Origin of the sequence: Acinetobacter sp. PFS20, from assembly GCF_052261015.1 — a bacterium.
Lineage (GTDB): Bacteria > Pseudomonadota > Gammaproteobacteria > Pseudomonadales > Moraxellaceae > Acinetobacter.
Map to the genome: position 1 here is coordinate 3,861,665 of NZ_JBPVZE010000001.1, position 115,343 is coordinate 3,977,007.

At 38.7% G+C, this 115,343-nt stretch carries 108 protein-coding genes, 4 tRNA genes and 1 pseudogene (2 of these 113 running past the window's edge); 35 read left to right on the forward strand and 78 right to left on the reverse strand.

The window, feature by feature from the left end; all coding sequences use genetic code 11:
* The 4 genes from lysA to ACS125_RS18310 form a co-directional block, all read right to left on the reverse strand.
* Positions 1 to 268 carry the beginning of a diaminopimelate decarboxylase gene (lysA, locus tag ACS125_RS18295; RefSeq protein ID WP_238611875.1) on the reverse strand. It extends 983 nt beyond the left edge of the window, so 268 of the gene's 1,251 nt are visible here — the first part of the coding sequence; its start codon is at positions 266 to 268; the stop codon falls past the left edge of the window.
* 22 nt (positions 269 to 290) lie between these two features.
* Positions 291 to 512, reverse strand: a complete 222-nt coding sequence (lptM, locus tag ACS125_RS18300) for an LPS translocon maturation chaperone LptM (RefSeq protein ID WP_004790575.1) — start codon at positions 510 to 512, stop codon at positions 291 to 293.
* A gap of 140 nt (positions 513 to 652) precedes the next feature.
* On the reverse strand, positions 653 to 2,059 hold the full coding sequence (locus tag ACS125_RS18305) for an amino acid permease (protein ID WP_174731640.1): 1,407 nt from the start codon (positions 2,057 to 2,059) through the stop codon (positions 653 to 655).
* 315 nt (positions 2,060 to 2,374) lie between these two features.
* A complete protein-coding gene (locus tag ACS125_RS18310) occupies positions 2,375 to 3,868 on the reverse strand; it encodes an alanine/glycine:cation symporter family protein (RefSeq protein WP_004790571.1) in 1,494 nt (497 codons plus the stop codon).
* A gap of 342 nt (positions 3,869 to 4,210) precedes the next feature.
* On the opposite strand from ACS125_RS18310, the gene radA reads away from it, so the two are divergent.
* Both radA and ACS125_RS18320 read left to right on the forward strand, forming a co-directional pair.
* Positions 4,211 to 5,599, forward strand: coding sequence for a DNA repair protein RadA (gene radA / locus ACS125_RS18315; RefSeq protein ID WP_004790569.1), 1,389 nt, complete (start codon positions 4,211 to 4,213; stop codon positions 5,597 to 5,599).
* Positions 5,600 to 5,681: 82 nt separating this feature from the next.
* The gene (locus ACS125_RS18320; protein ID WP_443273743.1) at positions 5,682 to 6,674 is read left to right on the forward strand and encodes a Tim44 domain-containing protein; all 993 of its coding nucleotides are present in this window, start codon (positions 5,682 to 5,684) and stop codon (positions 6,672 to 6,674) included.
* Positions 6,675 to 6,732: 58 nt separating this feature from the next.
* Here the strand turns inward: ACS125_RS18320 and epmA are convergent, their stop codons facing one another.
* From epmA to ACS125_RS18345, 5 genes are all read right to left on the reverse strand, one after another.
* Positions 6,733 to 7,707: an EF-P lysine aminoacylase EpmA gene (epmA, locus tag ACS125_RS18325; RefSeq protein WP_174744014.1), complete on the reverse strand. Its 975-nt coding sequence runs from the start codon at positions 7,705 to 7,707 to the stop codon at positions 6,733 to 6,735.
* A complete protein-coding gene (locus tag ACS125_RS18330) occupies positions 7,704 to 8,771 on the reverse strand; it encodes a 4-phosphoerythronate dehydrogenase (RefSeq protein ID WP_443273745.1) in 1,068 nt (355 codons plus the stop codon). The genes epmA and ACS125_RS18330 overlap by 4 nt, the downstream gene beginning before the upstream one ends.
* A 106-nt stretch (positions 8,772 to 8,877) precedes the next feature.
* Complete coding sequence (locus ACS125_RS18335) at positions 8,878 to 9,270, reverse strand: YkvA family protein (protein WP_004790561.1); 393 nt, start codon at positions 9,268 to 9,270, stop codon at positions 8,878 to 8,880.
* A gap of 150 nt (positions 9,271 to 9,420) precedes the next feature.
* A complete protein-coding gene (gene fdhD / locus ACS125_RS18340) occupies positions 9,421 to 10,206 on the reverse strand; it encodes a formate dehydrogenase accessory sulfurtransferase FdhD (protein ID WP_174731560.1) in 786 nt (261 codons plus the stop codon).
* A gap of 78 nt (positions 10,207 to 10,284) precedes the next feature.
* The gene (locus ACS125_RS18345) at positions 10,285 to 12,693 is read right to left on the reverse strand and encodes an FdhF/YdeP family oxidoreductase (RefSeq protein ID WP_443273748.1); all 2,409 of its coding nucleotides are present in this window, start codon (positions 12,691 to 12,693) and stop codon (positions 10,285 to 10,287) included.
* 398 nt (positions 12,694 to 13,091) lie between these two features.
* On the opposite strand from ACS125_RS18345, the gene ACS125_RS18350 reads away from it, so the two are divergent.
* Together ACS125_RS18350 and ACS125_RS18355 are read left to right on the forward strand one after the other, a co-directional pair.
* Entirely contained in the window at positions 13,092 to 14,234 is a 1,143-nt protein-coding gene (locus ACS125_RS18350; protein WP_443273750.1) for a glycerate kinase, read from the forward strand.
* A 51-nt stretch (positions 14,235 to 14,285) separates the two neighbouring features.
* Complete coding sequence (locus tag ACS125_RS18355; RefSeq protein ID WP_443273752.1) at positions 14,286 to 14,891, forward strand: nitroreductase family protein; 606 nt, start codon at positions 14,286 to 14,288, stop codon at positions 14,889 to 14,891.
* 76 nt (positions 14,892 to 14,967) lie between these two features.
* On the opposite strand, the gene adeE is transcribed toward ACS125_RS18355, so the two are convergent.
* Together adeE and adeD are read right to left on the reverse strand one after the other, a co-directional pair.
* Positions 14,968 to 18,081 (reverse strand): multidrug efflux RND transporter permease subunit AdeE, encoded by a 3,114-nt coding sequence (gene adeE, locus ACS125_RS18360; RefSeq protein ID WP_443273754.1) that lies wholly within the window; start codon positions 18,079 to 18,081, stop codon positions 14,968 to 14,970.
* 9 nt (positions 18,082 to 18,090) lie between these two features.
* A complete protein-coding gene (adeD, locus tag ACS125_RS18365) occupies positions 18,091 to 19,215 on the reverse strand; it encodes a multidrug efflux RND transporter periplasmic adaptor subunit AdeD (protein ID WP_443273756.1) in 1,125 nt (374 codons plus the stop codon).
* A gap of 79 nt (positions 19,216 to 19,294) precedes the next feature.
* Between adeD and ACS125_RS18370 the strand changes: the two genes are divergently transcribed.
* Positions 19,295 to 19,912 (forward strand): TetR/AcrR family transcriptional regulator, encoded by a 618-nt coding sequence (locus ACS125_RS18370; RefSeq protein WP_443273758.1) that lies wholly within the window; start codon positions 19,295 to 19,297, stop codon positions 19,910 to 19,912.
* Between the two features lie 122 nt (positions 19,913 to 20,034).
* Here ACS125_RS18370 and ACS125_RS18375 read toward each other — a convergent pair whose 3' ends face one another.
* Positions 20,035 to 20,652, reverse strand: a complete 618-nt coding sequence (locus ACS125_RS18375) for a TetR/AcrR family transcriptional regulator (RefSeq protein ID WP_004790546.1) — start codon at positions 20,650 to 20,652, stop codon at positions 20,035 to 20,037.
* Between the two features lie 107 nt (positions 20,653 to 20,759).
* On the opposite strand from ACS125_RS18375, the gene ACS125_RS18380 reads away from it, so the two are divergent.
* Positions 20,760 to 21,623 (forward strand): metal-dependent hydrolase, encoded by an 864-nt coding sequence (locus ACS125_RS18380; protein ID WP_443273760.1) that lies wholly within the window; start codon positions 20,760 to 20,762, stop codon positions 21,621 to 21,623.
* A gap of 69 nt (positions 21,624 to 21,692) precedes the next feature.
* Here ACS125_RS18380 and ACS125_RS18385 read toward each other — a convergent pair whose 3' ends face one another.
* Entirely contained in the window at positions 21,693 to 22,262 is a 570-nt protein-coding gene (locus ACS125_RS18385; RefSeq protein ID WP_443273762.1) for a TetR/AcrR family transcriptional regulator, read from the reverse strand.
* A gap of 840 nt (positions 22,263 to 23,102) precedes the next feature.
* Between ACS125_RS18385 and ACS125_RS18390 the strand changes: the two genes are divergently transcribed.
* The 3 genes from ACS125_RS18390 to ACS125_RS18400 all read left to right on the forward strand — a co-directional run bounded on the left by ACS125_RS18390 (position 23,103) and on the right by ACS125_RS18400 (position 26,367).
* Positions 23,103 to 24,254, forward strand: a complete 1,152-nt coding sequence (locus ACS125_RS18390) for a hypothetical protein (protein WP_443273764.1) — start codon at positions 23,103 to 23,105, stop codon at positions 24,252 to 24,254.
* Between the two features lie 289 nt (positions 24,255 to 24,543).
* Positions 24,544 to 25,485: a hypothetical protein gene (locus tag ACS125_RS18395; protein WP_443273766.1), complete on the forward strand. Its 942-nt coding sequence runs from the start codon at positions 24,544 to 24,546 to the stop codon at positions 25,483 to 25,485.
* Positions 25,486 to 25,521: 36 nt separating this feature from the next.
* Positions 25,522 to 26,367 (forward strand): hypothetical protein, encoded by an 846-nt coding sequence (locus ACS125_RS18400; protein WP_443273768.1) that lies wholly within the window; start codon positions 25,522 to 25,524, stop codon positions 26,365 to 26,367.
* A gap of 268 nt (positions 26,368 to 26,635) precedes the next feature.
* Here the strand turns inward: ACS125_RS18400 and ACS125_RS18405 are convergent, their stop codons facing one another.
* From ACS125_RS18405 to greB, 5 genes are all read right to left on the reverse strand, one after another.
* Positions 26,636 to 27,376: a hypothetical protein gene (locus ACS125_RS18405; RefSeq protein ID WP_443274025.1), complete on the reverse strand. Its 741-nt coding sequence runs from the start codon at positions 27,374 to 27,376 to the stop codon at positions 26,636 to 26,638.
* Positions 27,377 to 27,677: 301 nt separating this feature from the next.
* On the reverse strand, positions 27,678 to 28,556 hold the full coding sequence (locus ACS125_RS18410; RefSeq protein WP_174732799.1) for a MetQ/NlpA family ABC transporter substrate-binding protein: 879 nt from the start codon (positions 28,554 to 28,556) through the stop codon (positions 27,678 to 27,680).
* A gap of 467 nt (positions 28,557 to 29,023) precedes the next feature.
* Positions 29,024 to 33,022 carry a delta-poly-L-ornithine synthetase PosA gene (posA, locus tag ACS125_RS18415; RefSeq protein ID WP_443273770.1) on the reverse strand — a complete coding sequence of 1,333 codons (3,999 nt, stop codon included), beginning with the start codon at positions 33,020 to 33,022 and terminating at the stop codon, positions 29,024 to 29,026.
* A 338-nt stretch (positions 33,023 to 33,360) separates the two neighbouring features.
* Positions 33,361 to 33,450, reverse strand: a tRNA-Ser gene (locus ACS125_RS18420).
* Between the two features lie 89 nt (positions 33,451 to 33,539).
* Positions 33,540 to 34,034, reverse strand: coding sequence for a transcription elongation factor GreB (gene greB / locus ACS125_RS18425; RefSeq protein ID WP_443273772.1), 495 nt, complete (start codon positions 34,032 to 34,034; stop codon positions 33,540 to 33,542).
* Positions 34,035 to 34,406: 372 nt separating this feature from the next.
* On the opposite strand from greB, the gene ACS125_RS18430 reads away from it, so the two are divergent.
* A complete protein-coding gene (locus ACS125_RS18430) occupies positions 34,407 to 35,519 on the forward strand; it encodes a transglycosylase SLT domain-containing protein (protein WP_004790511.1) in 1,113 nt (370 codons plus the stop codon).
* Positions 35,520 to 35,609: 90 nt separating this feature from the next.
* Here ACS125_RS18430 and ACS125_RS18435 read toward each other — a convergent pair whose 3' ends face one another.
* Together ACS125_RS18435 and ttcA are read right to left on the reverse strand one after the other, a co-directional pair.
* Positions 35,610 to 35,993 (reverse strand): SCP2 sterol-binding domain-containing protein, encoded by a 384-nt coding sequence (locus tag ACS125_RS18435; RefSeq protein WP_002118641.1) that lies wholly within the window; start codon positions 35,991 to 35,993, stop codon positions 35,610 to 35,612.
* Positions 35,994 to 36,198: 205 nt separating this feature from the next.
* Positions 36,199 to 37,104 carry a tRNA 2-thiocytidine(32) synthetase TtcA gene (gene ttcA, locus ACS125_RS18440; protein WP_005307874.1) on the reverse strand — a complete coding sequence of 302 codons (906 nt, stop codon included), beginning with the start codon at positions 37,102 to 37,104 and terminating at the stop codon, positions 36,199 to 36,201.
* Between the two features lie 505 nt (positions 37,105 to 37,609).
* On the opposite strand from ttcA, the gene ACS125_RS18445 reads away from it, so the two are divergent.
* Both ACS125_RS18445 and htpX read left to right on the forward strand, forming a co-directional pair.
* Complete coding sequence (locus ACS125_RS18445; RefSeq protein WP_004790507.1) at positions 37,610 to 38,470, forward strand: lytic transglycosylase domain-containing protein; 861 nt, start codon at positions 37,610 to 37,612, stop codon at positions 38,468 to 38,470.
* 246 nt (positions 38,471 to 38,716) lie between these two features.
* Complete coding sequence (gene htpX / locus ACS125_RS18450; RefSeq protein WP_004790506.1) at positions 38,717 to 39,622, forward strand: protease HtpX; 906 nt, start codon at positions 38,717 to 38,719, stop codon at positions 39,620 to 39,622.
* A gap of 50 nt (positions 39,623 to 39,672) precedes the next feature.
* Here htpX and ACS125_RS18455 read toward each other — a convergent pair whose 3' ends face one another.
* Both ACS125_RS18455 and ACS125_RS18460 read right to left on the reverse strand, forming a co-directional pair.
* On the reverse strand, positions 39,673 to 40,248 hold the full coding sequence (locus tag ACS125_RS18455; RefSeq protein ID WP_174731599.1) for a DUF4112 domain-containing protein: 576 nt from the start codon (positions 40,246 to 40,248) through the stop codon (positions 39,673 to 39,675).
* A gap of 72 nt (positions 40,249 to 40,320) precedes the next feature.
* Complete coding sequence (locus ACS125_RS18460) at positions 40,321 to 43,416, reverse strand: multidrug efflux RND transporter permease subunit (protein WP_443273776.1); 3,096 nt, start codon at positions 43,414 to 43,416, stop codon at positions 40,321 to 40,323.
* Positions 43,417 to 43,679: 263 nt separating this feature from the next.
* On the opposite strand from ACS125_RS18460, the gene ACS125_RS18465 reads away from it, so the two are divergent.
* Positions 43,680 to 44,822, forward strand: coding sequence for a glycerophosphodiester phosphodiesterase (locus ACS125_RS18465; RefSeq protein WP_174731593.1), 1,143 nt, complete (start codon positions 43,680 to 43,682; stop codon positions 44,820 to 44,822).
* A gap of 44 nt (positions 44,823 to 44,866) precedes the next feature.
* Here ACS125_RS18465 and ACS125_RS18470 read toward each other — a convergent pair whose 3' ends face one another.
* Positions 44,867 to 45,829, reverse strand: a complete 963-nt coding sequence (locus tag ACS125_RS18470; RefSeq protein WP_443273779.1) for an MBL fold metallo-hydrolase — start codon at positions 45,827 to 45,829, stop codon at positions 44,867 to 44,869.
* Between the two features lie 105 nt (positions 45,830 to 45,934).
* Between ACS125_RS18470 and ACS125_RS18475 the strand changes: the two genes are divergently transcribed.
* Positions 45,935 to 46,309, forward strand: a complete 375-nt coding sequence (locus ACS125_RS18475) for a diacylglycerol kinase (protein WP_004790498.1) — start codon at positions 45,935 to 45,937, stop codon at positions 46,307 to 46,309.
* Between the two features lie 351 nt (positions 46,310 to 46,660).
* Complete coding sequence (locus ACS125_RS18480; protein ID WP_443273781.1) at positions 46,661 to 47,872, forward strand: tyrosine-type recombinase/integrase; 1,212 nt, start codon at positions 46,661 to 46,663, stop codon at positions 47,870 to 47,872.
* Here the strand turns inward: ACS125_RS18480 and ACS125_RS18485 are convergent.
* The 39 genes from ACS125_RS18485 to ACS125_RS18675 all read right to left on the reverse strand — a co-directional run bounded on the left by ACS125_RS18485 (position 47,869) and on the right by ACS125_RS18675 (position 76,881).
* Complete coding sequence (locus ACS125_RS18485; protein WP_443273783.1) at positions 47,869 to 48,063, reverse strand: hypothetical protein; 195 nt, start codon at positions 48,061 to 48,063, stop codon at positions 47,869 to 47,871. The genes ACS125_RS18480 and ACS125_RS18485 overlap by 4 nt on opposite strands.
* A gap of 124 nt (positions 48,064 to 48,187) precedes the next feature.
* Positions 48,188 to 48,742, reverse strand: coding sequence for a lysozyme (locus ACS125_RS18490; protein WP_443273785.1), 555 nt, complete (start codon positions 48,740 to 48,742; stop codon positions 48,188 to 48,190).
* Positions 48,739 to 49,116 (reverse strand): hypothetical protein, encoded by a 378-nt coding sequence (locus tag ACS125_RS18495; RefSeq protein WP_443273787.1) that lies wholly within the window; start codon positions 49,114 to 49,116, stop codon positions 48,739 to 48,741. The genes ACS125_RS18490 and ACS125_RS18495 overlap by 4 nt, the downstream gene beginning before the upstream one ends.
* 89 nt (positions 49,117 to 49,205) lie before the next feature.
* Entirely contained in the window at positions 49,206 to 49,460 is a 255-nt protein-coding gene (locus tag ACS125_RS18500) for a hypothetical protein (protein WP_443273789.1), read from the reverse strand.
* A 12-nt stretch (positions 49,461 to 49,472) separates the two neighbouring features.
* Complete coding sequence (locus ACS125_RS18505) at positions 49,473 to 51,776, reverse strand: phage tailspike polysaccharide lyase family protein (protein ID WP_443273791.1); 2,304 nt, start codon at positions 51,774 to 51,776, stop codon at positions 49,473 to 49,475.
* Between the two features lie 8 nt (positions 51,777 to 51,784).
* Positions 51,785 to 53,437 carry a phage terminase large subunit gene (gene terL, locus ACS125_RS18510; protein WP_443273793.1) on the reverse strand — a complete coding sequence of 551 codons (1,653 nt, stop codon included), beginning with the start codon at positions 53,435 to 53,437 and terminating at the stop codon, positions 51,785 to 51,787.
* Positions 53,438 to 53,440: 3 nt separating this feature from the next.
* Positions 53,441 to 53,776: a hypothetical protein gene (locus ACS125_RS18515; protein WP_443273795.1), complete on the reverse strand. Its 336-nt coding sequence runs from the start codon at positions 53,774 to 53,776 to the stop codon at positions 53,441 to 53,443.
* Positions 53,777 to 53,846: 70 nt separating this feature from the next.
* The gene (locus ACS125_RS18520; RefSeq protein ID WP_443273797.1) at positions 53,847 to 54,149 is read right to left on the reverse strand and encodes a hypothetical protein; all 303 of its coding nucleotides are present in this window, start codon (positions 54,147 to 54,149) and stop codon (positions 53,847 to 53,849) included.
* Positions 54,146 to 56,671, reverse strand: a complete 2,526-nt coding sequence (locus ACS125_RS18525; protein ID WP_443273799.1) for a hypothetical protein — start codon at positions 56,669 to 56,671, stop codon at positions 54,146 to 54,148. Before ACS125_RS18525 ends, ACS125_RS18520 begins: the two co-directional genes overlap by 4 nt.
* 68 nt (positions 56,672 to 56,739) lie before the next feature.
* On the reverse strand, positions 56,740 to 57,024 hold the full coding sequence (locus ACS125_RS18530; protein ID WP_443273801.1) for a hypothetical protein: 285 nt from the start codon (positions 57,022 to 57,024) through the stop codon (positions 56,740 to 56,742).
* A gap of 10 nt (positions 57,025 to 57,034) precedes the next feature.
* The gene (locus ACS125_RS18535; RefSeq protein WP_443273803.1) at positions 57,035 to 57,430 is read right to left on the reverse strand and encodes a hypothetical protein; all 396 of its coding nucleotides are present in this window, start codon (positions 57,428 to 57,430) and stop codon (positions 57,035 to 57,037) included.
* Position 57,431: 1 nt separating this feature from the next.
* Entirely contained in the window at positions 57,432 to 57,611 is a 180-nt protein-coding gene (locus ACS125_RS18540; RefSeq protein WP_443273805.1) for a hypothetical protein, read from the reverse strand.
* 93 nt (positions 57,612 to 57,704) lie between these two features.
* On the reverse strand, positions 57,705 to 60,569 hold the full coding sequence (locus tag ACS125_RS18545; protein ID WP_443273807.1) for a lytic transglycosylase domain-containing protein: 2,865 nt from the start codon (positions 60,567 to 60,569) through the stop codon (positions 57,705 to 57,707).
* Positions 60,569 to 62,554, reverse strand: a complete 1,986-nt coding sequence (locus ACS125_RS18550; protein ID WP_443274027.1) for a methyl-coenzyme M reductase — start codon at positions 62,552 to 62,554, stop codon at positions 60,569 to 60,571. Before ACS125_RS18550 ends, ACS125_RS18545 begins: the two co-directional genes overlap by 1 nt.
* Before the next feature lie 83 nt (positions 62,555 to 62,637).
* Complete coding sequence (locus ACS125_RS18555) at positions 62,638 to 63,093, reverse strand: hypothetical protein (RefSeq protein ID WP_443273809.1); 456 nt, start codon at positions 63,091 to 63,093, stop codon at positions 62,638 to 62,640.
* Positions 63,090 to 63,596 carry a hypothetical protein gene (locus ACS125_RS18560; RefSeq protein WP_443273811.1) on the reverse strand — a complete coding sequence of 169 codons (507 nt, stop codon included), beginning with the start codon at positions 63,594 to 63,596 and terminating at the stop codon, positions 63,090 to 63,092. The genes ACS125_RS18555 and ACS125_RS18560 overlap by 4 nt, the downstream gene beginning before the upstream one ends.
* A 2-nt stretch (positions 63,597 to 63,598) precedes the next feature.
* Positions 63,599 to 64,048 carry a GNAT family N-acetyltransferase gene (locus ACS125_RS18565; protein ID WP_443273813.1) on the reverse strand — a complete coding sequence of 150 codons (450 nt, stop codon included), beginning with the start codon at positions 64,046 to 64,048 and terminating at the stop codon, positions 63,599 to 63,601.
* 2 nt (positions 64,049 to 64,050) lie between these two features.
* On the reverse strand, positions 64,051 to 66,120 hold the full coding sequence (locus tag ACS125_RS18570) for a carbohydrate-binding protein (RefSeq protein WP_443273815.1): 2,070 nt from the start codon (positions 66,118 to 66,120) through the stop codon (positions 64,051 to 64,053).
* The gene (locus ACS125_RS18575) at positions 66,117 to 66,704 is read right to left on the reverse strand and encodes a hypothetical protein (protein ID WP_443273817.1); all 588 of its coding nucleotides are present in this window, start codon (positions 66,702 to 66,704) and stop codon (positions 66,117 to 66,119) included. The genes ACS125_RS18570 and ACS125_RS18575 overlap by 4 nt, the downstream gene beginning before the upstream one ends.
* A 62-nt stretch (positions 66,705 to 66,766) precedes the next feature.
* A complete protein-coding gene (locus tag ACS125_RS18580; RefSeq protein ID WP_443273819.1) occupies positions 66,767 to 67,075 on the reverse strand; it encodes a Gp49 family protein in 309 nt (102 codons plus the stop codon).
* A 62-nt stretch (positions 67,076 to 67,137) separates the two neighbouring features.
* Positions 67,138 to 68,037: a phage capsid protein gene (locus ACS125_RS18585; protein ID WP_443274029.1), complete on the reverse strand. Its 900-nt coding sequence runs from the start codon at positions 68,035 to 68,037 to the stop codon at positions 67,138 to 67,140.
* A 16-nt stretch (positions 68,038 to 68,053) separates the two neighbouring features.
* A complete protein-coding gene (locus tag ACS125_RS18590; protein ID WP_443273821.1) occupies positions 68,054 to 68,713 on the reverse strand; it encodes a hypothetical protein in 660 nt (219 codons plus the stop codon).
* On the reverse strand, positions 68,706 to 69,290 hold the full coding sequence (locus ACS125_RS18595) for a Bbp19 family protein (protein ID WP_443273823.1): 585 nt from the start codon (positions 69,288 to 69,290) through the stop codon (positions 68,706 to 68,708). The genes ACS125_RS18590 and ACS125_RS18595 overlap by 8 nt, the downstream gene beginning before the upstream one ends.
* Positions 69,287 to 70,933 (reverse strand): portal protein, encoded by a 1,647-nt coding sequence (locus ACS125_RS18600; protein ID WP_443273825.1) that lies wholly within the window; start codon positions 70,931 to 70,933, stop codon positions 69,287 to 69,289. The genes ACS125_RS18595 and ACS125_RS18600 overlap by 4 nt, the downstream gene beginning before the upstream one ends.
* The gene (locus ACS125_RS18605) at positions 70,933 to 71,121 is read right to left on the reverse strand and encodes a hypothetical protein (protein WP_443273827.1); all 189 of its coding nucleotides are present in this window, start codon (positions 71,119 to 71,121) and stop codon (positions 70,933 to 70,935) included. The genes ACS125_RS18600 and ACS125_RS18605 overlap by 1 nt, the downstream gene beginning before the upstream one ends.
* 2 nt (positions 71,122 to 71,123) lie before the next feature.
* The gene (locus ACS125_RS18610; RefSeq protein ID WP_443273829.1) at positions 71,124 to 71,474 is read right to left on the reverse strand and encodes a hypothetical protein; all 351 of its coding nucleotides are present in this window, start codon (positions 71,472 to 71,474) and stop codon (positions 71,124 to 71,126) included.
* Positions 71,475 to 71,577: 103 nt separating this feature from the next.
* Positions 71,578 to 72,081, reverse strand: a complete 504-nt coding sequence (locus tag ACS125_RS18615; RefSeq protein WP_443273831.1) for a hypothetical protein — start codon at positions 72,079 to 72,081, stop codon at positions 71,578 to 71,580.
* Between the two features lie 119 nt (positions 72,082 to 72,200).
* Positions 72,201 to 72,542 (reverse strand): hypothetical protein, encoded by a 342-nt coding sequence (locus ACS125_RS18620; RefSeq protein ID WP_443273833.1) that lies wholly within the window; start codon positions 72,540 to 72,542, stop codon positions 72,201 to 72,203.
* The gene (locus tag ACS125_RS18625) at positions 72,535 to 72,996 is read right to left on the reverse strand and encodes a hypothetical protein (RefSeq protein WP_443273835.1); all 462 of its coding nucleotides are present in this window, start codon (positions 72,994 to 72,996) and stop codon (positions 72,535 to 72,537) included. Before ACS125_RS18625 ends, ACS125_RS18620 begins: the two co-directional genes overlap by 8 nt.
* 1 nt (position 72,997) lies before the next feature.
* The gene (locus ACS125_RS18630; RefSeq protein WP_443273837.1) at positions 72,998 to 73,378 is read right to left on the reverse strand and encodes a hypothetical protein; all 381 of its coding nucleotides are present in this window, start codon (positions 73,376 to 73,378) and stop codon (positions 72,998 to 73,000) included.
* Positions 73,369 to 73,536 carry a hypothetical protein gene (locus ACS125_RS18635; protein ID WP_443273839.1) on the reverse strand — a complete coding sequence of 56 codons (168 nt, stop codon included), beginning with the start codon at positions 73,534 to 73,536 and terminating at the stop codon, positions 73,369 to 73,371. The genes ACS125_RS18630 and ACS125_RS18635 overlap by 10 nt, the downstream gene beginning before the upstream one ends.
* Positions 73,526 to 73,942 (reverse strand): hypothetical protein, encoded by a 417-nt coding sequence (locus ACS125_RS18640; RefSeq protein ID WP_443273841.1) that lies wholly within the window; start codon positions 73,940 to 73,942, stop codon positions 73,526 to 73,528. The genes ACS125_RS18635 and ACS125_RS18640 overlap by 11 nt, the downstream gene beginning before the upstream one ends.
* Positions 73,939 to 74,130 (reverse strand): hypothetical protein, encoded by a 192-nt coding sequence (locus tag ACS125_RS18645; RefSeq protein ID WP_443273842.1) that lies wholly within the window; start codon positions 74,128 to 74,130, stop codon positions 73,939 to 73,941. Before ACS125_RS18645 ends, ACS125_RS18640 begins: the two co-directional genes overlap by 4 nt.
* Positions 74,127 to 74,567 (reverse strand): hypothetical protein, encoded by a 441-nt coding sequence (locus ACS125_RS18650; protein ID WP_443273844.1) that lies wholly within the window; start codon positions 74,565 to 74,567, stop codon positions 74,127 to 74,129. The genes ACS125_RS18645 and ACS125_RS18650 overlap by 4 nt, the downstream gene beginning before the upstream one ends.
* 9 nt (positions 74,568 to 74,576) lie before the next feature.
* Entirely contained in the window at positions 74,577 to 75,083 is a 507-nt protein-coding gene (locus tag ACS125_RS18655) for a RusA family crossover junction endodeoxyribonuclease (RefSeq protein ID WP_443273846.1), read from the reverse strand.
* Positions 75,080 to 75,247: a hypothetical protein gene (locus tag ACS125_RS18660; RefSeq protein ID WP_443273848.1), complete on the reverse strand. Its 168-nt coding sequence runs from the start codon at positions 75,245 to 75,247 to the stop codon at positions 75,080 to 75,082. Before ACS125_RS18660 ends, ACS125_RS18655 begins: the two co-directional genes overlap by 4 nt.
* Positions 75,244 to 76,290 (reverse strand): hypothetical protein, encoded by a 1,047-nt coding sequence (locus tag ACS125_RS18665; protein WP_443273850.1) that lies wholly within the window; start codon positions 76,288 to 76,290, stop codon positions 75,244 to 75,246. Before ACS125_RS18665 ends, ACS125_RS18660 begins: the two co-directional genes overlap by 4 nt.
* A 55-nt stretch (positions 76,291 to 76,345) precedes the next feature.
* Entirely contained in the window at positions 76,346 to 76,678 is a 333-nt protein-coding gene (locus tag ACS125_RS18670; RefSeq protein ID WP_443273852.1) for a ribbon-helix-helix protein, CopG family, read from the reverse strand.
* 8 nt (positions 76,679 to 76,686) lie between these two features.
* Positions 76,687 to 76,881: a Cro/CI family transcriptional regulator gene (locus ACS125_RS18675; RefSeq protein ID WP_443273854.1), complete on the reverse strand. Its 195-nt coding sequence runs from the start codon at positions 76,879 to 76,881 to the stop codon at positions 76,687 to 76,689.
* An 81-nt stretch (positions 76,882 to 76,962) separates the two neighbouring features.
* On the opposite strand from ACS125_RS18675, the gene ACS125_RS18680 reads away from it, so the two are divergent.
* The 9 genes from ACS125_RS18680 (at position 76,963) to ACS125_RS18720 (ending at position 81,997) form a co-directional block, all read left to right on the forward strand.
* The gene (locus tag ACS125_RS18680) at positions 76,963 to 77,646 is read left to right on the forward strand and encodes a LexA family protein (RefSeq protein ID WP_443273856.1); all 684 of its coding nucleotides are present in this window, start codon (positions 76,963 to 76,965) and stop codon (positions 77,644 to 77,646) included.
* 5 nt (positions 77,647 to 77,651) lie between these two features.
* The gene (locus tag ACS125_RS18685) at positions 77,652 to 77,945 is read left to right on the forward strand and encodes a hypothetical protein (protein WP_443273858.1); all 294 of its coding nucleotides are present in this window, start codon (positions 77,652 to 77,654) and stop codon (positions 77,943 to 77,945) included.
* 205 nt (positions 77,946 to 78,150) lie between these two features.
* Entirely contained in the window at positions 78,151 to 78,348 is a 198-nt protein-coding gene (locus tag ACS125_RS18690; protein ID WP_443273860.1) for a hypothetical protein, read from the forward strand.
* 2 nt (positions 78,349 to 78,350) lie between these two features.
* On the forward strand, positions 78,351 to 78,617 hold the full coding sequence (locus tag ACS125_RS18695) for a hypothetical protein (RefSeq protein WP_443273862.1): 267 nt from the start codon (positions 78,351 to 78,353) through the stop codon (positions 78,615 to 78,617).
* The gene (locus ACS125_RS18700) at positions 78,618 to 79,541 is read left to right on the forward strand and encodes a PD-(D/E)XK nuclease-like domain-containing protein (RefSeq protein ID WP_443273864.1); all 924 of its coding nucleotides are present in this window, start codon (positions 78,618 to 78,620) and stop codon (positions 79,539 to 79,541) included.
* 20 nt (positions 79,542 to 79,561) lie between these two features.
* A complete protein-coding gene (locus ACS125_RS18705) occupies positions 79,562 to 81,172 on the forward strand; it encodes a recombinase RecT (RefSeq protein ID WP_443273866.1) in 1,611 nt (536 codons plus the stop codon).
* 41 nt (positions 81,173 to 81,213) lie between these two features.
* Positions 81,214 to 81,573 (forward strand): hypothetical protein, encoded by a 360-nt coding sequence (locus ACS125_RS18710; RefSeq protein ID WP_443273868.1) that lies wholly within the window; start codon positions 81,214 to 81,216, stop codon positions 81,571 to 81,573.
* Positions 81,554 to 81,772, forward strand: coding sequence for a helix-turn-helix domain-containing protein (locus ACS125_RS18715; RefSeq protein ID WP_443273870.1), 219 nt, complete (start codon positions 81,554 to 81,556; stop codon positions 81,770 to 81,772). The genes ACS125_RS18710 and ACS125_RS18715 overlap by 20 nt, the downstream gene beginning before the upstream one ends.
* Positions 81,773 to 81,997, forward strand: a complete 225-nt coding sequence (locus tag ACS125_RS18720; protein ID WP_216967855.1) for a hypothetical protein — start codon at positions 81,773 to 81,775, stop codon at positions 81,995 to 81,997.
* Positions 81,998 to 82,136: 139 nt separating this feature from the next.
* On the opposite strand, the gene groL is transcribed toward ACS125_RS18720, so the two are convergent.
* From groL to ACS125_RS18745, 5 genes are all read right to left on the reverse strand, one after another.
* Positions 82,137 to 83,771, reverse strand: coding sequence for a chaperonin GroEL (gene groL / locus ACS125_RS18725; protein WP_004790490.1), 1,635 nt, complete (start codon positions 83,769 to 83,771; stop codon positions 82,137 to 82,139).
* Between the two features lie 58 nt (positions 83,772 to 83,829).
* Positions 83,830 to 84,120: a co-chaperone GroES gene (locus ACS125_RS18730; protein WP_002120604.1), complete on the reverse strand. Its 291-nt coding sequence runs from the start codon at positions 84,118 to 84,120 to the stop codon at positions 83,830 to 83,832.
* 240 nt (positions 84,121 to 84,360) lie between these two features.
* On the reverse strand, positions 84,361 to 93,603 hold the full coding sequence (locus tag ACS125_RS18735; RefSeq protein ID WP_443273873.1) for an Ig-like domain-containing protein: 9,243 nt from the start codon (positions 93,601 to 93,603) through the stop codon (positions 84,361 to 84,363).
* 303 nt (positions 93,604 to 93,906) lie between these two features.
* Positions 93,907 to 94,665, reverse strand: coding sequence for a metallophosphoesterase family protein (locus tag ACS125_RS18740; protein ID WP_174739323.1), 759 nt, complete (start codon positions 94,663 to 94,665; stop codon positions 93,907 to 93,909).
* Positions 94,646 to 95,584 carry a diacylglycerol/lipid kinase family protein gene (locus tag ACS125_RS18745; protein ID WP_443273875.1) on the reverse strand — a complete coding sequence of 313 codons (939 nt, stop codon included), beginning with the start codon at positions 95,582 to 95,584 and terminating at the stop codon, positions 94,646 to 94,648. Before ACS125_RS18745 ends, ACS125_RS18740 begins: the two co-directional genes overlap by 20 nt.
* Positions 95,585 to 95,973: 389 nt before the next feature.
* Here ACS125_RS18745 and ACS125_RS18750 point away from each other — a divergent pair, with 389 nt between their 5' ends.
* Positions 95,974 to 97,806: a phosphoenolpyruvate carboxykinase (GTP) gene (locus ACS125_RS18750; protein ID WP_443273877.1), complete on the forward strand. Its 1,833-nt coding sequence runs from the start codon at positions 95,974 to 95,976 to the stop codon at positions 97,804 to 97,806.
* Positions 97,807 to 97,847: 41 nt separating this feature from the next.
* Here the strand turns inward: ACS125_RS18750 and glpD are convergent, their stop codons facing one another.
* Positions 97,848 to 99,365 carry a glycerol-3-phosphate dehydrogenase gene (gene glpD, locus ACS125_RS18755; protein ID WP_004790483.1) on the reverse strand — a complete coding sequence of 506 codons (1,518 nt, stop codon included), beginning with the start codon at positions 99,363 to 99,365 and terminating at the stop codon, positions 97,848 to 97,850.
* A 153-nt stretch (positions 99,366 to 99,518) separates the two neighbouring features.
* On the reverse strand, positions 99,519 to 101,027 hold the full coding sequence (glpK, locus tag ACS125_RS18760; RefSeq protein ID WP_174758605.1) for a glycerol kinase GlpK: 1,509 nt from the start codon (positions 101,025 to 101,027) through the stop codon (positions 99,519 to 99,521).
* 372 nt (positions 101,028 to 101,399) lie between these two features.
* On the opposite strand from glpK, the gene ACS125_RS18765 reads away from it, so the two are divergent.
* Positions 101,400 to 102,731, forward strand: a complete 1,332-nt coding sequence (locus tag ACS125_RS18765; protein WP_252612214.1) for an MFS transporter — start codon at positions 101,400 to 101,402, stop codon at positions 102,729 to 102,731.
* 117 nt (positions 102,732 to 102,848) lie between these two features.
* On the forward strand, positions 102,849 to 103,271 hold the full coding sequence (locus tag ACS125_RS18770; protein ID WP_004790479.1) for a hypothetical protein: 423 nt from the start codon (positions 102,849 to 102,851) through the stop codon (positions 103,269 to 103,271).
* A 21-nt stretch (positions 103,272 to 103,292) separates the two neighbouring features.
* Here ACS125_RS18770 and ACS125_RS18775 read toward each other — a convergent pair whose 3' ends face one another.
* Both ACS125_RS18775 and folD read right to left on the reverse strand, forming a co-directional pair.
* On the reverse strand, positions 103,293 to 103,961 hold the full coding sequence (locus ACS125_RS18775; RefSeq protein ID WP_174743579.1) for a class I SAM-dependent methyltransferase: 669 nt from the start codon (positions 103,959 to 103,961) through the stop codon (positions 103,293 to 103,295).
* 240 nt (positions 103,962 to 104,201) lie between these two features.
* Positions 104,202 to 105,050, reverse strand: coding sequence for a bifunctional methylenetetrahydrofolate dehydrogenase/methenyltetrahydrofolate cyclohydrolase FolD (gene folD / locus ACS125_RS18780; protein WP_003650084.1), 849 nt, complete (start codon positions 105,048 to 105,050; stop codon positions 104,202 to 104,204).
* A gap of 152 nt (positions 105,051 to 105,202) precedes the next feature.
* Between folD and ACS125_RS18785 the strand changes: the two genes are divergently transcribed.
* Positions 105,203 to 105,276: transfer RNA gene (locus tag ACS125_RS18785), tRNA-Cys, on the forward strand.
* A gap of 11 nt (positions 105,277 to 105,287) precedes the next feature.
* Positions 105,288 to 105,373 (forward strand) — tRNA-Leu (locus tag ACS125_RS18790).
* Positions 105,374 to 105,476: 103 nt separating this feature from the next.
* Here ACS125_RS18790 and ACS125_RS18795 read toward each other — a convergent pair.
* Complete coding sequence (locus tag ACS125_RS18795; protein WP_443273882.1) at positions 105,477 to 107,240, reverse strand: alkaline phosphatase D family protein; 1,764 nt, start codon at positions 107,238 to 107,240, stop codon at positions 105,477 to 105,479.
* A 196-nt stretch (positions 107,241 to 107,436) separates the two neighbouring features.
* Here ACS125_RS18795 and ACS125_RS18800 point away from each other — a divergent pair.
* Both ACS125_RS18800 and ACS125_RS18805 read left to right on the forward strand, forming a co-directional pair.
* Positions 107,437 to 107,522: transfer RNA gene (locus ACS125_RS18800), tRNA-Leu, on the forward strand.
* A 76-nt stretch (positions 107,523 to 107,598) separates the two neighbouring features.
* Positions 107,599 to 107,940 carry a hypothetical protein gene (locus tag ACS125_RS18805; protein WP_443274031.1) on the forward strand — a complete coding sequence of 114 codons (342 nt, stop codon included), beginning with the start codon at positions 107,599 to 107,601 and terminating at the stop codon, positions 107,938 to 107,940.
* Here the strand turns inward: ACS125_RS18805 and ACS125_RS18810 are convergent, their stop codons facing one another.
* The 4 genes from ACS125_RS18810 to rlmE form a co-directional block, all read right to left on the reverse strand.
* On the reverse strand, positions 107,941 to 108,255 hold the full coding sequence (locus ACS125_RS18810; protein ID WP_005307931.1) for a DUF5713 family protein: 315 nt from the start codon (positions 108,253 to 108,255) through the stop codon (positions 107,941 to 107,943). It abuts the gene before it with no gap.
* A 132-nt stretch (positions 108,256 to 108,387) separates the two neighbouring features.
* Entirely contained in the window at positions 108,388 to 109,239 is an 852-nt protein-coding gene (folP, locus tag ACS125_RS18815) for a dihydropteroate synthase (RefSeq protein ID WP_443273884.1), read from the reverse strand.
* A gap of 138 nt (positions 109,240 to 109,377) precedes the next feature.
* Positions 109,378 to 111,273 carry an ATP-dependent zinc metalloprotease FtsH gene (ftsH, locus tag ACS125_RS18820; protein ID WP_034591375.1) on the reverse strand — a complete coding sequence of 632 codons (1,896 nt, stop codon included), beginning with the start codon at positions 111,271 to 111,273 and terminating at the stop codon, positions 109,378 to 109,380.
* A gap of 133 nt (positions 111,274 to 111,406) precedes the next feature.
* Positions 111,407 to 112,057: a 23S rRNA (uridine(2552)-2'-O)-methyltransferase RlmE gene (gene rlmE / locus ACS125_RS18825; protein ID WP_004790464.1), complete on the reverse strand. Its 651-nt coding sequence runs from the start codon at positions 112,055 to 112,057 to the stop codon at positions 111,407 to 111,409.
* 199 nt (positions 112,058 to 112,256) lie between these two features.
* Here rlmE and yhbY point away from each other — a divergent pair, with 199 nt between their 5' ends.
* Together yhbY and ACS125_RS18835 are read left to right on the forward strand one after the other, a co-directional pair.
* Positions 112,257 to 112,580, forward strand: coding sequence for a ribosome assembly RNA-binding protein YhbY (yhbY, locus tag ACS125_RS18830; protein ID WP_004790462.1), 324 nt, complete (start codon positions 112,257 to 112,259; stop codon positions 112,578 to 112,580).
* Positions 112,581 to 112,596: 16 nt separating this feature from the next.
* Positions 112,597 to 113,133: a DOMON-like domain-containing protein gene (locus ACS125_RS18835; RefSeq protein ID WP_004790459.1), complete on the forward strand. Its 537-nt coding sequence runs from the start codon at positions 112,597 to 112,599 to the stop codon at positions 113,131 to 113,133.
* A 59-nt stretch (positions 113,134 to 113,192) separates the two neighbouring features.
* Here the strand turns inward: ACS125_RS18835 and ACS125_RS18840 are convergent, their stop codons facing one another.
* Positions 113,193 to 113,780 (reverse strand): hypothetical protein, encoded by a 588-nt coding sequence (locus tag ACS125_RS18840; RefSeq protein ID WP_004790458.1) that lies wholly within the window; start codon positions 113,778 to 113,780, stop codon positions 113,193 to 113,195.
* A 29-nt stretch (positions 113,781 to 113,809) separates the two neighbouring features.
* Positions 113,810 to 113,967: pseudogene (locus ACS125_RS18845) on the reverse strand (hypothetical protein).
* A 123-nt stretch (positions 113,968 to 114,090) separates the two neighbouring features.
* On the opposite strand from ACS125_RS18845, the gene carA reads away from it, so the two are divergent.
* Together carA and carB are read left to right on the forward strand one after the other, a co-directional pair.
* A complete protein-coding gene (gene carA / locus ACS125_RS18850; protein WP_440202697.1) occupies positions 114,091 to 115,230 on the forward strand; it encodes a glutamine-hydrolyzing carbamoyl-phosphate synthase small subunit in 1,140 nt (379 codons plus the stop codon).
* 14 nt (positions 115,231 to 115,244) lie between these two features.
* A protein-coding gene (gene carB / locus ACS125_RS18855; protein ID WP_004790453.1) for a carbamoyl-phosphate synthase large subunit crosses the window boundary here: on the forward strand, positions 115,245 to 115,343 show its beginning. Its footprint extends 3,132 nt past the window's final position; the window shows 99 of its 3,231 coding nt (coding positions 1–99); the start codon lies at positions 115,245 to 115,247; its stop codon lies beyond the right edge, outside the window.

The window sequence follows — 115,343 nt, forward strand, 5'->3', positions numbered from 1 at the left end:
TTAAAACACGTGCAAGCTCACCACCTGATACGATATCAAAACCAGCACCAAGTTTTGCCAATACATTAAGAACAGCTAAATTTGAGTTAGACTTCACCGCAAAACAGATTTGATGATCAATAAAATCAAAAGCACGATCCATATCTAAGTAATGTTTTTCAAAAGCTGCTTTTGAATAAACATACAAAGGTGTGCCAAATTGCTGCGCAAGCTGCTCCATAGAACATTGCTCTGCGTGCAATACTCCATTAATGCGAGTGAAACTCATGAATGTGTCCTTATTTCAAAGCTTAAGGTGAAGTTGTTTGGGTTGGGGCTGATGATTCAACTGGCTGATCAGCTTGTTCATCCTGTTGCACAACTTGTTTCTGTTCTTTATTACGATAGAGCAAGTATTTCGCGCGTTTGTCATAATTCGGATCAGAAGGTAGCTGTAATGCTCCTGACTGACCGCAAGCGCTTAGCAAAATACTGCTGCTCAATAAACTGATGAGGCAAATGACACGACGCATCTGAGCACCTGATTTAAACAATTCGATGCAGTATACCGTGATCATGCAGGCGGCTAAAGAGTAAACTTAAAGAGAAAAACAATATGCATAAAAAACGCCAGCTTTTCAGCCGGCGTTTGATCATAACTAAATAAATTTAATTACTTTTTATGACGCGGTTTATAGAAGAAGAAATAACCAATGATCAAGATAATAAACCAAATTGGGCTGACTTTAAGCGCTTTAAACGTATCTGGCTCTAAAGACAACACGTAAATCATACCAATAAAAAAAATAATCGTGATCCAACATGTAAATAGACCGCCCGGCAATTTAAATGTTGATTTTGCGTGTAGCTCAGGACGTGTAGTGTAATAACGGATATAACTCCAGATAATAAGTAACCACACGCAAATGAACAAAATCGTTGAAAGTGTTGTTGCGAGCGTAAATGCTTCAACGGTATTGGGTACGAAATACTGTAATGCTGCACCTAACAGCAAACACGCAGCAGAAAAATACAATGCATTTGCAGGTACCGCACGTCTATTCAATTTACCAAAAGCTTTGGGTCCCTGATCTTCACGCGATAAACCAAACAACATACGGCTTGTTGAAAACACGCCACTGTTCATTGATGACATTACTGAAGACAACACCACCAAGTTCATCAAGATCGCTGCAGCTGCAACACCAGCTTGACTAAACAAGTTTACAAATGGACTGATCGCCGGATCAATTTTATTCCATGGTGTTACTGACATTACAATAATTAATGCGAACACATAGAAAATAATGATACGAATTGGGATTGAGTTAATTGCTTTTGGTAAGTTACGGGCTGGATCTTTCGTTTCGGCAGCTGTTGTTCCCACAAGTTCTACACCAACGAAGGCAAAGATTGCAATCTGGAAACCAGCTAAGAAACCATGTACGCCTGTTGGGAAGAAACCACCATTCGCCCAAAGATGAGTAAATGAAGCAACTTCACCAGTACTCGAAGTAAAGCCAGTAAAAATCATCCATAGACCCACAGCAATTAAAATAATAATCGCAAGAATCTTAATGAGCGCAAACCAGAACTCTAACTCACCAAATAAACGTACTGTCAGTAGGTTCAAACCCATAATAAATACAATAGCCGCAACACTGATCATCGCCCCTTCGACAGGTGAGAAAGGCAGACCATTATTGAAGAACTGTAAGTAATAGATAATTGCAGACAGATCGGCGATACCAATCGTAATCCAACATAACCAGTAGGTCCATCCGACGAAATAACCTGCCCATGGACCGATTAAATCTGTTGTGAAGTCAATAAATGATTTATAGGCAAGATTTGAAAGAAGTAATTCGCCAAGCGCACGCATGACAAAAAACACCATCACACCAATAATCAAATAAATGAATAAGATCGACGGACCAGCGAGGCTAATTGTTTTGCCTGATCCCATAAATAATCCGGTACCAATAGCACCACCAATCGCGATCAGCTGTAAATGCCGATTGGAGAGGCTTCGATGGAGCTCACCTTGTTCATGAGGCTCGCTCAGATTTTGATTCGACATTTTATAAATACACTCCAGTAATTTTTTTAGTCCGTTAGCTAAAATCAAATCAAAAAGACGATATCGCACCATTTGCAGGTATCTTTTAAATGTATATTTTTTGACAACTTTTCAGCTAACCAATATTTGTCTGTATTGCTAATGACTTTAAGCTACATACAATTAGGGCCGATAATACGCACAAGCCTTCTGCAATACAACGGACTATCAAGTCAACTTTTGTCGCACTTGTTTAACTCCAACCTATATAAAAAGGCTACCGATGAGGTAGCCTTTTTGATGAAGAGACAAAAAATACAGTAATCTTTTAAAAATTTACTTTTGCTTATTCTTCAGTCTTTCTTCCCAGAATGTCGCATTTTTTATTCCTAATTTAACAGGATCAAATGTGAATTCTTTTACTCCAGCTTTTTGCTGCTCCTCGTAATCTTTTAGTGCTTTAATCGTTGGTTTCCAAACAAAATAAGTCACTATAATGCCAACGATATTAATCCATGCCATTAAACCTACACCGATATCGCCAATTCCCCATATATAGCCAGTTGCACTTAATACCCCATAAGATACTGATAAAATAATAAAGCACTTGGTCACAAATAATAATGATGGAGATTTTGTAATATAACTTAGGTAAGTAATATTGGTTTCAGCAATATAGTAGTAAGCAACTATGGTGGTGAATGCAAAGAAGAAAACCGCTAAAGCAACAAAGATTTGACCAAAATTACCAAACATTGTGCTCACTGCCATCTGGGTAAATGCAGGAGAACCTATTTCTACAGTAGCTCCAACATGTTGCACAATGAATTGACCAGCTTCTAATGTTCCTTGCACATTATATTTGCCGGTAATTAAGATCATGAATGCTGTTGCAGAGCATACGAATAAAGTATCTACATAAACGGAGAATGCTTGTACAAAACCTTGCTGAGCAGGATGCTGAACTTCTGCAGCAGCCGCGGCATGAGGACCAGTTCCTTGTCCCGCCTCATTTGAATAAACACCACGTTTTACGCCCCAACCGATCGCAGCACCAAGGCCTGCCATAGGAGAAAAAGCATCTTCAAAAATTAATTTAATTACACCAGGTAATTCATGAATATTAGCAATAACGATAACGACAGCCATTAAAATGTAACCAGCTGCCATGAAAGGAACCACAAATTCAGCAAAACGTGCAATTCGTTTGATCCCACCAAAAATAATGATAGCAAGTAAACCAACAATGACTACAAGTGCAACAAGCTTAAATAACCCAATATCGCCAAATATAATTGCTCCTTCACCTGTAATCTGTGTAAATGCCTTACCCACAGCATTTGCTTGGATCCCTGGTAAGAACAAACCACAAGAAACAATCGCTGCTATAGCAAACACAACGCCTAACCAACGCTGACCTAAGCCTTTATCAAAATAAAAAGCAGGGCCACCACGATATTGTCCTTGATATTCAACTTTATAGATTTGCCCTAGAGTTGACTCTACATATGCAGTGCCTGCTCCTAAAAATGCAACTAACCACATCCAAAAAACAGCACCAGGTCCACCGAAACCAATTGCTGCCGCTACACCAGCAATATTACCTACACCTACTCGCCCTGATAATGAAACCGCTAAAGCCTGAAAAGATGAAATCCCTTGTTCTGAAGAAGTACCTTTTATTAAAAGTCTAGCCATTTCCTTCATTTGGCGTACTTGAACAAACCTTGTCAAAATAGAAAAAAATAAACCTGCACCTAAGCACAGATAAATAAGCCCTTTACTCCAAATTATGCTATTTACCCAATCAACAATTTCTGCTGCACTCATAGATATCAACCTTTTGTATCTTTAAGATACAATACTCATATTATTTTGTTCGTTTTTCACTTCAGCAATATCCATGCCATATCTATAATAAACAGTTAGATACATACATCAGTAAAAACACCTTCCTTGGGGATCGATTAGATTTTTATATCCATTTAAAACAAACTCTATCTGACTTGTAAAAATCCTATATCGTGTTATTTTTGACGTCTTTCCCTTACTAGTTCCTTAGAAATACCCTTCAAATTTCCTCATTATCTTTTACGAAAATTTCAGGAAACAAGAATGAAGAACTTCCTAAGAACTATATTTATATAATATCGAGCAAAATTTCAATTTTTTATGAGCAAAGTCAAAACTGTTTACCGTTGCGAGCAATGTGGTGCCGATCATCTTAAATGGGCTGGTCAATGTTCAGAGTGTGGTGAATGGAATTCTCTGACTGAAGTCAAACTTGAGCCGACCACTGCTCACCGCGCACGTCCAAAAATTGGAGGCTATGCAGGTCAAGTCGCGAATATTACAACACTAAATAAAGTTTCAGTTTCGCATGAAACACGCTTACAGACCGGTATCAGCGAATTTGATCGCGTACTTGGCGGAGGCTTAGTTACAGGTTCAGTCGTACTGATTGGCGGTGACCCGGGCATTGGTAAATCGACCATTCTGTTACAAACAGCGACCCACATGGCAAGTGCAAAAAGCTCTGCTCTTTATATTACGGGTGAAGAATCGTTATCTCAGGTTGCTCTTCGTGCTCAAAGACTTGATTTGCCAACTGACAAATTAAAAGCCATGGCCGAAACCTGTGTTGAGCGAATTTGTGAAGTTTTAGAACAAGAAAAGCCTGCGGTTGCTATTTTAGATTCGATTCAAACTCTTTACACCGAAACACTCCAATCGGCACCGGGTGGTGTTTCTCAAATTCGTGAATCTGCGGCATTACTTACACGCTATGCAAAAAATAGTGGCACGGCGCTATTTCTTGTTGGGCACGTGACCAAAGAAGGTGCACTGGCAGGTCCACGTGTTTTAGAACATATGGTGGATTGTGTACTTTACTTTGAAGGTCAATCAGACTCACGTTATCGAATGATTCGTGCTGTTAAAAACCGTTTTGGTGCAGTGAACGAACTTGGCGTATTTGCCATGACAGATAAAGGCTTGCGTGAAGTTGCCAACCCTTCTGCTATTTTCTTAAGCCGTTATGATGAAGCGATTCCTGGTTCAATTGTTATGATTAGCCGTGAAGGAACCCGCCCTCTGTTAGTTGAAGTTCAAGCCTTAGTAGATGATGCCCAAGGTCAACCACGACGTGTCGCATTGGGTCTTGAGCAAAACCGTTTAAATATGCTGCTTGCTGTAATGCATCGCCATGGCGGTGTTCAAACTACTGGACAAGACGTTTATGTCAACATTGTAGGTGGCCTAAAAATTACCGAAACAGGTTCTGACTTGGCTGTCTTATTAGCATGTGCTTCAAGTTTGCGTACTAAAGCGTTGCCTCAACAGCTTGCAGTTTTTGGTGAAGTTGGTCTTTCTGGTGAAATTCGCCCAGTTCCTAACGGACAAGAGCGTTTAAAAGAAGCTGCAAAACATGGCTTTAAATATGTCATTTTACCGAGAGGTAATGCACCGCAAAAAGCAATTCCAGGAGTTCAAGTCATTGCCGTTGCCCGCTTGCATGAAGCGTTGACCGAAGCGATGCAACTCAGTGATGAATTGACATAAAAAAACATACTTTTAAGGTTGAAATTTAGAGTAAATACCTGCATAAATACTATTATAAATTAACTTTAAACAGGAATTTCCTATGGAAGTACACCAGCGTGGCTTGATTACCGGTATTTTAATGGCTGCTTTAGCAATTTCTCCTCTTGCTGAAGCTAAACGTGCAGGTGGTGGTAAAAGCCACGGTATGGCACGTTCTACTACTTCAAGCCAGTCTTATCAACAACCTCGTCAAGTGACTCCTGCTCAACAACCTGCTACGGCACCTCAAAGATCAGGTCCTGGTGTTGGTTCAATGGTTGCGGCTGGTGTGGCTGGTGCTGCCGTAGGTGCTGTTGCAGCAAATGCTTTAGCTGATGACAAATCAACATCAACTGAACAGCAAGCAACACAACCTGGAAATGAACAAGCTGCTCAAGCCCAACAAGAAGAGAAAAAAGGTGGAATTCCTAGCTGGCTTTGGGTATTACTTGCAGCTGCTTTAGCCTTTTTTGTTTTCCGCAAATTGGGCGCAAAAAAAAAATTAGCAGCTAATAATCCTTACGCACCAAATAACGACGGTCAGAACCCATTTGGTCGTTCTGCTGCACCACAAGCGACACCACGTAATGCTGGAGATAATACAAATATCTTTGGTCAATCTGTTGGTGGCGGTGCAGCAACCCAAGCTCCTTTTGGCGGTGCAACAACGAGCAATGGCAATCAACTTCCAGATGGTAGTGAACCTGCTGCTTTCTTACGTATTGCACGTCAACGTTTTAATCACATCCAGTCGATGAACACTGCAAGTAACATTGAAGAAATTCGCCGTTACTTAACACCAGAACTTTATAGTTCTATGTATAACGACATCATGGAAAACCAAGATCAAGACGTTGCTGAATTTAGCAATCTGAATGCGATGGTTGTAGACAGCGCAACTGAAAATGGTCAATACGTTGTAAGCGTACGCTTCACTGGTACTGTGAGTGAAGATTTAAACAGCTTGCCGCAACCATTTACTGAAATCTGGCACTTTGTTAAACCTGCTGGTTCTCAGCAAGACTGGGTTGTTGCTGGTATTCAACAAGCTTAAGCTAAATAAACCCTCAATAAAAAAGCCACAATATTGTGGCTTTTTTATTTGTCAGTTTTTAAGCAATTTCTGCTGGGAATGTAATGACTTTTTCAATTTTGACCTGATCCATTGCAACCATGAGTAAGCGGTCTATACCTAAAGCAATTCCTGAACATTCTGGCATATGAGGCAAAGCTGCTAACAAGTGTTCATCTAAAGGCATAACATGAAGGCCTTGCTTAGCACGCTCAGCATTGTCTGCTTCAAAGCGTGAACGTAACACCTCTGCATCGAGCAATTCATCGTAAGCATTGGCAAGCTCTAGACCTTCAATATAAACCTCAAAACGTGCTGCGACCTCTTCCCCATCTTCATCAACTTTCACTTTTGCTAAAGACGCCATTTCTGGTGGAAAGTCAGTTAAAAAGACAGGCGCATCAAACCCTAGACTTGGCTCCACAAAATGAGAAAATAATAAATCCATGTAAGCTAGGCGGTCATCGCCTAAATCAAGATTTAATCCCACACGATTTGCCGTATCTTTGAGTTGCTTCAATGTCGCTTGTAAAGGGTTGATATCGAGGCGATCTTGAAAAGCATGTTTATAACTTAAAATAAACGGACGAACTTCCCCAAAACGATGTTGCAAACAAGTCTGCAATAAATCGGCGGTTTCATGCATTAATGCTTTTAAGTCTAGACCCGGGCGGTACCATTCGAGCATGGTAAATTCACTATTGTGTTTACGCCCGTGCTCATCGTCTCGAAAAACCTTACAGATTTGATAAATCGGCCCACTGCCACTCGCCAACAAACGCTTCATGGCAAACTCTGGAGAAGTCTGTAAATATTGAGTTTGCAATTTGCCATTAATATGACGTAAAGCCTGAACAGACGCTAAATGCACATCGGTGACACCTGCTTGTGAAACAATCGGTGTTTCCACTTCCATGACATCACGTTCAGCAAAAAATTGACGAATCTGGTTATAGAGCTTAGCACGTGCTTTTAAGGCATCAATTGAACAAGTTGGTTGATAACTTAAACTCATGCCTGCGGCCCTCCATGTGCTGCCCATTCACGGCGCAGCGGATAATTCTTACGTAATAAATCAAATGCTTTTTGCTCTACTTTGCCCTCTTTAATACAGACACGAATGTTGGCATCATCTTGAGCAATATCATAAATCTGAGCTAATTTTTGCTTTAACACTGCCTTTAAATCATTTCCTGAAAAATAGTCATCACATGCAGGCAACTGCGTTTCAAAACGTTTATTTATATCAAAACCGAACTTTTGGCAGAACGCTTCATAAATCATTTGCGTACCGCGTGCCTTCCCTTCAAGGCTATAACCTGCAATATGCGGTGTCGCCAAAGCCAACATGTCGATAAGCTCTTCAGATATGACGGGTTCATGCTCAAATACATCAAGCACCACTTTACGCTGGGTACGCTGAATATCTTCGATTAAAGCAGCTTCTTTCACGACTGGACCACGCGCACTATTAATTAAAATCGTGTTCGGTTGAAGTGCAGCAAACGTTTGCTCATTAAACAGATGATACGTCGCATGTTCACCATTTTTGGTTAAAGGCACATGAATTGAAATTGCATTAGCTTGTTGCAAAAGAGTTACTAAACTTACATTTTTAATTGAATCTAACTGCACATATGGATCAAAGCCAATCACATTCCAACCAAGCAACTGGGCCATATATGCCAAACGCTTACCTACGTTTCCAAGCCCTACTATTCCTAGGGTAAATTTTTCTTGTTGTTCTAAAAGGTTCATATCTAAATTAAGTAAAGCAGTAATGACATATTCAGCAACTGCCTGCGCATTACAACCTGCCGCATTTGCCCATGTAATTCCTTGTTTTTCTAAAGCCGCAATGTCTAAATGATCGGTGCCGATTGTGGCACTACCCACATATTTTAATGCTGTATTTTCGATTAAGCTTGCATTCACAGCAGTGACTGAGCGAACCAATAATGCTTCTGCATCTTTTACATCTGCATGAGTTAAGGTGCGTCCCGCATGGTGTTGAATATCGCCAAACTCTGAAAAAAAGTAATCGGTAAATGCCAAATTTTCATCTGCGACGATTTTCATTATCTGCAACTCAAAGCTTATAAAAACGTTATTATCCTTTGAGTTGTAGCAAAGCACAATGTTAATGGCTTTAAATTCACGATTCTATGTCTTGTACTTTTAAGGCTTACAAACCACCGCCAAAATAGAAATAAGCCATGACTGCTAGCGTTATCCAAACTAAAATAATTAACACAGCGACCAAATAATTTTGAGGTCGTCGCTCCTGTTGTTCTAGCCATTCATCAGCTTGTTGTTCTGCATCTAAAATGACTTGCTTAGGCGTAAAACGAACAGCTAACCAAATAAGAATGGGCAAAATTAAAGCGTCATCAACAAAACCTAAAATAGGAATAAAATCTGGAATTAAATCGATGGGGCTAAAAGCATAGGCAACAGCAATCACAGCCAAAATTTTAGGCAATATCGGCATTTGAGGATGCTTCGATGCAAACCAAAGCATAATAATTTGTTTTTTTAAACGTTTTGCCCAATCTTTTAAGGACTGTAACCAAGCCACTGGGACACACTCTGAACTACATAAGTCTGATCATAAAGTATAAAGTTCGTACTTAACTTAAAATTAGGCAAAATAGAAATGTATATTTCCATTGTGTTTGATCATTCTTAGCATTTGAGCTGATCTGATCAATATTTTGATGCATGACCTTTATGTGTATAAAACGAAATCATCTCCACGACAAAAGCTTGCTAAAGTTAGGCCAGATATTTTTGCGAGCCGAATGGCCATACTGGTTGGGGCAGAAATTGAAGCCAATAAACCAATATTAAGCTGAGCGCATTTACGAATTAATTCGTAGCTTGCACGACTGGTCATAACCACAAAACCTAAACTGGTGTCGTAGTTTTCTTGAGCTAAATAACCTAACAATTTATCTAAGGCATTGTGACGGCCGACATCTTCAAACAAAGCCATGATTTTGCCTTGAACCACCCAAGCAGCGGCATGAGCGCCACCTGTTAAGGCAGTAATTTTTTGTTGATCTTTTAATTGAGAAATCGCGACTGGAATTTGTTCAAGCCACTCTTTGGAAGGTTCGATGGTAATTTTAGAAATATCGAGCTGAAGCTGCTCCAAACTTTCAATCCCACATAAACCACAGCCTGTACGACCCACCAACATACGCCGCCTTTCTTTTAACGCAGCAAATGCTCTAGATGAAATGGTCATGTTCACTTCAATTCCCAATTCACTTTCATAAATCTCAATGGCGTACAACTCTTTTAAACTTGTTAAAATTCCTTCGGACAGACTAAAACCTTTAGCGAACACTTTCACATCGGTAGGCGTTGCCATCATCACTGCATGAGAAATGCCGTTATATACCAAAGCAATCGGATGCTCTTGAACAATATTATCTAAAACACTTTCAGATTCGGTTTTCTTAAACCGCTTTACTTGTAATGTTTCAACCCCATAAGAATGTGGTGTCAAAATAATTTCCTTTATCTTGAAATGGCGCTTGTTTAGAGCGCCATTTATTTGAATTACATTTTTAATATCGCTGTTAATTTAAAGGTTACTTACTTTCTTATCTGCATCTTCAGGGTCAACTGCCGTTGCCAAATTAAAGTGTGCAGGTGCATCACCAGCATGCAAAATCACAGGAACACTTTTTGAAGCTGGAATCTTGGCATATTTATCATGACTGCTTAACGCCACCAAAGGATTAGTCTCTGGATAGTAGGCAGCTAAACTGCCACGTGGAATGTTGTACGGCACAATACGGAAACTATGCACAATACGTTTAACACCATCTGAGAAAACACTTTCAATATCAACCCACTGATTTGCTTCAAAGCCAGCTTCATCAATATCGGCTTGGTTCATAAATAACACACGGCGCTGCCCAAAGACTCCGCGGTAACGGTCATCGAGGCCATATAGCGTTGTGTTGTACTGATCGTGAGAGCGAGTGGTCATTAAGGTATAAACTTTGCTCTCTGTATAAGCGGCAGCATATTGATTTTCTTTATCACCATAGACTTCACTCAGTGGTGTAATCATAAACTGTGCTTTACCACTTTTTGTGTTCCAGATGTGCTGATTAGCCGGGTGCTCTAGATGGAAACCACCTGGGTTATAGACACGTAAATTAAAATCATGGAACTCATCAAAAACCTCAGCAATTGAGTCACGAATACGGTCATAACTTTCAATGTACCATTTCCATTTGATCTTACTGTCTGGCAGCACGGCTTCAGCCATTCTTGCCACGATGTCAGGTTCAGATAAAATATTTTCAGAAATTGGGGTATTACGCCCAGCCGACAAATGAATATTACTCATCGAATCTTCGACTGAAATGGCTTGTGGACCATGAAGCTGCTCATCAATTTCGGTACGGCCCAAACATGGCAAAATCAGAGCCTCTTTACCACAAACCAAATGACTGCGATTTAACTTGGTTGCGACATGAACAGTTAAATTACACTTTCTAAGTGCTTCTTGGGTATACGGCGTATCTGGCGTCGCAACTGCAAAGTTTCCGCCTAGACCGATGAAGACTTTGACCTCGCCTTCAGCCATAGCTTTAATGGTTTCAACCACACCATGCCCATTTTTTCTTGGTGATTTAATCCCAAACACGCGGTCAATGTTGTCGAGTAATTTAGGGCTAGGTAACTCATTAATGCCCATGGTTCGGTCGCCTTGCACATTACTGTGTCCACGAACTGGACATAGCCCTGCACCTGGACGGCCAATTTGCCCACGAGCCAACAATAAATTCGCCAACATATGTACATTAGCTGTTCCATGGCGGTGTTGAGTAATACCCATTCCCCAACAGAAAATTGAACGCTCAGACTCTAAAAAGAGCTTGGCTAATTTTTCTAAATGTTCTGGTGATAGACCCGAGTGTTTATAAATATCTTCCCATTCAGTTTTTTCAACCTCAGCAATCATTTCATCGAAACCAATTGTATTGACCGTAATAAAGTTTCGGTCAAAAACACTTGGTTTACCTGAAGCGAGTGCTTTTTTATCCCACTCATTTAGGTGCTTTAAAATCCCTAACATCAGTGCATAGTCACCACCAATTTTAGGTTGGAAATAATAACGACTAATTGGGGTACTGCCGTTAGTCATCATTTCAAGTGGTGCTTGTGGGTCTTGGAAACGCTCTAGGCCTCGCTCTTTAATCGGGTTAATCGCAATAATGTTACCGCCACGTTTAGACACCTCACGTAAAGTACCTAACATACGTGGATGGTTAGTTCCGGGATTATGCCCAAAACTAAAAATTGCATCGGCTAAATCAAAGTCTTCTAGGGTGACTGTGCCCTTTCCTAAACCGATCGAATCAAGTAACCCAACGCTTGTGGTTTCATGGCACATGTTCGAACAGTCGGGGAAGTTATTTGTTCCAAAGCTTCGCACAAACAATTGATATAGAAATGCGGCTTCATTACTGGCACGGCCAGAGGTATAAAACGCAGCTTGGTCTGGGTGATCTAAGGCATGTAAATGCTTAGCAATAATTTGAAATGCTTCATCCCATGAAATTGCGACATATTTATCGGTTGCAGCATCGTAGCGAACTGGGTCGGTCAAGCGACCTAAGTCTTCTAGAAAAAAGTCACTTTGTTCTGATAACCAACTAACAGTGTGACCTGCAAAATATTCAGGAGTAACGGTTTTACTGGTCGCTTCAAAAGCCACTGCCTTTGCGCCATTTTCACAGAAGTTAAATGCATGAGCATCTTTCTTTTCTGGCCAAGCACAACCGGGACAGTCGAACCCGGTAGGCTGGTTAATGTTGAGTAAGGTAATTGAACCTTTTTTTAAAATATCTTGTCGCTTTAAGTTACGAGCGACACTAAGAAGTGCTCCCCACCCGCCCGCAGGATGAGTATAGGGTTCAATTCGTGCAAAGCCGTTATTTTCCTGAATATGCTTTTGTTCTTCTGAATTATCCACTTTTTCATCCTCTTATTACTTTTACACATTCTATAGGTGCAATAAATTCACAACTTAATTATGGTTATATCTATGCCATTTTGCTACTTATCTTAAATAAGTAAAAATCCACTTTTATCTTATTCATGATATTTAGAGGCAGCCTCAACGCTCGTTATAATATGTGCCATATTTTTTATAATTACAATCATTCAGCGCAAACCAAAAAATTATTTAAATTAAATAATAACAATAACTTAAAAATACAAAGACTTAATTTTTACAGATAAAAACATAATTTACTTTATATTTTTTAAAAATAGAAATGATGTAATGAGCTGAAATTTACGTCATTTTAAGTAGGTTTTTATGGGTTTAAGCAGTATAAATTAATTGAAAAAAACAGATTCAGAGAACTTATGAAGGTTGTGATTGCGCCAGACTCTTTTAAAGACAGCCTGTCGGCTTTGGGCGTCGCTCAAGCTATTGCCAAAGGATGGCAAGAGGTTTTTCCAGACGCTGAAACGCTGTTATGTCCAATGGCAGACGGTGGTGAAGGAACTATAGAAGCTGTGTTAGAGGTCTGTGAAGGTAAATGGCGTGAAAAAACCGTAATGGGGCCATTAGGTCAGTCTGTTCAAGCAAAATGGGGATGGTTAGAAAAACAAAAAATCGCCATCATTGAAATGGCTCAAGCTAGCGGCATACAGTTAGTTCCACAGTCTGAGCGTGATGCCTGCCACAGCACAACGTTTGGCACAGGCCAACTCATTTTGGATGCTTTAGAAGCAGGTGCAAAAGACATTATTTTAACTGTGGGCGGTAGTGCAACCAATGATGCCGGTACAGGACTACTCAGTGCTTTGGGCGCAGTTTTGCTCGATGCTAACCACAATGTTTTACCCGCAGGTGGACTTGCTCTTAAAAACCTATCACAAATTGATTTAACACATTTCGACTCGCGTATTCAGCATACACGGTTTTTACTGGCTGCCGATGTGACCAACCCACTTTGTGGTCCAAACGGCGCATCTCATATTTTTGGTCCACAAAAAGGTGCTTCCCCTGCTCAAGTACAGTTACTCGATGAAGCACTTGCTCATTTTGCCGATGTCTCGCTTAAGCTTTTAGGTTTCGATAAACGAGATGAAGCAGGTTCTGGCGCTGCGGGAGGTTTAGGTTTTGCAGCCAAAAGTTATTTAAATGCTGAGTTTAAGGCTGGAGTTAAGGTTGTGGCTGAACTCAATCAGCTTGCACATAAAATCTCTAACGCGAATTGGGTCATTACAGGTGAAGGTAAATTTGACCAACAAACCTTAAGTGGTAAAACAGTTTTTGGGGTGAGTCAAATTGCCAAAACACACAATATTCCTGTCATTGTCATTGCAGGAACATTAGGTGAAGGCTACCAAGCGCTTTATGAGCACGGCGTTATGGCTGCATTTTCGCTAACTAATGGTCCCATCACATTAGAACAAGCCTGCAAACATGCAGACGAACTGATTTATGAACGAACAATCGATATTGCAAGATTAATTCAGTTTAATATGAACCAATCCTAAACATTTCTTTGTTATTTTAAAAACGGTCAAACCAACAAGTAGGAAAATCTTATGAATGTTATTGATGCCATCCGTAACCGCCGTGCAGTGAAACGCTTTGACCCCGCATTTCAACTTTCTGACGATAACAAAAAGCAGTTATTACAAGAAGTTTTAGCAAATGCTCCAAGTGCGTTTAATTTACAGCACTGGCGCCCTGTTGTGATTGAAGACGCTGAGTTAAGACAAAAGATTCGCACCATTGCTTGGGACCAACCACAAGTTACAGAGTCATCCTTACTGATTGTGTTATGCGCAAAAGTAAGCTCGTGGGAAGTCGATGCTAAACGTGTGTGGGATGGCGCGACTCCTGAAGTACAAAATATTATGGTTGGCGCAATTGATCAATATTACCGTGACCGCCCACAAACCCAACGTGACGAAGTGATGCGTAGTGCGGGCATTTTTGCTCAAACCTTAATGCTTCTTGCTCAAGAGCATGGTTTAGACAGTTGCCCAATGGATGGTTTTGACTTTGACGCGATGGCAAAGCTGATTAACTTACCCGAAGATCATGTGGTGTGTTTAATGATTGCCGTTGGTAAGTCAGCATCTCAGCCTTACCCACGTGTGGGTAAACTTCCTTACGATGATGTGATTATTCAAAATACATTCTAAGTTTTAAATTTTAGGCCCTCATACCATTTACAGCATGAGGGCCTAATTTTTAATAGCTTTTATTATTTTTTTGAAACTATTTTCCTGCTGCGCTATTTAATCTATTCGTTAAACGGCGCACTAAAAGAAAAAATAAAGGCACAAAGAAAATAGAAAGTAGAGTTCCCGAAATCATACCACCAGTTACAGCAATACCAATTTCTTTTCGGCTGACAGCCCCTGCTCCTGTAGATACAGCCAATGGAAGAACACCTGCAACAAAAGCCAGAGATGTCATAATAATTGGCCGTAATCGCTGACCTGCTCCTTCAATAATCGCTTCCATTAATGCCTGACCAGCCTCCAATTTGGCTGCCGCAAATTCAACAATCAAAATAGCATTTTTGGCAGAAAGCCCAATGGTGGTGAGCATCGCCACCTGAAAGTAAATATCGTTAACAAAACCTGCCAGACTTGCAGCAACTACAGCACCAATAAGACCTAAAGGAATAACCAACATGACAGAAACAGGAATAGACCAACTTTCATAAAGTGCTGCCAAACACAAAAAGATAAAGATAATTGAAGCCAAATATAACCAGATCGTTTGTCCACCCGCGAGCTTCTCTTGATAAGACAACCCACTCCACTGAAGATTAAAACCTTGTTGTTGATCGACCAATTGCTGAATCTTATCCATAGCCCCACCAGAACTTTCACCCGTTGCCGCAGAGCCTTGAAGTTGTACCGCTGAAAGACCATTAAAGCGTTGCAGCATTTGAGGCCCCATTTGCCACCTTACAGACGAAAAACTAGAAAATGGTGTCATTTGACCAGTAGCGCCACGAACATACCACTGCCCAATATCTTGAGGTAAAGAGCGATAGTTTGCATCTCCTTGTAAATAAACTCGCTTAACACGCCCCTGATCAATAAAATCATTAATATAAGATCCGCCCCATGCCGACGACAGCGTATTGCTAATATCTGCTTGAGCCAAGCCGAAAGCACTGGCTTTTCTTTGATCAATATCGACTTGTAACTGGGCTTTATCTTCTAAACTATTCAGGCGAACTGCTGCTAGGCCAGAATCAGCACTGGCTGCTTTTAACACATTATTTTGTGCTGCCAATAAAGCATCACGTCCTTTATTTTCAGCATCTTGCAGCCAAAGTTCAAAACCACTTGATTGCCCAAGGCCTCTTACAGCAGCGGGTGAAAGCACCTGAACACGTGCGTTACGCAGCGACTTAAAATGTGCATTTGCGCGAGCAATCACAGCTTCGGCTGTATTTTCACCACCTTCTCGGTCATCCCAATGTTTGAGTCCAGCAAATGCCATTCCCACATTTTGACCACTACCCGCATTATTTCTACCCATCACCATGAAAATCACATTGAGATTATCCTTTTCTTTCGTCAAGAAATAATCTGCAATCTGATTACCAACCCTTTCTGTTTCAGCTAATGTCGTACCTACAGGCGTACTAAATTGAACCATAACTGAACCTTGGTCTTCTTGGGGTAAAAAGCCCGTATTCATACGCGTATATTGCCAACCTAACAAAGCTGTAATACCCACGAATATGATCATAAATATTTTGGGTTTACCTAAAACAGCAACTAGCTTTGTGCGGTAGCCTGATTGACCTTGCTCTACTTTACGGTTGAACCAAGTAAAAAACTTCTTCTGCTTATGCTTTTCATTTGCAGGTTTGAGTAACGTTGCACATAGCGCAGGTGAAAGCGTTAAAGCAACAATTGCAGAAAGTACCATAGCCGATACGAGCGTTACCGAGAACTGGCGATAAATAATCCCGACTGAGCCACCAAAAAATGCCATAGGTAAAAATACCGCCGCAAGTACCATTGCAATACCAACAAGCGCGCCAGATATTTCTTGCATTGAAATTAAGGTGGCTTGCCGAGCATCAACATTTTGCTCATGCATAACCCGCTCAACATTTTCCACGACCACAATTGCATCATCTACAAGTAAACCAATTGCCAAAACCATGGCAAACAAAGTCAGTGTATTAATGCTATAGCCCAATATGCTTAACACCCCAAATGTTCCTAACAATACGACTGGAACTGCAATTGCCGGTATTAAAGTCGCACGCCAACTCTGCAAAAATAAGAACATGACAATAATGACGAGAACAATCGCCTCAGCTAAAGTTTTAATCACCCCATTTACCGAAGCTTCCACAAATGGAGTACTGTCGCGTGGGTACGCAACCTTTAGCCCCGCTGGCATAGAGGCAGTTAATCGTGTGACCTCAGCTTTAACTCGCTCAGCCGTTTCTAGTGCATTGGCACCGGATGCAAGTTGAATAGACATCCCCGAAGCTGGCTTTCCATTCAAACGTGTAGAAGTCTGATAACTTTCAGCACCACGCTCGACTCGGGCAACATCTTTAAGTAATACGACCGCACCATTTGTTTCTGTCCGCAGAATAATATTTTCAAATTGGCTCACGGTTTGTAGCCGAGATAATGCCGTTACTGTTGCATTTAGAGCCTGCCCATCACGCGTAGGTAATGCGCCTAATTCTCCCGCTGTAATTTGAGTGTTTTGTGCTTCAATCGCAGTCCTAACATCTGAAGGCATTAATCCATAACTATTTAATTTATGAGGATCAAGCCATATACGCATTGCATATTGGGCACCGAATACAGTGATTTCACCTACCCCATCAACCCGACTTAATGGGTCTTGAAGTGTGCTCACCATATAATCGGAAATATCTACTGAAGATCTACTTCCACTTTCATCATAAAGCGCAAAGACCAGTAAACTATCGCCTTGTGACTTTGTTACAGTGATCCCTTGTTGCTGAACCTCTTGAGGTAATCGACTCAGCGCCTGATTCACAGCATTTTGCACCTGAACCTGCGCAGTGTCAGGATTAGTATTTTGATTAAAACTAAGACTTATGCGTGCTTGCCCCGCCGAACTACTACTCGATGAAAAATAAAGCAGACCGTCAATCCCTTTAATTTGTTGTTCCAAGATTTGAGTGACACTGTCTTCAACAGTTTTGGCCGATGCGCCCGGATAATTTGCTGTGACATTTACACCTGGTGGTGCAATGTCGGGATATTGCTCAATGGGTAAAGTCAAAATAGAAATTGCACCTAACGCCATAATACAAATAGAGAGGACCCAAGCAAAAATAGGTCGTGCAATAAAAAAACTCGACAACATAGGGAATCCTCAACTCATCTGGGTAGGTTCAATCGTCATGCTGGCACTTAAGCCTTGCAGGCCATCAACAATGACTTGATCTCCTGAGCTCAAGCCAGAGGTCACTAACCAACGATTATCAATCGCACTGCCTAAAGTAATTTTTCGTTGCTCGGCTTTATTATTTTTTCCAACAACCCATACAAGTGGATTTCCTTCGGCATCTCGAAAAAGTGCGCCTTGAGGAATTAAGATGCTGTTAGGCCGTGTACCAGTCCCAAGTTCCGCACGAACATACAAGCCCGGTAATAAAGCATTATTGGGATTGGAAAATGCCGCACGTAAGGTGACACTTCCTGTCGCTTCATCTACAGCAACATCACTAAACTTAAACGTTCCCTGTTCGGCATAAGTCGTACCATTTTCAAGCTGCAAACGTACTGAAAGTTCAGTTGGTTTTATTCCATTTTCAGTAAGCTGTTTACGCAGTGCCATATACTCATCACTCGACTGCGTCAAATCGACATACATGGGGTCCAGTTTTTGAATTGTTGCTAAAGGATCTGTTTGAGCAGAAGTGACCAAAGCCCCACGTGTAATCGAAGAACGCCCTATCCGTCCTGAAATAGGTGCTGTAACTTGCGTATAACGTAAATTGGTGCGAGCCGTTTTAAGTACAGCCTCATTTACCGCAACTGTAGCTTTTGCTTGTTCATATGCGCTTCGAGCATTGTCGAGCTCTTGCTGACTCACGCCATTTACTTTAATTAATTCTTTATAACGCTCCGCTTGCAAACGAGTCGAATTGACTGTTGCTTTAGCAAGTGCAAGATTACCTACAGCTTCATCAACACCATCCCGATAAAGTGAAGAATCAATTTTATAAAGGGGTTGTCCCTTGGTTACTTGTGTGCCCTCTTTAAATAATTGCTCTATCACTACCCCATTGACTTGCGGGCGAACTTGAGAGATTTCAGAAGCTACTGTTCTGCCAGCCAATTGATAAGTAGATTCAATGGACTCTGGTTTTATTGTGATAATACCCACCTGCTGAATATTTTTAGTGACAGGCTGATCAGAATCACATCCATTTAAAAAAACCAATAACGGCAATAAATATAAAAACTTACGATAATTAAAACTTAGATCAAGCATATCTGGCACCCCAGACTTATAGATAATTTATTTACTTTACTGTAAAGTAAATATTTAGGATGTGCAAGAAAGCTCTCATATGTTAAAAAAATCTCCAGGCCGCCCTTCTCGAATTCGCCCTACTATCCTTGCAGCAGCACGTGCACTATTTCTTGAGCATGGATTAGAAGTTCGTTTGGAAGCTATTGCAGCTAAAGCCGGAACAAATCGACAAACCTTATATAATCATTTCCCAACTAAGACGGCTCTACTTATTGAAGTTTTTGATCATTTAAAAACAGAAATGGAAGTACCTTTTGTTGAACAACATGAATTAAAAAATAAGCGCCTAGATCAATTACTCTTAGAAATTGGGCAGACTGTACAAAATCATTTTTATAATATTGACGTCATTCGTCTGCAAAGATTGTTGATTATTGCATTAGTTGAAATGAAGGAAATTCTTCCAAAAATTCAACAGCGTACTCAAGGAAATATTAAAAGATCGTTAGCCGATATTCTTGCAACAGCACACAATGCAGGCATTGTTAAAATTGATCAACCTGAGGAAGCAACAAAAGCATTCCTTGGTGCTGTGATGGGGTATGCTTATCCAGCGACCCTTATAAGTGGAAATATTCCGAATCCTCAAGAACTACAACAGTTAAATGAAGAGGTTTGCCGAACCTTTTTAAAAGCATGGCAATATAAAGAATAGATTTTAAAAAAGCCCTTTTATAAGAAGGGCTTTTTAAATGATTAGATCAGTTCATTTAGATTCTTTGTGAATACAAATATGACCGATGAACTTTCTAATATGAGAACCTCATAACCCCTAAGCTAAACCACCTTATTCCGATCATTCTCGATGTATGACATCGTAAGGTTAATTAAACAGTCAACTAACTCTTCAAAAGTAAAACCCATATTTTGTGAAGCAAAAAAGTTCATGGTTAAGGCAATACTTGAATGAATCAAAATATAAACCATCATTTTCAAATTTTTGATTTTTAATACTTCAGGATGCTTCATAGCATATTCAATGGCTAAGACATTGATCGCTTTTACAGCTTTTACATGGCTTGCTTCGGTACTATATTTAGAAGAAACACTGAGCCAATAAAAATATTTATTATTATCTTTTGCCAAAAATTCACCGATTTTTAAAAAAATTGTTCTGATTGCTTCAGGGATCTCTAAATCTAAAATTTCAGGAATTACGTCGTAAATAACTTTCGATATTTCCATAATAAAGTGCTGCTGCATCTCAATAAAAAGTGCTTCTTTATTTTTGAAATATTCATAAAAACTCCCCGATCCTACACCTGCTATCTCACATACTTTAAGTACTGTTGTATGGTCCAAGCCATTTTTCATAACAGATATAAATCCTGCACTTACTATAGAATCAAATGTGTTTTTAGCTCTATTTTGTTTTGGTTTTCTTATAGTTACCATTGTGTTTTATCCTTCAAAAAATCCGTCTTTTTTCCGTATAAATTCATTGATAAATTCTAATGGAAATCAAAATTTGATCAATTATTTTTTAAAGATGAGTTAAAAAAATGAATACAGCTCTCGCTACAAATCAAAAAATTGTTCGTCGTAATGTTGAACTTTCTTACGATGCGAATAAAAATTACTCATTTTATTACGAAGAAAATCCTGTCGTTACGTCTTTATTCGTTGTGCTTTCAGCTATGTTTCCTCCGGGTGAAATGTTCTTTATTGAAAGTATCAGAAACGTTCGAAATCAAATTAAGGATGAAAAACTTTTAGAAGATATCAGGGCCTTTATTGCTCAAGAAGCCTTTCATAGTCGTGAACATAAAACACTGAACAATCACCTCATACATTCTAACTATCCTGAAGTAATCGAAATTGAGGCCAAAACCAAAGCACGTTTGGATAAGTTACGTAAACTTTCAACGGTCGAACAAGTCGCAGCGACCGTAGTCATGGAACATTACACAGCTACCCTCGCTCGGCTATTGCTTACAGATCAGCTAATTAAAAGAAAAACTACACAAGAAAGCAGAAATCTTTGGGAGTGGCATGCACTCGAAGAGCTTGAACATAAGTCGGTTGCATTTGATGTGCTAAATGCCATCGGTGGCAACTCGAGCAAAAATAGAAAACTCGCTTTAGCTAGAGTCACAAAACTTATCATGCCTATTATGTTTGAATATTGGATAAAAATTTTAAAAAGAAAAGATATTAGATTTAGCTTAAAGCAGTTAAAGGATGGCGTTTTTTTAGGATTTGGAGGAGTTAATCGGTTAGGAATTTTATCGAAAGCATTTGTGGATATGCTTGATGTCAGAGATGAAAATTTTAATCCTTTACACATGCAAACCGAACAATTAGAAGCTGAATTCCGTGAAAAGCTATTTGGCCAACAAGGTTTTTTGAAAGAGTCTCTCAGCTAGAAAAATTAATATATAGGCCCTCATTTGAGGGCTTTTACAGGTTTGATTTCCTTTCAAAATATGTAGATATTACATAGTCCTGCCAACTTTAAACTGCTTCAAAAAACATTCTAATATCATCTCTCGTTCCCCTGTTTTATCTGAGCTTAAAAGCTGAATAATTGCGCCTTCAATCGTATATAAAAATAATTTGGTATCCTGAAAGGAAACATCGGTTTTTAGTTTTATAAGTTGGCTATAAATTTCATTCAGTAGCCACGTTCTATACCTCACTGCAATTTGATAGGCTTTTGGATAGGTCAGTTTCGTTTCAAAAATGGCTTTAAATAATAAATAGTACAACCCTTCTAAATCGGTATGTAAAAGATAAAGTGCTTTGAGTTTATCCATCACACCTGCACCTTGGTCGTAGTCAGCAATTGAAACTACTTTTTCTTTTAAGCGTTCTTTTTGCACAGTCATACAGATTTCGATAAACCGCTCTTTAGAGTGAAAATAATGATAAAAAGTCGCTTTGGGAATTTGAGATTCTTTCACGATTTTGTCGATTCCAACGGTATGAAATCCGTGGTGGTGAAACAGTTCAATCGATTTATTTACGACTTGTATGGCACGTGGTGAGATCACTAAATGTCGCATAGTTTTACCGTTATAAAATTATTGTTGTAGATAAGCGAGATACTTTTTTGGGAGAAAAAAAGGCATAGCAAAGCCATAAAGACTGTGCTTGGCACATCTCAAGTTTTATTGTTGATTAAGTTTTTGGTCGTGATGATTTAAAGCCTGAAAAGCCCGACAGCCATCAAACTGCTTTAAAATTTTAAGTCGTGTCGTTATAGCTTTTGGCAAAGACTGCCAAGAAATTAAGAATGTGCAAAGCCAACTCCTTTTTAATGGGAGTTCTGCCAGACATAAATAGAAATTATGGTGGCAGAACGAAAGGGGGTTAGCAGACTGGCTCAAGACCCAGCACACCCGAAGGTGTCCCCCTTCCGTCCTACCGCAACAAAAGGGAGACGAACGGGTCTACATTAAAAAAAACGAGTTTTTTCAATGTACTTGAGTACGGTCTGCTAAAACCGTCTGGCAATGTAGGCCAGCAGGCAAAGGATAGTGCTCCGCCCTTTTGCAGTCAAGCACACAAAATGACATTTGTTTTAAATTAGATCATTAAAAAGTAAGGATAAATAATGAGTGAGTTATTGTTAATGAGGGATTTATAAAGAGGGTGTTTAAAAGAAATTTATCATAGAAGAGGCCAATCTTAGGCAATCCTTTATATTATTTATGTATTTCCATAGTTCACTAATATTTTTAATACCTGAAATTTTATAATCTAAAAATATTATTAAAATGCTTATTAAACACTCTATTTATTTTTTTGTAAAATAAAAAACTGACTAGGGTTTCTTCAATTAGAATTTATATTTATACTCTCTCCCTACATAAAATCTTAAACTTTAATCAAAGATCAGAAAGATGAAAAGAAATTATCTAAACTTAAACATTTACAATGGAATGGTCAGTTTTGAAAACTTAGAGTTTAGAAAAGATGATACAAGTTCATACGCAGAAGCATTTGATTTTTTTATTAAACTTACTCAAGAAATAGTTGTACCTGAAAAGGATTTAAAGGGTAAAAATCAAGCAATAGAAAAACTAGACATATTAGTAAGAGTAATTAATACTCTTGTAAATTTTGATGAAGAAAACCATAAATTAGATGAAAAACTCTTATTTATACTTTCTATTATAAATAAAAATTTCAATAAATTTATTGAATATGATATTAGTGTTACTGAATTACTAAGAGAGATTAATACAACACTTGACAATGAATTAGCAGAAATATTTAAAAACTATCTTGACCCAAACTTTAATTTATTTACTTTTAAACAATTAAGCAAAAACTCTCTAGAAGAAAAGTTAACTAATTTAAAACTAAAAGATGAATTAATATCTGTACAAAAATATTATAGTGACAACTTAATTAAACTCAATAAAATTGAAAATTCAAATAAAAACCAATCAAGTGCGGATATTTATTCAAAAATTGAAAATGATTTTAAAAAATTAGAAGCAAAGTATAGATTTTACTTTTTTACTTTTGTAATCTTAACTTTTATGTTTACTGTAGGTTACAATCCATTAATTGGAATATGGGATAATATAGTAGGTTTATCTTGTAGCCTATCAATAAATACAAGTCCTAATTGCTTAACACTAAACAATCAAACTTTATATCCATTCAATGGAAACACATTAAAATATATTATTTTTAAATTTGCAATTTTATTGGTCGGGATCACTCTATCAACATATTTTTTAAAACTTACGAGTTTCTATCAGTTAAGACAAGAGCAAGCAAAACAAACAAAACTTGAGTTAGAGGCCTTTCCAGATTATGTTTCAGGAATGGATCAAGATGTTGCCAATAATATTAGACAAGAACTTGCACTGAAATACTTTGGTAAAGACGTTGATAAAACACAAATAGATAAATCTGGTGATTTATTACAAGATCAAATGAAAATAAATACAGATATACTTAAAGCCACCATAGATTTATTTAAGAGTACAACATCAATAAATGGTAAAGATGGAGATGGCAAACAAAAGAGCCCCTCTTAATCATAGCTAAACATTCTATTTAATTATTCTTAATTTTTTAGGGTTACTACAGTATATTACAATAGTGCCCTTTTCCTACAATACATCTAGATTTATTAATTGATATTAAAACCTCATAACACTTTAATTTAATAGGAGAATTTTAAAAAATAATCTTTATAAATTTTACTTTAATTAAAAAATAGTTTAAAAAACAGTCAAAATTATTATTTTTATTTTTAAAACTTTGACGTTAGTATTTTAAATATATTATCATAGACTTAATTTAATATTTTAAGAAGAACTTTAAATGAGTTTCATTGAAAAACTTAGTATTATAACTATTCCACTCTCTCTTTTTATTGGAGTATTTAGTATATTTATCGGACTAGCCTTTTCGACAAAAAAAAATCGCAAAGAATTAATAGATAATATTAAAGTAATGGATTTTGGTCAAGGTTACTTAAACTCTTTAATCAACTTTTGGGTTGAACAATTTTACTGGATTTTTGGTCGTTCGTATTTAGCAAAGCGTCAAATTATTACCATTCCTTTATATACTTTGACCATATCAGCAATATTTTTTCTTATTTGGATAATATACCTTTATATTTTTAATAACCCTGAACATAAAATTATAGCAAATATCCCTATAGCCTATAAACTCGCAGTAAAAGATTATTATGAAAAAGGAATTTTTGGTGGTTTTATTTTAGATTTTATCGTGATTTTTATGACTAAATTTTCACTTAAATTTACTAAAAAAAACAATTACTTATCTTTTAAATTTATAATTTTATTTCTTATTAGTATTATTTTTTCATATTTTATATTTAGCATAATTATTCATATGTATAGAGTAATGGATATGGTCTCATTATATTTAGATGTAGCGCCTAATGATCCTATTCCTGTTTTAACTTATGAACCAATGACATATTTATCTTCTTCATTAAAACTATTTACACCAGAAACTACTATTCATGTTACAAGTACAGGATTGTATACTACTTATTTTATACCTGAACCATTATTATTTTATTGTGCAACAACTACCCATGCAATGATTTTTTTGATTTTCATTATATCAATTTTATCTCTACTTTTATCAAAACTAAAAATATTTAGTTTATTTTTATCTAAAAATGCAGGAACACCCCAAACCAATGCCTACATGACTATTATATTTGCTTTTTTGATTATTCTTAGCATTCCTGTTGGATTAATGGCAATTTTAGTAGTTATAGCTTAATTTATCGTTTATCATTATTTAAATTTTAAGGTAAAAATGGATCTAGAATATTCCTATCGTGAGCTATTAAATTTATGCAACCCATCCAAACTTGGTAATGTGGCTAAAAGTATTTCAAACCTATATGAAAATAATCTAGCAAAAAAATGGACTCCTGAATTAAATTCTGAGTGGGTTTGTAGACATTATTTCGCGACAAAAATGATCTTAAATGCTACTATTCTTCTAAAAGCTTTAGACTTTTCTACAGAAAAAAATATGCGTTTAGCTAATCCATATTTTGAATATTATGCTGTTTTATCACTTGCTAGAGCCATAGTTTGTACCTTACCAACAGAATATTGGGATAATGGTGAAATTATTACTATTTCCCATTGTAAGACTATTAAATTAGCTTTTAGCTGGTTAGGACGATTTAATTCTAATACAGCAAAAAATTTAGAAGAGATTACATTAAAATTAAAAGCACAACGAGAATTAATTGCTTATCGAATTCCTTCAAGTGGTGATTTAAATTTATCAGATGACCATAATCTTGAAGAAATCTTAACTATTCTCGCAGAAGCAGCACAATTTAATTCAGAATTATTGTATAAAGCATTGGAAAAATATGCTGATAAAAAAAATTATATTATTTGCGATGATTCCCATGCAAGAGAAATAGCAGATATAGAACTCGACGGCTTTAATTTTTTTGATAGTGAGGATGCTTATCGATTAGCATATTTAAAGCGAAAAATGCCAAGTCCCCACCCTCTACATTTTACTATGACCCAAGGTATGACTGAAGATTTTTTCAGTGCCTGGGATTCTGGATCTGATGATGGACAATTTTCTGTTGGCAGCCCTAGTTCATGGCAAATCATTTTTGATATTCCATAAATTAATATATTAGCTTCTATTCTATGAAATATAAAAAAGCCCCTGTTCAACAGAGGCTTTTTTCAACTCAACAATTCATTATTTATGAACCTATAGCACAGCTGATGAACCAATCCAAGGGGATTTAGCTGGAATATTTACATCTTTCATGACCAAAAATCAAACAACCATTAACTCTATTAAATTTTAAAAATAAAATTGAGACCAATACTACAACTGAAAATTATTAGACTAAATAAAGCTTTTTTAACACTGGATATTGTCAGGCTTAAGGTTGAAACCAAGACTTTTTTGGCTTATTCCCAGTATATGCAGGGCTAACTTTAATTGGTTCTTGACCTTTTTCACATTCTAGAACACCCCATTCACTCGGGCGAAAACGCGCATTAGCTCCATCGGGTTCAGGTTTACCAAATTCTTTTGCAATATCATGATCAATGAGTGGAATTTCAAGTAGCACTATGTCTCCACGAGCACAGGCAATTGTAGGACGCTTTGTGTCGTAAACCCATTTACCATAGCCATTTTCCTCGTTAGGATCAAAGCGCATAACTGGACCTACATGCTGATCCCACGCCAACTCCATTCGAGGAGGCTCTATTGCAGTTACCCACATTCCTGCAACCTGTATAGGATGAGGGAAACGTACCGCCTGTAATCCCCGTAAGCTAAAGGGTACTTGTGACTCACCGTTATCAAAAGCATCGTAACGACTAATTAAGCTACCTTTGGGTATCAACAATTCTCCATATTGTGCATCTTGAGTTAAAACGAAATGACTACGACTTTCCTTGTAATGATCCTTAAGGGCGATCTCATACTTTACCGATGCCATCATATAAAATAAATAACCTGCCCACAGATCACATATCAATGCCAACAGCGTAATGAATAATGTCTTTCGAGAAAAAAATCTCACAGGCTTTTGAGCCTTCTTTCGCCAAAAGAATAGTACTTTCACCACTAAACCTAGTGTTAGTACAACACCAATCAATGGGACAATAAACAATAGAAAAATTGCAAAAAAGGAGAATGGCTGTATGGGTATCATAATTTTTAAATCTTTAACTTCATATTTTTCTAAGGTGGGCTGCTAAGAAAACTATATATGCATATTAAAAAATAGGTATTACTATTTAATACTTATATTCTAAAAACAGAAAAATTTTTCCCAATTTTATTTATTACTTTTTTAAAAAGATACATCTTTTTCTCAATTTAAAATAATGAGCGTTATATGAAATATTAAAAAAAAACTAAGCCGCGATTACCGAGGCTTAGCTTTAAAATAATTTTAAATTAAAAATTACTTATTTGATGTCAGTAAACTCAGAAACAGGTTTGTTAACTTCAACTTTTGTACCAGCAAATTTTTCGCTCACAAACTTTTGTACTTTAGGTAAGTGGTAAAGTTCACCCAATTTCGTATAGATCGGGTCATTTTTATTCGCTTCCGCCACACCTAATAAGTTCACATAAAGCTTTGTAGACTGGTCAATAGGTTCACGGAAGATAGAATCTTTCAGAACATTTAAGCCGCCTTCAAGTGCTAATGTATTACCCAATACAATTGCATCAACGTCGTTTTTAACACGAACTGCTGTTGTCATTTGAATTGGTTTTAATTTTAAACCTTTAGGGTTTTCAGCGATGTCATTCGTTGTCCCTTTTACAGGGTCAAAGTCTGGTTTAAGTTTAATAAGTTTAGCAGACTGTAATAATGTTAATGCACGCGCTTCGTTAGCAGTATCGTTTGGAATCGCGATTGTAGCGCCTTGTGGGAACTCATCAACAGTTTTAACTTTATCTGCATAAAGACCCATTGGTTCCAAGTAAGTTGTTGCAACAGCAGCAACTTTAGCTGTATTAGAAGCGTTGTAAGCTGCTAAATAGTTAAATGACTGGAACGCGTTTACATCTTGTTCGCCACTTGCTACAGATGTGTTCAACACAACGTAGTCAGTCAAGTTCGTCACTTCGAGTTTAATACCCGCTTCTTTAGTTTCAGGAAGCGTTGCAACATATTTCCATACGTCAGTGTCTGAACCTGTTGAAACAAGTTTAATTGTGCGTACTGACTCAGTTTTGTCTTTAGCTGGTGCTGAATTTTCAGTTTGTGCAGGTTGTTTATTACATGCAGTCAGTGTGAGTACAGATGCACTGAACAGGACACTAAATAATTTTTTCATAGATACATCCTAAAATAGGAAATGCCTACTCTACAAAAGAGCGAGGCATTCCCAACCATTGGGTCGAAATGCAATATTTGGCTGGAAGTAATTCCAGATATATAAGGGTTTAGAAGCCTGAATTCAGCCTTATTTCTTCCTTGATCTTGCTCGCTGAACAACAGAATTATGTTTTGAATCAGTTTCTAAATATTGGATCATCATATATCAATAAGTGAATATTCTACAAATAACTTGTTCGATTTTGATATATAGACGTACTCTTGATAAGGCACTGAAAATAAAAAACATATTATATAAATAAAACAGTTTTGACTAAAATATGTACTTATTTGATTTATATGAAATTTTCAGGATTTGTTAGCAATATTTAAGCTAACTATGGCTGTAATCTATGTCCTATGCATAAAAAAAAGCCCCTGTTTTCACAAAGGCTTTTTAAATTAGAGAGTTAAACTCAGTTTCAATTATTTATGAACCCAAGGCACAGCTGGTGAGCCAATCCATGCAGATTTAGCAGGAATATTTTCACCTTTCATAACTAATGTTAATGGCCCTAACACTGCATGATGGCTAACATTGGCGTTATATAAAATAATACTACGTGAATTTACAACCACATCATTTCCAATATTTACTTGTCCAATTTTCATAATACGATCTTCAAACAAGTGGGTTTGTGGGCCTGAGAAGCTATTAAACTCTGCACGGTCGCCAATGCTTACACAGTCAAACTCAGTGATATCAGCCGTATCCATGTAAACATCTTTACCAATTTGGACACCCAAAATACGTAAGAAGAATGGCAGCATTGGCGTTCCTCTTAAGTAGTTTAAGAAGTTTGGAATGGCAACTGATTCATATAAGCTGGTAATCCCTTCACTTAACCACACAAACATGGTCCACATTGGCGCTGAACGCGGTTGATAACGACCAATTAAAGTCCACTTCATCAATGCAACAATAATGAAACAGCCAACACCATAGAGCAAACCAGCAAGCGTTAAAGCCAACAAGCCAGTCATAATGTTATATTTATTAATAACATCAATAATCTCAAGCACAATCATATAACCCACACCAATTGCGAGTGCAGCTGGCAATACAACGCGAAGGCCTTCAATAAAACCACGCATGAAACGGCGCTTGAAGCTTGGTTTAAACGTTAAGTGATCAGGATATTTTTCGGCAGCTTCACGTGCAGGCAATAATAATGGCGGCGAACCAAACCAAGTTTGACCATCATACATTTCAAGGTTATCTGGTGTTTTTGATTGTACGCCAATTAAAACGTTATCTGGTAAAACAGTTCCATCAGCAATATAAGCACTGTTCCCGACAAAGCTACGGTTACCGATTTTGGTCGATTTTAATGTCATCCAACCGCCTTTGATCTCTTCATCACCCAACATTACAGCATCGGCAATAAAGCTTTCTTCACCCAAATTCAGCATTTCAGGAATAACACCATTTGCTGTAGAAATTTCGGTATTTTTACCTACTTTCGCTCCTAACATACGGAACCATGTAGGCGCATAAATCGTAGCAAACAGGCCGTGCAATGTTTGTAAGCTTGTTTCTAAAATTTGAGATGCAAACCATTTACGATAATAGGTGCTGCCATGAACAGCGTACGTTCCAGTCTCAAGACGAGGCAATGCAATTTTGCGTATTGCTGAAGAAATAACAGCAGTAATCATCATCATCATTGCACTCGCTGGAATCGCTAAAGCAAAATAATAAAGTGCGATTTGCAGGTGGTTATTCGGATTGATATTAAATACGTTTACATCTAACCAATCGACCAAAAGGAAACTTGGGAAAATTGGAATAAAGAACAGACAAGCAATGATTAACGCACTAACACCATAATATCCATATTCAGCAATTTTACGAATGAACGATAATTTAGGACGTTCTGGCATTTTAGCGTGTTCATCTACATGCCCTATTTTCTTAGCTGGCGTACCATCCCAAATTTCTCCGGCTGGTACTACCGTGTCATATTCAATTGAAGTTAAGGCATTTACATGAGCTTGTTTTTCTAACACTGTATTTTCTTCTAATACAGCATATGAACCCACATAACTATCTTCTTTAAGATGAATTGAACCCAATACCAAATGACCATGTTCGACTTTGGCATTTTCTAAATTCACTTGAGAGCCAATGCTCACGCCATCTTCAACTGTTAATAAAGATGGCATGCGAATATGAACTGAACTAATGGTGACATCATGTCCAATTTTTGCGCCCAGTGCTTTTAAATAGAGGTTAAGTAGAGTTGAACCTGACAATAAATAAACTGGTGAAATATTACTAATACGGTCTGCTAACCACCAACGGAAATACGTCATTCCCCAAAGTGGATAACGTCCTGCACTAATGCCCAACATTAATAATCGTTTCACCGTAATTGAAAGCACAAAACTACTAACAATTACGCTGATGTAAACCAGTAGAGACAACGCGATTGCATATGGAATGCTGTCTCGGGTTCCACCTGTAAAATAGTGATAGGTAAAGAATGGTGCTAACCACTGCAAAATATTAATCGAAATTAAAACTGGAATAGTCGTAAGCTGCGCAATACCACATAACCATTTATAAGTTTGATTACGTGGGTTGTCTTGCCCAATCTGGCTATCAAATAACGTTGGTTCTGGTTGTTCCAACATTAAAGCAGCAATTGCTCCCACTCTTCTCGCTTGATATAAGCTTTGAATTGTAAGATGGCTATATTCTTGATGTTCGCGCAAGTTTGAAATTAAAACGGCTGCTAAAAGCGAATGCCCACCTAAATCATCAAAGAAATCCGAATCTAGTTTAATCGGCATGTTAGGAAACAGGCGGTTCAAAATTTCAAATAAAATTTCTTCGGCTGGATTTTGCGGCTGATCTGATTCACTGCGGTCAATCACACTCGTAAGTGGTCTTACTTTTAACGCTTTACGGTCAATTTTTCCAGATAATAAACGCGGTACTTCTTCAATAATCTCAAAACGATTCGGCACCATATAAGGTGGTAAACGTTGGGCTAGAGTATGTCGAAGTTGTTTAATTTCTATCGGTTGTTTGGCATCAAGCTCAGCTGCAATAAAAGCAATCAGCTGATCAATTCCGTCTTCTTGACGTAGAATTACAGCCGCGGTACCAATGCCGTCGATATCACAAAGTGCCGCTTCAATTTCACCGAGTTCAACACGGAAACCACGGATTTTCACCTGATCATCAGCACGCCCTAAGCAGTGGACTTGACCAAATTCATCAATTTTTGCCAAATCACCCGTACGGTAAAGCAATTCTTCATCCGAACTCATTGCCCACGGGTTTTCAATAAACTTATCAGCAGTTAAATCAGGTCTACCTAAATAGCCTGGTGCTACACTCGGGCCGAAAATACATAGCTCACCTGTTTCACCTTGAGGCAGTAACTCTCTTTCAGCGTTAATGACCAACATGCCATAGTTTGGTAAAGGTTTACCAATCGTGACAAGTTTGCCACGTTCTAACGACTCAAGGCTTGCAGTAACCGTAGTCTCAGTTGGGCCATAAGTGTTAAACATTTGATGATGAGGTAATGCCCAACGGTCAACAAGTGAATCCGGACACATTTCCCCACCTAAGTTAATAATTCTTAAGTTAGGTACATCTTCAGGGAATAAAGCCAGTAATGTTGGAACCGCATGTAAAACAGTAATTTGTTCCTGCTTTAATGTTTGGCATAAACGTTCAGGGTCACTGACAAGCGACTTAGGTGCAATCCACAAAGTTGCACCAACCAAATAAGACAGCCAGATTTCTTCAAATGACATATCAAAAGCGACAGAAAAGCCTTGATAGACTTTGTCTTGCTCTTGAATACCCAAAACATTATTTTCACTACGTAGAAAGTGACAAATATTTTTTTGAGTAATTACAATCCCTTTCGGCTTACCCGTTGAGCCTGACGTATAAATAATATACGCAGGTTGATCGGAGGTCGTTCTAGCTAAAGGAATATTTTCACTGAGTGGCTTTTGAAGTTCAGTATTTGTCCATTTTGTTTGTGGCACTTCAGCTAAGTGTTCATACCATTCATCGGTAGTAATCATCCCGACAGCTTCGGCATCTTCAAGACAAACCGCAATACGGTCGGCTGGCGTATCCATATCAAAAGGAAGCCAAGCTGCGCCACTCAAACAAATCGCCAATTGGGCTTTTAAAAGTTCAATACCACGAGGTACCCATAACCCGACAATATGACCTGGCTTTACCCCTCTTATCGTCAAATGTTGAGCCATAATTAAGGCTTGCTGATATAACTCCCCATACGTCAACGTTTTATTTGCTTCAATTAAAGCTGTTTTATCTGAGAGATTTTGAGCAGTTTGAATAAAAATATCGGCGAGTACTTCATCTTGCAAAAATTCGGGGTGAAATTTACCACGAATAATATTCTTCGAACTTGTTACGAATTGGTTCATTTTTTATAACTCACTTTAATTTTTTGATTTAGCTAAAATAAAGTCATGTTTGAGTTTTTCTGACCTATTAAAGAAATCAATTGCTATCTAATAAATTAAAGAGTTGAACTTAAATGAAGATTAAAGTTTTTATTTTAAAAATGAAGAGTGAGTTATTAAATGAGAAGAACAATCGATTTTTATTACTTATAAATCAAACTAAAATGACAATAAGGAAAAATATAAGCACATATTTTTATAAAAATTAAATAGTGTTATTCAAAATTGATATAAGCAGAGCAATAAAATAACAGGCATAAAAAAAAGCCCTCGTCATTAACAAGGGCTTTTTAAGAATTTGGCGGAAGCGGTGAGATTCGAACTCACGGAGGACTCACACCCTCGTCGGTTTTCAAGACCGGTGCATTAAACCGCTCTGCCACGCTTCCAACGAGCGCTATAATATAAATAAAAACTCAAGTTGGCAAACCTTTTATTTAACTTTTAATTCAAACGCTCAAAATAAATACAAATTAATTTAGTTTTCTGAGTTTTCGTTCTTTTCATAGCGAATTATATTGATATACCAAAGCTTTTTTCCAGATGGCGTGTGTACTTCAATCTCATCATCGACTTCTTTACCGAGCAGTGCGCGAGCCATCGGCGATTCAATTGAGATATGCTGCGGATGATGGTCATAAATTTCATCGATCCCTACAATGCGTAAAGTTTTTTGCTCGCCTTCTTCGTTTTCAATCTCTACCCAAGCGCCGAAGTAAACCTTACCATCTTGCTCAGGCGCGTAATCAATGATTTTTAATTCTTCTAAACGTTTTCCTAAATAACGTACTCGTCGATCAATTTTTCTAAGTAGCTGCTTATTATATTGATAATCGGCATTTTCACTGCGGTCACCTAAGCTTGCAGCCCAATTCACTTTCTTTGTGATTTCCGGTCGTTCTTCATGCCAAAGTTGTTTTAATTCAGCAACTAATTTGTCATGCCCAGATCGAGTGATTAAGTTAGATTTCATGATTAAAAACCACTGTTCAACAACATATCGCTTACAAGATGTAGCATTTTATACCCTATTTTCTCATATCAGAAGTGTATAAATTTTCTTCCTTAAGAAATTCATGTGTTTATGATGATATATCGAATATTTAATTGTACGAAATTTGACAATACTTTTTTTCAATACTATGATGCGCGCAGATTAAATGTTGAGCAATTTTTAACCTTCTAGAAAACTATGTAGATTTTCTACACAGTTTGTTTTTTTCATTTCATGTCATTTTGAATGACGTCATGACTGCCCACCCCTTATTGAATTTATCAACTTTTAGAAGTTATGGCAGCTTTTTGTCTGACTTTTGGGGCATAAATTACCTGTAGCGGAGACAACATGCACAGTAATTCAAGTTCAGGGTCGAGGCTTTGCCTTAACTCTTTATTTTCTTCTCTCCCGTTAAAAGCACTTGCACTCAGTACTATGCTTTTTCCATTTCATAGTATTAATGCAGGAAAAACCCTACAGTACAATACTGTAGTAAATACAAACACTTTAACTGTTGTTGCGGTAGAAAGCCCGACAACCGTTTTCAAAGAAGATCAGTTTTTACATGGTTTTGGTTACGACTTAGCCCGTAACTATGCACAAAGCCTTAATGTAAAGCTGGACTTTAAAATCGTGGCAGACAATGCCACTGCCCTTAGATGGGTTCAGCAAGGTAAAGCAAACTTTGCGATGACTAGCGCTGGTTTAAGTACCATCGAGAACAAAGGTTTAATGTCTTTTTCTGCAAGTTGTGGTGACACAGCCGATTTGCAAAAAAACGGTTTAAATCCTGAGTTAAGCTGGGTGTTTAAACAAGCTGATGACCCCCTCACCCAGACCGCTAGTGGCTTTGTATGCCAAAGTAAGCAAAATGGTGTGACGCAGCAACTCGCTTCTTTCTATAATCGTAATGTGGTGAAACCAGAAGCTTGGTCAACCATTCAACGTGACTTAACGACGCGTTTACCGATTTATAAAGCGAGCTTTAAACAAAGTGCAGCTAAATACGATCTCGACTGGCATTTACTTGCCGCAATTGGTTATCAAGAATCATATTTAAAGCCAGAATCTGTTTCTCCCACAGGTGTTCGTGGCTTAATGATGCTGACCAATAGCACCGCTCGAGCAATGGGTGTGAGCAATCGTAGTGATCCAGCTCAAAGCATTCAAGGTGGCGCGAAGTATTACGACCAGATGTTAAGTGAATATGATGATATTCCTTTCCCTGATCGGAACTGGTATGCGCTGGTGGCCTATAATATGGGACCAGGTGCGGTAAACCAGATTCAGAAGCGCTTGCAAGCACAAGGGAAAGACCCGAACCAATGGGTTAATCTCTACGATTATTTGCAAAGTAATAAAACGCGTAATGGTCGATATAAGCAAGCGGTTCAATATGTCACTCGTATTCGTGCTTATCTTGAACATATCAAAACAGCGCAAACACGAATCAATATCTAATTTTATTATTTAAAAGTTGATAAATTCTTTGTTTGTGTGAATAAAAAGCTTACCTCTTAGGGTAAGCTTTTTATATGAATTCTTTTAGATTTAAGCAGTATGCTCTAATACTTTCTTAAACAAATCTTTTTGTTCTTGGCTTGGCTTAGCTGTTTGTAAAGCCATTAATTGAGACATATCGCCTTGAACTTTAATTTTACCAGTCATGAATGCCTGCATAGCAGCAGCCATATCAAACTCTAAGAATACTTTACGTAAAGTTTCAGCATCCATATTTAAAGTTGTTTTGGCATTTGAAGACAAACCTTTTTGGATTTTACCCCCATCTAAAGCTAATTCGGTATTTCCAGAAGCATCTGTAACTACTAAATTAATTGCCAAATTCGCAAGAGCAGGTGGCAAATTAAGATCCCCTGCTTCAGCAGTTAATTTTTCGACAGTAGCAAACCAATCTTCAGTTAAAAATGCAGGCATGATTCTTCCTCAAATTTATTTGTTCAATTTCTCTAGTTGTCTATCCAGACAACATCATGTGAAGCAATTCTGCTTGAGCGTTGTTATAGCATGTAATTTAAATTTAGGGCTATGACTTTTTGTACGGAACATTCATTTTTTAGTATTTTGATACATTAAAGGCACTTGTTTATAAAGTGCCTTTAACATTGTCTATGTCTAGCATTTATTCAGCAGCAAAGCTTAAGTTCACGACATCTAAACGGTTTTTAAGCTCTTCCGGATCTTTAAAATCTAACTCGCGCTGAGAATCTAAAGCTTCGAAATCGAACAATTCACGGTCTGCTAACTGAGACGGTGATACGTTTTGTAACGCACCGAAAATACTGTGTAAGCGTTTCGGATATTGTTTATCCCAATCACGTAGCATTTCATTGAGCATGGCACGCTGCAAGTTTTCCTGGGAACCACAAAGGTTACATGGAATGATCGGGAACTGACGCAATTCTGCATATTTGATGATGTCTTTTTCTTCAACATATGCCAATGGACGAATCAAAATATTCTTCTTGTCCGATGATAAAAGCTTTGGAGGCATCGCCTTTAAACTTCCGCCATGAAACAGGTTTAAGAAGAACGTTGCAAGAATATCATCGCGGTGATGTCCTAAAGCAACTTTAGTCGCACCAATTTCTTGTGCAAAGCCATATAAAGAACCACGGCGTAAACGCGAACATACTGCACAGTAGGTTTTACCTTCCGGTGTTAAACGTTTAGTAATGGTATAGGTGTCTTTTTCTAAAATGTAATATGGAATGTTATTCTCTTCCATATAACGAGGTAACACATCTTCAGGAAAGCCCGGCTGCTTTTGGTCAAGGTTAACCGCAACAACATCAAAATTGATTGGTGCAATACGCTTAAACTGCAACATGATATCGAGCAAGGTATAACTGTCTTTACCACCAGACACACACACCATGACCTTATCGCCCTCTTCAATCATATTGAAGTCACGAATAGCATGCCCAACTTGACGGCGAAGCTTCTTGAGCAAACGGTAATAGGCCGAGCTTGTTGGAAGTTCAGGCTTAAAATTAAATCCCTGATTGGACTCAACTGGCGCGTACATAGACGAGATATACCCATAAATAAAAATACCGCGCAATTTTATATGATTCGGAAGAGAATCGCATCAAAAGAATAGTTTCAATTCTTGAAGCCGTAACATTGCTCATGCATGATGCAAAAGTGATGCTCTATTTTTGACTGAAGCGTTCAAAAAATGTGCAAAATGCTTACTTTTTGGACTTTTCCACAGTTTTCCACAAAACCTGTGGATAAAATTGTGGATTTCTTCGTACTTGACAAACTGTTTTGACCTTCTGTTAAGGGTTTTATTTAAATTGATCATTTTTTAACCAATGTTTTTTACCCTTTAATATCAACATGTTATTCAAGTCAATAGAATCATTTTAAAAATAATTTTTAATTTTTTTTGATGAGCATTCGAACAAAACAGCTTGATTTTTTGAAAGAGTCGAAATAAAAAAAATTACACAAAAGTTCTTTAAGTAATATTTTTTGATAAACTCTTTGACAAGTTTTAAATACCTTAAAATTGTGAATAACATAAAATGAAAAATTCGGTTCAATTTCTTATTTCTTGTTTGCTGGGGATGACCACTTTTACGGTCGGCATAACTTCGAGTTCAGCAGGTCAAATGTATATTTACCAAGATAAAAATGGTAGTACATTGCTCACCAACCGAAAAAGTTATGATCAATCACTTAAAAAAGTAAAAGTGACTTACTACCCTGATAGTAATATTCACAGTTATACAAACTGGGGAGCATCAGAAGCTTCTGTTCTGCCAAGCTACAATAAAAATAAAAATGCTTTTGACCATATTATTAAACAAGCTGCTCTACAGCATGGTGTATCTGAAGGCTTAATCAAGGCTGTCATGCATACCGAGTCAGGATTTAACGTCAATGCCCGCTCTCCAGTAGGTGCGCAAGGTCTTATGCAACTTATGCCTGCGACTGCACGTCGATTTAACGTGACCAATGCCTTTGATGCTCAGCAAAATATTTTTGCAGGTGCAAAATATTTAAGCTGGTTACTCAAACGTTTTGGGGGCAATACTCAAATGGCGCTCGCTGCTTATAATGCTGGTGAAGGAAACGTTGATAAATACGGTGGTATTCCCCCTTTTCGTGAAACACAAGACTACGTGCGTCGTGTAACGAGCCGATATCAAAACTTATATTCATCTGGTTCAGGTTTTTCATCTTTTACGAATACTTCAGCGCAAGTCACTTCTCAATCTTCTAATTCGGTGGAAAACACAACAGCTCAAATAGCAGCACCAGCTCCTAAATATTCCAATTCTCGTCAAATTGTGACTTTATCTAATGGAACATTTACTGATGCGCCTACAGGTACTTATGTCACAAATAATGCCACAGCAATTGCACATATCCGCATAGAATAAGAATATTTACTGACAGTTTATTCTGTCAATTTTTTGTCCTTTAAATTGTAATGATCTATTACCTGATCCTTACCATTTAGGCGAATTTAGCCAATTATTCTTTAAATTTAGGTACATTCTACTTCGTGAAAGAATGTATCAATTCCTTATTTTTTTCTTGAATTTTTCCCCTAAGCCCCGCATATTAGCTGCATGATTTAGAATTTGTAAATCAGATAACATTTTATTTATAAGAGGATTTTCTCAATGATGCGGATTGGTTTGTTTTTGCTTACCAACCTCGCGGTACTGGTTGTAGCTGGCATTATTTTGTCACTCTTCGGTGTCGGTAGTTACCATGGCGCGGGTGGCTTGAATCTAGGCAACCTTTTAGTGATCTGTTTTGTGTTTGGTATGGTGGGATCTTTAATCTCGTTATTCATGTCAAAATGGATGGCTAAGAAAACGACCGGTACAGAACTGATCGACCCGAATGCTCCTCGTAACCAAGCTGAAAGCTGGTTATTGCAAACAGTCGCTGAACTTTCTCAACGTTCTGGTATTAACATGCCAGAGGTTGGTATTTTTCCATCATATCAGTCCAATGCCTTTGCAACAGGCTGGAATAAGAATGATGCCTTAGTTGCCGTTTCATCTGGTCTACTTGAACGTATGAACAAAGATGAGCTACGTGCTGTGCTTGCGCACGAGATTGGTCACGTTGCGAATGGTGACATGGTTACCCTAGCACTCATCCAAGGTGTCGTGAACGCCTTTGTTATGTTCTTTGCTCGCGTAGTCGGTGACTTTATCGACCGTAATGTTTTTGGTCGTCAAGACGATGAAGCCCCAGGTATGGGTTACTTCATTATTACCATGGTATTGGATATCGTCTTTGGTATTCTCGCTTCTGCGATTGTAATGTGGTTCTCTCGTTATCGTGAATACCGTGCTGATGAAGCAGGTGCACGTTTAGCAGGTAAACAAGCAATGATTTCTGCATTATTACGTCTACAAGCTGAGACAGAAATGCCAGATCAAATGCCAAAAGAAATGAAAGCTTTCGCGATTGCGGAAGGTAAAGAACAAGGCTTTAGCTTAGCTGCTTTGTTCCAAACCCACCCAACAATTGAACAACGTGTGGCAGCTTTACATCAATTAGATTGCCCATAAAACGTTTAACGTGAAAAAAATAAAGCCTCCAACTGGAGGCTTTATTTTTATTACATGGTTTGATAGAGACCCCATAGGTAACTTGCACCCCACCAAACAGCGAAGCCAATTAAAAGCAGCACAAACGTACCTAATAAATCGGGTATATGTAACCATAACCAACTCACCACAGGATTACGCCAAAAAGCTGAATGCTGCTGCTTCTTTTCGAGTTTTTCATGCAAATATGGATGAACAACATGAATATCGCTCTGAATCGCATACTCTTCGCGTATGTGCGTATGAACCACATCTAATGCTTTTCGACTAGGGCGTATAAAAATATCAAAAATAGTCCCAGCAACGGGAACAAAACCCACTACAGCATCTACAACTGCCAGTTTGATAACTGGAGTTAACTTATGTTGTGGTACACCAATCTGTTTAGCTTTATAAATCGCATAACACGTCAGCACAAAACCTGCGACATCACCAGCAATTGGAATCGTGCTCAGTGCAGCATCGGCACCGATGCCCTGCTTTGTAAAAGGAATACGCACTGCGCTGTCCATCATGGTGGCAAACTTAGCAAGGTCTCGTTCTAATGCGATGACCTGTTGCTCTGTTAATTTTTTTTCTTGAGGCATCTAAATCAAATATATGAAGAGAAGTTAAACTTAATATACTTGATTTAATGCCTCTTTTTAAATTGTTTACTTTTAACTAGATGCTTTCGATCTAAATAGTGAACGCAATAACACATACATAACTGGAATAAAGAATAAAACCAGCACCGTACCAAACATCACGCCACCTAAAATACTAATACCGATTTCTTGGCGGCTCACAGCCCCTGCTCCTTGTGCAAAGACCAAAGGAATTACACCTGCACCAAAGGCCAAAGAGGTCATTAAAATCGGTCTTAACCGTAAGCTTGCGCCTTCTAGAGCTGCTTGAATTGCAGTCTTACCTTTTTCCTGAGCCAAAGCTGCAAACTCAACAATTAAAATTGCGTTCTTACATGACAAGCCAATTGTGGTTAATAGTGCAATCTGGAAATACACATCATTGGGCAGTCCAAAAATATAAGAGAAAATGACACTTCCTCCGACGCCTAGCGGAATAGAGGTCATCACAGCGGCTGGAATGCTCAAACTTTCATATAGAGCGGCTAAACATAAGAAAATAAAGCCTGCCGAAATTAAATATAACCAGACGGCCTGATTTGTCGACTTCTGTTCTTCAAAAGATAAACCTGTCCAAGCTAAACCAACATCTTTTTGCTGATTTACAAGTTGTTCAACATCTTTCATTGCCTGACCTGAACTGCTGCCACTCGCAACATCTGCCTGTAACTGCAAAGCGCTATAACCCATATAGCGTTTTACGATTTCAGGAGCGCCGCCCCAACTAAAGTTAGCAAATGAACTAAAAGGCACCATTTCATTTTGGTTATTACGTACAGACCAGTTATATAAATCTTCAGGTTTCGATCTGAACGCGGCATCACCTTGAATCATGACACGCTTAATACGGCCACGGTCAATAAAGTCATTCACATATGTTCCACCCCATGCACTCGACAAAGTGTTGTTAATTGCGGGGAGTTCTAAACCATTTGCTAACGCTTGTTTCTGATCAATTTTGATATTGAGATTTGCTTTACTATTGGTTGATTGCTTATCAAAGTTTTCAAAAGTTGAATAATTTTTACTTTGAGTTTGCAACTGACGGAAGGTGCTATCTAGAAAATCTTGTCCTTGGCCATTTAAATCTTGAATCCATAAATCCATACCATCGGTTTGACCCAAACCATTAACCGAAGCAGGTAATGTCACATTAATTTGTGCATTATTGAATTGACTAAAATATTTCATCGCACGCTTTTGTATAGCGTCAGCCGAATTTTCTTTACCAGTACGTACATCCCAAGGTTTTAGAGCAATAAATCCTTGTGCCAAGTTCTGCCCTGTACCAGAATAATTTCGACCATAGCGGATTAAAACCAAATCCACATTCTTATCTTCTTGGGTTAAGAAGTATTGACGGACTTGTTCACCAATTTTCTGACTTTGAGAAATTGGGGCACTATCAACAAGCTTAATTTGAACACTTAAAATCCCTTGATCTTCTTTAGGAATAAATCCACTTTTTAAACCGCTATAAAACAGCATAAACACAGCGATCAAAGCCACAAAAATAACCACAACCGATTTACTGTAGCGAATGCTTGTTTGGACAATTTTTATATATTGATTTTTAAGTTGATCAATTTTTTGGTTAAACCAAACCGCCCAACGCATAGGCTCTGGATTAGGCTTTAAAATTAAAGCGCATAACGCAGGCGTAAGCACTAAGGCAACGACGAGCGATAACGCCATAGCGGCAACTAAAGTGATAGAAAACTGGCGATAAATCACACCAATTGAGCCACCTAAAAAAGACATTGGAATAAAAACAGCAGTTAATACCAAAGTAATCCCAATTAAAGCACCACTAATTTCGCCCATTGACTCAATAGCTGCTTCTTTGGGTGTTAAGTGCTGCTCATGCATAAGCCGTTCAACGTTTTCCACCACTACAATCGCATCATCCACTAACAAGCCAATGGCGAGTACCAATGCAAATAAGGTTAAGGTGTTAATACTAAAACCGAGCACATATAAAACAGCAAAAGTTCCTAAAATAACAACCGGAACGGTAATACTCGGAATGAGTGTCGCGCGCCAGCTTTGCAAGAACAGAAACATTACCAGAATAACTAAAATAATCGCTTCAATAAGGGTCTTTACGACTTCCTTAATCGACTCTTGAACAAACGGCGTGTTATCTCGTGGATAAACAATTTTATAACCCGCAGGTAATTTAGTTGTCAGCTGATCTAGAGTTTGATGGATGAGTTTAGAGGTCTGAATGGCATTTGCGCCCGAAGATAACGAAATACCCAAACCAGCGGCTGGATAGCCATTAATGGTGTTAAAAGACTGATAATTTTCTGCACCCAACTCGACTCTAGCAATATCTTTTAAATAGACATAACTTGCTGTTTGATTGGCTTTCACCACAATATTTTTAAAATCTTCGACTGTTTTTAGTCGAGAACCAGCTGTAACTTTAGTATTTAAATATTGCCCATCAATAACAGGTAAATCGCCAATTGCACCCGCAGCCACTTGGGTATTTTGAGCGGTGATTGCGCTGGCAACATCACTTGGCATTAAATTATATTGTTTTAATTTCTCTGGATTTAACCAGATTCGCATTGCATATTGCGAACCAAAAACATCAGATTCACCCACCCCTTCAATACGGTTCAGGTTATCGACCACATGTGTAGTTAAGTAGTCCGATAGCTCAATATTTCCCGATTTACCAGATGAGTCATATAAACCTACCACCATAAAAGTATCGCCGAGTGACTTACTCACCGTCACCCCTTGGCGTTGTACTTCATCGGGTAAACGTCTTATCACGCCACTAATACTATTTTGGACTTGGACCTGTGCCGTATCTGGATTTGTTCCATTATCAAAACTAATGGTAATTCGACTACGTCCCGACGAGTCACTGGTAGAGCTAAAATAAAGTAAGTGATCGATACCTTGTATTTGCTGTTCTAAAATCTGAGTAACACTTTGCTCAACTGTTTGTGCATCTGCCCCACTATAACTTGCCGATACTGTAATTTTTGGTGGTGCAATATCGGGGTAGCGTTCTACGGGCAAATTAAGCACAGAGAAGATACCAAATGCCATAACAATAATTGCGAGTACACTGGCAAAAATAGGGCGCTGAATAAAAAATTTAGATAGCATGGCTGCTCAGAATTAGGTCGTCAATTAACATATGGCACTGCCAAATTTGGCCTCTTGATCATCAACGAGCGACATATAAAAGACAAGTAGAATTAACACAATAAATGCAATTAGGACAAAAACAAAGTAGGAATGGCTATTTCCTACAAAGCCATAAAGAAGGCTTTAACAAGTGTCACTGAAAATTCATGAATTCTTCATGATCACGTCAAGTTCAATTGGCAGACTAGAGCCGTTTCAACTAAAACAATATGAGTAGAATTATGTTTAAAAGAGCAATTTTATGCTTAAGTTTAATTAGCTTGGTTGGTTGTAATGACGATGATAAAACCGAAAACACACCTACTACACCAGAATATCAACTTCCTAAGATTTTAGTGATTGGGCACCGTGGCGCGAGCGCTTTACGTCCTGAGCACACATTAGCTTCATATCAAAAAGCTATTGATGATGGTGCAGATTTTATTGAGCCGGATTTAGTGTCTACAAAAGACGGTGTATTGGTTACTCGTCATGAAAATGAGATTGGTGGAACAACCAATGTAAGCACTTTAACTCAGTTTGCAGACCGTAAAACAACAAAAAATATTGATGGTAAAGACTTAACAGGCTGGTTTACAGAAGACTTCACTTTAAGTGAATTACAGCAGCTTAAAGCGCGTGAACGTATTCCAGAGTTCCGACCAGCAAACACAGCCTATAATGACCTTTACCCTGTCCCAACTCTAGAACAGGTGATTGAGCTGGCTGAAGCAAATTATAAAAAAACTGGAAAAATTATTGGTTTATATATTGAAACCAAACATCCGACTTACTTTAAAAATCATAATCTGGCAATGGAAGATACCCTTCTTAAAACATTAGCCAAATATGAATATACACGTGATATTGCACCTGTTTATTTACAGTCTTTTGAAGTTCAAAACTTAAAAGATTTAAAAAGGGAGCTTGATCTTCACAAAACACTTAAACATGCACAAATCATTCAACTTTATGACGCTAAAACTTCGCAACCAGCCGACTTTGTTGAATCTGGTGAAACTAAAACTTATGCAGATTTAGCCACAGCACAAGGCTTAAAAGACGTTGCTAAATATGCAAACGGTGTAGGACCAAGTAAAGGTTATATTCTAAACTTTAATGACAATGGCTCAGTTCAAACGACTTCGTTTATTTCTGATGCTCATGCAGCTGGCTTAAAAGTACATCCTTATACATTCCGTCCAGAAAATAATTTCTTACCAACGCCTTTAAAATGCAGTCAAGATAAACCAGCTGAGCGCTGCCCAACTGGTGCTTTAAAAGAGTTTGAAGCCTATTTCAAAGCGGGTGTTGATGGAGTCTTTACAGATGACCCAGCACTTGGTCGTGAAGCTGTTATTAAGTATGAAAAAGCCGCAAAATAATTAACGTTTTTATAAAAAACAGGGCAATAAATGCCCTGTTTTTTTTATTTCTCTACAACATTATCAAAATAAAGTGGGATCCACTGATATTGCTCAGCGTTTACTTTATAAACATGGCCAATACCTGGGAATGGTAAATGTGGTGCTGCGACCCATTGTTGTTTATTTGAAATTTCAGCGAACATTTTTAAACGGGTATTAATCGCCTGCTCAGAATTTACATCAAAATCCACACCAGTTTTTGGAGCATCAAACTGCAAAGAATGTGAGTGAACAATGTCTCCAACAAAAATAATTTGCTGATCATTACTCTTTAAGCGAAAGCTATGATGCCCAGGTGTATGACCACGTGTATCGATCACTTCAAAACCTTGAATAACATCACCATCTTTAAATGTCTTAAATGCTTTTTTTGCTTGATATGGAGCAAGAGCAGTTTTTATGTTTTTCACAGTACCTAAATAGTTTTGCTTTTTATCTGCTGGCACTGTTTTTTCAGAAGCTGGATTTAACCAATAATCAGCTTCGCGTTCATGCGCATATACAGTTGCGTTAGGAAATACCGCTTTCCCATTTTGAGCAATTCCGCATACATGGTCTGGATGTAAATGTGTGAGTAATACCGTTTTTACATTAGCAAGTTGATAACCTGCCAATTCAATATTTTTTGCAATCGAACCCAATTGTGGGCCAAAACAACTTGCTGCCCCACTATCAACAAGCGTTAAACTCTTACCATCATCTACTAAAAATGCATTGACCGAAGTTTGAATACCCTTCTCATTCACAGCAGCATATTTAGTTAATATTTTAGTTTTCTGAGCCTGATTTAAATTTTTAAACAAGTTAGGATTTAGATAAATCGTGCCATCCAGTAAAGATGTTACACGGTATTTTCCGAATTGATGCTTATAATATCCAGGTACTTGCTGGGTAGGAGTTTGCTCGGCATACGCAGCATGCATGCTACAAAATGCAAGACTCAAAGCTACACATAATTTTTTCATCTCTTCTTCTCTATTCAGTTATAAAGTCAAAATCTTTAAAAAGATTTAATAATTTTTTAAGACCCAAATTATATAATGCATGAAATGTGTCAGAAATATAAGTAAATGAATAGCTATTCTCCTTATAAGGGTAAAAGTGGTCTTAAACGCATACTCAATGCAACGGGCTACTCGATTTCCGGATTTAAAGCAGCATATAAAAATGAAGCAGCTTTCCGTCAAATTGTTTTGATTAATCTTATTTTAATTCCAGTTAGTTTTTTTCTTGACGTAACCCGCAGTGAACACGTCTTACTCATTATTGTATGTCTATTTGCAATGATCGTTGAATTGTTCAATTCGGCTATTGAAGCAGTCGTTGACCGAGTTTCTCTTGAAAAACATCAGCTTTCTAAAAATGCAAAAGATATGGGAAGTGCGGCTCAATTTGTTGCACTTTCTATCATTGCGATTACATGGTTATTCATTTTATTAGGATAAAAAAAAACCATGCTTATAAGTAAATAAGCATGGCTGTAACAAAGAGGAACTTCTAGCTGCTGTTCCTGTTTTTTAATATAAGTTATTGAACTTAACTATTTCTTAAAATCACTTAAAAATAAAAAATCCCTGTATAAACAGGGATTTTTTTGGTTAAAGCGGTGATGCGTTATTACATCATGCCTAACATCATTCTAACCTTCTATGACCTAATATGAAGCAACCACTTAGTCCAAGGTTGGTTAATATTTTTTATACTGAACTAGTGTGAACTAGCCTTACATGACATTACCAAAATTTGTGAGTAAGATTGTGAGTAAAGTCTCTCAAAAATAGCGTTACTCACACTTCATGTTAAACGATCTAAAAATCAAACGATTAAAACCAACTGAAAAAGTCTTTCGAGTTGCTGATCATTCAGGATTATGTTTAGAAGTCCGCCCATCTGGTGGTAAATTCTGGCGTTTCCGTTATCGCTATCTAACTAAAGCAAATATGCTGACCATTGGCCAATATCCAGAAGTTAGTTTAGCAGAAGCACGTTTAAAAACTCTAGAATTTAGAAAACAATTAACTAATGGTATAGATCCATCAAGTTATCAGCAAGAAGAACTATTAAAAGCCATTCAAGCAAATGCTGGAACATTTAGTTTAGTTGCGGCCGAGTTCTTAGAATCCAAGACAGGTCAACAATCAGAAGAATGGTTTACACGGCGAAATAGCTATTACAAAAAAGATATTTTTCCAATTTTAGGAAATAAACCAATCCATGAAGTAGATTCCATTGATATAAAAAATGTGCTTGATAATACTATGGCCAGAATAAGAAAGTCAGGCAAAGGAACTGGTGAAGCTAGAGGCATTTTCGTAAGGCAGATTATTGGCGAGGTTATGACTTATGCCATTATCACTAAACGTATATCTATTGACCCTACCTATGCATTAAGAGGATATATTAAACTCCCAGAAGTTACCCATGCTAGACCTTTAACAGAAACTGAGAAAAAAGAGTTTTTCCCAAAGTTAAACGTCTATGGTGGTTCGATAAGTACTCGAAATGCTATTAAAGCGGCTGCTTATTCTTGGCTTAGATCTATTGAAATTCGAAGAGGTAGAAAAGAGTTTATTAATTTTGATGAAAAAACCTGGACTATTCCAGCTGTAACAAGAGCCGATATTCTTGCAGGAAAGCGGAATATGAAAAAGAACAGGATGCATATTGTTCCTTTGTCTGATCAGCTTATTGAAATCATTAAAGAACAATTTGAACTTTATCCAAATAGTGAGTATATCTTTCCGGGTGAAGATGGTGAGATGATTGGGAAAACTACCCTAAATACAGCATTAGATAATCTTGATATTGATTTTACTATGCATAGTCTAAGGGCTACAGCCTCTACTATTGCTAATGAAAATGGATTTAATCAAGATTGGGTAGAGCTTCAACTAGCCCATGTTTCAGATAATAAAACTCGTGCTTCTTATAACCATGCTCAATGGCTAAATGATCGTAGAAATATGATGCAATGGTGGGCAGATCATGTTGATAGTTGGGCAGCTTAAATATGCTGCTTCTTCTGGAACTGCCACCACAACTTTTTATAATAGACTTCATCGCGCAAGAAATTAACCTTTAACTCATTGCCGTTGTAGTCGTAAATTTTGGTGACTTCTCCATTTTTATTGAGTTCAGCTAACAGATCTATACTTCGATCAATTGCTGTGTTGCGAATTTTGATTAGCTGTGTAGACATTAAAACGCTCTCACACAAATAGAGACATTCACATTACTATTAATTGTGTGAGCTGTGCAACCTGAGAAGATTAAACACAGCATTGTAATGATTGATGCAACTTTAGTGCGCTGGCACATATAAATTACTTCTTTAAGAATAGTGCTCGCTCAGCTGCACGGCGACGGGTTAAACCATCAAGAATTTTACCCTTTGCTTTATTCCACAACGTAAATTGATCAGCCGCACCCTGATAGTCACGTTTATTTAATTTTTTAAGTAACGTTGAACTTTTAAAAGCACTAGATCCAATGTTGTAAGTCAGTGATACCAAAGCATCAAACTGATTTTGAGTTAATGGCACTTTGACAGAATCATTCACAGTCTTTTCAAACTTGGCTAGATCTTGTTTAAAATAGGATTTAGCTTGCTCAAGTGTACAAGTGTCGCCCTCCTTAACTTCCACCCCATTCGGGTAAACAGTTGTGCCAATGCCAATGGTCCAGATCCCCACACCATCGTCGTAGGCTTTGAATCGAGTGTCTTCAAAGCTTGCAATCAGATCAATACCAACCTGACTTGTAGTTTTGCCATCTGGCGCAAGTTTATCGACAACCTTGTTTAGATCGTCCACTTGTGCTTGTGTAAGTTTGCCGCCTGCAATAACTCTAGCAGTATCAAAAAATGGTTTAGTGCTCATTTTTCCCCACCCCTGCCACTTAAGATTGCGACAAATGCAGATTTAACTTCCGCAATCACTTCTGATAGTGTTTTGCCTTTTATTAAAGCTATTGATTGATAAACAATGCCAATAACTAAGAGCCCAAACACTGCAAAAATCAGCATTATGAAACCTTGGAACATTGTTGAGTGAGTAAGAAAACCAAAGTGCTCAATAAATGCTGAGCCACCATATAAACTTACTGTCACACTACAGGCGAATTTTGTAGCAACACTCATTGAAACTTTAATCTTGCCTTCTTTATCAATATCGCCGCTTAATACCAGCGCTAATATTGCCCCAATTACAGCTGGAAAAATCTTTAACACCCATGGAATCGCGTTTTCTTGCATAGCATTCTCAATTTAATAGTAATAAAAAAGCCCTAAGCTATTTAAAGCTAGGGCTTGCGGTGTTTTGTTGTGTGATTACTTGTTAATAATTAAACTGCATTGCCAATAATAAAAGCCTCTTCTTCACTATCCGCAAAACCTATAATTTCACGTTCATATTCTGGTGATTGTAAACCTTCCCAACGCAGCACATTATTAACTTCGTCATAAAGATAGTTCTCTTCTCCAACTAAAAGACCATCTGGACATTTATAGACAACAAATGCTCTTCCTTCTAATTCATCATCCTTTAACTTTCCAATATAAATAGGAAAGCCCGCTGTTTTATAAGATGCGTAATACATACTATTCTCCATTTATGTTAGATGGCGACCAATTGCTGTGACATCTATAACGACACTAGCACTAGCAAATGATTGTGTAGCAAATCCAAAGAGTGTTGTTGCTGTTGAAGTGGGATTTAAAGCTTTGATTGACGCACAAGCATTATCAAGTGAAGTTGCAATAATTGTTGGCACTCCTACGAATGCCTTAGGATATGTCCAAGTAATGTCTGCTGATTTATATCCACCAGCATAAGCCGTATTAATTGTGCCTGTGACACTAATACGTTGGCGACAAATCATAGAACCATCAGACTGCTTGATCCACGAACCGTTATTATTAACCGTGTCAGTACCTGATTGGCTAAATACACTTTTAGCCACATTCGGCAAAACAACATCACCTTGCAGCAAGACTACTGTTTCGTTTAACTGAGTTTTCGGACGAGTAATTTGAATAAATACAGGCTTTATTGCTGATGTTCCTGTGGTATAGCTAATTAATCGATTTAATGTTGAAACATCCCCATTAATGGCAAAACCATCTAAAACATACTTACATGGTTGGTTTGTATTAAGAATGGACATTAGTCCAATAAGAGAATTATTGGCCTCAACTATAGGATCCACCATCGAGAAGGTCGCTGGCTTGCTTAATTTTTCAAGAAAAGTTGATGTTTGCCACATCATTAATGTTGTAGCAATGCCTGTTGAAAGAAAAGTATCGCCGAAACTCCCAACGTCACCGCCAATTACTTCCGTTAAATGAATCGGCGAACGGACCTCGCCAGCAGGAGATGTAATCCGATTTCCAATCGATTTACAGCTGTCGCCTGCTAAAGAAACTCGGCCTTTAATCTCACAGTTTTTATAATAACAAGCGATTGCATTCCCGTGAAAATCAGCAGCATGTAAAGTTGTGGTAGGATCATTTTCAATTACGATTTTTTCAAAGTAAATTCTACGATTAGGAATAGCCATATCATTATTGTCACCGCCTACTGCACATCCATGTCTTCCACCATATGCATAATCTGCTTCGATGAGAATATCTTGGCTATTACTAACAAGAATGCCGTAATCTGTTCCTGTTCCCGATACACCTTTCTTAATGTATCTACCACCCTTCACATGACAATCAAAGCAACGATCGATATAAAATGCATTTTGTGAACCAACATTATTTTGCAGGTTATTTGCATTAAAATTAAAAGAGCTTTTTACAGCTAGACTAACTTTTACTGCACTAATTCCATTACCAGTAAATGTTATTCCATTTATTTCAAGGTTTATCGGTTCAATTTTCCATACCTTATCCTCAACACCACTTGGATAGCTAGATTCTAGTTGTGCTTTCAAGGTTATGACATTCCCTGAAACTGACTCAACCTCTCTTATTTCCCCATCATAGTAATAGCTTCGATGTGTCGACAATGAAGATACGCGACTATTGTGAATAGCGATCAAATCATTTTGATTTAATGAGATATTCTGATTTAGTGTAATCGTTTTGCTATTTTTCGATGCAGCTGTAGATATGTACCCAATCTGTGTTTTAGTACCGGTAAAAGTAATATAGAAACTGTCACTAACAAATTCACAATTACCATTGAAAATAAGTTTTTGATTGGGAGCAGTGAAAGTAATATTTCTGGTATGTCTATATTTACTCTCTGAAAAATCGTTGAATGTGGCATTATTAGCGATCATGTAGTTACGGCATGATTCAATAGCATTTGAATCATCCGCCACGCCATTACCTATCGCCCCCCACATTTTAGGGTTCACATAGTTAATGATTGTTAAATTAAGATTTTCTTGATTCTGGTTAAATATATCCTGTGTAGATCCTCTATAAGCTACAAAAGCAGCATCCCAATCTTTATCAGTATTAACGTTGGCAAGCCGTTGTAAAAAATCATTATAGAGTTCATCTAGTTGCCCTACAGCGACACCTTGATTCTCAACTTCTTTTAAGAAAAACTCCTTAAGTAAGTAATCACCAATGCCCAATTCTTGGAGCTTCAACCAGATTCGATCAAAGTCCTTGTTTACTGGTGTCGGGCGTATTGAATTGTTGTAAGTTGCATAATCTGTGTTACGTACAAGCGGAGTATCACGCTGTAGAATCAACTTTGATCCAACATAAGGTGCAACACTAAATACGACTGAGCCTGTATTTGTATCCAATGACCAATTGTTTAGGGATGGAATAACTTCATCGTCTTTTTTTACGATGAGATGTTCAGCATCATCGCAGTCAAACTCTAATGGAAATATCGTTGTCGTGCCATTAGCGACATATTCTTTATATGGCGTTTGGTCTGCTACAGCCATGTCATCACCTAATCATTGAAATCTAAGGTGGCTTCTACGACTCCACCGTTTGTTCTCCAATTAGGCCGCTCATTAGATTCCATTGTTCTGTGTAATTTTCCTACTCGTTCAGGTGAGTCAGTTACTGCACGTGCAAGTGAATCAAGGTGGTCGTCTTCTTGATCTGATAGAGCTGGGTTGAACTGCTGCATTTGCTTGTATTGTTTTGATGTATTTTCGCCGTCTTCCGTATCAATTACTGATACATGCACCCATAACATTCCAGACACTAAAGGCCCTTCCAAGCCCTCTAAAATGCGTTTATTTTTGGATTGGGTAGAATGTTGCTCAGTGATACCACAACGAATACGGCGTTTTTTTAATGCACCTTTTAATGCTGCAGGCGCAAAGTTTCCTATTCCGTTAGTTTCAATAGTAATTTTTGGAATGTTGAATTCTTCTATAAGGTCACATAGCTGCCAGACTTGACCACCAATGATATTTCCCTGCTCATCTGTTTTAACAACTTCTCCAGTCAATTCAATTGATCGGTGCCAATACTTGTTTCCAAGGTCATCATGTAATACTAGCTCAACTGCTGATACGTCAGATTTAGTTTTACCCGAGCTTGGGTCCCAAGAGCATGTAATCCCAACAATCTGACGCTCTCCTAATGTCATGCGCCACATACCGTTAGCACGTGTTAATACTGGCTCACAGTTATAAGGAATCATTTTAGCTGGGTTCAATCTCACATCCCCCACAGGCTTAGCATGTAATTGATACTGAGAATCCCATTCATTGAGTGTTCGGCATTTACGGCGACGCTTTTGCATTTCTTTAGCCGTAAATCTTTCTGGCCACAATGCTTCGCTGTAGATATCAATTAGAGAATGTGATTCATCAAAAGTAATGAAGTAACCTGTACCTTGCTGTACAACTTGGTAATCTTGGCCTTCAATTAAAAGTTTTGATCTACGGCCAATGCCGCTAAAAATATAGATAGGCTTGAAATCAACTACAGCCTGAATGATTTGCTCAAATCGTTTTTCTTTTTCAAACATTCTAAAAATAAGACATTTAGCGTCTGGGTTGAGCATAATTTCAGAATAGAGTGAATCATGGGTGTGTGGTGTACCAACATAAAGCTCTTGCCCACCCGGTATTAAAATAAATGTTTGTTCGCCGAGTCTGTATCTTAGCTTTTCACGGGCTTCTGGGGTGCCAATGTTGCCCGGCACTTCCACATCATCATTCTGTATTTCGTTGGCACGTGAACCAGTCACGTTAGACATGATGCCGCGAGCATGAATAGAACCATGGCGCACATCATTTGAACCAGTTACCCACCATTTTTGTGTCTCGCCACGCTCTTTTTTAATGTTAAAAAGTTGGCATAAAGGGTGACGCTCCAATACTTGTTCAGTACCACGGCTAACTTTATAGGCATCTGGATCAGTAGCGCCTTGATGAAGGATTAAATGATTTGGCTCATTGTATAAACGCCAAGCGTTATAAATATCAAGGATTGTCGATTTGCCATGCCCACGGGGCATCATCAATAAACCGAGTGAGCCGTAGTCCTCTAGAAAATCACAGACGTCTAGATGAAAATCAGGCACAGCCCAGTTTAATGTCTCCGCATAAACCAGATAGAATGCAGCAAAACCGACCTTAATCATGAATTAGCTCGGACGCTGTTTACGGTTCTCTAGCTTTTCAGCAACCTGCTCTAATATCTTAGCTGCCTGCATTTCTGGCGTAATTTTTCTATCATTTGGATCGCCTACCGACAACTCATCATCATTGAGAATGCGCTTAAGTTTTTCCATACATGTGAGTGCTTCTTTAGCTCCTTTATAAAGCCACACAAGATCACCACGACCTTGCTTATCAAAGATATCTTGGCCGTATGCTTTTGTGATTAAATTCACAGAGCTTGAGGCGGCCATTTCTAAACAGAGTTCTAGCCGCTCTTTTGTCTCAGGTTTTAAATGACCGACTTTCTTTTCTTTAGACATAAAAATCCCCCTATATAAACAACTTATAAGGGGGATTAAATTCAGGTTTGTTGTGTGGTTTACATCTTAATTAATAGCACTTTAACGCTGTACCCTGCATAACAACTCTGCCCGCTGGCAAATCACTTCTATATGTAATAACGGCTGAATCTGCCCCGTACTTATCTTTAGCAATCCGCTTAAATTCTGAATCAGCTTTATCAGCAAAGTTAAAAGGATTGCCACGCGTATCAGTATTGATAGGACCTAGCTTTTTACAACCATTAACCAAAGTGCTATCGCTATCAAGTAATTGAACGCTCGTATCACGCGGAACTGACGCACAAGCGACCATTGAAATACATATTGTTATTAAACTTAAAGCCTTAATCATTCTACTACTCTCTCAAAATTAGGCGCTCTTATATCGTTTATATCATCGCCCCAGAAACGCTCACGGTCTTGTGTCCGCTCTGCTTTGCGTAATGCCTTCTCTCGATAGCCGGGGGCAATGGTGTCTTGAATCTCATCAAAGAACATACGATTAATTGCCGCTTTTGTATACCACAAGTTCTGTGCTGGTATTTTGCTTTTCACAAATTTGAAAGCTTCGTTGCCGAAATTTGTGTCTTTTCCTTCATTGTACTGTGTGAGATTACCAACAGTTAAACCAAGCAAAGAAGTAAAATCACTGCCTAGTGGACCAGACACAAAAGAGTTAGCATCACGGCCAGAAGTATCAGTACCAGCAACCAGAATGTCACCAAGTACAGGTAAACCTCCACCAGCAACAAGCGAACGCAAAAAGAAGCTACTTGCCTTTTTAGGGTCGCTGCTATCATAAATTGTTTGTGGGTCATTACCGTTTAGTAATTCACGCAACTGAACAACAAGACCACCGAGTAAAGTCATAGTTACAGCCAAAGGAATGGTATAGGCAGCTTTACCTTTTAAGCCTTCTTGTGCCATTGTTCGACTACCTTGGCGCATCAAGAATGATGCAGAGAAAGATTTAAACTGCATTAGTCCCTTTGTCACTTCACCTGTGATGGTTCCCTTTGCGCCTACTTGCATCCAAGTACGTTCACGAAGCCCCGCCTCAATTACTGCCATGCCCTGCTCATCTAGTAAATGTGCTTGAAGTTGTGAGGCTACCTGATCTTTAATTTGATTTGGATCACCAAAAGCCGCTAGCTTTTCATCTGGAATTTCATAGATAGAACGAGCCGACATGAGTTGATTACCCTTGCGGTCCACAACTGGTTCAGCCAATTGGAATACCTGCCAAGCGCGCTCATCTAAGCCAGTATTTGAAAGCAATTCTCTATCTTGAACATCTAGATCATTCCAAGCTTTTGAACGGCTTAAGCGGCCGTACTTCTCCATAAGAAGCTTAGTAAATCCAACTTTTGAGGCAGAAGTAAGAGCATTTAAAAAAGACACTCGCATTACTTGGGTTGCAACACCGCTTGATATACGAGCCAATTTTTCAGATTTACCGTAAGTCGCTGTTAGTCCATCATCTGACCAGCGCGCAATTGAGCCTAGCATTTCATCCGTGGCTAGCCCTAAACTGTGGGCCAGTTCTCGATCTGCTTTATTGGCTGGGTTTAGCTGTCCGATTAATTCGCCGAAAGCCTTGCGATAAGATACATCATGCACACTTGCAGTTTTTGCAATAGTTGCTTGATCAGCAATCGATGCAATTGTAGTACCGCCGAGCATAGAAGCAACATTCATTGATCGATATGCAAGACCTAAGTTTGCCAGTACTTGAGACTGTGGAGAATTCCCCCCACTAAACTCATCAAACATGACCTGTGCACGTTTACGAGACGATTTAGTTTTATTGTCTTCAATACCTTTTGCCCAGTCTTTATTAGCTGCGGCATCCATTAAAATTTTTAGTGCTGTTTTTGGATTGCTTCCCAAGTTTTCTACCATGGCAATGTCTTTAGAAAGGCCATTTACATGTGCTTCAACTAGATCAACAAATTGCATGCCGCCGAACTCAGATTGATATTCCAGCCATGCATCAGCATCTTTAAAATGTAGAACCCGACTTTCACCATGACGATTAGTCACTTTGGATGTGCCTGCACCTGTCGCTTGTCGGCCTACTTCAATTTTGTTTGCACCATCACTTGATAGCGTATCGTAGGTATATTCCAGCAGTGAGCGTATTTCTTGCTGTGAGTAGTAATCACCGTTTTCATGCACATATTGCCGTGTGTCAATTAGAGATTCAGCCTTACTTACCCAAGCCTCTTTCCCAGCCTTAGCAATTTTTTCTAAGTTGTGCGTTTGAGGTAAACCCCAATTATCTAGCTTTCCAATGTCGCCGCCATTCCGGTTAAAACGGTCACGCATAGCTTCAAAAACATCGCCCATCTTATCGCTAATTTTTTTCGCTAATGGGTCGCCTGTATTATCGCCGAAACGCTCACGCACAATTTTATGAACTAATTCTTGATCTGTGAAAATTCCTAAACCGCCTTTAATGTTGGTGTAGAAATCCACGAGCTCACCACGATAAATTGAAGCAATACCACGCGCTTTTGAATCAATTGATTGAATGCCCGACATATCACCATGAGCCGCAACCATACGGTCTATAACCTCCATTGATGAAAGCTTGCCATGGTCTAATGCTGCAATATTTTGGGATTGTTTCAGGATGTCTTGAGCTGCAATTTTATGCTTGCGTTTTAATTGTTCTTGAATATCGATAGCAACTTGCTTTGATGCCTCTGTTAGTTTTTCAGCATCGGAAAGATTGCGCCATTTATCACGATCCTTACGCGCCATATTACGCATAGTTTCATTAATGCGTGCTTCAATGTCTGTTGCTTCTTGAGCTGTGAGGGATTGCTTGCCAAGTGCTTTAGCTACGGCTTGTTTGCATTGTTCTTTCATAAAAAATGCCCAGATAATTTTAGCTATCTGAGCATTTAATTTGTGGGGGTTTGTTGTGTATTGAGAAATTACTTTTTAAAGACTGGATTAAAATAATTTCTAAAACTTCTAATAGCCTTGTCTTGGTCATAGCTATTACAAATAAAGAATTCTCTAAAATAATATTTTTTATTGAATACAAAAAATGCTTTCGCTTTCTTATATCGAGTTATTGCCACTTTAGCGGGAACCCTTTCATAACCCCAAAGAACATCTCTTTCTGGCTCGGGTAGAGCATCAAAAGTATCGCTGCCCCATATACTAATTAGTTCACCATCTTTAGGACCACCGACGACCTCAGTAAATATACGCATATGCACCTCTTTACAGTTTTGCTGCTATAGCCAATTCACGAAGTGTCACGCCTGTATGAGTATCTCTCAAATTAGCTTTCCAATAACCTTGAGTTACCCATTTATCAAGCTCCCAGCAATAAACATCATCAATTGCTTTGGTTCTTGTGGCTTCTTTCACCTCATCTCTACCACCGAATCGGGTAACAATATCTTTATGCTCAACCACATATGCTTGGCCTTTATCGCCAACTTGAAGACATAAACGTGATTTAATTCCATCTTCATATTGGATGAGCCAATTATCCGAATCGCTTTCAGTTCTTTCCTCAAACACAACAATGCCTTTTTCACCAGATGGATGTTGTATTAGATCGCCTTCAAATATTTCACAATTAAGATAATCATTGTATGGAGATTTAAGCATTTTACTCATCCTCCAAAATAACCCATTCCAGCAACTCAACTCTTTGTTTCAGTTCTAAGATGATTCGATCAAAGCTTTTTGATACTTCTTTGTTTTGGGCTGATTTTTGAAAAAGCTTTTGATCTTCTATATCGCGATTGATTGAAGCAATCATTTCTTCAACTTCTTTCTTTGTTCTCATTTTTGCACCTCTGCAATACCTGATTATTGGTGTGGCAACTGCTCAGGTTAAACAGCTTTTCGGTGATCAGCCTAGCCACAAATTGATTATACATTAGCCAAATTGCAAAGCACAGTTCAATGCGGTTTGCGTTGCTAAAATATCCATATCAGCTTGCTTGATTTCTGCTTCAAGTTCAGCGTGATAGTCACGTAATGTCATTGTGAATTCTTCTGGTTCACCTAGTGAGTTAATACGATTCACTGCAATTGGTTGATCAGGATTTGAGAAGATCACATCAAGCGCGGCTTGGCCTTCTGGGGTATCACCAAACAACGAGCCTTGTCGCGGGTCGCCCATGTTTTCAATGGTCTGAATTTCAGAGCTAATGGATTCACCAATTGCCTTTGCGCTCTTGCGGTTATTATCAAATACCTCAAGAAATCTTCTTGCTCCATCACTTAATCCATCATCAATAAGTTGACCTTGATCTAAATAATCGCGGACGGTTTGCCCATTGGCTTTAATGTCTGAAAGCTTTTGCGCGGCTTGTGCCAAGTCTTTTGAAATTGAATTTTCAAAGCGTCCGCCTTGCTTCACTAAATCGTTAAGCTGTGACAATTGAGGGGCCGAACGGAGTAAAGCATTTAAGACATTCTTACTATCATCATCTAGGTTTTCAGATAGACGAGTTACTAGATTAGAATCACCGTAAGCACGCTGCACAATTGCTGATTCAATTCGGCGCTTACCTTCTTGAGATAAACGACCACCACCAGTTATTACCGATCCACGCTCAGACTGTGGCAACTGGTCAACAAAGCTACGGACATAATCCATTGAACCATCGATATTGATAGAGCCATCACTATTAATTTTAAGTAGCGTTGAATCTGGTAAACGGTCTGAATCACCTATGGCCCGCTCAGTTGCACTGAATTGCGCCACATCGCTTTCATTTGCAAGTCTAGCGAATTGCACACGGTCAACATCACTAAGACGTGTACGCACTAATACAGGCTGTTTCATGCCTGTTATATCCAAGCCGCGTTGATTAGCCCAGTTATTAACAAAGTCTTGATATGCACTTGCTCGACCATTTTCATAAGCTCGACCAATCGCTAAAGTTCGACCATTGCCTGATTCAACAATATTGTCAGGGCCAATAATTGGCGCACCGTCTGAAAGTTTATAAGACTCGCCCAATAGTTCAGGCTTCAAGTCATCGGCCATGCGTTCAATTTGTTGGCGTGATGCTTCACGTGTACGATCACGCGGTTGTAATTCACTTGGGTAAAGTGGATTGACGCCGTAAAGACGGTCATTAGATGCTATTAAATCGCCCCAGTCTTTTACTTCATAGGCAAAGTCATAGCTTGAGCCATCCATTCCATAAGCTGGACTAGCCTCACCATAACGTGAACTTAACTGATTCCACTTGTTGCGCCATTTGTTAATAGCTTCCCCAGCCGTCATACCTGACATACCGTTATTCTTTACGATAGCTTCTGCATTTTTAGCATCGTACGAACGCACCACATCAATTAATGGACGGTTAGGATCTGCCTCAAGTACTTTTACGGCTCCTCCTGGTCCTAGCAAATGACCTAAGTACTGCTCATGTGCTACAGGTTCACGGCCTAAGTTTTTACGAATATAACTATTGGCTTGTTTAATATGCTTTAAACCAATGCGAATTTGTTCATCAACGTTATTACGGTCTTTACCACCTAAGTTTTTCCAAGAATCATCTAAGACTTGGAATAGGCCATAAGCGCTTGAAGTCGGGTTTTTAGCTGTATGGCTAAATTGTCCGCCTGTTTCAATATGGCTAATGGTTAAAGCAACGCTAGGGTCTACGCCCTCTTGCTTTGCGCGTAGAGCGATTTGTTTTGCATTAGTTGGTAAAGAGCTATTAGCATAGTCAAATGTGGTTTTACGCGGCTCTCCTTGCACTTTAGCTGGCACGCTTACAGTCTGTCCTTTTAAAATCTGGTCAGTAGCTGCATCTAAATTTTTATAATGATTGTTTTGTTGAACTGGATCTGTCGTACGTACCGGCAAAGTTGTGTCTTCAAACTCAAAACTATTTTTAACCAAGGTGTCATTTATCGCATCATTGCGGGTTTCAAAATCATCGGTATTTAACTGATTTATTTCTGTATCAACATCTTGGTCTAATTTGTTTTGTTTTGATCCTAAATAACGTGCACCACCAAACATCAAAGCATTTAAAAGCAAGTCAGTTGCTACTGATTCGCCCGTAACCTCATATTGTTTAGCTTGTTTGTCATAGCCAGCCGCTTCAAGAATCTGATTACTAGCATATTGAGTTGCAGTATTTAAGCCAGTTGCCCCACCAATTGATAAGGCAGCATCACCAACTAAACCGCCTGCCCCCTTAAAACCATAACCAATAGGTAGTGCTGTGCCGACTGCATCACCAACCGCATTTACACCAGCAACTTTTAGGGCTGTGTCTTCATCAACGCCATTACGAGTCAAATCGGTGTAAACATAGTTGCCTGTAGAACCACCTGTAAGAGTGACAGCTCCAATCGTACCACCAGTTACAGCACCTAAAGAGCCGCGAAATAAATAATCACCAGCACCAACACCAAAGCGACCAACAACACCTGTATTTGCTTTATCTTCTAGTTTATCAATTGTTCCATAAACAAGATTATCTCGAGATTTTTCACGCTTAGCTTTGTACTCTTCGTAAGGCTCAATAAATTCGTTTGTTGAAACATCTTTTAGGCTGTAACTAACACGGTCCACAACTGCATCGATCGGTGCGGAAATAGCATCACCAACTTTGTTTAAGCCAATTGCAGCCCCACGAAAAGGTGATGAGATTGCGCCAGAGAAAGCGCTAGGCTCATTAGGTCGAATGTCAGGATGTTGCAAGCCTTTGCTATTGAGTTCTTCAAATTCTTGCTGATTTTCACTAGATAAATCTGATAACCAGTTACTCATTATTTAGTCACCCCCGTCATGCGTATACGCCAAACAGCACCTTTTACAACCAGAGGACGACCACGCTCATTGATAAGGTCGTACATTAAGTCGCCATTAGACGCTTTAGTGGTTGAGCGAGCTAATCGAAAGTTATCAAGATCATTTACAGACATGCCTGTTGCCTTAGAAATATCTGAATAACCTTTCTGGACTTTCGATTCAAAAGTTGAGTCAGTCATTCCGTATGGTTTAGACACTTTCCAATCAGAAATACCGCGATCTGTATAATCCTTAAAGCCGCCCTTTTGTGTATAAACACCACCAGTAGCAAGACCCAATGCAGTACGTCCTATCTCATCTTTGTACTCGTCTGCATCTTTATGCGTTTGCCCACGCGCTTCGGTGAGATAAGCATAGATAGACTGGAATGCAGCATAGTTAAGATTTGCTGTCTCACCTGAAACGGATTGCCCTACATACTGATTAAACTTTTCTTTCAGCAAAGCATCTTTAGGCTGAATCATTTGCTTATTTTTAAGAGCCTGTTTGCCTGCAACAATCGCCGTTGCTACGTCTAAGCCAGCATCAGATCGGAAATTATTAGCACGTGCATAACCAGCCATTTGATAAGCTGCATCACCATTTCCCAATTGCCCTAAAGCCTCACCCCAAATTTTCGCACCGTTTTTAATGCCTTTGGTTTGCGTAATCATAGAGCTAATCAAATTCAGCTTTTGTTCTACGTTAGCATCTTCCCATGCCTTTTTAGCCGCTGGTAATGCTTCATTTGGAATGGGTTTAATGGTTGCGTTTGGATCTTTATCACGCTGGGCAACTTGATACGACCCAATCGTAATAATATTTTGAGCAAATTGATTCGGGTTTAATCTAACCATTGCTGGGTTTACTTCTGGCAACTCAATGCCCTTTTCCCGCAATGCTTGAGTCGGGTTTTCTTTGGCTGTTTTAAGCTTGGTGTCATAAATACTTTGATAAGTAGCCAATATCTTATTTTCACCTACTGGATCAGCAGATGAACTGTTTTTCATATTTGCACGGCGTTTATTAATTTCAGCAAGCTGTTGATTGGTATCTAAGCCTTGAAAGCGAATGAAGTCTGTAGATTGTTTTTTATAAAACTCATATTCTTTTTCTGACGGCGTACCTTTTACTGCCTGCTCAACATCACTTTGATACTTCAAATCAAGTGGGCGACCAGTCAAAGTACTTTGCTTAAATTCATTTAAAACCTTCTCGGCCTCATTTACGCGCTTATTTTCATTAACCTGTTGGCGTTGCTGAAGCGTAGTAATTTTGCTTTGAATTTCAGTCTGAAATTTCTGAACTGTAGCGCCGTCTAGAAATTTATATTCTTTGAGGCCTGTTGCTGTGGTCTTTAGTGCTTCAATGTCATTTCCTGCAATGGCTTCCGTAATCTTTGAATTGACATCATTCACATCACGCGCCGTTTCATACTTGGTTGCCAGTTCGATTTTTTGCGCTTCAGACAAAGGCAGACCGATTAAGTTATCAGAAAGGTACTTTTTACCTTCTTCACGACTCATACGTGTAGCTACATCGAAATAACGATCAGCTAAAACACCGCCTTTTTGCTCATCGGCACGTAATTGCAATCCCATGAATGAAGAACGCTGGCGCACTACATTACTATCCCAATATTTTTTTAATTCATCTTGGGCATGTCCGGGTAAATTAGGCTGCAATTCTGTAAATTTTTGGGTAGAAAATGCATTGATTTCTTCATCTGCCTGCTTAGCATTTATGACGCCATTACCAAGGCGGTTTTTAATATCAACCACCTTGTCATTAAAATCGGTAGATAATGACTCATCAAGCTTTAACTGGCCTTCTTTAGCCTCAAGCTGGTTGTTATAAAGCTCTAAGTTTTTAGCTGTTACTTCTTGCTGACGTTGCTCTTGATCACGCTTTTGTGCAATCTGTTCGGCAGTATTGCTGACATTTTGAAGTGTATTAGCAATCATCTGTCCGCTTTGGTTTTGTGGCATTTGGATACGCTCAACCTGTGGCGTAGCGTTTCCAAAGTTGCCCATTGGGATACGTGCCATTACTTCCAGCCTCCTTTAGAACCACTGCCACCGCCAGCTTTAGACAAGCCACTTGCACCAGCGGAAACAGTATTTAGTACGCCAGTTGCCGCTGCTGTGTTTGCATTGCTCTTATAAATACTCGCTTCGGCTCGTAATCGCTGTGATGCGTTAAAACCTGATATTTCAGACATAGCAGCATCGTATTGTGCATCTTGCTCGATCTTGTCATTAATCGTGACAGTTGTTCCTTCGTTGACACTTAGACCATTTTCAGCCGCTTGTGCTCTTGCTGCTGACTGGACTCTATTTTTTTGCTTTAGAATACGCTCAGCTTCTAAACGACCACTTGCTTTTGATGCATCGGCATCGGCCTCGGCTTGCTCTTGCTGAGTTTTATTTGTTGAATATGCTGAGTATCCTGAAATTGCAGCACTCAGTACGGCTGCACCAACCGCAACATAAGCTAAACTCATGCAATAAACTCCTTATCTTGAAAACCAATGCTTTTCAGAAAGTTGTCTATTTCACTTTCAGGAATTGTTAAATCTTCCTCAAGCTTTGCAACATCAGTTTCTTTTGTTGGATGGATAGTCAACCAAGAACTATCTTCATGAAAATATCCGATACGCTTTGTACCGGGTAATGACTTCATAATTTGCGGCGCATGAAGGGTTTTAATCCCATCTTCGGTGATTAGTGATACTGCACCTTTAAGCAAAATATTTAAGTGCTCTGTACTGTGCATTCTGCTAATAACTAACGTGCCTTCGGCTGCATCCATCTGACGCATATAAATATCAGGTGCGAAATGATGAATAACAGGCGGTTCACGCTCTTCTAGTTCATCAGTGGCAATGCCATCAAGAATTTGCTCTTGAATGCGTTTCACTACTTCAAGATAAGTGCGGCGGTCAGGATTGCTTAAAATACGTTTTAATGTTTCTACTTTTTCAAGTTGCAAAGCTTCTTTATCCATAATCACACCTTCATTTCTAAAACTGCGCCAGAAAGCTGAAAGCCCAATGACGTATAGAGTTCAATGCAATTTTGCGTATTTACCATTGTTGAAGTGCCGCAACAGATATTATTGGCACCCATACCAACGGCCCAGCCGATGAATGCTTGTACCAAAGCTTTAGCAATTCCATCGTGTCGATGATCTGGCTTTACATACATAACGTGGTCGTATGCGAGCTTATGGTCTGAGTACCAATCAGTTGAGATACCACCAGCAAAGCCGCCAACGATTTGCCCTTTAGCAATAGCAAGGAAAATTACGCCGTTGCCATCAAGCAACCATTTAAAATGCTTTGCTGCTTTATCAGGTATATACCCACGGTTCTTAAAAACAGGCGATTCATTTACGAAAGCAGCGCCTATTTGCACCAGCATCGGTATGTCTTGAAGTGTGGCAAGGCGTATTTTCATGGTTATCTCTCGTTGATCGATAGTTGCATGGCTATAGCTTGCAAGTGAAAAGGCAAAGGTTTGTTGTGTGTTATAACAATCGGCACTGCATGCAGATCAGACCAGTTGCCACCTTCAATTAAGTGATACCCAGTTTTAGGCGCTTGAGAGTCCATTGGAGTTTCATCAAACTCAAATAGCTCTAGCAACTCACCGTTAATTTCTGGTGCAAGAGTCTTATTAAAAAAGAACGCAATACGATCTACTTTTGCTTTAAATAATAAAGTTGATGATGGGTTCTGGCTTAGTTCAGGTGGGAACATGACAGCTTCACTGTTGATCGATTGACCATAATTGATAGTTTGGCCTGTCATACCTTGAAACTGTATTTCTGTACTTGTTTCAGTGAAGTCAATAAAATATATAGACTCACCATTAGTCTGATTTACAGCTAAATTCCTTAGATAATGGTAAGAGGATTTACTTAAGGTATCGCTTTCAAGGGTTACTGTTCGCTGTGAGTCTAAATAGGCATCAAAAGTAATTTGCTCTAAACATGTCAAACCATTACGACTGATGAGCATGAAACATAGATCTGATCCCAACCCTGTCGGCACAGAACATATGCTCATAGCGATACCGCCAAAGTCATGATTTGCCCATGCAATAACTTCTTGATCGCGGTTCAAAGTAATTGATGCAACTTTTCCGTCTCCTAAAACGCACCATACAATGCTTTCAGGTTCTTGCTGGTAGCTAATTTCATTGATACCACCGTGTATCTCACCAATATGTGAGGATAGCGCGCTAATCTCTGGCGACACTAATCCGTCAACCTCATATCGATAAGACAGTGCTCGTAAGCGCTCACCACCACGTTGAATAAATAGAATCTCATTACCCACGCGGCAAGGACGAGTTAAAGGGTATGCACCAAATGCGGTATGTTCATTGATATTCACAGTAGTAGGAGTTAAAGCACCATCACTACTCACCATGTATTCACCGCCAGAGGTTAAACAGACAACACCTCGCTGGGCCTCAAGAAATAGAATACTATTGGCTAGTCCTGAAGCTGACACGACACTGAATGCATCGCCATCATCAGTGGTTTCAAGAAAGTTTGCATTCCCACCAACTGCACTAAACCAAATTTTATTAGGCGCTTTTTTGGTATTTGCTAAAACTAAGCGCTGCTTAAAGTATGTACAGCATCGTGGGTAACCATCTGTACTGTTGAAGGCTGGTGGTAGAATGGTCCAAGCACGCTCGATAGCCTTTACATCCGACTCAAGCTTTACTAGTACTTCACCATTAATCTGATTTGAATCAACAAACTCAGTAATCTTGATAATGCCGTTATTTACATCGATATAACTTCCAACATCACTTGACTTAAAGCCGCTTGAATCACTCGACACCATTACCCAAAATGTAGGAGATATATTGGGTTGGTGTCCTGCCCCATCTTTCAGAGCTTGATATAGTTTACTGCTGTAACTTATCACGTCACCGACTAGGTAAGTCGTTATCTCTGACCACTCACTAATACCATCTAACGCAAAAGAGACGAAGGAACCTAATTCAACACCTGAAGCAGTGCCTTTTCTAAATGGACTTCTAGCACTTTCAGAGTCTGTTGGCGCATTTGTGTAAACGAACTCACTAAATTCCCAATTGCTAAAATCTGTAGAACTACGGAAACGTTGCACAGGCACATCACTGTGCGTAAAAAACATTTCATAACGATATTGTACGAACTGTAATTCACGTAGTTGGTTGGCTACATATGGAGTAGTTACGGTTGCTACAACTGATTTAGTACGTGGGTCAAAAACTTGGATTGAAAGAGGTCTTAAAATCAGCATGTATGCTTGATCTGAATTAACCACGAAAGGAATTAAGCGATAACAGTTCGCACTCAAAGTCAAAAAGAACGTGCCTGGTCTTTTTCTAATGCCGCCTTCAACAAGGGGGATCACATTCAATAATTTTTTAGCGCCGTTTGAATACTGCTGAATATCCGTACGAGTATACAAAGTTGGCGATAGTTCACCAGCACTGAAATTATTTTTAATGACATACTGTTTCATCCTAGATGGTACCCCTTATCCATGTAGCGTGAGTCCATCAACGAAGATCCATAATCATCTGCAAAGTCTTGTGCTGGACGTTCTTGTCCATTAATTGCACGCGCTTGCTTGAGCATGTTTTGTAGTTTTTGCCATGCACTATCACCTTCAGCATTACTGCCAGTGATGGGCTTCGCCAACTTATTTACCAAATAAAGAGCCATGCACTCGCTAAAGAGTGAATCCCACATATCCTCATTTTTCTCATCGGCTATATAGATCAAATTAATCAATGAGCAATTAGCAAGGATGTGTCGCCCTTCAATTTCATATTCAAACTGGCCTGTGTCATATACACGCAAAAAGTCTTTAGGCAATGGAAAGGCATTTTGATACCCAAATGACGGATATGTTGTGATAGGTGCTAACTGAATACGGCGCTTTGCAAATGACCATGGATGCATACGCAGTAATGCTTTACGAGTAGGATCGTATAAAGATGCGCATCGCCGTGCGTTCTCAGTATTTTCATCAAATGAAAGGATTGATTTTGCCCCAATCATGCTTAGTGCTTGATTGCAGACGGACACATCTGTATTAGCCATAATAAAAAAACCCGCTCAATTTTGATTATATTGGGCGGGTTTTAGGTGGGGTTTATTGTGTGTTAAGCACTGAATAAGCGATAGCCTTCAAGCTCCCAAAGCTTATTTTCAGCATGCTTTTCTGCATTACCGCGTGCCATACGTTCGCCGATATCAGCATTAAAATTTTCAGCATTTACACATGCACTAAAACCCGTTGCTAGAAAAAACTTACCATCTAAGAATGCATGTACAAAAGTTGAAGTGGTTCCACCCGGACGTTGCTCAACTGTATAGGTTACTCGTTCCATCAAAGCGTCAATATCTGCTTTAGTTACACGTGGTGCTACAGCTTTTTCAGCTAATTCTTGTTCTGTTACTGGCTTAGTCATTGTCAATTTCCTATATTTTGATAATAAAAAACCCACCACCCGAAGGTGATGGGAACTAAGGATTAAATTACAAAGTCAAACGCTACGACTTTTTGTTCACTTGCACGACCAGCCGCCATTGAAGTAACACCACCAACTTGGCTAATGTTCTTTTTGTCTGGTCGTTTAGAGATATCAAAGCCTGTGATATCCGCATCGCCAAAGTGAACCGCTGTGCTTGTGTACATACAGCTACGGCGTTCAGTAGCACCACCAGCACCATTGTTCAATTTGTTGTAAGGGATCCAGTTAAGACCTAACCACTTCCCTGAAATATCGCCTTCTTGAAGCATCTTAACTGCCATGTAGTCAGCGCTCATGAATTGAGTTTCAGACAACAACAATTCCATCATGCGGCTGTTATACACAACATTAAGCACTTCACCGTTATGCTCGTCACATTCATTGTCACGGAAAAGAGCTTTTGCCTTAAGCAACTGTTGTTTCAGTGTGCCAAAACCAGAAAGAATGATCTGAGTACTTGGCAAAGCAACTGTAGTTGTTGACTTAGCACCTGCATCATTCACAGTGGTACGAGTTACACCACCAACCAATGCTTGATAAATAATGTCGTCAACTTTACGGTTGCGCGCACTGATCAGATTTTTCATATATTTATCTGATGGATTGGCCTTTAATTTCGGCAAATCACGACTTTCAATCGGGATAAATAAATCAAAATCAGTCATCAATGCTGTACGCACACCAGCATCAGGAATCGTCCATGCGGTATCACCAAAACGCGCGCCAGAAGCTTGCATTTCAACTTGACCCATGTCGTTAATAGTGAAAGATTCACCTTCAATTTTCCCACGGTTTACTGATGTTTTCAGTAATCGTGATTCATTTTGCATTGCTGCAATTTCGTACGTGTTTGCATACTGAGTGACAAACGCCGCCGTGATCTTATTCTCGTTTACAATAGGCATGCTCTACCCCTTATTTGTACTGCTTTTGATGCCAGTTTTGAACTTTCGTATAGACACGTTTGTGGTCGGGATGCTTTTCATCCAGATACGCATCTGATGCCATCAATGATTGAATATCTTCGCTACCGCTTTGCTGTGTATTAGAAGGCGGTGTATCTTCTTGAAGTTGTTGACCAAAGTACGCAGCCATTTTCAAAACGAGTGGATTGTTTCCAAACTCAGGGCTATTCACTTCTTCTGGTGTCAAAATGCCGTTCTGAATTACGTTCTGTGCGGCAGCATGTGCAAAGCCAAAGTTTTTATCTGTATCGCCCTGCCAGACTTCTTTCATTGCCTGTACGCATCCCTCAGCATCTAATGCGGCGGTCTGCTCCATCAGTTTTGGTAATAACTGGCTATATTCGCCAAGCAAGAAATTTAACTTTTCACCATCAAAACCTGCGGCACGTGCACGCTCTAAGAACTCTTGGTTTTCGGGAATAGCTTTAAATTCGTCAAAGTCAAAACCTTCGATATCAACTTTGTAATCATCGATAGATTCAGGAACTACTGGTGTGGTTGGCTCTGGGTCAGGCGTCGGGTTAGGATTAGCGTCTACTTGAGGAGTCAAAGCGCTAACTGGTGCTGGATCTTGTGTTGGTAAAACTTGTTCGATAACTTGATCACTCATTGTCTTGTTCCTTGTAGTTCGGGTTATTAGCCTGATTAATGTTGTTTATGATGAAGTTGATAACGCTTTGTGAGCCAAGCCGGTAGCACGTCTCACGCTCTCCACCTTTGTCATCTGGTACAAAAGCGTCTTTACAAAAGACCATGGTTAAGTGCTCAAGTACGCGCTGGCCGTTCACATCCAAATCAAATAGATTTCGGTACGTTTCAGGGGTTGCACGCTTCATGCGTTTTAGTCGTACAAAGTTGCCTTGCTCTTCTGTTTCTTCGTTTGGTGGCGGTGGGTTTGAAAGCTCTGAGATTTGTTCTCGTGCTTGATCAAGCTGTTTAGTTACATAATCTATTTCGCGTGTTCTTTCGTTACATAGAGCCATATGCCTGTTTAGCTCATCATTAGATTGCTTGAGCTTTAATTTGTATGTGTCAAGCTCACGTTCTAAGCGAGTCTTTGTATCGAGATGCAATCGGTTTTCATCCCAATATTTTTCTTCAAGAATTACTAAGCCACGGTGTTGCACAAACAGGGCAACACACGCAATAAACAGCAAAATAGAAAGAACCGCTATAACTATGATCATTGCATTACCTCAGTACCTAATTGACCGCCCATGCTCTGTGCTAGTGCATCGCCGCCTTTCTCTAAAATTGTTTGTTGCATTGCTTGTTGTTGCTGTGCTGCCGCTTGTTCTTCTTTGGCTTTTTGACGTGCTTGACGTAGCTCTGCGACTTCTTCCGTTGTACGCATGATGTTTTGCGGTACGCCTCGACCTGTGCCAGTAACCACTGCTACTGCATCAAAGTCGATGTTGTCTAAAATGGTCGGCTCTACATTTGCCATCTCGCCTACACTTGCAACAAATTGTTCTGTTGCAATCACCTCCTCTAAGCGTTGTGAACGAGCTAAAGGCGATACAAATTTGAATGACAGATTGCGACCTAGGAGCTCTTGTGGCGGCTGTCCTAAAGCGCCAGCACGTAAAGCAAGGCCAAAGCAACGATCGAGAATTGAAATCAAATATTCAGTCTGTAGACGGCCATACATAGGCCCAAGCATTTGACGGATTAGCTCAACGCGAGTGTGAATCTCTGTTGCTGTCATCTGCTGTGTGCCAACTGGTGGCAACTGGTCAGCCATAAGCTTTTTACGAATGCCGCCTTGCAGGTTGGTTAGTAGATATTCCGAGATTTGAAAGTTGGTTCCGTCGTCTAGACGCTTCATAGAATCGACACTATTGGCAATGATTACCTTGCGCGGGCCAATACGAACTGTATGAGGGTTTAATACTCCATCATCTTCAGCAATCCATATGCCACCAATTTGCAGATCTGCTGCACGAACTGTATTTTTCATAAGCTCATTAGCCATCTTCGCATCAGGCAATGCGATAGTCATTTGACCATTGCCATAACATGAATTTGGTAAACGGCGTAAGCGTGGCACCGCACACGGGAACTCATGAAAACCTGACTCTTTCATGATTACTGAGTTTGCTATATCGATGTGATATGAAGCGAAAGGCATGGACTTATTGAGCTGTCCAGCACCTTTTTGCTTACGTGGTTCAATGACATGCAAAAGCTTATATCGCGTGTCTGGTGATGTTCTGGCTTGCTGTACTACTTGGATGTGACAGTTTTCTTCACCATAAGTATTAATCATGGTTTCGGCTGTCATCTCATGTTCACGGTAGATGGTATCTATCTGACCATCTGCACGGGTTGAAGCAACGAAGCAATTACCTGGATGCCAAGACTCAAACACATAACCTCCGCCAGCTTCTCGGTCGATGTCGGTGTAGAGAATCCCCCAACCTGCTGTAACGATATCTGTAACCGTTTCAAAGCTTTCACTATCAAAGTTAGCTGCATGAATATTGCGCCAAATGAACTGACACACATCTTCAAGCCAGCGTTCACCCTCTGTTAGCTCTGCAAGATCATCGATACCATCAGGCTGAGCCTTGAACCAAATAGCATTAGCTGGTGTAACGCCGTTCATGATCATTGACGTTAGAACTTGAACTGCATCAGCCGCCGTAGAGTCGTAAAGGTCAGCGCGCTCATTCTCACGCTGACCTTTGTTATCACTTGAAGAGCTAAAGTTTTGCTGACGTTCAGGCGCTCCGAATTTGTAACATTCAGACCAGTGTGCTTCATGGATAGATCGTTCAAGCCGTAATTGGCCTAAACGACGACAAAACTTTTGAGCGCCGTTATCCATTAGCCACCGCCTAACTTAGACTTGTTTGTAACGTTATTTGCAATGTTGTTAATTGCCGAACCTAAAGCACTGTTATTATTGATCAGGCGACGCTGTGCTTTTTTGGCATTGGTTTCAGTCACAGCCTTTTGAGCTGCTGCCGCCGCGTCTGCTTCTGGATCTTGTCGAACTACTTTTCCGCCGCACATAATTAGCCTCGCGTCCAGCCTTTAGGGCTTAGGTAAGGTTTGCCATCTGCAGGTGCTTCCGTAGTAGCTGCTGCCATATCAGTTGATTTAACCCCTTCACGGCGCAATTGTCCTTTAAGGGCTTGGTTGTTGGCTTCGGATGCTGCTAGCTGTTGACGTAATTCTTCAATCAAAGCTGCATGATCAACCGTTGATTCTGTTTCTGACCCAGTGTCACCAGTCTGTGCTTGTGTGTCGTCTGGCGTTGTTTCTGCTGGCTGTGTAGCATCCGCCTGTTGTTCAGTTGCTTTAGTTTCATCAACCGTTGATTCTGGCGCTGCACCCGGAGTTTTAACTTGTCGATTACTAGCCATAAAAAAGCCCCATCCGTTGTGAATAGGGCTAGTGTTTGCTGACTGGTGTTTAGGTTTGCTGTGTGATTCTTTAAGACTTTTTAAAATTGTATTGAGTGCTTCACTAGGTTTTTTTATCAAGTTTTTTATATAAAGCCAAATCAAGCATAAAAAGTGTCAATATATATGCATCTGATGGGTCAATTAATTTGATATTGATTGAACCCCCATTAGGTGAACTTTCCATTCTTTCAATGTCTCTTAAGAATAATATTGCCTGAGATAGAACAAGGGATGAGTAATTCTTCAAATCACCATCTTTCACCGCAAAACCTAAAAAGTTTAAAGAATTTGATAACTTTTTATAGATAGATTCATACTCAATTTTCATCGTGTTATCAGTTTGATGCAGAAAATTATTATAGAAAATATCTTCATGCATTTCACATTGTAGGCTCTGAAGTTTAGATAGATTAATAATTACTTCCTTGGCTTCAATCGCTAAAACTTCGGTACCTTTTTGATTATTCCAACCATTATAAATTTTCCACGCAACAAGCGAAGGAATGCCGGCGCTTATCAATGCTACCAGTATGTCTTTTATAATCCCCCAATCAAGAGAACACATATTTTTATTACCAAGAAAATTAATTATTAATTATACAGCCTTCTTAAACTTAGGTGGCACGCGAGAACGCGCCACAGGTTTTGATCTAATTCTTTGAGCCTCCTTGAATGTGGTCATAGTCATCTCACCTTCTTATAATCGGCACGCATTTTTCTTTTGCGCTTTAAAGTAGGCTTTGCTCTATTCACCAAAATCTCTTGCAGAGCGTTAGAGCAAAAATCAACGTACTTCTGGTTGTCATATTTTTTAAATGAATCGGTTTGACGTTTAACATTCACAACCAAACCTAAAATCAAACCTAGATATGAGCCCTTAGATTCAGCCTTCACCAGTGTTGTGTTCTTTGAATCATTCCACTGCATTGTCATGAGAGTATTTTTGATCCCCATGTTAGGGTTCTGAAATGCAAGCTTGATTGCCTGCATTACAAATCCAACGCGAACTTTGAGAGACTTAATCATTTACCTCCCCCTTGAGCGCTTGCTCTACTTCCTCAAGAAACATGATATCGTTCATACAGTGGCTATCGCAGAACTCTTCAAATTTAGATTCAATTAAAACTAATGCCGCATCCACCCGCTTTTGCAGTAGATCCACTCTGTTTTGCAACGACTGAATAAGCTCTTTATCCATGCCTTGAAGATATTTAAGATTTGAAATCTCCAATTCTTTGTTTTGGATCTGCTCTTTTAAGAATCGTTCATCTTCGGCAAATTCCTCTTGAAGCCCGTCCACTTTCGCTTGCTGTGCCTTCCATCCGTCTTGGAAAGCATCGTAACGAGCATCAATAAAATCATTGTTGAATGTATCGAATGCCTCGTCATATCTTTCTGAAATAGGTTTGCCACCAAAGTTTGAATATTCGCGCATAAACCAGTTAATGAATGCTTCTAGTACTTCGTTATTCTTGTCCATCTCAAACATCCTTTGCGTTGCAGTTTGGCGAAATGTGGTTTTCTATGGGGAAGTCGTCGCCTAGGTCATAGCTAAAATGTGTAGCATTCATCACAGCGCCAACTTGCTCACCAGTTAAAACGTTGTAGGGAAACTTAACGTCTGCATAAACTGGAACTACTTCATCAATGCGGTGGCCTGCTGCGATTTCTTCGGTAGTCGCATAATCAAGAACCTCCGATAAGATAGGATTGAAGTCCTCAAACACATCAACACATGAACCATCTAATGAAACAAACTCAATTGTCATTAAATCTTTAGGCATTGATCCGTATTTAAAAACAACCTTGTCACCCGCTTTGAATTCTTTAAACTCACTCATGACTGGCTCCTTTAATCCCAAATATCTTCATCAGCAGTTAAGAAGGGATCTTCCATAAAAATAGTTGACTTCAGGCAATGACAATCAAAAGCTGTTAAACGAACTACTTTAACAATGAGATTTCTCACATACTCATCAAGATCGATGTAATCTTGATTCAGATTTGATTTATTGCTCATTCCCTTCTCCGTAGATCGATTCGTAATCAGTAACAGCATCTTTAAGTCTTGAAACTGTATTGCTCAGCATAGTTCCTTGCTCTAAGTTCACTCTTAAAAACAAGTCAAGTTGTCTTTTTGCCATGACAATACCGCCATACGCTTTAACCAAATCCACCGACTCCACGAGGCGTTTTAGAATGCGGAGATCAATCACAAGCTCATAGATGGTTTCTAGCTCATCAATAGAATTTAGATCTGCTGTCTCCCAGTCATTTAAGCTGTGGTCAAAGTAAGTTAGAAATTCTTCTGAAAAGTAAGTGTCAGTATCAGCAACATAGTGTGAGGCAGTTCTATCAGGCTCCCCCTTAACAACCTCTCTCGCCCGTTCTAAACCGTGGTCTTTGATAAATTGGGTGGGTTTCATAGCGCATCCAACTCCCCAAAGAATGAATCTTTGATTGTGTAATCCGAATCATCCCAGTCTTGGAGATCATCATTCCAGTAGTACAAATAAATGCTGCTGTCAGTCATGTAGTAAGTGTTAGTAGGCTTATGAAACCAAAGCATGTTGCTTCCTGCTTTCTCTTTAATTTGAGTAGGTATTGTTTTCATCCTTTCACCCCGTCACGTTTGGTCATGTCTATCTCGCTATCTAATTGATCTATAACGCCGTCCAGCATGTCTAAAAAGTCTTGCTGACCGATTTTGTATTGGTATGTCTGCCACTCGCCTTCACGCGGAAAACGTTGCAATCCTGTCTCTATCTGCCATAGCTGAATGAACGCGTCGCCATTGTCATAATTAGGAATTCCACCACGTGACCATTCACTCACAGTTGAAGCGCCTGAAATCGGCAACACATGCGCAATCGTTTCGTGTGTCCATCCCAATTTGCATAGGTCTAAAATCATGCGGTTGAAGTCTGGGCGTTTGTAAGCACGGCGTTTTAGTAGAAATTCCTTGGTTTTCTTTTTCGTCTCACGGTTAATAAAACGCGCGCGTGCGCGAGGGGAATTCGTTTCTGCTATCAAATCACTCAGACTGCTCATATGATTTCCTCAAATTTCCCAAACTTTGATTTTGATCAAACCGCCTTTAACCAGTTCGCCACGCTTCACATGCAGTACATCGAACTGCTCATCGTCTAGGCAAAATTGGCACTTCACTAAACTGTCGATTGTTGCTTTCAAGTAGTTATCGATATCCCTTCTTTTCAGGTCTGGAAAATAAAAGGTGACATCCATTTTTAAACGCATATCAGTCATGAGCATTGGAACAATGGTTCTCACGTAGTTGTGAAAATCCATGGCTTTTTGACTTAAAGAACGTTTCTTCCCATTAGCGATCCAGTAGTGATTAACACTTGGTGGAATCATCCAAATTTCAGCGTCTAAAATTTCGTTTTCTTCACCTATCGTATTTTGCTTTGATTTGAGTTTTAAGCGCGTTTTAACTTGCTCACGTACCTTTGCATCATTTTCGGCTTTTTGATTCGCCTTGGATGAAATAGCGCGGTTTCTGTGGGCGTTTAAATGTGCTTGTAGTCTTTCCTCACTCCATCTCATGCATTTACCCCTATTTCACGTTTATTATTCAGAAATGCTTTGTTCACACTCCCCACATACGGACACCAACCAAAGTTGTTACGCCAAAAGAACCAGTTGCCCTGCCAATTGCTCCAAAAAGTACCGTCTGTTTCAATGTGAGTTGTCTGGGTAGGTGCTTTCATGCGAAGTCCTCCAAATTGCCAACAAAGCCAACATCGTGAAGATATGAAGCAAACTGACGTAAGCATTGAGGGTCACGAAGTTTTGAAGCTATACGTGATTCAAATGATTTTTGAGTTTCACCAACGTTTGCGTACATCGATGCAAATTGATCAAAGTTGCAAAGCTTTGATGCGAAGTAATCAATTTGACTATCGCTTAGTTTTTTTGGTTTTGAAGGTGTGTTTGTTGATTTAGATTTACCCTTAGGCGTTTTTAAATTTTGTAGACGATAGATCCAGTTATTCATCCATGCCTGTGCTGTGCGCTTTCCCTGAGCTACTGACCACTGTGCAAAGTTTTTAAGCTCTTTCAGAATTTGTTCATCGCTCAAATCTGAATTTTCTTTTTTTGCTTGTGCTGTGAAATCAGATTGGACTGAATATTTTTTTGAAAGCTCAATCAGGCTGAATAGATTTTTGTCTGCTCGGTGGTATTCGACTGAGCTGTCAAAAATATCTGTTCCAGATTTATCAACAGGCAATTTCTTTTTTTTATTATCTAAAGAATTCTTATTATCTATTGTGAGTTCACTAAGTGAACCAGTTTTGGTTCCGTTAGTGAACCGATCTTGGTTTCCTTTATGAACTGGTGTCGTAGGTGAACTAGTTCCGTTAGTGAACCGATCTGCAATAGAAATATCATTTAAGCGATATTTTTTTACACCCTGTTTCCCAGCTTCAATAACTGAAATAACACCAAAATCGACAAGTTCTTTTATCCCTGCCGACACAGTTTTACGACCTAATTGGCGTGAACCTTTAAGCTCCCCTCCCTGTAATTGAGAGTAACTAACAAAATCTGATTCTTTGTTGTGTCCATTGATGCGGTTTTCTAATTCCGCATAGACGTTTCTAGCCGCATCACTAAGAAACGGCCATACTTCTTTTCGATAAAGACGGCTAGACATTACATAGCCGTTTTCAAACTTATCGCTATACATGGTCCCAGCCTTGTGATTTGGCTGTGATGGCTTTTTGAAAGGTATGACTTGTGCTGTATTCATCTATTCACAGCCCTCACATTTCGTGTTAAATTCAACATCGGTTACCAACCACTGTTTACTTATCTAAGTGAACGGCGAAAAAGTCCTTCTGCTGTAACAGTTGGACTTTTTTTGTGCCTGTGTTTTTTGGAGTTACATCGCGGATAGGTGGCGAAGGCATCAACTCAAAATCAGAAGTATTCTTTGTATCTTCGGTAACCGTGGTCAGATCGATAGGCATTTGTAGACAATTAAGCATCTCCTCAACCTCGAAGATTATGTCCATGGCTGCAATACGCATTAGCTCAGATGAACCATTTAGCTTTCTTGAACGTGCTATTCGCTCTAATTTTATTTTCATTTCGTCCGTGCACTTAAAAGTGACACTTGCTGTTAATTTTTCAACCATGAGATCACCTAAGCGCCAGTACGTGAATTTTTGCGTTTTAAAGATTTTTTCCGTTTTTCGTATAAGTCCTTTACTTGGTACTCACGTGCTAATGGGATTTTTTGCTCAGGCCATTGATATACAGCTGAAGGTTTAATCCCTAATAATTTTGCTAATTCCACACCATTGACGCTTAGCAAAGTGAAGGCTTCTGCTCTAGTCATTTTTAGATCACACTTAAAAAATAAGATTTCTTAGTATTTAAACAAAGAAAACTTATTTTTACAAGATGTAAGATTACTTATATGAAAAACGATACTGTTGGACAGCGCATACGCGCTTTAAGAAAGACGAAAAAGCTTACTCAAGCCCAACTAGCTAAAGTAGTTGGTGTCTCTGCTCCTGCCATTACTGAGTGGGAGAAGGACGGCTATTTGCCTAAAGCTGAGTCTGTCGATGCAATGGCTAAATTTTTTAATGTTTCTTCACAATTTATTTTAAAGGGTATTGATAACCCACCTGTCAAAGACTACTCTCATGATATTACTGAAGAAAGTAATGTTAGCTATACAGGAAAATTATTAAGAAGAATTCCTGTTCTAGATTTTGTCCAAGCTGGAGCTTGGCGTGAAGTAGTTTATGACGGTTTAAATCCAATGGGGCATACATATACCGATTATGAAGGAACACACCCTTCAGATATTTTTAGCGTAACGGTTGATGGGTTAAGCATGTCACCTAGATTTATGCCTAACGACCAGTTAATAATTGATCCAAACTTGGCACCTCAACCCGGTGATTTTGTGATTGCTCAAAATGGTGATTATGAAGTTACCTTTAAGAAGTACAGAGTTACTGGATACGATGAATTGGGGCGAGAGCATTTTCAATTAATGCCCTTAAATCCTGATTTCGCGCCTCTAGACTCTAAAGTAAACAATATAAGAATCATTGGTGTTGTTGTAAGTCATATTCAAAACTTTAGGTGAGAACAATGATTGAGGCTTGGTTAAATTATCAGTACGCAAATATTCTTGGTTTTATAATCTTTGCCTCGGTTGCGTGGCTTGCTCTACGCTCTGATCTAGCAAAAGATATTCTATCTATTTTATTAATTTTATTATTAATGGTTCCTGTACCGTTTGTAATGACTAAGCATTTTAATAATGAAAACTGGATAGAATTTGTTTTGTGTGGATTTATTCAGGTTGGCCTAACTTACCTTTGCTATAAATTCATAGCTTATATGATCACCTACCATAAGAAAAACCGTTATAAAATTTGGTAAGACTTCTTATTTTTAAGCCCACTTAAAAAAGTGGGCTTTTTTTTGCCCATTAATTCAAAATAAGATTTCTAAATAAAACTAAGATTTCTTATATTTTATGTTGACACAAAAACTAAGATTTCTTATATTTATTTCATCAGATATGAAAAAGCCCCGACTGTTTGGCGACATGGGGGCTTCTTACTCGATTAGGAGCAATCGAATTATGAAACAAAGAACTATACAGAGTCAAACGACTACCCCTTGCAACACTGAACCTAAACCAAGTGATTACGCATATAACTGGCGTGAACACTTCTGGGCGCACCTTCTAGACACGTTAAAGCTATTTGCTTTCTTGGCTTCTGGCTTGGTTGTCTGGATCTTTTTCTCTTTCTTTTTAGCAAGTGTATTTGGCGGTTAATCATGAGTACCGCTAATGAATGGGAAACACTACGTTCTCGATATGGCAGCAATAAGCAGTATGCAAAAAGACAGGTTTTGACCCGTAGAAATGACCTAGAAGACTTTGCTAATTGGCTTGTAGATCAAGGTGCTGAAATCCTCCTGAACCCTTGTCAGTATGAATCATTGCGATTCTATTTAAATAATGAACTTGGCATCGTTTGGGAAAAGGGATCAGGGAATTTATTAGCTCATAACATGGGCAAAGCATATGAGGAATCCAAATAAATGAACTCATTTATCGAACTCCCGACAACTTCGCTCATCGAAAGCATGAGCAATGATGAATATCACGCATCACCAGAATTTAGCTCAAGCCAGCTTAAAGATATTTTGCGTTCACGTGCTCACTTTCATTCAAACAATATTTTGAAAGAAAACGAGCGTGAATCTAAGAAACATTTTGACTTCGGAACATTGGCACACACGTTATTTTTAGAGCCTGAACAGTTCGAAAATGAATTTGTGGTTTTGCCTGAGGATGCGCCACGTAAGCCTACAGAAACAATGCTTAATGCTAAAAAGCCATCGGATGAAACCGTTCAAAAAATCGAATGGTGGAATAAATTTGATGCTGAGCACGGCTCAAAAATTATCATTGATCAAGATTTACTGGACGGCGCACACCGAATTGCAAACAACCTACGTTCGCTTAGTTCTTACCAGATCATGCAGAACTTCAAAGGCATGGCTGAGGCAAGCATATTCTTTACTGATCCAGTGTATGCATTAAACCTTCGTGTACGTCCTGACTATCACATTATCCCATGTGATGAGTTCCCGAACGGTTTAATCATGGATGTAAAAACATCTACCGATGCACGCCAATTTAAGTTTTCAAAATCATGTTCTGATTTTGGGTATGACATCTCGGCAGCAATGTATCGAGAAGGCTTCCAGCAACACTACAAAACAGAAGAAAAGCCAGAGTTTTTCTTTCTAGTCGCTGAAAGCACTGCGCCTTTTAACGTCAAGCAATACCGCGCTTCTAGCCTGTTTTTAAGCATAGGTGAGCAACGCTACAACAAAGCTAAAGAGCTTCTTGCAGAGTCTTTACTCATCAATGAATGGGAAGGCTACTCAACAGAACTCGAAGATATTTCTTTGCCGCAATACATGCTTAACCAAGCAATTAACAATGAATTTAACTAATTAGAATTGGAATATTTATTATGAATACAGTAGCTAACATTCAGCCTCAACAATCAATCGGCCTTCTTAACCTTGAAGCTTTTGAATTATCGCAACGTATTGCAAAAATGCTTTCAGCATCAACTTTAGTTCCGGAACAATACCGCGCTGTAACCAAGGTTAAAGCAGGTAAAGACAATAATGGAAATTGGTTATTCCGTGAAGAGCCAAACCCTAACGGCCTTGCGAATTGTGTAATCGCGCTAAATATGGCATCTCGCTTAAATGCAGATCCATTAATGGTGATGCAAAACCTATACTTAATTGAAGGTCGCCCAAGCTGGTCAAGTCAATTCATTATGGCGGCAATTAATAGCTGTGGTCGCTTCTCTGCCCTTCGCTTTGAGCTTGTAGATCTAGGCGAACAAGAAGTTGAATATCAAGAGACTTCTTGGGTTAGTGGTCGTAAGCAAACTAGCAATAAAAAAATGAAAATTAATAACCAGAGTTGCGTAGCTTGGGCGCTTGAGTCGGGTACTGTGATGCCTAATTTCTCTATTGAAGAGCTTAAAGAACATGGTGGAGTTTATAAGTGCTGTAAAGCTTATGGAATTCCATTAGTTGAATCTTCAAAAATTACAATTGAAATGGCTGTAAAAGAAGGCTGGTATACAAAAAACGGTAGTAAATGGCAAACAATGCCTGAGCAAATGCTTCGTTATCGTGCTGCTTCATTCTTTGGCCGTGTACATGCACCTGAGCTGCTTATGGGTCTACGCTCATCTGAGGAAGAACAAGAGCGCATTATTGACGTTACACCTGAAACAGTTGTGGTGAGTGCTTCTAATTTTGCTGAGCTTAAACGTGACATTTTAAAAGCTAAAACAGCAGATGAAATGGCCGAGCTCGAAAGCAAGATTTATGAAGTGATGGACGATAAAGAACGCAACGAATTAATTAAGCTCTGGAAGTCTAAAAATGAAAAATCTGTTGCGGAAGAAACAGTAAAAAAGACTGAGGATGTACAACTTGAACCCGACCCTGTAGAAGTCGTGCAAGAAGAAGTTCAAGCACCTGACACATCTAAATCGCTCGATATCCGCAAGAAGTACCTATTCAAACTTAATAATGCCAAGACTGAAAAAGAACTGGCAGATATTAGCCGAGAGTTAGAGAAAGAAACTGGTTTGACTGATACGCACCGTAATTACTTGGTTGAAGTCGAGCAACAACGTTTAGCTGATCTAGCTAAAAAAGAGCAAGCTGAGCAAGCGCCTAAAGTTGAACCTATCAAAAGCAACGGCGTTAAAAATGGCTTAATCCACCAAATTAATGAAGCTCAAAACGTAGCTGATTTAGAACTGGTTGCTAAAAACATTACTGCCAATAAGCCAAAAATGACACCTAAGCATCATCAAGAAGCCTTGACCCATTATGCACAACGCAAAGAAGTACTTACGCAAGAAGACATGTTTGCAGGTGTTCAGGAAATCTCGTTTGTAGATGCCGTGATTCAACGCATTCAAAACGCTAATAACCAAGATGAAATCAACGCTGAATATGCAAATCCAGCAATTGACGAACTATCAGATGAAGACCGTCAACGCATTGATACAGCCGCTTCACAACGTGAAAGCCAATTATTCGGTTAATTAGATTTGTGACAAGGATGTCACTTTATTGGAGCTGAAGGATGATTAATCAATTGAAGCCAACTGAGATTATCAGAGATGAAATGGGTTGTTGGGCTCATCCTGAATATCTCAAATACTTAGATGACAATCATGCTGATCAAGAATGGTTGCGGCAGAGCGAATGGGATCAACTAAAGAAGCACTTCAATATTGTCACTGTTCGACTTTATTTAGAAGGAAGTATTTCTGATGATCTATTTTTGGAAATTATGGACTCATCAGACTTAACTAAATGGGATCCTGTAGCACCACATGGATTTTTCTTAATAGACATCGGTTTTACTGAAGATGGTGCAGAAGCCTTATTTGCAAAAGAAAAGCAAGTAGAAGGAATAGAAAATGAATGTAATCCTAACTGAGACAGATTTAGACCTCTTAATTGAGAATGGCGACAGCTATTACGAAATTATGGACCATGTGACTCGTGTTCTATTCGAAAAAGCTTTGGTAAAAGCCAGAGGCAACAAAACACATGCTGCTGACCTATTAAAAATCAATCGTGGAACTTTAAACACTATTTTGAAACGTACTGCGAAGAAGAAGGAGGCTAAGAAGTAAATGGGAGTTGCTATTGATTTAACGAACACAGAACGTAGAGTTTCAACCGCTGAATTTGCCCTTCGGATGAATTTTTCAGAAAAAGAGCTTTACGAACGTATTAAGGATGGAAGAATAAAGCCACCTGTTAAAGATGGCCGTAAAAACTTCTGGTTAAATAGTTATGTTCTTAGCTGCATTCGACAAGGTGCAGATGAAGTAGAGATTCAGGAACTAAGAGCATGAAATCAGTTGAAGAAAAAGGTCGCATTAAGCGACCTTTTCTTTTATGGCAAAATCAAATGTGAGTAATACTGTGAGTAACTATCAAGCTATTTAATAATTAAATATTATATTACAAACACTTAACTTTAAATTGAGCGGTTTACATCATGCCACCCATACCACCCATACCGCCCATATCTGGAACAGCTGGTTTATCTTCTGGAATGTCAGTAATCATACATTCTGTAGTTAACATTAAACCAGCTACAGAAGCAGCGTGTTCAAGTGCAGAACGAGTTACTTTAGCTGGGTCAAGAATACCCATTTCTAACATATCGCCATATTCGCCAGTTGCAGCGTTATAACCGAAGTTACCTTCACCCGCTTTAACTGCATTAATCACTACAGATGGCTCATCACCAGCGTTTGAAACGATTTGACGAAGTGGAGCTTCAATCGCGCGGCGTAAAATATTGATACCCGCTGTTTGATCTTCGTTAGCACCTTTTAGGTTGTCTAATACATTTACAGCACGTACTAGCGCAACACCACCACCAGCAACCACACCTTCTTCAACTGCTGCACGAGTTGCATGAAGTGCGTCGTCTACGCGGTCTTTCTTCTCTTTCATTTCAACTTCAGTTGCCGCACCGATTTTAATTACAGCAACACCGCCTGCTAATTTAGCAACACGTTCTTGTAATTTTTCACGGTCATATTCTGAAGAAGATTCTTCAATTTGAGCACGGATTTGCTGAACACGCTCAGCAATAGCAGCTGCATCACCAGCACCATCAACAATTACAGTGTTTTCTTTAGAAACAGTGATCTTGTGTGCAGTACCTAAATCTTGAAGAGTTGCTTGTTCTAAAGACATACCAACTTCTTCAGAAATAACAGTTGCGCCAGTCAAGATTGCGATGTCTTGAAGCATTGCTTTACGGCGGTCACCGAAACCAGGAGCTTTAACAGCACATACTTTGATAATACCGCGCATGTTGTTTACAACAAGTGTAGCAAGCGCTTCGCCTTCAACATCTTCAGCGATGATAAGAAGTGGTTTACCAGTTTTCGCAACTGCTTCTAAAACAGAAATCAATTCACGAATGTTGCCGATTTTCTTGTCAACAAGAAGAATGAACGGGTTTTCAAGCTCAGCCGTTAAAGTATCTTGCTTGTTTGCAAAGTACGGAGAGATATAACCACGGTCAAACTGCATACCTTCTACAACGTCTAATGCGTCTTCGAAGCCAGAACCTTCTTCTACAGTGATTACGCCTTCTTTACCTACTTTTTCCATCGCTTGAGCGATAAGTTTACCAACAGTAGTATCAGAGTTAGCAGAGATAGAACCAACTTGTTCGATCGCTTTAAAATCATCAGCAGGTTTTGCATTTGAACGGATATTTTCAACTACAGTTTTTACTGCGATATCGATACCACGTTTTAAATCCATTGGGTTCATACCTGCAGTTACAGATTTGATCCCTTCATTCAAAATTGCTTGAGCAAGTACAGTTGCAGTTGTCGTACCGTCACCAGCGATGTCGTTAGTTTTGCTAGAAACTTCACGAACAAGTTGAGCACCCATGTTTTCAAACTTGTCTTTTAAAGAAATTTCTTTAGCAACAGTTACGCCGTCTTTAGTGATGTGCGGAGCACCGAAAGAACGGTCAATCACTACGTTACGACCTTTAGGGCCTAAAGTCACTTTAACCGCATCTGCAAGTACGTTTACGCCTGCAATCATTTTTGAGCGAGCTGAATCACCAAATTTTACGTCTTTAGCTGACATATTAAACTCCGAATCTTTTTAAATACTGAATCTGATAATGAATTGAGTTATGGATTGATTAGCCTTCCAACACAGCTAAAATGTCTGACTCTTTCATGATTAAGAGTTCTTCACCACTTACTTTCACTGTTGTACCTGCATAAGTACCAAACAATACTTTGTCACCAACTTTAACATCCAAAGCACGTACGCCATTCTCAGTGATTTGACCATTACCTACTGCAATTACTTCACCTTGAGATGGTTTTTCAGCAGCAGAACCTGGAAGTAAAATACCACCAGCAGTTTTGGTTTCTTCTTCTACGCGACGAATTACAACGCGATCATGTAATGGACGAATGTTGCTCATAATTAACTCCATCAGACTAAGTCTTTTTGATTAATCGTTATTGCTTTAATCCAGAGCAATAACAAAATATTTAGATGTCACTTTTGTGGGGATGAAAAAAAAGGCTTCAAGGGGAAAATGAAAAAAAACTTATCTTTTTTGGTCATTTTTTAACAGGTTGTGAAGAGTTTTTATTAAATTTAAAGCACAAAATAAAAGAGGCTATTTTCATAGCCTCTTTTATAAAGATAAATTTCAATGTTAAACAAAGAGTTGCTGGTTATTTAACAATTCATCTAATGTTGTATTTACCTGATTTAAAGTTATCAATGACACACTACTAAACATTGTACCTTCTCCATCTCGGTCAAGACTAATAGTCGTGTTTCCAGCATCTTGCTCTACGGTAATAAATTTGGCTAATGTGCTCGCATCTTTAGAATAGTCAATTAATAGTTCACTTAAATCAATTTTGTCAGCTTGTAGATCAGTTCTTACATCACCTAAAGTAAAATCTAACACCGTGTCATGTCCATTTCCGCCAGTCGCATCTTGGCTATTTAGCAATTGGAACAGAATGGTATCAGCACCGTCATTAGTCATATAGGTATCATTACCTTCACGCCCATTCAAAATGTTATTACCAGAGTTACCTGTTAAAAGATTATCTAAAGCATTGCCTGTTGCATTTAGATGAGCAGAACCAACTAGCTCCAAGTCTTCTACATAACGACCGCTTTCTATACCTGTATACCAATCAGAATATCCAACCAGACTATAACTCACAGAGCTAATTATTTTATCGTGTCCACCAAAATCAACATCTCGATAGCCAGATTCAACCAGTTGACTCTGCCAATAACCGCTTTCTACGAAAACATCTTGATAGTGGCTAGTATCTACCCAAACATCTTCATAACGACTCAGATCAACATAAACGTCTTCATAATGACTAGTATCAACCCAGCCTTCCTCTGAACGTATATAGGTCAATTCATAACCTTCTTGCCATTGCCCATTCGCAAAATCATAATATTGTTGTTCATATCGACTATAATCGCTATCTGCCGTGCCATTATCAATATAAGTTATACCATTTTGATTTTGATAAATATTTTGTACAGTTGAATAACCACTTGTGATCCATTGGGAATCATAATAACCATCAACAAACCATATCTGTTCGTAATGACCTTCAGTAACCCATTCTGGATATGTATAGCTATCATCAATCCAGACGTCTTTATATATTGCATACGGCTCAACAATATATTCTTGAACAAAATCACTTGTATGATCAACTATATAAGTATTATCAGTAGCATCACCTTTAAGTTGATCAACAGTGATGGTAGGTAAATCACTAATTATTTGGCTAATGGTTTCACTACGGTTTCCAGCACGATCAATAACAGTAAGGTCAAATGATGTTGCAGTCCCATCCACATAAGTAGAGAAAGTTCCATTTGCCATGACCGTCGCACTTGTTACAGAAGGTTCTTGATCAGCAAAATGATATGTAACTTCAACAGTAGCATTGCTTTCAGCATGTCCTACCAGCAAATTATCCCATCCATTTATGGCAAGCTGTGTGGCTACATTCGGTGCTGTTGTATCATTCGTAGCAACAATCGTTGAGCCCACACTCACATTTTGATTGGCATCAACTACTTTTACCGTCAATGTTTCGCCATGCCAATATTGTGACCATAATTGCGCTAAGAAAGTACCACTACTTCCAACCGTAGTCTGGCCAACTAAATTATTATTAACATCAAAAATATTAACCGTTGAATATGCTTCCGCTTGTCCTGAAAGTATATTTCCATCTGCTAAAACAAGCTGAGTTGCTGCATTTGGCGCGACGATGTCTATGGGTGCCTTAATTTCGGTGTAAGCACTTTGATAGCCATTTTGCTCCACAACAATGCGTAAAGTTTGCCCATTCGCCTGAGGTGAATATAATTGGATATTAAAATGCCCTGTTTCATCTACAGAACCACCACCAATATAATTACTATACACATCAAAAATACGCACCTCACTATTGAGCAAAGCAGTTCCCTCAATAAAGAAACCATTTTCAGATACAACGACCTGATCTGCTGTTGGTGGTGCATTAGTATCTGGATTAAAAGTAATATTAAGTGGGGTACTTATATTTTTGGCTAAATCTGTTGCCGTGACAAATAACTGCTCTCCACGTAATAATGGTGGATAAATACTAGCATTGAAATATCCAGCTTCATCCGATTGAAATTCTGCTCGTAAATCTCCATCCGCATCCATTACTTTAATGATTACTTTCGGATCAGCTTGTCCCGTAATACCATAACCGTCATTACTAATCACCACATCATTAATTACTGGAGCAATATTGTCTAAAGGCGCAATAATTTCAGAGATTAGGCTATATTCATTGATATTCTGGTCATAAACTCGAACTTGTAATGTCTGTCCCTGTAGATAGTAATCAATTAGCTGAATAGCGAAACTACCATCATCATTCACAACATTATTCCACCCTCCATTAATGATCTGACCATCAATAGATGTAACAACAATCGACATTCCTGATGTTGCCTTTCCTGTCAGAATATGACCATCTACATCCAGTTTTAGCTCTGTTGCAGTAATTGGTGAATTCGAAAATACAGGTACTAACTGATGAGCAACTTCGCTTCGGTTACCAGCAATATCTTTAACAACAATACTCAAATTTTGTGTCTGGTATTGACTCAGATTAATCCATTGATTAAATGTGCCATCGTACCAAACATAAGTTGTTGTGATAACTGCACCATATTGATCAATAATTTCAATCGTTGCATTTGGCTCAGCCTCACCAAAAAGCAATCCGTCGGAGGTTAATGTAATATTTGAAGCAGCTCGTGGTGCAACATCATCAATTAAAGCATTTTGTTTAACCTCAACACTTCGGTTACTTGCTTGATCAATTACAACAAAAGTAAGCTCTTCTCCATGTAAATAGACTTGATTAAAATAACCTGACACATTACCAGCACCATCTACATAACCAAAACCTACAACCTCACCCGCAGCATTTTTGACTTCAATCCGAGTATTTGCTTCTGCTTGCGCTGTAAAGTTTTGACCGTTTGAGTCGAGCACAATCTTTTCAATCGGATTTGGTGCGATATCATCAATCAAAGCATTCTGTTTGAGCTCTGTACTGCGGTTACCCGCTCGATCAACTACAACAAAAGTGAGCTCTTCGCCATGTAAATAGACCTGATAAAAGTAACCAGAAACATTACCCATGCTATCTGTTGAACCAGATCCTACAACCTCACCAACAGCATTTTTAACTTCGATTCGACTATCTGCTTCCGCTTGCGCTGTAAAGCTTTGACCATTTTCATTTAAGGCGATGTTTTCAATCGGATTTGGTGCAATATCATCAGTTAAAGCATTTTTCTTAAATTCAATACTTTGATTACCTGCTTTATCTATAACAATAAAAGTGAGTTCCTCACCTTTTAAATAAACCTGATTGAAGTAGCCTGTCACATTACCAGTGCTATCGACATAACCATAACCAACAAACTCACCCGCAGCATTTTTGACACTAATAAAACTATTTACTTCTGCTTGTGCTGTAAAGCTTTGACCGTTTTCATTAAAGGTAATATTTTCAATTGGATTCGGCCCAATCGTATCCACCAAAGCATTTAACTTAAGTTCGACACTGCGGTTACCCATTCGATCCACGACAACGAAAGTTAATTCTTCTCCATGTAAATAGACTTGATAGAAGTAACCTGTCACATTACCAGCATCATCCACATAACCAGAACCGATAATCTCACCTGCTGCATTTTTAACTTCGACCTGAGTATTGGCTTCTGCCTGTGCTATAAAGTTTTGACCGTTCGCATCAAGTACAATATTTTTAATCGGATTTGGCGCAATATCATCAAATGGAGCCTTAACTGAAACAGCTTCACTCACATTTCCAGCTCGGTCTTTAATAGTGACTGTGAACTCTTCACCATGTAAATTGTAAGTACCGAAAGAAATAGTGAATGTACCATCAGCATTTACACTCTGATTCCACGTATTCATCTGTTGACCATTTTGATCAAAAATCTGAATGAAGGTATTTGGCTCAGCTACACCAGAAAGGAATGAACCATCTTCACTAAACGTGAGATTACTTGCAGCCACAGGAGCAACATCATCAATCGGTGCTTTTACAGTAACCCCACCACTCAAATTACCAGCCCGATCTACTACAACTACCTTAAACTCTTCGCCATGCAAATAATTAGTATCTAAAGAGATGCTAAATGTTCCATCCCAATTAACATTATTATTCCAAAGATTTAATAATTGGCCATTCTGATCAAATATTTGAATCGTCGCATTGGGTTCAGCCACACCAGTTAGATATGAACCATCTTCGCTAAATACTAAATTAGTCGCATTTTCTGGTGCCGTATTATCAAGAAAGGCTGTTTGTTTTACTTCAACGCTCCGATTACCAGCTTGATCAATCACAACAAAAGTGAGTTCCTCACCTTTTAAATAAATTTGATTCAAGTAACCCGAGACATTACCAGCACTATCTACATAACCAGAACCGATGACCTCACCCACAGCATTTTTAACTTCAACTTGAGTATTTGCTTCTGCTTGCGCTGTAAAGTTTTGGCCGTTTTCATTGAAAATGATGTTTTCAATCGGATTTGGTGCAATGTCATCAGTTAAAGCGTTTTGCTTGATCTCTGCACTACGGTTACCCGCTCGGTCAACGACAACAAAAGTGAGTTCTTCTCCATGTAAATAGACCTGATATAAATAACCTGACACATTACCAGCGCCATCTACATAACCTGAACCGATGATCTCACCAGCAGCATTTTTGACTTCAATTTGAGTGTTTGCTTCTGCTTGAGCTATAAAGTTCTGTCCGTTCGCATCAAGTACAATATTTTCAATCGGATTTGGTGCAATATCATCAATCAAGGCATTCTGCTTAACTTCTGCACTACGGTTACCTGCTCGGTCAACGACAACAAAAGTGAGTTCTTCTCCATGTAAATAGACTTGATATAAATAACCTGACACATTACCAGCGCCATCTACGTAACCTGAACCGATGACCTCACCCGCAGCATTTTTAACTTCAACTTGAGTATTTGCTTCTGCTTGCGCCGTGAAGTTTTGACCGTTTGAGTCGAGTACAATATTTTCTATCGGATTTGGTGCAATATCATCAGTTAAAGCATTCTGCTTAACTTCTGTACTACGGTTACCCGCTCGGTCAACGACAACAAAAGTAAGCTCTTCGCCATGTAAATAGACCTGATACAAGTAACCAGAAACATTGCCTGTGCTATCTGCTGATCCATAACCAATAATGTCACCATTGGTATTTTTAATTTCAATCTGGCTATTCGCTTCAGCCTGAGCTGTAAAGCTCTGTCCATTGATATCTAATACAATATTTTCAATCGGATTTGGCGCGGCATCGTCATTCAAAGCACTCTGCTTGACCTCTGCACTGCGGTTACCCGCTCGATCTACTACAACAAAAGTAAGTTCCTCACCATGTAAGTAAACTTGCGGGAAATAACCAAATACATTACCTAAGCTATCGGTATAACTAGTAGTAATCTTATTTCCATCCTGATCGAATACATCAATAGAGCTTCCCGCTTCTGCCTGAGCTGTAAAGCTGTGGCCATCTTCGTTGAAGATGATATTTTCAATTGAATTTGGCGCAATGGTATCAATTAAAGCATTTAGCTTAAATTCAACACTTCGGTTACCAACTCGATCTATGACAACAAAAGTAAGTTCTTCACCATGTAAATAGATTTGACTGAAAAAGCCTGAGACATTACCCGCATTATCTGTAGAGCCCCAACCCGTCTGACTACCTAATGAATCAAAAACTTCAATCCGACTATTTGCTTCTGCTTGTGCTGTAAAGTTTTGACCGTTGGCATCAAGTAAAATACTTTTAATTGGATCCGGTGCAATATCATCAAGTGGAGCATTTATTGAAACAGCTTCACTCACATTTCCGGCTTGGTCTTTAACGGTGACCGTGAATGCCTCTCCATGTAAATTATTGCCACCTAAGAAAATAGTAAATGTACCGTCCGAGTTTATGGTGTTATCCCATATATTCACGAGTTGACCATTATGATCAAAAACCTGAATCGTAGTATTCAGTTCTGCTACACCCGTAAGATATGAACCATCTTCTGAGAAAACTAAATTACTGGCTGGTGTAGGAGGAACTGTATCAGCAGTAATTACAGTATCGGTGCTTATTTGACCACGAGCATCCTTAATTGATAAGAACAACTGCTCACCATCAACAAGAGGGCGATCAAGTTGGAGTTTAAAATAACTTGATCCATTCCAGCCATTATCTTCACCGACTTTAATTTCAGCTACGATTTCCCCTTTGGCATCTTTAACAATGAGAGTACTATTATTTTCAGCTTGCCCACTTATTACTCCGTCCGAAGTAAAGCTATCTACATATGGGGCAAAAGCAGAGTTAGGTGCCTGTATCTGAGCAGCTAAACTTACATTTCCATTTACATCGGTAGCCGTGACATAAACTGTCTCGGCATTGGTTAAAAACATACCGAGCTCTATCGAGAAACTTCCACTTTCGTCGGTCCAGTTATTCCAGAACCATTTATTAAGAATGTTTCCTTGTCCATCTTTAACTAAAATTTCAGAGAAAGGTTCTGCATGACCATAAACTAAATCACCAGCATCATTGAAATTTAAATCTGTTGGAATAGGTGGAGGAGTGAGATCTACAACAATATTCTGCTCAGGGCTCATCAGACCTTTATTATCAATAATTTGAACGGAAATTTGCTCTCCATCAATTAAAGGTCTGTTTACACTCAAGCTAAAATGACTAAATTCATTCCAACTATTGTCATCACCTAATGTAACCTTTCCTAATTCATTACCGTCAGCATCACGCACAATTACCGTACTATTGTTTTCAGCAAACCCAGAAATTAAGCCTTCTTGTGTAATACGTTCAACATATGGAATATAAGCAAAGTTTGGAACTTCGATTAGGGCTTCACTCGTATTTTGATTTTTATCTACTACTTGTACGGTAACCGACTCACCTTCTTTTATAAATTGGAACACAGGTAAACTTGCAAAGCCTTGTTCATCTGTAACACCGTTAGCGATTAGATTTCCTGTTCCGGAAAACACAAGAATAAGGCTGTTAGGTTCATTGACATGTACTGATAAAGTTTCGCCACTGATATCAAATTGTGGAGTTTCTAAAAATACTGCGGGCGTATAGTCTGCAGTAATATATTGTGGATGGCCTGAAACATTATCTTTATCTGTAGAGATAATAATTTGAGTACCTTCCTTCACAGGTTGGTCGAGGGACAAAGTAAATGGTCTGACTTCACCTAATGCCATTACACTAAAAGGTGTAATACCTGAGCTCTCAAATGCAATAGAGTTAAACTCTTGTAGAATATTTCCATTCTGATCTTTTACAATAAAATGACTGCCTTCAGTCGCATAACCAGTGATCACACCTTCTGGACTAATTCGTAAAATACTAAGAGCTGGAACTTCAGTAACTAGTCCAATTGATGAATTTTCACTGCTGTATCCATTATAAGTAGCAATTGCATAAACCTCATCATTTGAGCTAATTGAAAGATTTTGTAAGGTAAATTTACCCTCTTCATTGGCTATTGTACTTGCAAGCCAACCACCATTTTTATTGTAGATATCGACTATACTTCCTTTATATGCGCTACCCGAAATGATAGCTCCATCTATATTATTAAAAGTTAGAGAATCTAGTTTTGGTGAATTCGGAGTATGATCTACATTATAATTTTGAATCTGTTTAATAATCGCTGTATTGCCAGCTTGATCAGTAAGGCTAATATCAATTGATATATTGGTTTGCGATTCTTCTGACCACAAGAACTCTGCTGGAATTTCAGCAACCCATTCTTGGGTTAGCTCATCAAAATGAAAGTTATAAACAACATTATTTAATGTCGTATTTATTGAAGTCAGTGAGCTATTTAAATCTATTGGTAGATTATCTACGTCCAGTCTTATAGAAATAACTTGATCTTTTTCAACTAGACTTATTGTATTGTCTTCAGTAATCGGCTTTACAGTTACTGTAGTTGATTCAACATTTAAAGAATTATCTACAACCACTTTTTGTACAGCGGTTTCTGAGGTATTGCCTGCAAGATCCGTTACTACGGCTTTATAGTGATAAATACCGTCAGCTAAATCTTTTTGTTCAGCTGTTGTTTCCTGCCAAGTTTTTCCTTCATCTTTCGAAATTTCATAGTGGTCTAGTAAAGCAGCTTGTTCGCCGATCACAATTGGTTGAGTTAGCTCCAAAGTAAAATTATTATCTTGCGTAATCAGATCCGTTGCTGAGACGCCTGTATCGCTCAAATCAGATAAAGTCAGTTCACCTGCTTGGGGTGCTGTGGTATCCACAACCACTTTTTGTATAGCAGTTTCTGAGGTATTACCTGCAACGTCTGTTACTACAGCTTTGTAAAGATAACTTCCATCAGCTAAATCTTTTTGAGTTACTGTTGTTTCCTGCCACGTCTTACCCTCATCTTTCGATATCCAGTAAGTGATTTGGCTATTTACTTCTTGTCCGCTAATCTTTAAATCAAAAGTTTGATCTTGCGTAATCTGATCCGTTGCTGAGACGCCTGTATCGCTCAAATCAGATAAAGTCAGTTCACCTGCTTGGGGTGCTGTGGTATCCACAACCACTTTTTGTATAGCGGTTTCCGATGTATTTCCAGCTCGGTCTGTTACTACAGCTTTGTAAAGATAACTTCCATCCGCTAAATCTTTTTGAGTTACTGTTGTTTCTTGCCACGTCTTACCATCATCGGTAGAGACCAAATACGTTACTCGACTTCCACTTTCCTGTCCCTCAATTTTTAAAGTGAAGTTTTTATCTTGAGTGATCTGGTCGGTTGTTGAGGTGCCTGAGTCTAAAAGATTTTTTAGAATCAAATTACCTGACTCAGGAGGCGTCGTGTCTTTAGGATCTTTCCTTGACAATAAAGCAATTGTTCCTGCGCCCGCTAAAGCACTGACCACCCCAGTCCAGAGAGGTACAGAAGATGAAGAGTCTATAATTTTTGGTGCATCTTTTACTTCTAAATAATTAACAGTAGTCTGCCCAGTAGCATCTTCACCTAAACTGGCAGTCCAATAACTCAGCCCTTCATTTAAAAGAATTTGCGGATTTTCACTAATAAAATAGTTTTCTAAAATAATTTCAGTTCCATCTTTTAGATGAATAATTGCATTATTTCCCTCTCTTGTTATTGAGGCAATTTTTTCTGGGCTTATATCGATTTTTGCGACTTCTTTAGGATCTACTACAATAGTTTTTGTCTGGCCTACATCAATATCAACTGTATTATTTTTTGAAGCATTATTTGCCATTAATGATACTTGTACCATTTATCCACCATGAAATTTTAAATAATTATTAAGTTTTTCTAAAATATTAAGTCAATAGATACTCATTTTATAAAATATTATTAAATTTCATAAAATACTAAAACCCTTATTATAGCTAGTTAAAAACACGGCTTTTTATATAGTTAAAAATTTTTATGTATCCATTAATATTATTTTTAAAATGATAAAACATTTAGAATGTTTTCCTATTCCCCATATATAGAATTTAAAGCTTAGGCATTGTAATGGATAAAATTTTATCAATCTACTCTTAAGTTAAATGTCTTATAGAATTTTTATAAATTAAATTAATTGAAAAATCTTTAAATCATAATTAAACCAATAATGATTAATTCTTCCTTCATTTGAAATGACATTAAAACTATTTGGAACATGATAATGCAAACGGCTAGATGTGGCTGTTCCTGCATGAATATCATAAATAGGATGATCTATTTCTAATTGATAAATTTGCGTTAAATCATATACAGCTGTTTTATGCAGATGCCCATGTAACATACCAAATAGCCCAGTCGTACTCCATTTTTCTAGAGCCATTTTCCCTAATACAGGACAATCTTTAATACCATGTTCATCATCAGGCGGGGTATAAAAAGGCTGATGAAAAACCACTAATTTGATTTTATTCGCTGGTCCTTGCTGTAATCGCTCATATGTAGTTTGAATTTGCTCAATCGAAATATGCCCACGGGTATGATAACGGCGGCGTATGCTGTTTACGCCAACAATATAGAAATGTTCAGTTTCTAAAGTTGGTTCAAGCTGGCCAAAAAAATATTGATAGCGAGTAAATGGTGAGAAAAAACGGTTCCAGACATGATACAACGGAATATCGTGATTACCAGGCACAACAAGATAAGGAATATTAAGACTATCTAAAAACTGACGACAATTATAAAACTGTTGATATCTGGCTCGCTGAGTAATATCTCCACTCACTATAATAACTTCAGGTTTATGTTCGGTACAAAAAAGCCGAATTGCATCTAAACAGGCCTCAATTTCTGTTCCAAAATGCAAATCAGACAGATGTAATAACATTAGGCACCATAATATTTAAAGCATTCTTTTCTACAGTGAAATTTAATGGTGTTTTCATCTCTAATATTTCACCATCTAAAGCTACAGTAAGTTTTGATTTTTTTGCACATTCAACGATGACATGATCAGCACAAAAACTATAAACATCTTTTGTCTCTTCAACCTTTCCCTGAATCCATTGCCAAAGCATATGTAATAAACTAAGCCTATCACTTTTTGTAATAACTACTCCAGCGACTCTCCCCTGTGCAGCACAATCAGCAATTCTTAATTTCATATCACATAGTTGAAGTTGATTATTACCAAAGAAAATTAGAGGGGTTTTGACTGGATATTGTTTTCCATCAACTGTGACGGAAAGTTTCATAGATTTATTTTCTCTTAATAAAACATCTAAAGCTGAGGTATACGCATGTAAAGGCAAACGTCCTAAGTATTTATTGTAGAGCTCACGTTTTTTTATAAACAATGGATAAAGGCCTAGGCTCGCATTATTCAAATAAACATGGTCATTAATAGTCGCAATATGTACAGAACGGGGTGTACCTGTAGCAATAACTTCAGCCGCCTCTAACAAATCTAAAGGAATATCTAAAACTTTAGCGACGTAGTTAAAAGTCCCCAAAGGTAAAATTCCCATAGGAATATTGGTATGTCGAAGTTTTGATGCTACTGCATTTAACGTCCCGTCTCCACCCGCTGCCACCACAACGCCTAAATTCGCGTTTTGACTATGCCGATGAATCACTTGATTCATTAAATCATCAAATGAAACATCTTCCGCTAATTCAAAAACTTGTATTTCAAAACCAAATTCGGTGAGTACAGTCATTAATTGTTCATACATATCTTCATGTTTTGAAGCATGAAAACCCGACTTCTGGTTATAGATGATAGAGAGAGGTTTTAAAGTCCGCATTTTTATTATCTTAAAGAGGATTCACCTTGTATTTTGTATAGAAAATCGCCTAATAAAAGTCTCTTTATGTAAATTTCGAATGATGATCATTTGTTTAATCAATAATAATTCTCAAGAAAAATTTAAACATCAAGTTATTGATTTTAAAGAAAATAAATAATATAAATAACACACATACAACATAAAAATGTAAAGAATAAAATACGTCAAAAAACAATAAACATATGATTTAAATTAAAAAAAATAAAAAATCAAAATATTTATTTCTTATTCTTTAGTCTTATTTTTTTTATGATTTTGTGCTTTAATACAGCCACTTTTTTATTTGATCTTTCATTGTACCTCAATGAATGACTTGTACGTTGTACATATTTTGAATAGGCCTCACCATGACCACAGTGAACGCACCAGAATTCGTTCGTCATCCTAAGCTTATCGCATGGGTTGAAGAAATTGCAAACTTAACCAAACCAGCAAAAATCGAATGGTGTGACGGAAGCGAAGAAGAGTATCAACGTCTAATCGACTTGATGATCGCTAACGGCACCATGCAGAAGTTAAACCAAGAAAAACATCCTGGTTCTTATCTTGCAAATTCTGACCCATCTGACGTTGCGCGTGTTGAAGATCGTACTTACATTTGCTCTCAAAAGAAAGAAGATGCTGGTGCGACAAACAACTGGGAAGAACCAGCTGTTATGCGTGAAAAGTTAAATGGTTTATTCGAAGGATCAATGGAAGGTCGTACAATGTACGTTGTGCCTTTCTCTATGGGTCCACTTGGAAGCCATATTGCTCATATCGGTATCGAGTTAACTGACTCTCCTTACGTTGCTGTTAGCATGCGTAAAATGGCACGTATGGGTAAAGCAGTTTATGATGTGTTAGGTACAGACGGCGAATTTATTCCTTGTATTCATACCGTAGGTGCTCCACTTGCTGAAGGGCAAAAAGACGTTGCATGGCCTTGTAACCCTGAAAAATACATCGTTCATTACCCAGAAACTCGTGAAATCTGGTCTTACGGTTCTGGTTATGGCGGTAACGCATTACTTGGTAAAAAATGTTTAGCACTTCGTATCGCTTCTGTTATGGGTCGCGAACAAGGTTGGTTAGCTGAACATATGCTTATTCTTGGTGTGACTAACCCACAAGGTGAAAAACACTATATCGCTGCAGCATTCCCATCTGCATGTGGTAAAACAAATTTCGCAATGTTAATTCCACCAGCAGGCTATGAAGGCTGGAAAATTGAGACTGTAGGTGACGATATTGCTTGGATCAAACCAGGTGAAGACGGTCGTCTATACGCAATCAATCCAGAAGCTGGTTTCTTTGGTGTTGCTCCTGGTACAAATACCAAGACTAACCCTAACTGTATGGCAACTCTTCACAAAGATGTTATCTATACAAACGTTGCGGTAACTAATGACGGTCAAGTATGGTGGGAAGGTCTTTCTAAAGAAATTCCAACTAACTTAACTAACTGGAAAGGTCAACCTCACGTAAATGGTGAAAAGGCTGCTCATCCAAATGCGCGCTTCACTGTTGCTGCTGGTCAATGCCCTTCTATCGATGCTGACTGGGAAAATCCAGCAGGTGTTCCGATTTCTGCATTTATCTTCGGTGGTCGCCGTGCAGATACGGTTCCTTTAGTTTCTGAAGCTTTCGATTGGGTTGATGGCGTTTATAAAGCTGCAACTATGGGTTCTGAAACTACTGCAGCTGCTGTTGGTCAACAAGGTATCGTTCGTCGTGACCCATTCGCGATGCTTCCGTTTGCTGGCTACAACATGGCTGACTACTTCGATCACTGGTTAAGCCTTGGTCAAGAAGTAAGTACAAAAGCTGAAGCTGCTGGTAATAAATTACCAAAAATCTTCAATGTAAACTGGTTCCGTCGTGATGCTGAAGGCAACTTCGTATGGCCTGGTTTCGGTCAAAACATGCGTGTTCTTGAGTGGATCATTGACCGTTGTGAAGGTCGTGCAAAAGCTGTTGAAACACCAATTGGCCTTGTTCCAACTTACGATGACTTGAATTGGGAAGGTACTGAATTCTCTAAAGAAGAATTTGACCTTATCACAGCTCAAGATAAAGATCAGTGGGTTACTGAAATTGAAAGCCACACTGAGTTATTCAATAAACTTGGTGAGCGCTTACCAAAAGCATTAAAAGAACGTCAAGCAGCTTTACTTGAAGCTGTAAAAACTGGCTTCTAATTGCTAAATATAAAAAAGGTCGCCTTGTGCGGCCTTTTTTATTATGCGGCATCATCTTTTTGTCGACGTCCAGCCAAATAACTTTCCAAATTTTTTACTTGTTTTTCATCAAATGCCAAACCCAACTTAGTTCTACGCCACAATATATCTTCTGCCGTATTTGCCCATTCATATTCACATAAATACTGAACTTCAGATTCAAATAAACCGTGACCAAAATCTTGCCCTAACTGCTCAAGAGCTTTTCGCTCATGCAAAATATCCCAAACCCTAGAACCATAGGCATTTGCCCAACGAGTAGCAAGCTGCTCGGTTACCCCTTCAACTTGGTTTTGAATCTTTATAACTAAATCTTCAAGTGTGGTCCAATTCTCCGCCCCAGGTAATACTTCATTTGCAGTCCACTCCTCTGCCATATTACTAAAAAACGGGGATAGATCTTCTAAAGCAGCCTCTGCCAGTTTCCGATAAGTCGTGATCTTGCCACCAAATACAGATAACAAAGGTGCTTTTTTATATTCAGCCTGTAGTGCCAGAGTATAGTCACGTGTAACTGCAGACGGATTATCTGACTCATCATCACATAAAGCTCGGACTCCAGAAAACTGACTGACGATATCTGTACGGGTCAGCTGCTTTTTAAAATGTGAATTTGTGACTGTCAAAAGGTAATCTATTTCTACATCGGTAATCTCTACCTTTTGTGGATCACCTATATATTCTTGATCTGTCGTACCTATTAATGTGTATTGTTCTAAATAAGGAATGGCAAACACGATGCGTCGATCTTCATTTTGCATGATAAAAGCTTTATGACAATTATAGAGTTTAGGCACAACAATATGACTTCCTTGTATAAGCCGAATTTGATATGGCGATTTTAATTGTAGGTTTTTACTAATAATTTCTTCGACCCAAGGACCTGCTGCATTCACTAAGGCTTTTGCTCGTATTTGATAAGACTCAGCCCCGCTTTGTAGTTCCAAATGCCACAGTTCTTGTTGTCTATAAGCCTTAACACAACTTGTCCGTGTTACAACTTTGGCACTCTTCTCTTTAGCTTGTAGCGCATTTAGCACAACAAGACGTGCATCATCTACAGTACAATCCGAATATTCAAAGCCACGCGTTATAGCTGGTTTTAGGGGACTATCTTCTTTGAAATAAATAAGATTTGAGCCTAATAATTTTTCTCGTTTTCCTAAATGATCATAAAAAAATAGGCCTGCCCGAATTAACCACGCAGGACGCAAATGTGGTCGATGAGGCATAATAAAACGCATTGGTTTAATAATATGCGGAGCTTTAGCCAACAAGACTTCACGCTCTGCCAACGCTTCTCTAACCAATCGAAATTCTTTATGTTCTAAATAGCGTAAACCGCCGTGAATTAATTTACTGCTCGCAGATGAGGTATGACTAGCTAAATCATCTTTTTCACATAAAAATACTGATAAGCCACGGCCTGCCGCATCATTAGCAATACCGACGCCATTAATACCGCCACCAATCACGGCAATGTCATATATTTTTGAATAATCATTAGGCTGTACTATCATTTCTCATTTTCTTTTTATTGTTGATCTTATAAAAATTAAAACATCAAATTGATAAAACAACAATCAAAAAAGTAGAATAATCAATTTTAAATAACCAAGTATTTACCGTTAATTGATTACCCTACTATTGAATTTAACCAGTTAAAGAACAGATCAATCCTCAGCCCAACTTTGACTACGCTTCACTGCCTTCAACCAACCTTTATAAATGACTTCAGATTGCTCAGAAGACATTTTGGGTTCAAATACTTTTTCTATCGTAGACTTATTTCTTAACTCATGAAGATCCTGCCAGAAACCCGTTGCCAATCCTGCAAGAAAAGCTGCACCCAAAGCAGTAGTTTCTTTCATTATTGGGCGTTCTACTGGGGTCGCTAAAATATCGGCTTGAAATTGCATCAAGAAATTATTTTCCGTTACCCCACCATCGACTCTAAGTGTGCGAAGCTCTTCTTCTGCGTCTTGCTGCATGGCATCAAGTACGTCTCTTGTCTGGTAGGCAATTGATTCTAAAGTCGCACGAATAATATGTTCTATACTGGCTCCACGAGTAAGCCCAAAGATTGCCCCACGTGCTGTCGGATCCCAATAGGGAGCGCCTAGACCTGTAAAAGCAGGTACAACATATACACCATTGCTGTCTTTTACACGTGTTGCATAAAGCTCAGAGTCTTTAGCGTTCTTAATCACTTTTAACTCATCACGTAACCACTGTACGCAAGAGCCACCATTAAACACGGCGCCCTCTAAAGCATAGTTCACTTCACCATTTGCGCCACATGCAATCGTCGTCAGCAAGCCATGCTCTGAAAGAACAATCTTTTTACCCGTGTTCATGAGTAGAAAACAGCCTGTGCCATAAGTGTTTTTTGCTTGTCCTGGTTCTACACACATTTGTCCGAAAAGTGCAGCTTGTTGATCCCCAGCTATACCAGCAATCGGAATACCCACTTCTTGCCCACTAATGGTGTGGGTATAACCATACACCTCAGATGAACTACGCACCTCTGGTAACATTGCTCTAGGAATATCTAAAGCTTGTAAAAGTTTTTCATCCCATTCGAGCTTTTCGATATTAAAAAGCATGGTTCGCGAAGCATTGGTAAAATCTGTGACATGGACTGCGCCATTGGTTAATTTCCAGATTAGCCATGTGTCCACCGTACCGAACAATAACTCTCCTCGCTCTGCTCGTTCACGGCTACCCTCTACATGGTCCAAAATCCATTTTATTTTGGTGGCAGAAAAATACGGATCAATAACCAACCCTGTTGTTTTACGAACATATTCTTGCCAACCCGCCTTTTGCAATTGATTGCATATTTCTGTGGTTTGACGGCTTTGCCAAACAATTGCATTGTGAATAGGTTTTCCTGTTTTCTTATCCCATACAATTGTGGTTTCCCGTTGGTTTGTAATCCCAATTGCTGCAACTTGTTCACTCTTGATGCCAGCTTGAGCTAGAGCTTCTACCCAAACAGCACTTTGTGTGGCCCAAATTTCCATAGGATCATGCTCAACCCAACCTGGCTGCGGATAAATCTGAGTAAATTCTTTTTGAGCAATACTTACAACGTTAGCATCATGATCTAAAACAATTGCTCTTGAGCTTGTTGTTCCCTGATCAAAAGCAACAATATATTTTTTCGGGCAATTTGACATCTGAATGTCCCTTTCATTATCCACACACATCTAGTCCACAATGCCAAGACATCATGCCTAACTGTATTTATTTAAAATTTTCTTTGGAATATATCATTATTTTTAAGAGATATAGGTTTTCTCAGTCCAAACATTACGCATTCTTTAACACTTTTTACTATTTGGAAAAAATAGTATGCCAAAGATTGGAAGAAGATTATAAAAATGAGCTGATCGGCCAATTTGAAATCACATGAATATTCAACTTATTCCTTTGCTTAAATAATAAACATTGTTTTACAGACATAAAAAAAATAAAGTGAAATACTCCTCTAGATAATATGTAAAAACGAAATAAAACTTCTCTTTTTTAGCATTCAACCCAAGCGAAACATGGAGCGACTCATGGTTGATCAACCTTCTACCGCAACAACTCCGCATTCTAATTTAGATACAAAAACCCGGCTAAAATCAATTTTGGGCGGTTCCGCGGGTAACCTTGTCGAATGGTACGACTGGTACGTATATGCCGCATTTACGCTCTATTTTGCTCATGCATTTTTCCCAAAAGGAAGTCAAACAGCTCAACTTCTTCAAGCAGCTGCAATTTTTGCTGTAGGTTTTTTAATGCGCCCAATCGGTGCATGGATTATGGGAATCTATTCAGACCGCAAAGGACGTAAAGCAGGTCTCACACTTTCCGTTACTTTGATGTGCGTAGGCTCACTTCTGATTGCTGTGACGCCAAGTTATGAAAGTATTGGTGTATTTGCACCTCTTTTATTAGTTGTCGCTCGTTTAATTCAAGGCTTGAGTGTAGGCGGTGAATATGGTGCCAGCGCCACCTATTTAAGTGAAATGGCTGAAAAAAATCGACGTGGTTTTTTCTCAAGCTTCCAGTACGTAACCTTAATTGCAGGACAACTAACTGCTCTATGTGTTCTTTTAATATTACAAATGGTATTAACCGAACAACAGTTGCATGATTGGGGATGGCGTATTCCATTCTTTATTGGTGCTTTACTTGCCATTGTGGTGTTCCGTATCCGTCGTGGCTTATTAGAAACACAATCTTTTAAAAATGCCCAAGCTGAAAAAGACCAACCAGAATCAGGCATGTTTGCTTTATTCAAGCACTATCCTAAAGAAGCTTTTACCGTATTATTTTTAACAGCTGGCGGAACTTTAGCTTTTTATACTTACACCACTTACCTACAAAAATATTTAGTGAATACTTCCGGATTTACAAAACCCGAAGCCACTCAAATTACCACTTTAGCGCTATTTATTTTCATGTGCTTACAACCTGTAGCCGGTGCTTTGTCAGATCGAATCGGACGTAAGCCACTGATGATTGCCTTTGGTGTAACTGGGGTTTTATTTACTTATATTTTATTTAATGCCCTTGCAACCACACATAATTATTGGACTGCTTTCTGGTTATGCTTAGCAGGTCTAGTCATGGTAACAGGTTATACGTCAATTAATGCCGTGGTTAAAGCTGAGCTCTTTCCTGCTCATATTCGGGCTTTAGGAGTAGCTTTACCCTATGCGATTGCCAATACGTTATTTGGCGGTACAGCAGAATTTTTTGCTTTAAGTTTTAAAGAAGCTGGACATGAATCTTGGTACTTTATTTATGTAAGTATTATGATCTTCATTTCACTTATTATTTATATTTTTATGAAAGATACTAAGCATCATTCAAAAATTAAAGAACATTAATATTTTACAAATAAGAGCTAATATCGCCAGCCGATGTTAGCTTAAATCGTGCGATTAAGCCCCAACAATCGTTGCATTTTATGAGATACTAGAGATAAGAATATAAGGATGATACTGATGAATAGAAGTATTTTATGTTTGGCATTAAGCAGTATGTTTATTTTAACGGCTTGTCAGACCACCCCTCGACAATATAATGGCTCAACTGGCTATCAAATTGAAAACCAAACAAAAACTTCCGCAACTTTAGCTTATACATTAGCTAGCCGCCCTAATCAGCAGTTAGATGAACGTAAATTGCAACGTGCTTGTCAAAATGTATTAGGCGCTCAAAAAGTTTATAAATTGTCAGTTCTAAGCATTAATGAGATTTCGAACCCAGCCCAACAAGAAAATTATGGTGTTCAATTGGGTCAAACTCGCGCCTCATTTGGTTTATCTAATACACCGAGTTTAAACAATGGTGAAGATTATGCGACTCGCCAAGCGCTTGAAGCACGTCCAAGCACACTAAAAGTAGTTCGCTATACTTGCTCATAATATAAATAAGACGCTGTTCTTTTACAGCGTCTTATAAAAACTTACATTTCTAAATTCTTTAGCTTCATCAAGATCAGGCCATGTCGATGCACTTCTTTCATCAATTTTTTGATATTTTGGATGACTAAAGTTTTTAACACGGCTATCTGCGACCCAAACCTCTGGCGCAAATTTCAAAAATTCATCTAAAAAGAAACGGTTGCACTGGTCATACAACACATCAGCAGCCAATAAAACATCAACTTGCTCTGCTTTATATAAATCGTCCAGATATTCCAGTTCAACATCATTCAACAAAGCATTTTCACGGCAGGCAGCAAGACTAACTTGATCAATATCACAACAAATTACTCTTTTAGCACCAGCCATTTTAGCTGCAATTGCAACTACGCCCGAACCGGCTCCGAAATCCAAAACAACTTTATCTTTAACATGATGTGGCTCTGCAAGTAACCACTGCGCCATTGCTAAACCAGATGCCCAGCAAAAAATCCAATATGGCGTGTCATTCCAGATTCGGCGAATAACCTCATCATCTAAGCGATCGGTTGGGAAAACGGGTGGAATCAACCACAAGGAAACAGGTGTTTCTGGTAACTGTTGTACCATCAACTCACAATGAGGAATGACTTCATGCAAGGCTTGAAGTAAATGTTCAGGGGCTTTGGTAAGTTGAAAGGTGCAGCTCATAAATAAGCTCAACAATTTATAATTACTATTTAATCATCTGCATCGCAAGCAAGACTAAAACAGTGGCTTAAAACATGATAGTGGTTAGTTACTAAAAATACGTTAGTTCAATTCCACTGCTTTATTTACAGCAACTGTTTTGGCCTTGCGTAGCATTCGCTACTCATCCCGAAAGAAAAGTAACATACGAGCTCCTAATATTTGCGTTAAATGGTAGGACGCCGTCGTGAATAAATTAAATTAACCTAAAGCTTTTTCAGCTGCTTCTACAGTTTGACGAATCAAAGTTGTGATTGTCATTGGACCAACACCACCTGGTACTGGCGTGTAAGCAGAAGCAATTTCTTCGATACCTTGAAGCTGGATGTCGCCTACACCACCGCCATCACGTGGATGGAAACCAGCATCAACAACTACTGCACCTTGTTTAATCCAGTCTTTTTGGATGAGTTCAGCTTTACCTACAGCACCAACAATAATGTCAGCTTGTTTCACAAGCTCAGGTAAGTTTTGTGTGCGTGAATGGCAAATCGTTACTGTTGCATTCGCTTGCAATAGCATCATTGCCATTGGTTTACCTAAAATTGCTGAACGACCAACCACAACCGCATGTTTGCCAGCAATTTCGATATTGTTTTCTTTTAAAATCGTCATAATGCCCGCAGGAGTTGCTGAACCATATGCAGCTTCGCCCATAGCCATACGACCAAAACCAAGACAAGTTACACCATCAACATCTTTAGCTAATGAGATTGCATCGAAACATGCGCGCTCATCAATTTGTGCAGGAACTGGATGTTGTAGAAGAATACCGTGAACATCTGGATTAGCATTAAGCTTTTCGATTTCAGCTAATAATTGTTCTGTTGTCGTTTCTTGTGATAACTCAATTTTTAAAGAATCCATGCCTACTCGACGGCAAGCATTTCCTTTCATGCGTACATAAGTTGCAGATGCGCCATCATCCCCAACCAAAATAGTCGCTAAAATTGGGGTACGACCTGTTTTAGCTTTTAAAGCTTCAACACGTACTGACAAATTTTCTTCAATTTGCTTTGCTAATGCACGACCGTCTAAAACCAATGCCACAGCACATCTCCAAGGTAGACATGAATTTAATGTGCCAATAATACATGATTATTTGGACAAATTTATTCTAGATGTTGCTTTTATGTTCATCTTATCTCAAAACAGTATTGTTTTTTTTCTAAAGGTTGCTAATATGTGCATCACCAAATGTAGGCGGGGTGGCAGAGTGGTCATGCAGCGGACTGCAACTCCGTGGACGCCGGTTCGATTCCGACCTCCGCCTCCAAATTTGGTAAAGCCCGGGTGGTGAAATAGGTAGACACAGGGGATTTAAAATCCCCCGCCCACAAAGCGTGCCGGTTCGAGTCCGGCCCCGGGCACCATTTTCTAGTATAGAAATTGGTGCAATAAAAAATCCAGCGTAAGCTGGTTTTTTTATGCCTAAAAAAAAGGATACTTATTAGTACCCCTTTCCCATCCATATATTTAAGCAGTTTTTTGCTTATCTTGTTCAGGCGTTAAATTCGCATCTAACATTAATTGATAGTGTCGACTTGAATCTACTTTATATTCTGCATTTTTAATTGAATCTACAAAAATCCAATCCGATTGCACTTGCGTATCATCGAGCGTAACCACCAAATAACCACGTTGATTTAAATTACAATACGTCAATTCATCGATAAGCGTAGTAAAGGCAAATTCAAACTTTTGTAACTGATCCAAAGGAATACTTAAATACTTTTCTAGACCCGGCGAAGAAACCGAGCTTGTCGCCAGTTCAACACCGACATACTTCCCTTTTTGGCTATACAAGTAAGATGCCCATGCATTATGAGTATCGCCAGCCAAAACAATAATTTTCTTATTAAACTCTGCCAATTTATCATACACAAACTCTCGCTCAGCATAGTACCCATCCCAAGCATCGAGATTATATGGAACTAAAGTTGTGACTCGCGCTTTTTCTTGAATAGTTAAAGTTGGATCACCCTGCTCTAATCGCAATTTCAATGTGACTAATTCTGTAATTTGCGCATTCATTTTAGCTAACGCATCTGGCGAAGTTCCACCTGAAGTAATTTGCCCCAGAGAGACCAACAACTCAGCAGGAATCCACATTTTACTCATTAAGACTTGCTGACCAACCACATTCCAGATTGCTGTAGATTGCTTTAATTTATCAATCAACCAATCTCTTTGCGTATACCCCATTAAAGTACGCTTTGAATCTGTTAAATCAACCTGAAATTTTTGTGCATTCAAACCTACAGCTGTCATATAGTCCTTATATTCAAGCTGTTTATCTCGCGCAATAATGCGTGTATCCAACATCGTCAGCTCAACCAATGAGCCAAAATTAAACTGACGATAAATATTTAGATGATCTATGTTAGAAACAGGGCGAATTGGCATCCATTCGAAATAAGCCTGTAGAGCAGCTAACTTACGATCAGAAAAAGATCCTTCATTATCTTGATGGTTTTCCGCACCACCACGCCAAGTATCATTTGCTAACTCATGGTCATCCCAAATTACAATGAAAGGATGACGTTGATGAGCTGCCTGCAAGTCTTTATCCTGACGATACAGCGCATAACGTTTGCGATAATCATCTAATTTAATAATTTCTTTATTATTATCAGATGGCAAAGTACGACCCAGTTTTGCAGCATCTTCCGTTGCATAGCCATCAGCCCCATATTCATAAATGTAATCTCCTAAATGAATAACTACATCCACATTCTGTTTTGCTATTTCACGATAAACGTAGAAGTAACCCGCAGGATAGTTAGAACAAGAACATACTGCAAAGCTGACATTATTGGTACTTACAGGCAAAGTTTTAGTTTGACCAACAGGTGAAGTTTTATTACCAAAATGGAAACGGTAATAATAAATGGTATCCGCCTGTAGTCCTGTTGCATCTACTTTCACGGTAAAATCATCTGTCTTAGTCGTTTGAACCACACCAGTCTTTAAATTCAGCTTAAACTGGTCATCGGTAGCAATTTCCCAAGTGACCTTAAGGCGCGCACTAAGATCTACCGGTGTTAAACGCGTCCATAAAATTACTTTATCCTGCAATGGGTCGCCACTCGCAACGCCATGCAAAAAATCTGCTTGCGCCTCCGAACTTTCTTCATCGGAACCATCATTACAACCCGTAAAAGCTACCGGCAAAGATAGCGCCCCAAAACCGAACAGACTTTTTTGAATTAATTCTCGGCGTGAAATTTTCTCTGACATAAAATTACCTAAGTTTTAAGCAATGAGTGCCTTAAACTTAAGTAGATAAGATGAACAAGTGATCTCAGTTTAATGAATAAATCATGACATAAATTGGTTAATTTATATAAATACTAACAAGAACTGATTGAAAATAAAGCAAACTCTCTGATTTTCTCTTGCCAATCGCTTACTTGTCCTCTATTATTGCGCACATGCCCGGGTGGTGAAATAGGTAGACACAGGGGATTTAAAATCCCCCGCCCACAAAGCGTGCCGGTTCGAGTCCGGCCCCGGGCACCATTTTCAAATATTGAATTTGGTGCTATAAAGAATCCAGCGTAAGCTGGTTTTTTTATGTCTAATGAAAATGAATTTTATGATAAGAATATTATTACTTCTGTGTACCACCCTTTCTATAACAAACGTTTATGCTACAGATCTTTTCTCAGGCACCATTTCTTTTAAAGATAACCATTGGTATTTTTCACGTTGCTCTATTACCAAAGACGATTATTTAATTAAAGCACCCGAACAGATCATAGATAAATTTAAAGAATTGGAACAAAAACGAGAAAATTATTGGGTCAGTTTATTAGCAGATGCAAATTATCAAGAGAATGGTGTTTTAGTTTTAAAAATTAAAAAAATAGATGAAATTCATTTAAAAGCATCTTGTCATTTATTAGATGCTTTTGAAGGTATTGAGAATCGAGAGTAATCACCACTCTCGATTCATCACCAGCTCTTCCATTTCAAGGTCTAAATATCCTGCATCCTGTGCCACCATCATCATTGCTTCAGCAATATAGTCAGCAGCACTATCATCCAAGGAAGAATCTAGATCTTCGAATTGAGGTTTCATTTCATTGATTTCAATTACAGTTTGATGAGCATATCGATAAATATCCTGATCAGCTAAAGCAGGCTTCTGAACTTTTTTGGCAAATTGTTCAATTAACTGCTTGAGTTCAGCGACTAAAATATCTGGATAATACTCATCATCAAACATTGGGAGAAGTAAGTCTTCGAACATACAAAAGTTTACACAGCAGCAGAAACCTGCCGCTTATAACATATTTTCAAAATAATAACGACAATTTTCCCTGACTCAATCATCTACCCCATGAAATTAATCAATCATGGCCTGATTATAAAAGTCTATTTTTTAAGCTTGTGTCATCGCTTTCCAAACAAGAATTGCATCATGCATGGCTTTTACATCATGTGCGCGAACAATTGATGCTCCTTGCTGAATACTAAGCAAATGCCCCGTAACGCTTCCTACTGCACGCTCATCTGCAGCTACGCCGTGTAAAGCTTCACCAATAAAACGTTTACGAGAAAGGCCAGATAAAATTGGATAACCCATTTTACTAAGCTTCCAAAATTCATTTAACAGTCTTAAATTTTGCTGCGCATTTTTTGCAAAACCAAACCCAGGATCAATAATAATATTCTGTTTTTTTACACCCGCAGTTAAAGCCTCTTCCACACGCTGCTGAAGCTCTTGCATCACGTCCAGTGTCACATTCGCATATTGATCTAGCTGATTCATTGTGGTTGGCTCACCACGCATATGCATGATCACCACAGGAATATCCAACTCTACTGCCGTTTTTAAAGCATTTGGTCGAGTAAGCGCACGTACATCATTCCAAATATGAGCACCTGCTTCTTTTGCTGCACGGATAACATCTGGCTGACTTGTATCAATTGATAAAATCACATCATGTTTAGATAAAGCTGCAACTACAGGCACAACTCTGCGAATTTCTTCTTCTACACTCACCTCAGATGCACCCGGCCGAGTAGATTCACCGCCAATATCTATAATTGTGGCGCCTTGTTCAACCATATTTAATGCATACGCCACAGCTTGGTCTAATTGATTATGCTTTCCACCATCACTAAAAGAATCTGGCGTGACATTTAAAATACCCATAACGTGCGGCTGTGATAAATCCAACTGAAGCTGCCCACATTGTAGAATTTGCTGAGGTAAAGGCATTAACTGCATGACAAGCTCCAATTTAATATTCGGCAACATTTTAACAAGACTCTGATCAATATACTGCTGATTTCTTTTCGGCTTTGTCTGAAAATACATGCCTAAAAAAAGAGCCACATGACTGTGGCTCTTTTGCTTAACTAATTTTTAGTTCATTGCTGGTAATGGTGGTGGTGTAGATGGACCATCTTTTGGTGGTTCAAATGCAGCCACTGGATTTTCAGCAACATAGACTTTAGGTGGCTGTGGCTCACGACCTTCCATAATGTCACGAATTTGATCACGATCAATGGTTTCCCATTCCATCAAAGCTTTTACCATTGCATGTGCAATATCTTTATTACCTTCTAAGATATTACGTGCAACTTTATATTGCTCATCAAGAATACGGCGTACTTCTTCATCAACTAACTGTTGAGTTGCTTCAGAAATTGTACGGCTTCCTACATTTCCAAAGAAACCATTTTGGTTTTCATCTTCGTAAACCATTACGCCCATTTTGTCAGACATACCGTACTTAGTAACCATCGCACGCGCCATTTTAGTAGCTCGCTCAAAGTCATTTGAAGCACCAGTAGATTGCTGTTGGATAAACACTTCCTCAGCAATACGACCACCAAACAAAATCGCAATTTCATTTAGCATCTTGTCTTTATAATGGCTAATCTGGTCTTGTTCAGGTAACTGCCAAGTTACACCCAAAGCCCAACCACGTGGCATGATCGTTACTTTATGAACAGGATCTGTACCAGGCAAAATCTCTGCAACAATTGCATGACCAGCTTCATGATAAGCAGTTGCACGACGCTCTTCTTCACGTAGAACCATCGACTTACGCTCTGGACCCATGTAGATTTTGTCTTTTGCATCTTCAAAGTCATGCATGTCGACCGTATTCTTATTACGGCGTGCAGCAAATAATGCAGCTTCATTAACAAGGTTAGCCAACTGTGCACCAGAGAAACCTGGCGTACCACGTGCTAACACTTTCATGTCCACGCCTGTAACTGAAGGTAATTTTTTCAAATGTACATTCAGAATTTGCTCACGACCACGAATATCCGGTAAACCAACCATTACTTGACGGTCAAAACGACCTGGACGTAATAATGCTTTATCAAGCACATCAACACGGTTAGTTGCAGCAATAACAATTACGCCTTCATTACCTTCAAAACCATCCATTTCCACAAGCATCTGGTTTAAGGTTTGTTCACGCTCATCATGACCACCACCTGTACCCGAACCACGGTGACGACCAACAGCATCAATCTCATCGATAAAGATGATACATGGCGCGTGACGCTTCGCTTGCTCAAACATATCACGGACACGGGACGCACCCACACCCACGAACATTTCTACAAAGTCAGAACCTGAAATGCTGAAGAAAGGAACCTTCGCTTCACCAGCAATTGCTTTAGCTAATAATGTTTTACCAGTACCCGGAGGACCAACCATAAGTACGCCACGAGGAATAGTCGCGCCCAAACGTTTGAATTTTGCAGGGTCTTTTAAGAAATCAACAATTTCAACAACTTCTTGTTTTGCTTCATCACAGCCGGCGACGTCAGAAAAATTGACTTTGATTTGGTCTTCAGAAAGCATTTTTGCCTTCGACTTACCAAAACTCATCGGTCCATTCTTTCCGCCTGCACCACCACCCATGTTACGCATAAAGAACATGAATAACAAAATGATTAACAGTACAGGGAAACTAGCAATGAGAAGTTGCATCAAAATGCCTTGACGTTGTGGAGCTGTTCCCTCAACAACAACATTTTGTTTATTTAAGCTTGGCATAAGCTCAGTGTCTTCAACTTGCGGACGAACAGTTTCAAACTGTGATCCGTTAGTTTTTTCACCATTAATATTTAAACCGTCAATTGTGACTTGCTTAATTTGGCCACTATTCACCGCTGCAACGAAATCTGAATATTTCATCGCAGTAGGCTTGTTGCGGTCACTGATATTACTGAAAATTAAAATCAGAACACCAAGTATTATTAGCCACAATACGGCATTCTTGAAGTAATCGCTCAAAGCTTTATTCCCATATCGATCTAATTTGATCATGCCCAATCTTGGCCGATCGTCATAAAAGCAGCAACTGTATTGCTTGCGGATAACCTAAAAGTACAAAATGCACAATTTTTAGGAGCTTGGCAAGTAAACTTTATTGCAATGCTTTCTTACGCCCTTGTCCAACCAAAAAAACTTCTTTAGATCGTGCACGAGAAGCTGCTGGTTTTACTGTTTTTAACACATCAAAACTATCAACTACTTGTTTACGAAACTCATCAAATCCTGCACCTTGGAACACTTTAACCACAAGTTGTCCATTAGGACCAAGAACCTTTTGAGCAAAATCTAAAGCCAGTTCACATAAGTAAATCTGTCTAGGTTGATCAACAGCCCTATTACCAGATGTATTGGGGGCCATATCAGAAATTACAATGTCTACTTGTCGCCCATTTAAAATATTTAACAATTTTTCAAATACATCTTCTTCTCTAAAGTCGCCTTGTAAGAAAGTGACATCAGGCAAAGCATCCATAGGCAAAATATCGGAAGCAATCACTAAACCTTTGCTACCAACAAGTTTGCCAGCGATTTGAGACCAACTACCAGGAGCCGCGCCTAAATCTACTACCGTCATGCCTGGCTTGATCAGCTTATATTTTTCTTGAATTTCAAGAAGTTTATAGGCCGCTCGAGCACGATACCCTTCCTTTTGAGCTTTTTTAACAAAAGGATCGTCTAGATGTTCTCTCATCCACGCACGACTACTTTTCGACAATTTCTGGTTTGTAATGCGTGTTGCCATAACTCACTAAATATCAAAAAAACTTCTGATCGTTCATTGTACGTGAAAATTACTCTCATTACAGTACGGATGTAGCGTAATCTCACTAAGTTTTACAGTTTTTTTCCAATAATGTTGATCGATTATTTATACAGTTTTTCGTACATCTGGATTTAAGTTTTTTGCTATACTAAGCCGTTTTTAAAATCAGGTATTTTTAATGGCCGCTTTATCTATCCATGAACGTAAACGTTTACGTCAAATTGGTCATGTGCTTAATCCAGTTGTCATGATTGGGGGACAAGGCTTAACAGACGCGGTAATCGAAGAAACGCTTCGTGCTTTAAACGACCATGAACTTATTAAAGTTAAGATTGCTGGTGAAGACCGTGAAGCGCGTACTGCAACAATTGAAGCAATTGTAGAAGCAACTGGTGCAGAAGCTGTGCAAAAAATTGGTAAAATTGTTTTGCTTTACAAAAAAGCAGCTAAACAAAACCAGCACTTGTCTAATCTTGTTCGTCACGCTCACTTAGCAAACTAATTTAATTTGACAAACTATGGCAAGTTACGAACTTTCAGCTTTTGATCGTTTTCATGCTGTTTCCGTTGTTGGCGCAATTGAACAGCAAGCACCCTATACTTTAAATATCGGTTTTTGGATTCGTGATCCAAATCAACTTATTATCTGGCCTCAAGAAGTCGCGGCTCATCCTCGTCAAGATTTTTTGTGGGAAGAAACTTGTTTCGAAATTTTTGTTGGCGTGCATGATGAAGATTATTATCGGGAGATTAATCTTTCCCCTTCTCAAGCATGGCAGTCATATCAGTTTGAAGAATATCGCTATCCAGAAAGTATACCTCCCCTTGCTGCTTACGATATTGAACTGAATCATCTCAAGCGTACTCACTATGGCTTAAATGTTAGTCTCGATTTAGGGCAATTTATGCAACAGCATCGCTTGAAATGGGCAAACCTTTATTTAGGTTTAACTACAGTTTTAAAAACCAAAGAAGGTATGCAGTACTATGCAATGCAGCATAGTGGAAAAAGTGCAGATTTCCATAATAAACGTGACTGGTTACATCAGTTCTAAAAATAAAAAAGCGAGAAATTAATTCTCGCTTTTTTATAGCTGGACCAAAGCAGAGATCATTAATTGTCTCGTGCTTTATTCCAAGCTTCGACTGCATTATTTTTAGTACGTTTAATACTTTCACTTAGAGAATCTTTGTGTTTCAAAGAAATCTGGCTAATATCACCTTTAAGCTCTTTGCTCACTTTTGTTAAATCTTCAATAAGCGCATTAATTTCTGCTTTCAAAGCATTTTTAAGATCAGATAAACCTTCTTGCGAAGTACTAAACTGAGCCTTAATCACATCAAGACGTTGTAAAATATCTTGTTTAATTTGGACAAATTGATTTTGAATATTTTTATTTAACTCGTGAGTTTCAGCTTCAATTTTCTCTTGAGCCTCGCTTAAAACTTCTTGGACTTGTTCTTGAGTTTCAGCAATTGCCTCTTTTACCTGAGCTTTAGCTTCAGTAGCAACTTCTTTAACTTGCTCAGTTTTTTCAGCAACAGTTTCTTTTACCTGTGCAGTTTTAGCAGTTACTGTTTTTTTAGCCTTAGTTGTAGTTGCAGCTATGGCTTCTTTCACTTCAGCAACCTCAGCTTTTACCGACTCCACTACTGCTTGAGTTTTTTCACTCACATCTTTTGAAACTTCATTATTGCTCATACTATTTCCTCATATTGTTTATTTTTTAACTAGCAATACAATAAATCCAGTTCCAAGAATTCTCCTTGCAAATTGTTAGACAATTTATCAAAAGTATCTAATTCAGATAAGCGGATATTTTTTTGTAAAAAGCAAGCAATGAATTATATTTTTTAGCAGAAAAGAAATAGACTTTAGAGGGTTCCATGCGTATAATGCGCTGTTAAGTTACAAGCGGGCAGACCGATAGGGAGGGCATGTTTTATCCAAACATTGCCGATCTTTTTTGGGTCTACTCGCTTTTTTACAGCCGAAATTCAGGAGCTTTGGTTTGAGCATCCCCGCCATTTTAGCCCTCGCAGATGGAACGATCTTTAAAGGAACGTCAATCGGCGCAACGGGAAATACGACTGGAGAAGTCGTTTTTAACACAGCCATGACAGGCTATCAAGAAATTTTGACTGACCCAAGTTATGCACAACAAATTGTGACATTAACTTACCCACATATTGGTAACACTGGTTGCAACGCGGAAGACGTTGAATCTGGTCGTATCCATAAAGTATGGGCGAATGGTTTAATTATTCGTGACCTTCCTCTACTACACAGTAACTTCCGTGCTGAGCAGTCATTGAGTGAATATCTGCAAGAACACAATGTTGTTGCAATCGCAGATATCGATACGCGTAAATTAACACGTATTTTACGTCAGACGGGTGCACAAAACGGATGCATCCTTGCTGGTGAAAATATTACTGAAGAAGAAGCAATTGCAAAAGCTCGTGCTTTTGGTGGCTTAAACGGCTTAGACCTTGCAAAAGAATGTTGTGATCCAACTGGTTTTGAATGGTCTGAAGGTTCATGGACCTTAGGCCAAGGCTTCTCTCAACCTGAATTAAAATATCATGTAGTTGCATACGATTACGGTGTCAAAACCAACATCTTGCGTATGCTTGCAGACCGCGGTTGCAAACTAACCGTTGTTCCTGCAGAAACTCCGGCTGAAAAAGTATTGGCACTTAATCCGGATGGCGTATTCCTCTCAAATGGTCCTGGCGATCCAGCTGCTTGTGATTACGCGATCGAAGCTGTAAAAACTATTGTTGAAACCACAACATTACCTGTATTTGGTATCTGTTTAGGACACCAAATCCTGGCACTCGCTTCTGGCGCAAAAACTGTAAAAATGAATCATGGTCACCACGGTGCTAACCATCCTGTACAAAATCTTGAAGATGGTACAGTGATGATTACTTCACAAAACCATGGTTTTGCTGTAGATGCAGAAACATTACCGGCTAACTTAAAAGCAACGCATAAATCATTGTTCGACGGCACCCTACAAGGTATCCACCGTTCAGATAAACCAGCTTTCAGCTTCCAAGGTCACCCTGAAGCAAGCCCTGGTCCACATGATTGTGCACCTTTGTTCGATCATTTTATCGAACTTATCGAAGCATCTAAACAGTAATTACGGAGCGAATAATGCCTAAACGTACGGATATTAAAAGCATCTTAATTATTGGTGCTGGCCCGATTGTGATTGGACAGGCATGTGAGTTTGACTACTCAGGTGCTCAAGCA

Coding starts and splice junctions, on each gene's coding strand:
- lptM (WP_004790575.1), bottom strand. CDS start 512: ATGCGTCGTGTCATTTGCCTCATCAGTTTATTGAGCAGCAGTATTTTG.
- ACS125_RS18305 (WP_174731640.1), bottom strand. CDS start 2,059: ATGTCGAATCAAAATCTGAGCGAGCCTCATGAACAAGGTGAGCTCCAT.
- ACS125_RS18310 (WP_004790571.1), bottom strand. CDS start 3,868: ATGAGTGCAGCAGAAATTGTTGATTGGGTAAATAGCATAATTTGGAGT.
- radA (WP_004790569.1), top strand. CDS start 4,211: ATGAGCAAAGTCAAAACTGTTTACCGTTGCGAGCAATGTGGTGCCGAT.
- ACS125_RS18320 (WP_443273743.1), top strand. CDS start 5,682: ATGGAAGTACACCAGCGTGGCTTGATTACCGGTATTTTAATGGCTGCT.
- epmA (WP_174744014.1), bottom strand. CDS start 7,707: ATGAGTTTAAGTTATCAACCAACTTGTTCAATTGATGCCTTAAAAGCA.
- ACS125_RS18330 (WP_443273745.1), bottom strand. CDS start 8,771: ATGAAAATCGTCGCAGATGAAAATTTGGCATTTACCGATTACTTTTTT.
- ACS125_RS18350 (WP_443273750.1), top strand. CDS start 13,092: ATGAAGGTTGTGATTGCGCCAGACTCTTTTAAAGACAGCCTGTCGGCT.
- ACS125_RS18355 (WP_443273752.1), top strand. CDS start 14,286: ATGAATGTTATTGATGCCATCCGTAACCGCCGTGCAGTGAAACGCTTT.
- adeE (WP_443273754.1), bottom strand. CDS start 18,081: ATGTTGTCGAGTTTTTTTATTGCACGACCTATTTTTGCTTGGGTCCTC.
- adeD (WP_443273756.1), bottom strand. CDS start 19,215: ATGCTTGATCTAAGTTTTAATTATCGTAAGTTTTTATATTTATTGCCG.
- ACS125_RS18370 (WP_443273758.1), top strand. CDS start 19,295: ATGTTAAAAAAATCTCCAGGCCGCCCTTCTCGAATTCGCCCTACTATC.
- ACS125_RS18375 (WP_004790546.1), bottom strand. CDS start 20,652: ATGGTAACTATAAGAAAACCAAAACAAAATAGAGCTAAAAACACATTT.
- ACS125_RS18380 (WP_443273760.1), top strand. CDS start 20,760: ATGAATACAGCTCTCGCTACAAATCAAAAAATTGTTCGTCGTAATGTT.
- ACS125_RS18385 (WP_443273762.1), bottom strand. CDS start 22,262: ATGCGACATTTAGTGATCTCACCACGTGCCATACAAGTCGTAAATAAA.
- ACS125_RS18390 (WP_443273764.1), top strand. CDS start 23,103: ATGAAAAGAAATTATCTAAACTTAAACATTTACAATGGAATGGTCAGT.
- ACS125_RS18395 (WP_443273766.1), top strand. CDS start 24,544: ATGAGTTTCATTGAAAAACTTAGTATTATAACTATTCCACTCTCTCTT.
- ACS125_RS18400 (WP_443273768.1), top strand. CDS start 25,522: ATGGATCTAGAATATTCCTATCGTGAGCTATTAAATTTATGCAACCCA.
- ACS125_RS18410 (WP_174732799.1), bottom strand. CDS start 28,556: ATGAAAAAATTATTTAGTGTCCTGTTCAGTGCATCTGTACTCACACTG.
- posA (WP_443273770.1), bottom strand. CDS start 33,022: ATGAACCAATTCGTAACAAGTTCGAAGAATATTATTCGTGGTAAATTT.
- greB (WP_443273772.1), bottom strand. CDS start 34,034: ATGAAATCTAACTTAATCACTCGATCTGGGCATGACAAATTAGTTGCT.
- ACS125_RS18430 (WP_004790511.1), top strand. CDS start 34,407: ATGCACAGTAATTCAAGTTCAGGGTCGAGGCTTTGCCTTAACTCTTTA.
- ACS125_RS18435 (WP_002118641.1), bottom strand. CDS start 35,993: ATGCCTGCATTTTTAACTGAAGATTGGTTTGCTACTGTCGAAAAATTA.
- ttcA (WP_005307874.1), bottom strand. CDS start 37,104: ATGTACGCGCCAGTTGAGTCCAATCAGGGATTTAATTTTAAGCCTGAA.
- ACS125_RS18445 (WP_004790507.1), top strand. CDS start 37,610: ATGAAAAATTCGGTTCAATTTCTTATTTCTTGTTTGCTGGGGATGACC.
- htpX (WP_004790506.1), top strand. CDS start 38,717: ATGATGCGGATTGGTTTGTTTTTGCTTACCAACCTCGCGGTACTGGTT.
- ACS125_RS18455 (WP_174731599.1), bottom strand. CDS start 40,248: ATGCCTCAAGAAAAAAAATTAACAGAGCAACAGGTCATCGCATTAGAA.
- ACS125_RS18460 (WP_443273776.1), bottom strand. CDS start 43,416: ATGCTATCTAAATTTTTTATTCAGCGCCCTATTTTTGCCAGTGTACTC.
- ACS125_RS18465 (WP_174731593.1), top strand. CDS start 43,680: ATGTTTAAAAGAGCAATTTTATGCTTAAGTTTAATTAGCTTGGTTGGT.
- ACS125_RS18470 (WP_443273779.1), bottom strand. CDS start 45,829: ATGAAAAAATTATGTGTAGCTTTGAGTCTTGCATTTTGTAGCATGCAT.
- ACS125_RS18475 (WP_004790498.1), top strand. CDS start 45,935: ATGAATAGCTATTCTCCTTATAAGGGTAAAAGTGGTCTTAAACGCATA.
- ACS125_RS18480 (WP_443273781.1), top strand. CDS start 46,661: ATGTTAAACGATCTAAAAATCAAACGATTAAAACCAACTGAAAAAGTC.
- ACS125_RS18485 (WP_443273783.1), bottom strand. CDS start 48,063: ATGTCTACACAGCTAATCAAAATTCGCAACACAGCAATTGATCGAAGT.
- ACS125_RS18490 (WP_443273785.1), bottom strand. CDS start 48,742: ATGAGCACTAAACCATTTTTTGATACTGCTAGAGTTATTGCAGGCGGC.
- ACS125_RS18495 (WP_443273787.1), bottom strand. CDS start 49,116: ATGCAAGAAAACGCGATTCCATGGGTGTTAAAGATTTTTCCAGCTGTA.
- ACS125_RS18500 (WP_443273789.1), bottom strand. CDS start 49,460: ATGTATTACGCATCTTATAAAACAGCGGGCTTTCCTATTTATATTGGA.
- ACS125_RS18505 (WP_443273791.1), bottom strand. CDS start 51,776: ATGGCTGTAGCAGACCAAACGCCATATAAAGAATATGTCGCTAATGGC.
- terL (WP_443273793.1), bottom strand. CDS start 53,437: ATGATTAAGGTCGGTTTTGCTGCATTCTATCTGGTTTATGCGGAGACA.
- ACS125_RS18515 (WP_443273795.1), bottom strand. CDS start 53,776: ATGTCTAAAGAAAAGAAAGTCGGTCATTTAAAACCTGAGACAAAAGAG.
- ACS125_RS18520 (WP_443273797.1), bottom strand. CDS start 54,149: ATGATTAAGGCTTTAAGTTTAATAACAATATGTATTTCAATGGTCGCT.
- ACS125_RS18525 (WP_443273799.1), bottom strand. CDS start 56,671: ATGAAAGAACAATGCAAACAAGCCGTAGCTAAAGCACTTGGCAAGCAA.
- ACS125_RS18530 (WP_443273801.1), bottom strand. CDS start 57,024: ATGCGTATATTTACTGAGGTCGTCGGTGGTCCTAAAGATGGTGAACTA.
- ACS125_RS18535 (WP_443273803.1), bottom strand. CDS start 57,430: ATGCTTAAATCTCCATACAATGATTATCTTAATTGTGAAATATTTGAA.
- ACS125_RS18540 (WP_443273805.1), bottom strand. CDS start 57,611: ATGAGAACAAAGAAAGAAGTTGAAGAAATGATTGCTTCAATCAATCGC.
- ACS125_RS18545 (WP_443273807.1), bottom strand. CDS start 60,569: ATGAGTAACTGGTTATCAGATTTATCTAGTGAAAATCAGCAAGAATTT.
- ACS125_RS18550 (WP_443274027.1), bottom strand. CDS start 62,554: ATGATTGCTAATACACTTCAAAATGTCAGCAATACTGCCGAACAGATT.
- ACS125_RS18555 (WP_443273809.1), bottom strand. CDS start 63,093: ATGAGTTTAGCTTATGTTGCGGTTGGTGCAGCCGTACTGAGTGCTGCA.
- ACS125_RS18560 (WP_443273811.1), bottom strand. CDS start 63,596: ATGGATAAAGAAGCTTTGCAACTTGAAAAAGTAGAAACATTAAAACGT.
- ACS125_RS18565 (WP_443273813.1), bottom strand. CDS start 64,048: ATGAAAATACGCCTTGCCACACTTCAAGACATACCGATGCTGGTGCAA.
- ACS125_RS18570 (WP_443273815.1), bottom strand. CDS start 66,120: ATGAAACAGTATGTCATTAAAAATAATTTCAGTGCTGGTGAACTATCG.
- ACS125_RS18575 (WP_443273817.1), bottom strand. CDS start 66,704: ATGGCTAATACAGATGTGTCCGTCTGCAATCAAGCACTAAGCATGATT.
- ACS125_RS18580 (WP_443273819.1), bottom strand. CDS start 67,075: ATGACTAAGCCAGTAACAGAACAAGAATTAGCTGAAAAAGCTGTAGCA.
- ACS125_RS18590 (WP_443273821.1), bottom strand. CDS start 68,713: ATGAGTGATCAAGTTATCGAACAAGTTTTACCAACACAAGATCCAGCA.
- ACS125_RS18595 (WP_443273823.1), bottom strand. CDS start 69,290: ATGATCATAGTTATAGCGGTTCTTTCTATTTTGCTGTTTATTGCGTGT.
- ACS125_RS18600 (WP_443273825.1), bottom strand. CDS start 70,933: ATGGATAACGGCGCTCAAAAGTTTTGTCGTCGTTTAGGCCAATTACGG.
- ACS125_RS18605 (WP_443273827.1), bottom strand. CDS start 71,121: ATGTGCGGCGGAAAAGTAGTTCGACAAGATCCAGAAGCAGACGCGGCG.
- ACS125_RS18610 (WP_443273829.1), bottom strand. CDS start 71,474: ATGGCTAGTAATCGACAAGTTAAAACTCCGGGTGCAGCGCCAGAATCA.
- ACS125_RS18615 (WP_443273831.1), bottom strand. CDS start 72,081: ATGTGTTCTCTTGATTGGGGGATTATAAAAGACATACTGGTAGCATTG.
- ACS125_RS18620 (WP_443273833.1), bottom strand. CDS start 72,542: ATGATTAAGTCTCTCAAAGTTCGCGTTGGATTTGTAATGCAGGCAATC.
- ACS125_RS18625 (WP_443273835.1), bottom strand. CDS start 72,996: ATGGACAAGAATAACGAAGTACTAGAAGCATTCATTAACTGGTTTATG.
- ACS125_RS18635 (WP_443273839.1), bottom strand. CDS start 73,536: ATGAGCAATAAATCAAATCTGAATCAAGATTACATCGATCTTGATGAG.
- ACS125_RS18640 (WP_443273841.1), bottom strand. CDS start 73,942: ATGAAACCCACCCAATTTATCAAAGACCACGGTTTAGAACGGGCGAGA.
- ACS125_RS18645 (WP_443273842.1), bottom strand. CDS start 74,130: ATGAAAACAATACCTACTCAAATTAAAGAGAAAGCAGGAAGCAACATG.
- ACS125_RS18650 (WP_443273844.1), bottom strand. CDS start 74,567: ATGAGCAGTCTGAGTGATTTGATAGCAGAAACGAATTCCCCTCGCGCA.
- ACS125_RS18655 (WP_443273846.1), bottom strand. CDS start 75,083: ATGAGATGGAGTGAGGAAAGACTACAAGCACATTTAAACGCCCACAGA.
- ACS125_RS18660 (WP_443273848.1), bottom strand. CDS start 75,247: ATGAAAGCACCTACCCAGACAACTCACATTGAAACAGACGGTACTTTT.
- ACS125_RS18665 (WP_443273850.1), bottom strand. CDS start 76,290: ATGAATACAGCACAAGTCATACCTTTCAAAAAGCCATCACAGCCAAAT.
- ACS125_RS18670 (WP_443273852.1), bottom strand. CDS start 76,678: ATGGTTGAAAAATTAACAGCAAGTGTCACTTTTAAGTGCACGGACGAA.
- ACS125_RS18675 (WP_443273854.1), bottom strand. CDS start 76,881: ATGACTAGAGCAGAAGCCTTCACTTTGCTAAGCGTCAATGGTGTGGAA.
- ACS125_RS18680 (WP_443273856.1), top strand. CDS start 76,963: ATGAAAAACGATACTGTTGGACAGCGCATACGCGCTTTAAGAAAGACG.
- ACS125_RS18685 (WP_443273858.1), top strand. CDS start 77,652: ATGATTGAGGCTTGGTTAAATTATCAGTACGCAAATATTCTTGGTTTT.
- ACS125_RS18690 (WP_443273860.1), top strand. CDS start 78,151: ATGAAACAAAGAACTATACAGAGTCAAACGACTACCCCTTGCAACACT.
- ACS125_RS18695 (WP_443273862.1), top strand. CDS start 78,351: ATGAGTACCGCTAATGAATGGGAAACACTACGTTCTCGATATGGCAGC.
- ACS125_RS18700 (WP_443273864.1), top strand. CDS start 78,618: ATGAACTCATTTATCGAACTCCCGACAACTTCGCTCATCGAAAGCATG.
- ACS125_RS18705 (WP_443273866.1), top strand. CDS start 79,562: ATGAATACAGTAGCTAACATTCAGCCTCAACAATCAATCGGCCTTCTT.
- ACS125_RS18710 (WP_443273868.1), top strand. CDS start 81,214: ATGATTAATCAATTGAAGCCAACTGAGATTATCAGAGATGAAATGGGT.
- ACS125_RS18715 (WP_443273870.1), top strand. CDS start 81,554: ATGAATGTAATCCTAACTGAGACAGATTTAGACCTCTTAATTGAGAAT.
- ACS125_RS18720 (WP_216967855.1), top strand. CDS start 81,773: ATGGGAGTTGCTATTGATTTAACGAACACAGAACGTAGAGTTTCAACC.
- groL (WP_004790490.1), bottom strand. CDS start 83,771: ATGTCAGCTAAAGACGTAAAATTTGGTGATTCAGCTCGCTCAAAAATG.
- ACS125_RS18730 (WP_002120604.1), bottom strand. CDS start 84,120: ATGAGCAACATTCGTCCATTACATGATCGCGTTGTAATTCGTCGCGTA.
- ACS125_RS18735 (WP_443273873.1), bottom strand. CDS start 93,603: ATGGTACAAGTATCATTAATGGCAAATAATGCTTCAAAAAATAATACA.
- ACS125_RS18740 (WP_174739323.1), bottom strand. CDS start 94,665: ATGTTATTACATCTGTCTGATTTGCATTTTGGAACAGAAATTGAGGCC.
- ACS125_RS18745 (WP_443273875.1), bottom strand. CDS start 95,584: ATGCGGACTTTAAAACCTCTCTCTATCATCTATAACCAGAAGTCGGGT.
- ACS125_RS18750 (WP_443273877.1), top strand. CDS start 95,974: ATGACCACAGTGAACGCACCAGAATTCGTTCGTCATCCTAAGCTTATC.
- glpD (WP_004790483.1), bottom strand. CDS start 99,365: ATGATAGTACAGCCTAATGATTATTCAAAAATATATGACATTGCCGTG.
- glpK (WP_174758605.1), bottom strand. CDS start 101,027: ATGTCAAATTGCCCGAAAAAATATATTGTTGCTTTTGATCAGGGAACA.
- ACS125_RS18765 (WP_252612214.1), top strand. CDS start 101,400: ATGGAGCGACTCATGGTTGATCAACCTTCTACCGCAACAACTCCGCAT.
- ACS125_RS18770 (WP_004790479.1), top strand. CDS start 102,849: ATGAATAGAAGTATTTTATGTTTGGCATTAAGCAGTATGTTTATTTTA.
- ACS125_RS18775 (WP_174743579.1), bottom strand. CDS start 103,961: ATGAGCTGCACCTTTCAACTTACCAAAGCCCCTGAACATTTACTTCAA.
- ACS125_RS18795 (WP_443273882.1), bottom strand. CDS start 107,240: ATGTCAGAGAAAATTTCACGCCGAGAATTAATTCAAAAAAGTCTGTTC.
- ACS125_RS18805 (WP_443274031.1), top strand. CDS start 107,599: ATGATAAGAATATTATTACTTCTGTGTACCACCCTTTCTATAACAAAC.
- ACS125_RS18810 (WP_005307931.1), bottom strand. CDS start 108,255: ATGTTCGAAGACTTACTTCTCCCAATGTTTGATGATGAGTATTATCCA.
- folP (WP_443273884.1), bottom strand. CDS start 109,239: ATGCAGTTAATGCCTTTACCTCAGCAAATTCTACAATGTGGGCAGCTT.
- rlmE (WP_004790464.1), bottom strand. CDS start 112,057: ATGGCAACACGCATTACAAACCAGAAATTGTCGAAAAGTAGTCGTGCG.
- yhbY (WP_004790462.1), top strand. CDS start 112,257: ATGGCCGCTTTATCTATCCATGAACGTAAACGTTTACGTCAAATTGGT.
- ACS125_RS18835 (WP_004790459.1), top strand. CDS start 112,597: ATGGCAAGTTACGAACTTTCAGCTTTTGATCGTTTTCATGCTGTTTCC.
- ACS125_RS18840 (WP_004790458.1), bottom strand. CDS start 113,780: ATGAGCAATAATGAAGTTTCAAAAGATGTGAGTGAAAAAACTCAAGCA.